We start from the raw sequence: 115,343 nt of genomic DNA on the forward strand, positions 1-115,343 counted from the left end.
AAAGCCAAAACCTGGCGCACCGGCGAACTTTAATATACGCGCGATGCACACGATCAATAAGATTTCGATCTTGATGTTTATTGTTTGTTTAATTGTGATGACTTACCGCGCGTTTATTCGCTAATTATTTCGTTCCGTACAAGCACCAATTGGACTTTGCTTTTTTCAAAGCAGCCACATCTTTTGTTTTGCCTTTGACATAATCACACAAGAATTGATTCTCTTTAGGCCCTAAAGCGCCGGGCATCGAGTTGATTAATTCATCGATTACCTTCATCGCTTGCGTTGCTTTTCGTTGCTTGAAAAGCATATCAGATTCAAGCATCCAGGTTCTACGAACGATACTGGAACGATCTAATCCTGTTTTAGCCATCTGGGCTTTTAATTTCATCAGGCCTGCATCGCCTAATTGATTAGCACGCGAACTGGTTAAAGTGATTTGGAAAATATTCTCATAAATCATTCGCACCACGGATGGGTCATAGATGGAATTATAGTAGTTTAGATTCCGAATGAAATAATCAAAAAGTCGATTATCGTGGCTCATTAAGGCCACTTGCATTAAATTGAAGGTTGATTGGGAGCTATACTGGGCTGGTTTTAATAAGGTGATATAGGCATTCATCGCCTTGATATTTGCTAGCGTATCTCCCGTTATACGCGCATATTCAGCATAATTAATCAACATGCCCGGATTCTTTTCTCCTGCTGCTAAACGCTTAGGGAATTGAGCTGCTTGCTCAGCCGGATTAGCCGCTTTCGTTCCAATGCCGTTAACCATTCCGACTGAATTCTCCTTTTCTCCAAATATCCTCGCCTGAACAATTTTCATCGTCTTAGGTTCAAAGAAAACAAACGTGGGCGTCGCATTTACAATGATTCCTGCCTGCTTTAGTGCCATTTGATTCGCTGGATTGCGAATATCTAATTGAAAATTGACAAAGTTCTTGTTGTAGACCGCTCCTACTGCTGGCTGGGTAAATACGCCTTTAAAGGAATTGCAAATGTGGCAATCTGGGGCATAAATCTCCATGAAAAGCAATTTGTTTTGCTTGATAGCCTCTGATCTAGCTTCTTGTAAAGAGGAAGCCGAACTGAAATGGATGCCTTGTGAGAATCCTAAAAAGGGTAATATCAGGAATAGGAGTATTTTTTTCATGCTTATTTAGCGCCTTTTTCTAACGCTACGATTTCTTTCTGTAAATGCGATGATAGCGTACGACAGGTGGCCTCTAATTCTTGAGCGAAGAAATTATCGCCTGTGGCTTGTAACGAAGCATCTGCTACGGTTCCTACGATTTCGATGAAGAAACGTTTCATGTCTAAGACTTCCATATCTTTCGTCCAAAGTGGTAAAGTCAACGTTCCTTTGTGATAGGGATCCCAAGTGGCTACTAAAATGGCTTTCGTTTCCTCGATGCCTTCGTTCGGATTATCGGTAGCTGACCAAGAGATTTGCTCGGGGATATTTTGGTCGTCTAATTGTATTTTAAAATTGATTTCAGAATGTTTCATGGATGTAAAATTAATCGTATTTTCGTATAAATTAAGGAAAATTAATGGTTAAGGCTGAAATTATTACCATTGGTGATGAGATACTTTACGGGCAAATCTTAGATACGAACACGCAGTGGATCAGTCTTGAATTAGATAAATTAGGGATCAAGACCGTACGGAAATCATCCGTGGGCGATCAAAAATCAGAGATACTCCAAATACTAAATGAAGCTGCCCTGCGGGCAGATGTCGTTTTTATTACCGGAGGATTAGGTCCTACGAAGGATGATTTGACGAAAAAAATCCTCGCCGAATATTTTGACTGCGAGTTAGCCATGCACCCCTTGGCTTTGCAAGATGTCACTGAATTCTTTGCGAAACGTGGTCGAGAATTATCTGATATTAACCGAGATCAAGCCCTATTACCTACGAAGGCAGAATTTATTCGAAATAGTCAAGGAACAGCGCCTGGGATGTGGTTTAATGAGAAAGGAGTTCTATGGGTTTCTATGCCGGGCGTTCCTTTTGAGATGAAAAACATCATGGAACAAGAAGTGCTACCTCGTTTAGTGAAGCATTTCCAAACGCCGGTTATTTACCATAAGGTTATTAAGACGGTCGGTATCGGTGAATCCTATCTATCAGATCTGATTGAGAGCTGGGAATTGCAATTACCAGAAAATATTAAATTAGCCTATTTACCCTCAATAGGCATTGTTAAATTACGTTTAACGGCTGTTGGAGATGATTTAAGTCGTTTGCAAGCGGAGGTTGAAGTGGAATTACAAAAAGTGAATTCGTTAATTAAATCCTATATTTTTGGGTATGAAAAGGAGGAGCTGGCTGAAGTCGTAGGACGATTATTAGTGGATGAAAAAGCCACTTTATCTGTAGCCGAAAGTTGCACCGGAGGACATTTAGCACATCAGTTTACTCAAAACCCGGGTTCATCTGCTTATTTTTTAGGCGGAATTCTATCCTATGCAAATCAAGTGAAAATAGATCAATTAGGGGTTTCAGAAGCTATTTTAACTTCGGATGGTGCGGTGTCAGAGGAATGTATCAAGGCAATGGCTATAGGAGTTCAGAAGCGACTTGGATCCACATTTGCTTTAGCCACTTCTGGCATTGCTGGGCCTGACGGAGGAACCGAAGATAAACCGGTAGGGACTGTTTGGATTGCTTTGGCACATCCATCAGGAGTTGTTACCCGTAAATTAACCTTAGGAGGAACACGTATGCAAAATATATACTTGAGCTCTTTAGCTTGTATCAATTTGCTGCGTAAATATTTATTAAACGATTTAAGCTAAGTCTATGGCCATTACAGAGGTGATTATGCCCAAAATGGGCGAGAGTATCATGGAAGCGACTGTTTTAAATTGGTTAAAACAGCCGGGCGATTATGTGGAAGCCGATGAATTTATTTTAGAAGTGGCGACGGACAAGATTGATACGGAAGTCCCCTCTCCTGTGGCGGGTTATTTACAGAAAATTTTAGTTCCCGTGGGTTCTGTCGCGACCATAGGTAAGGCAATTTGCGTGATTGATGCGGTAGAAAGTGGCTCCACATCAACGGCTGACACTTTTTCTATGGACGAGTCGATTAGTTCATTAATTGATTTAAGCTTGGCTCCCACTGAATTAAGCTCCGAAAAGTCCACTAATCCGTGGATTTCGCCTTTGATTAAGCAGATTTGTCAGTCGGAGAATGTATCCCAAAGAGAATTAAACCAACTCCCCGGTTCTGGGCTAGACGGTCGCATCACCAAGAAAGATGTGCTGAATTATATTGCGGTTCGAAACTCGAAGCGGATGATTTCATCCGGAACCTTAAGTCAAGGAGCTGGAATGCGTCTTCCAGGTGACGAAGTGATTGAAATGGATCGCATGCGGAAGATGATTTCTGAGCGTATGCTGGATTCGAAACGGATTGCACCTCACGTTACGTCATTCTTAGAGTCAGATGTAACTAATCTGGTCAATTGGCGTGCTAAAGTAAAGCAAGACTTTCAAGACAAATACAAGGAAGCCTTAACCTTCACTCCGCTCCTATTTAAAGCCACCGCGGATGCCTTGAAGGATTTTCCGGGTATGCTTATCTCGGTGGAAGGTAATTACATTGTTCAACACGCTCAAATTAACATCGGTATGGCAGTTGCCTTGCCTAATGGTAATTTAATTGTGCCCGTTATTCACGAAGTGGATAAAATGACCTTAGCTGAATTGACGCAAAAGGTGAATGATTTATCTGCTCGAGCAAGAGCCAATAAATTGAAGCCTGCTGATTTAGAAGGTGGAACATTCACGATTTCTAATATTGGTGGATTTGGCAATTTAATGGGAACGCCTATTATAGTGCAGCCACAAGTAGGTATTTTAGCCTTCGGAGTGATTGAAAAGAAACCAGCAGTTATTACGAATGACAATGGAGAAGATATAATAGCCATTCGTCAGAAGATGTTTATATCCCATTCCTATGACCACCGAGTGGTGGATGGTTCGCTGGGTGGAGGATTCGTGAAGCGGGTCTCGGATTACTTAGAGAAGTTTAGTTTAGATACGGAAATATAAAAAAAGAGCCTCATTTGAGGCTCTTTTCCTTTATGACTAAAAGGTCTTAGAATTTAGCATCTGCCGGTTTCACATTCGGACGAATGATCTTTAGAAGCGTTAAGAGTTTAATCATAGGATAAGTCGGATCAAACTCAAACCATTTCGTAGCGAAGTTAACACGGTTTGGTAGTTTGTGGTGGTTGTTTTGGAACAACTCGCCCATCATCACTACGTCAAAGATTAACGAGTTCTTCGAGTGATCGTGGTTGTCATAGTTTTGGTAGCCATATTTATGTCCTGACCAGTTGACGATAGCTCCGTGTACAGGTCCCATCAAAAAATGAACCGGTAATAAGAAGAAAAAGGCCCAGTGCATATCGAAATATACGTATCCTACGATGTATAAAGAGGCATAAGCCACTCCCCATCCTAAACGGGAAATCCAAGAATCACCAATTTTCTCAATCGTTTTAGATACGGGGTAATCATGTTCAAAACGTTCTTCCACCTTTTGCTCTCTATTCAAGACCGCATTATAGATGTTTTTGGTCTTCCACATCATCGTAAATACGTTGCTTGAGAACATCGGAGAGTGTGGATCTTTTTTTGTGTCAGAAAATGCATGGTGCATTCTGTGTAAAATCGCGTAAGCACGAGGGCTTAAAAAGGATGAACCTTGCGATAAGTAAGTCAAGAAATAGAAGAATTTTTCCCAAAACTTGCTCATCAAAAACATCTTGTGAGCGGAGTAACGGTGAAGGAAAAAAGTTTGGCTAAACAAAGAAACATACCAATGTATGAAGAAAGCCGGCAGTACTAATTGCATAATAGAGAGATAAATTTAATGTTCTAACAAAGTTACGAAGCAAATGTTTCTTTTTTAAGCTCCATCTACGTTAAATAACTGATTTTAGTCAGCATTCAAAATATGTAGGCCAAGGCAAACCGCGATTCCAGCCGTCTCCGTACGTAAAATGGACTTTCCAAGACTAAAAGGTTTCCAATTATTTTTGGACAATGTATCAGATTCCTCTGGGGTAAAGTCTCCCTCTGGTCCTACGATTACGTGGTATTCTTTATTTTTTGCGGCTGTTTTCATTAACACAGAAACCGGCGGGTTCGAAATAAAGGCAAATAATTTTTCTCCTCCCTCCTTATCAGCAATTTCCTTAAACGTATGTAAGCCCGTAATTTCAGGCAAATACAAGTTCTTGGATTGCTTCAAAGCAGAGATGGCAGTTTTCTCCAAACGCTGGAGTTTGATCTCTTTCCTTTCCGAATTCTTGGAGGCAAAGAAGTGAATCCCATGTATACCAAATTCCCCGCATTTCTCCACCATCCATTCCATTCGCTCCATTTGCTTGGTGGGTGCGACATAAAGATGAATTTTATAAGAAGGTGACGGTTCTGATTCGACCACTTCTAAAGGGCCGAAAGCGACTTTTTTACCTTCAATCGAAGAAATGGACGTACTAAATTTAGAGCCACGACCATCTAACAGATGGATCGTCTCTCCTACTCTTAAACGCAATACCCGTATAGCATGAAAGGATTCCTCTTCAGATAAATAAGAGGAATCCTTAGCATTAGGAGCGTAAAATACGGCTATACTCATTGATTATTCTTCGTCCTCCTCGTCCTCATCATCTGAGTTAAAGGTATAAAGAGATGGATCTAAACTTAAGGTGTTGCCATTAAAGTCCTGAACAAATTGGGATAACATCTCATCATCTAAGGCCGGCACATATAGGGCTGCTTCTATGCTAACGCCATATTCGAATTCTGGATCGATTTCGATGTATTCTGCTACCTTTATTTCTTCGTTTTCCTCTAGGTCTTCAATCACCTCTAGGATTAACATTTCTACCTCCTCGTCTAATTCCTCATTAGGCTCGTAATTTTCATCACGGTTCTCTAAAGGAACATACAAGGGATATTGCTGAATGATTTCTCTTTCAGCTGCTTCATATAATAAGCTGGAGTAATGTAGTTGCAGGGTGCATACTATGGCATCATAAATGACTTCTTGCTTCTCGTATTGACCCACAAATTGGATGTGAACCATTTCTCGTTCGTTTCCAGAAGGCAAATCCTCATCTAAAATGTAGACAAATGAACGTTTCTCTGCTTCACATTGCTTTTTTAAGGCTGCAATTTCTGCTGGGTCAAAGCCTGGGTTGGTGTTAGTTGACATTTAGGATTATTTGATTAACAATAGTTCACGGTATTTTGGTAATGGCCACTCATCATCGTCGATAATTAGTTCTAATTTATCGACACTATAGCGAATTTCTTCAAAATAGCCTTTTACTTTCGTGCTATATAAGACGGCTCTCTCTTCTAAATCTTCTACGTTGTTAGCCTCTTTACGTGCTTCAGTCATTTCGTTTTGTAAGCGAACGATCGATGAGGTGTACTCTGAGATTTTTTTAATCATTTCGATCGTAGGCGCATAGTACTGAGGATCGATGCCGATTTCTTTTTGGCCTTTCACATTCTCTACTAATTGCGTTTGGTATTTCAATGAAGTCGAAACGATATGGTTGATTGCCATATCCCCTATCACACGTGATTCGATTTGGATCTTCTTCACATAGTTTTCTAATTCGATCTCATGACGCGCATGCATCTCTTCTTTCGAATAGATACCATGTTTCGTGAATAATTCGATCGATTCAGGACGAGCATATACCGCTAAAGCCTCAGGCGTTGTCTTTAAATTAGACAAACCACGACGAGCAGCTTCTTCTACCCATTCGTCTGAATAACCATTACCCTCAAAACGGATATTTTTCGACTCTTTCACGTAGCGCTTTAACACCTCCATGATGGCTAATTCTTTCTTTACTCCTTTCTCCAATACCTCTTCCACTTCCTTGCGGAATTTGATGAGTTGGTCAGCCACAATCGTATTTAATACGGTCATCGGTGCTGCAGAGTTAGCAGAAGATCCTACCGCACGGAATTCGAATTTATTACCTGTAAAGGCAAACGGAGACGTTCTATTACGATCTGTATTATCAAGGATTAACGATGGAATTTTGTTGATACCTAATTTAAGGTACACATTGTCCCCTTTTTCTAATTGAATTTCATCCAGACCATCCATGTTTTCCATGTCGTCCAAAACTTGGCTCATCGTACTCCCCAAGAAAGCAGAAACGATGGCCGGAGGCGCTTCATTTGCTCCTAAACGGTGCTCATTACCGGCTGAAGCGATAGAAGCACGCAATAAATCGGCGCGATCATGCACCGCTTTTAGTGTGTTAACAAAGAAAGTTAAGAAACGTAAGTTTTCTTTCGGTTTAGAAGAAGGTGCTAATAAATTGATACCCGTATCTGTCGCTAAAGCCCAGTTATTGTGTTTACCGGATCCATTGATACCAGCAAAAGGTTTTTCGTGGAAAAGGACCTTGAATTTGTGCTTAGAGGCCACTTTGGACATCAAATCCATCAATAAAGCATTGTGGTCGCAGGCTAAGTTCGCTTCCTCGAAGGTGGGCGCTACTTCAAACTGAGCTGGAGCCACCTCATTGTGACGCGTTCTCACTGGCATACCTAATTTAAGTGCCTCGATTTCGAAGTCTACCATGAAGGCATTCACACGATTTGGAATAGATCCAAAATAATGATCTTCTAATTGCTGTCCTTTCGCTGGAGCATGGCCGAAAACCGTACGTCCTGCCATCACTAAATCTGGACGCGCATTAAATAAGGCCTCGTCCACGACGAAATATTCTTGCTCCGCTCCTAGTGTCGGGATGACCTTGCTGACATCGCGGTTAAAAAACTCTTTAATGACAGCAGTGGCCGCTTTATCAACTAACTCGATCGATTTTAGTAAGGGAGTTTTATAGTCCAACGCCTCTCCTGTGTAGGAAACGAAGACGGAAGGAATACATAAAGTGGCTGTTCCTGCCGCGTTTTCCATAATAAAGGCTGGAGAAGATGGATCCCAACCGGTATATCCGCGTGCTTCGAAAGTAGAACGAATACCTCCATTAGGAAAGGAGGATGCATCCGGTTCTTGTTGAACGAGCGCAGATCCTTTAAACTTCTCCACTGCTTTTCCATTGCTTAAATCAATGTCAAAGAAGGAGTCGTGTTTCTCTGCCGTGGTACCAGTTAGAGGTTGAAACCAGTGTGTATAGTGGGTTGCTCCTTTCGATATAGCCCAAGATTTCATTGCCGCAGCTACCTCGTCTGCCGCATCGCGGTCGATCTTAGAACCCGTTTGGATAGCGGTATTTATCTTTAAATAAGCCTCTGGTGATAAAAGGGAGCGCATCACTTCATCACTGAAGGTCATGCTGCCATAATAGTCCGAAACCTTTTCTGTAGGAAGCTTTACGGGAGTTCCTGTGCGGGATTGAGCTAACTCAAGAGCCTTAAATCTAGTAATTGCCATATGAAGATTATATTTCTAGGTAAAAATAGCGAATTGTGATGGGATAAAAAATGGCAATAATTGAAAAATGGGATTGAATTTTCCGATTTTAATTTGGATTTTTTGAGTTTTTGCGAAATCGTCGATTGTTTTTGTAGGTTTTTTTGGGCTAAACTATTGTTTTTTCTAAAAAGTGGTATATTTTTGCTACACGAATTCCTAAAAAAGTATTTTTGTTTCAAAATCAAGTTTAAAAATCATGGCTAAATCAAAATTAGAGTACATTTGGTTGGATGGCTACAAGCCAACGCAAAGTTTACGTTCTAAGACTAAAATTGAGAACAATTTTAGCGGCAAATTAGAAGACCTAGATATGTGGTCTTTCGATGGTTCTTCTACTCAGCAGGCCGAAGGTGGTTCTTCTGACTGTTTATTGAAGCCAGTGTATGTTTGCCCAGATCCAGCACGCCGTGATGGTTATTTAGTAATGTGCGAAGTATTAAACGCAGACGGAACTCCGCATGAGTCTAATGGTCGTTCTACGATTGATGATGATGATAACGATTTCTGGTTTGGTTTTGAGCAAGAGTATTTCCTTTGGGATCCAGAAACAAATAAGCCTTTAGGTTTCCCAGCAAACGGGTTTCCAGAGCCACAAGGACCTTACTACTGTTCAGTAGGTGCAAAGAATGCATACGGTCGTGAGATAATTGAAGAGCATATGGACTTGTGCATAGATGCAGGTTTAAATATTGAAGGTATCAATGCTGAGGTAGCAGCTGGACAATGGGAATTCCAAATGTTCGCAAAAGGTGCTAAGCAAGCAGGTGACGAAATCTGGTTAGGCCGTTATATTTTAGAGCGTTTAGGTGAGAAATATGGTGTTGCGATCAACTGGCACTGCAAGCCTTTAGGTGAATTAGATTGGAACGGTTCAGGAATGCACGCGAACTTCTCTAACACCGTTTTACGTACGGCAGGAAATAAAGCTGCTTACGATACAATTTGTCAATCATTCGCTCCATTTGTGAAAGAACACATTGAGGTGTACGGTGCAGACAACCATATGCGTTTAACGGGTAAGCACGAGACAGCTTCGATCCACGATTTCTCTTATGGAATCTCTGATCGTGGCGCATCAATTCGTATCCCTATCGCAGCAGTAGAAAAAGGATGGAAAGGTTGGTTAGAAGACCGTCGTCCGAACTCAGCGGCAGATCCATATAAAGTGGCTGCGCGTATTATCAAGACGGTTAAAACAGCCAAATTATAATACTTTATTAAGCATTTATATACTTTTATAGACAAGATGGCGGGTTTTCCCGCCATTTTTGTTTTACCTTTGCATCCTGATTTCAGGTATGAAAAAAGTCGCTTTTTACACTCTTGGTTGCAAATTAAATTTTGCGGAATCCAGCTCCATCGCTCGGTCTCTCGAACCGATGGGTTTTGTTCGCGCGGAGTTTCAGGATCAACCGGATTTGTTTGTCATCAATACCTGTAGCGTAACGGAACAGGCGGATAAGAAGTGTAAGAAAGTCGTTCGAGAAGCGAAGAAAGTTAATCCGAATTCGACTGTTGTGATTATTGGCTGTTATGCCCAATTGAAACCAGAAGAAATTTCGGCTATTCCAGGCGTTGATTTAGTATTAGGTGCGAATGAAAAGTTTCAATTGCCTGCGCTTCTTCCCCCCTATTTACATCGTGAATCTGCGGATTTACCGAAGCTAATAGCGTCTGAGATTCGTTATGATCTCGATTACCATGCGTCCTATTCTGTGAATGATCGCACCCGTACTTTCTTGAAGGTGCAGGATGGTTGCGATTATCCTTGTTCATATTGCACGATTCCTTTGGCTCGTGGCCAGTCCCGTTCGGATACGGTGGAGAAAGTATTGGGTTTAATTGAGGAGATTTCTGCCAAAGGTGTCAAGGAAATTGTCCTGACCGGAGTGAATATCGGGGATTTTGGCATTCAAAATGGTAAGCGAGTAGAAACATTCTTTCAGCTCGTTCAAGCGATTGAAGAAAAGTCATCCATTCAGCGATTTCGTATTTCATCCATCGAGCCTAATTTACTGACTTCGGAGATGATTGCCTTTCTAGGTTCCTCTACTAAGTTTGTTCCTCATTTCCATATACCCTTGCAATCTGGGTCGAACGCTGTTTTGCGTTTGATGAAACGCCGCTATCAGCGAGAATTATACGTGGACCGCGTAACGTCTATTAAAGAAGTGATGCCTAATGCGTGTATCGGAGTCGATGTGATCGTGGGTCATCCAGGTGAAACTCCTGAATTATTTTCAGAGACCTATGAATTCTTGAATGGGTTAGATATCTCCTATCTACATGTTTTTCCTTATTCCGAGCGCCCTAATACTTATGCGGTAGATATCCAGCCTAAAGTGGATGGTATGCAAAAAGCGGAGCGGTCGAAAATGTTGCATATTTTATCGGATAAAAAGCGTCGGGCTTTTTATGAATCCCAAGCCGGTTTAAAAGGTCAGGTTTTGTTCGAGGAATCTGCATCGCCGGGTACGATGGAGGGTTTTTCTGAAAATTACGTTCGGGTAGTGGTCCCTTTTGATCCTTTGCAAATCAATACCGTTCAGCAAGTTCGATATAAAAACTTGAATGAGACGGGTGAGATGTTGGGGGTAGTTTTAGAGTAAATTTCAAAGATCAAAGTTAAATGTTCAAAGTTGGTTTTTAGAGTTATGATGATTGATTATTTCTCTGATCTTTGGTCTTTGAACTTTGTTTTTTGTTTTGCGCCATCGGCGCTAAACAAAAAAGTCGGAAACCATAGGCCTCCGACTTTTTGATTGAAACAAAACCACAAGAACCATTACTTGCGGCTTTGCTGTTGTTGAATTACTCAGCTAACGACTCGTCGTGTTGTGAGATATCCAAACCTAATCTTTCTTCTTCTTCATTAACGCGTAACGGAATGATTTTGTCCGTGATCACTAAAAGGATATAAGAAGCGCCAAATGCAAAAGCGGAAACGATTGCTAAGGCTAATAAGTGCTTTAAGAATAAGGCAGTTTCTCCGTAGAATAAACCTTGCTCTACAACAGCTGCGTTCACTGCAGATGTTGCGAAAATACCCGTCATCAACATACCTACCATACCACCTAAACCGTGGCAAGGGAACACATCTAATGTATCATCTAGGTTAGAAGATGCTCTCCAGTGTGCAGCAATGTTAGAAACGATCGCAGCAACAACACCGATGAAGATCGCTACAGGTACCGTTACGAAACCAGATGCTGGTGTAATAGCGACTAAACCTACGACCGCACCGATACAGAAACCTAAGGCAGAAACTTTCTTACCACGAGTTACATCAAATAAGATCCAAGATAATCCAGCTGCTGCTGCTGCCACGTGTGTTGTAGCGAAAGCGGTTACTGCTAATCCATTCGCTCCTACTGCAGAGCCTGCATTGAAACCAAACCATCCGAACCACAATAAACCAGTTCCCAATAACACGTAAGGGATGTTAGCTGGAGGCAAGATGTTAGACTCGATGTGAGACTTACGGCGACGTAAGTATAAAGCACCTGCTAAGGCAGCCCAACCAGCCGACATGTGTACTACCGTTCCTCCTGCAAAATCCAAAACGCCTAAGTTAAACAAGAAACCATCTGGGTGCCATGTCCAGTGTGCTAATGGAGCATAAACGATCACACAGAAAAGAACCATGAATAGAACAAACGCACGGAAGTTAATACGCTCAGCTAATGCACCAGAGATTAACGCTGGAGTGATAACGGCAAACTTCATTTGGAAAAATGCGAATAAAGCGAAAGGGATAGTGAATTTCAATTGATCAGCAGATCCTAAAGATAATTTGTGATCAAAAACGCCATTGAACATAAAGAAAGTTCTAGGGTCACCGATCCAGCCACCTAACGAGTCACCGAATGCTAAAGAGAAACCGAATACAATCCAAATCACCGAGATAACTCCCATTGCGATAAACGATTGTAACATCGTTGAGATCACGTTTTTGTGGTTAACCATTCCACCGTAGAAATAAGCTAATCCCGGTGTCATTAATAATACTAAGCCAGAGGCTACAATCATCCAGGCAGTATCGCCGGTGTCTAATCCCTCTGTAGGCATAGCGCCAGGAACTGAGGTTGTGAACAATGCAAGGACGGCTACCGCTAATAAAACTAATAACGGAATCCAGGTTGGTTTTTGTGTCGTCATGTTTTTAAATGTTAAGGGTGGATATAATTAAAACTTATAGATGAAGTGCATTCCTAAAGTCGTTTGTGATTTTTGCTCTTTGTCATCACCGTCTACGAATTGAGCTGTTTTGTATGAATCAGTACGTAATTCTGGTTTGATCAATAAGTGTCCTTCTGCCGCCGTGAATGTAGCTGTTAAAGTGAAAGAGCTTACATCTGTGCCGGAGCCGTCTGCTGCGCGTAAAGCACGAGCGCCTGATGTGTTATCGAATACTTCGTAACGACCGCCTACACTAAATTTGTCTGTGAAAGCATAGTTAGAGTAAAGGGCAACACCACCCCATGTTTTGCTATCTCCTACGTTACCGCCACCTTGGAAATCACCTGTTTGTGATCCGTATGCTGCGTTTAACCCTAAAAGGTATTTAGGTGTGATTTGATAAGATGTAGTTAAGTCTAACAAGTTATAGCTACCTGAATCATCTTTTCCTGTAGATAAAGGAGCTGATTCGTTCGAGCTGATACCATTTACATATACATTCCAACCTGCTGCTGGAGAAGTGAATACTTGGTAGATAAATCCTTTAGACGCGTTGTTGTCATTTAAATTATCCACATTGTTGACCAATCCAACCATGGCAGAAAATTTGTCAGAGAATGCGTAATTCGCTTTAGCACCAATATGATAGAACGGTCCATTATTGAAGAGGTTAGAAAGTGAATAGTTGTAGTTAATGGGAGCGTCAATTACTTCGTATCCAATGTGCGTACCAAATTGTCCTACTGTTAATGTTAATTTGTCGCTTGCTTTCCAGTTAAAATAAGCTTGTTTGATGGCCAAAGCTGTACTTGCTTTTCCTGCACCCAATGGTCCAATGACATTTCCATATTGACCAAGGTCTGCATTAGGTCCGAATGTTAAATCCACCACCACATCAGCAGATTTCGTCGCATACCCAAATTTCGTCTGAACAAGTCCTAACGAAAATTGATTTGATTTCTGGTCGAAAGCTCTTTCGTATCCAGAGGCACCTAGGTTACTTCTGCTAGAGGGGCTATTGAAATTCAACATATAGTATGAATCAATGTAGCCTGAAAAAGTGAACTTCGGAGCTTCCGCTTCTTTTTCTTGGGAAAATCCACAAAATGCTGTTGCGGCAAAAAGGGCTGTTAGGATCGTTTTTTTCATGTGGGTTATTGTTTAAGAGTAAAAAATGCTTGATTACGATTCAAAGATGGAGCCTTAAATTGTACTTTCCAAATATTTACAACAAATTTTTAACCTATTTTTCATCCTTTTGCAAAAAAATAGAGAAAAGTGGTTAAAAATTAAACCTAAAATTTAAGATTTTGCAAAAATGGAAATAAAATAGGGTAAAAATTGAACTTGCAGATTTGGTTCTTGGAAAAATATAAAATTAGTCAAGAGTCGCTAGTCGGGAGTCGATTGTCTTTTTTAAAGAATAAAGCACAAAGCACAAAGAATAAAGTTGGAATCGCCTGCGGCGATGGTCTTCAGAAAGGAAAGAATAAAGCACAAAGCACAAAGAATAAAGTTGGAATCGCCTGCGGCGATGGTCTTCAGAAATGTATGGACATAAAAAATGGGGCCGAAGCCCCATCCTTATTTATACTCTATGCTCTATGCTCTATGCTCTATAATCTAAATTAAAAGCGCAGCTTTTAATTACTCCGCATGCAACCACGCCTTCTTAGCTAATAAAGTCTCGTTATCTTCTTCGTGATCCGGATCCGGTACGCAGCAATCCACTGGACATACCGCAGCACATTGTGGCTCCTCGTGGAAACCTGTACATTCTGTGCATTTATCAGGAACGATATAATAGAATTCTTCTGAAACAGGTTCTACGGGTGTTTTAGCATCCATTGATGAACCATCTTCTAGTTCAATTGCTGTTAAAGCAGTACCGCCGGCCCAAGTCCATTCTACACCACCTTCATAAATAGCTGTATTAGGGCATTCTGGTTCACAGGCCCCACAGTTAATACATTCGTCTGTTATGATAATTGCCATACCAAAGTTTTTATTTGATTGTGCAATTTACGAACATAAATTTGAATAGTATATAATTTATATGGACTAATGGAAAATTTTTCGACCTTTGTAGGGTAAAATCTCTATAATTATGCCAAAGGCTTCCTTTTTGCAGCTTATTTCTTTCTTAAAAGCTTTTTTTGCCGATGAATCGAATCGAGAAAAAATAGAACTATTTATAGATAGATCTGTAAATGAGAATCCTTGGTTTTCGGAAACCTTGGTTCGCCATGCGATGCAGTCGATTGAAGAGCAATTCTTTTCGGTGCAAGCCTGGGAGGAATTTTATGCAAAACATCCTGTTCAAGCAGCTGAATCGAAGAATGTAGGGATCGTTTTGGCGGGTAATTTACCTGCTGTGGGTTTGCATGACGTTTTAATGGTTTTAGCTTCCGGGCATCAAGCCTCCTTGAAACTGAGTTCGCAAGACAAGGCCTTAATGCAACTTTATGTGCTGGCGATGCAGTCGTTTGATACAGCGGTGCCAGTGAGCATTATTGAGCGGTTACAAGGAATGGATGCGGTGATTGCGACAGGAAGTGATTTCTCAGGAGGTTATTTTGCTCATTATTTCTCCACGATTCCACATATTATTCGGAAGAATCGCAGTTCATTAGCCGTTTTAAAGGGGAATGAGACTCAAGAAGATTTCAAGGGTTTAGCGCAGGACATTTTTACCTATTATGGTTTAGGCTGCAGAAATGTTTCGACGATAGCCGTTCCGGTGTCGTATGATTTGACACCTTTATTCGATGAGTTGACGAAAGAAACGTGGGTTTTAGATCATTCAAAGTACTCCAATAACTTTCAATACCACCGGACTTTATTCTTGTTGAATCAGATTCCTCATTTTGATTTGGGAAATCTTTTAGTGACAGAGAATGATGATTTCGTTTCACCAGTGGGTGTTTTATACGTGCATCGTTACTTAGATGAAGCTTCCTTGCTAGCCTGGATTCAGGAGCGCGAGGATAAGATTCAATGTAAGGTAGGTTTAGATATCGGTTTTGGCCAAAGTCAACACCCAGCCCTCGATGATTTCGCTGATGGAATCGATACTTATGATTTCTTGATTAACCTTTCATAGGCTTTAAATAGCCCCCACGCCCCTATTCCGCCCACTAAAGCTCCTACGATTACATCGAGCGGATAATGAGCGCCTAAATAGATTCTACTATAGGAGATAATCGATGCCCATAGAATCAGGGCTGTGCCAGCCAACTTATTTTTCGTCAACAAATAAAAACCAACGGCAATCGCAAAGGAATTGGCAGCATGCGAAGAACAAAAACCAAATTGTCCACCACAGCCTGCCGGCAAATGAATCCACGATTGAAAGGACTCGACGTGACAGGGTCTAAGGCGTTTAAAAAGGGGTTTCAATAGACTGGAGCTGAATTGATCGGCAAAAATCACGGTAGAAACTAAAAATAGCAGGGCTTTCCAGAAGGCTGATTTATACTGCTTGTACACTACGTAAATAAGTAGCCCATACAAAGGAATCCACGTCAATTTACCTGAAATGATTTCCATCGGTCCGTCTAACCAAGGCTGGTGAGCCTCGTTAATCAGCTGAAATAAATGGGTATCCCAGGATGGAAACATAGTTTAGAATTTAAATTCAGCGCGAATGCGAGCGATGGTGGCTTCGGCGATAGGTTGAACTTTCTTTTCGCCGATGGCTAATTTCTCTTCAATAATCTCCGGATGTGCGATGAAATAGTCGAATTTCTCTCTCGCCTCTTTGAAATAACCTAGCATCAATTCGTGTAAGGCTTGTTTCGCATGTCCGTATCCATAACCGCCCGCTTCGTAATTCGCGCGCATTTCTGCTACCTGGGCTGGGGAAGCCATTAATTGATAGAGTTTGAACGTAATATCGTTATCTGGATTTTTAGGTTCTTCTAATGGAGTGGTGTCTGTGACAATCTTTTTGATCTGCTTCAATAAATCCTTTTCAGGCAAGAAGATATCAATGTAATTGTTCAATGACTTGCTCATCTTAGCTCCGTCTAGGCCCGGAATGGTCATCACCTCTTCGTTGATGCGTGCTTCTGGTAAGACGAAAATAGCTTTGTTATAACGCTTATTTACGGAATTCGCGATGTCGCGGGTCATTTCGATGTGCTGTCTTTGGTCCTTACCTACAGGTATAATTTGCGCATCATACAAAACAATATCTGCCGCTTGTAAGACGGGATAGGTAAATAATCCGGCGTTCACATCCGATAACTTATCTGATTTATCCTTGAAACTGTGTGCATTCGCCAGCATGGGAAAGGGCGTAAAGCAATTCAAATACCACATTAATTCGGTGTGGTAAGCAGCCAATTTAGACTGGCGGTAGAAGTAATTTTTCTCCGTATCAAAGCCAAAAGCCAGCCAAGCTGCCGCAATCGACAAGGTGTTGCTTCGAATACTTTCCCCGTCCTTCAAGGAAGTTAAGGTGTGTAAGTCTGCAATAAATAAAAAAGAATCATTGCCGGGTTGCTTTGAAAGTTCAACCGCTGGAATAATGGCACCTAAAATATTACCCAAATGGGGCTTTCCTGAGGCCTGAATGCCCGTTAAGATCCGCATAGCTTGTCTAAATAATTTATGCAAAAATCAATAAAATAGACCATAACTCCAAGCGATTTGTGCTTGGGCATTCGAGCTAAATTCGCTAAATTCGTTTTTACAAATTCACCCCCTATTTGATGTCCCTCTCTCCTAGCCTGTTGGCCTTTTTGCGTGAGCTCCGTGTGAACAACACGCGCGAATGGTTTGCGGAAAACAAAGCCGTATATGAGCAAGAGAAAAAAGGATTTGACGCCTGGACGACAGAGTTGATTTCAGAGTTTGCGGATTTTGAGAATATGGATGGCGTTTTGCTGAAGCATTGCTGCTACCGAATTTACCGGGATGTCCGCTTCTCGAAAAACAAGGCTCCTTATAAAACGTGGTTTTCGGCCAGTTTTTCAGAAGGTGGTCGAAAGTCTGGCTTGATGGACTATTATGTACATATTGAACCTAATGGTGCGTCCTTTTTAGGTGGAGGTATGTATTCCCCTACGTCGGAACAATTAGCGGCATTTCGTCAAGAAGTCGATTATAATGCGGCTGGATTGCGTAAAATCATTCAGGATCCTACGTTTGTTTCTGTTTTTGGTGAGGAAGTGGGTGAAAGTTTGGTACGAATACCTAAGGGATTTGATGCTGATCATCTAGACGCTGAATTGTTAAAGAAGAAACAATTGTTTTTTTGGAAAAAATACACGGATAAAGAGCTTTGCTCTCCGGGTTTTACTAAACAATTGATTGCGGATGCCAAGGTATTAAAGCCCTTTTTGGACTTCTTAAATGCCGTATTTTTTGAAAAAGAACCTTTTATAAAAGAATAAACCCCTATGCAATTTTCGCATTTGCACAACCATTCCCAGTTTTCCCTCTTAGATGGTGCGTCTAAGATTTCGTCTATGTTCAAAAAGGCGAAAGCAGATAATATGCCCGCTGTCGCGATTACGGATCACGGGAATATGTTTGGGGTATTTCAGTTTGTGGCTGAAGCCGGAAAGCAAGGGGTGAAACCGATTGTGGGCTGTGAGTTTTATTTAGTGAATGATCGCCACAAGCAGGTTTTTACGAAAGAGTTAAAGGATAAGCGCTATCACCAATTGTTCTTAGCGAAGAATCCAGAAGGCTACCAGAATTTGGTCAAATTATGTTCTTTAGGCTTCATGGAGGGGATGTATTCCAAATATCCTCGGATTGATAAGGAGCTCGTTTTAAAATACCACAAAGGCCTAATCGCCACGACTTGTTGTTTAGGGGCCTCTGTGCCACAAGCGATTTTGCGCGATGGCGAGGAAGCGGCGGAGAAGGAATTTAAGTGGTGGTTGGATTTGTTTGGCGAAGATTATTACATCGAAGTACAAAATCACTTTATTCCAGAGCAGCAGACGGTGAATGAAGTCTTGTTGCGTTTTGCGAAGAAGTATAATGTGAAGGTGATTGCGTCGAATGATAGTCATTATTTGGACCAAAAAGATGCCAACGCACACGATATTCTCTTGTGTATTAATACCGGCGAAAAGCAGGCCACTCCTACTTACAAGGATATTGAGGGGGATTTTGATATGAAAGGAAAGCGTTTTGCTTTCTATAATGATCAATTTTACTTTAAGACGACGGAGGAAATGACCAAACTTTGGTCGCACGTTCCTGAGGCGATTGATAATACGAATGAGATTGTGGGCAAAGTGGAGACACTGAAACTCACGAAAGACGTGATGTTGCCTAATTTCCAAATCCCGTCTACTTTCTTAAGTCAGGATGATTATTTGGAGCACATCACGATGGAAGGCGCTAAAAAGCGTTACATCGATATTGATCAGGTCGTAGAAGAGCGTTTGCGCTTTGAGTTACATACCATCAGAACGATGGGTTTTGCCGGTTACTTCTTAATTGTAGCCGATTTTATTAGTGCTGGACGTGATTTAGGCGTTTATGTGGGGCCAGGTCGTGGATCAGCGGCGGGTTCAGTGGTGGCTTATTGTTTGGGAATTACAAACATTGACCCCATTAAGTACAATCTCCTTTTTGAGCGTTTCTTGAATCCAGATCGGAAGTCCTTACCCGATATTGATACGGACTTTGATGATGAGGGCCGCCAAAAAGTGATCGACTACGTCGTAGATAAATACGGTAAAAACCAAGTAGCGCACATTGCAACTTATGGTACGATGGCCGCGAAAATGTCCATTAAGGATGTTTCTCGCGTTTTAGACCTCCCCTTGCAGGAATCCAATGCCTTAGCGAAACTGGTTCCAGAGAAACCGAAAATTACGCTAGACCGTATTTTCAATGCGGCTTTGACCGGAGATAAGAGTTTAGCAGACAAGGAAGGACTTAATCCGGAAGAATTAGAACAGGTAAAGGAATTGCGTCGCATTAAGGAAGCTGGTGGTTTGCCAGCTACCGTAATCGAAAATGCGCTGATTTTAGAGGGTTCTGTTCGTGGAACAGGTATTCACGCGGCGGGTATCATCATTGCACCTTCTGATTTAACCGATATTTTGCCGGTGGCTACTTCGAAAGACGTGAGTCTATTGATTACGCAATACGACGGTTCTGTGATTGAGAATGCGGGGGTAATTAAGATGGACTTTTTGGGATTAAAAACTCTCTCCATCTTGAAAGAGGCCGTTCGCTTGATCAAGCAGAACCACAATGAGACGATCATCTTGGATGACCTACCTTTGGACGATAAAACAACCTACGAATTATACCAAAGAGCCGAAACGAACGGTACCTTCCAATTTGAATCCCCTGGGATGCAGAAACACTTACGTGATCTGAAGCCCGATCAATTCTCTGATTTAATTGCGATGAACGCCTTGTTCCGTCCCGGTCCGATGGTCTACATTCCGAATTACATTGCCCGTAAACACGGTCGCGAGAAGATTGAATACGATTTACCAGAAATGGAGGAGTATTTGAGCGATACGTACGGAATTACGGTCTACCAAGAGCAAGTAATGCTTCTATCCCAAAAGCTGGCGAATTTCACGAAGGGTGACGCTGATGTACTTCGTAAGGCCATGGGTAAAAAGGACAAAGCCACCATCGATAAGATGAAGGGTAAGTTCATGGAAGGCGGCGCGGCGAATAATCATCCGGTGGACAAGTTGGATAAGATTTGGACGGACTGGGAAGCATTTGCTCAATATGCCTTTAACAAATCCCACTCAACTTGCTATGGTTTAGTGGCTTACCAAACAGGTTACCTGAAAGCAAACTACCCACCCGAGTTTATGGCGGCGGTACTTTCGAACTCTTTAGGTAACATTGAGAAGATCACTTTCTTCATGGATGAGTGCAAGCGGATGGGCTTATCTTTATTAGTTCCGGATGTAAATGAATCCTCTCGCTCGTTTGCGGTGAATAAGAAAGGCCAAATCCGTTTCGGACTAGGTGCGATCAAAGGTGTGGGTGATGCGGCGGTTGATGCAATTGTGGAAGAACGTCAGAAAAATGGCGAATACAAGGATATTTTTGACTTCGTTTCTCGAATCAATGTACGTCAGGTAAACAAGAAGAGTTTAGAATCGCTTGCACTTGCTGGGGCATTTGATTGTTTTACTGAAGTGGCTCGATCTCATTATTTTGCTATCGATTCACAGGATAATACGAATTTTATTGAGAAAATTGTTCGCTATTCGTCCCGTATGGCAGAATTGAAGGCAGAAGCTACTGCTTCCCTTTTTGGTGAATTAGGAGCTGGAACGGGTAATGACATCGCTCAGCCTAAGATCCCTACTGCTGAACCTTGGTCTGTGATGGAGCAATTGAAGAATGAGAAGGAAGTGGTGGGCGTTTATATTTCTGGTCATCCTTTGGACGAATACAAAACAGAGATCGCTAATTTCTGTAATTCGAATACGGGTCAATTAGAATTACGTCCGAATGTAGCACAGACTTTTGCCGGAATCGTTACCAAAGTAAACGTTAGAACCTCTGCGAACGGAAATCAGTTTATGATTTTCACTATTGAAGATTATGCAGGTAACTACGAGTTTGCCTTATTCTCGAAAGATTACATCCAGTTTGAACGATTTATAGCACAGGATCGATTGTTATTCATTAATGGATCGTATCAATTAAAGAATCGCCACATGGATCAAATGGTCTTCAAGATTCAATCCATCGAATTATTGTCAGAAATTTTATCGGATCGAACAAAAGAGATTAAATTGCGTTTAGACTTAAACCGATTGACACCTGCTTTATTAGATTTATTGCAAGAAACCTTGGAACGTAATAAAGGGGACAAGAAGTTAACTTTAGAGGTGTACGACGAGCAGGAGAAAATAGGAATGGACTTTTTATCGCGTAAAATGCAGGTTAGCATTGGTAAAGGCTTGATTTCTGAGCTTAAAGAGCTTGAAAATGTGGGCTTTAAGTTAATTTCGTAAAAATTTTAATCCGGGAACTAATTGTTCTGCCGGTTTTGTTTTAATTTTGAATTTTATAAAATATATCAAACAATGGGAAAATACGTAGAGGCAACAGATGCTAATTTTCAAGAGTTAATCGGCACTGATACACCAGTTTTAGTAGATTTTTGGGCAGAGTGGTGTGGCCCATGTAAAATGATCGGACCAATCGTGGAAGAATTAGCGGGAGATGTAGAAGGTCAAGCGATTGTAGCGAAAATGAATGTAGATCAAAATTCAGCAGTACCTGCTTCTTTAGGTATTCGCTCTATCCCTACTTTGATGGTATTCAAAAAGGGTGAAATGGTAGAACGTTTAGTAGGAGGAAATATCCCTAAGTCGGTTTTAGCTGAAACTTTATTAAAGCACGCTTAATTATTTAAGCGAATACACTTTATTCATAGCCTGTAACAAGATGTTGCAGGCTATTTTTATTTCCTCTTCTGTAATGGTCAAAGGCGGCGCAATGCGTAGTGAATTATCACAAAATAAGAACCAATCGGTTATTAGGCCATTCAGAATACATTCGTCTATCACGGCTTTCACGGTCTTAAAGTCCTGCATCTCCACCGCTAGCATAAATCCAATTCCCCGCACTTCGTGAATAATCGGATGTTGTAAAAGGCTTTTGAATTGATTGCTTTTAGCAGGTATTTGAGCCATTAACTGTTCATCCATGATATAGCGGAGGGTAGCTAAGGATGCCGCGCACGAAACGGGATGTCCTCCAAAAGTGGTGATATGGCCTAATACGGGTTCGAAACTCAAGGTTTTCATCACTTCCTCATTGGCTAAAAAGGCCCCTATCGGCATTCCTCCGCCCATTCCTTTAGCCGTGAGAAGTATATCTGGAACGATATTCATGGGCTGGAAAGCCCAGAATGTACCCGTTCTCCCAAAACCCGATTGGATTTCATCTACTATCAATAAGGTTCCGGTTTTGTCGCATCGCTTGCGTAGAGCTTGAAAATAGGCTGTGGGTGCCGTTTTAACACCAGCCTCCCCTGCTACGATCTCAATCACTACCGCAGCTGTTTTCTCGGTTATTTTAGTGAGATTAGCAATGCAACCATGGTGAATATGGCTGATACCGGGCAATAAGGGACGAAAGGCATTTTTGAAGTTTTCATCACCCGCGATGGACAAAGCTCCTTGACTTGCACCATGGTAAGCATTAAAACAAGAAATAAATTCAGTTCGGCCAGTATAGCGTTTAGCTAACTTCATGGCTCCTTCGACAGCCTCCGTCCCTGAATTCGTGAAATAGACTTGATTTAAATGTTCAGTACCGGTAGATTTAACTAACGCTTCCGCGAGTTGCACTTGGGGGCTTTGTATGTATTCTCCGTAGACCATCAAGTGCATATAGGCGTCTACTTGATCTTTTATGGCTTTTACGACGGCAGGATTTCGGTGTCCTACATTCGAAACAGCAATTCCAGAGATCAAATCCAGGTAAGATTTTCCCTTAGCATCGTACATATACACGCCTTCCGCTTTGGTTATTTCTAATGCCAAAGGTGCGTCCGAGGTGGGCGCCATAAATTTCTGGAAGAGCTGTCGATGCGTGAATCCCATAGCCCACAAAATTACGTTAATTCTTGTTAAGTGCTCGCCGTTCGTCAAAATATTCAATTGAATTAGCGCCATTCGTTTACTTTTGCCTTATGAAATTATTTTTACTCCTTCTTACTACTTGCATAGGCCTTCAGGCACAGACACTTAGCGGAACTATTCGTTCGAATAAGGGCGAATTGATGCCATTTTCAACGATTTGGGTGAGTGACTTGAATAAGGGGACTTTAGCGAATGAGGAGGGTAAATACGCCATTCAATTGCCTAAGGGAGAGCACGAGGTAGTTTTTCGCTTTTTAGGACATACACCCAAAGTGCATCAAGTTTCGAGTGCGGGAGATGTTTCACTCGATGTGGTACTTTTAGAAGAAGCCATCACACTTCAAGATGTCAATGTAGGAGGTTTAAAAGAGGATCCTGCCATTGGCATGATGCGTCGAATGATCTCTATGGCTCCTTTTCACTTAAAAGAGATTGATCGATACACGGCCAAAGGCTATGTCAAAGGAGCAGGTAAAATTACTTCTATTTCTAAGGTCATGAATGCCCTTGTAGGTAAGAAGATGGAAAAGGAAGCAGGTATAAAAGTGGGCTCCACCTATGTATTAGAAGGAATTAATCAGATTACTTATACTCGACCCAATAAGATTGATGAGAAAGTTTTGTCGAATCGGAACAACCTTCCCGCTGTGTTGAAAAACTCCGGGGCACCTAATTTACGAATCACGCAAACGAATTTTTATCAACCTAAGGTTTGGGGCTCTCTGGTATCCCCTATTTCCCCATCCGCTTTCTCCTTTTATAAATTCGCTTATTTAGGTAGTTTTCAGTTGAATGGTCAAACGGTCTCCAAGATTCAAGTCAAGCCTAAATCAACCTCAGATGATTTGTTTGAGGGTACTCTCTCCATAGTAGAAGATACTTGGAGTATTTATTCTTTCAGTTTAGCTTTCCGTAATTCCCAGGGTTATTACACGTTTCAGCAGCAGAATGCACTGTTTCAAGGTGTTTGGATGCCGGTTAATTATGACGTGAATGTCAATTTTGATGCGATGGGCTTTGGAGCCACATTTCGCTACATCACACAGGTGAAAGAATATTCGATTAAAGTGAATCCGGCATTTGTGGTTAAGCCTACCATCATCGAGGAACGCTTACATAAGGATTGGGCCAAAGAGATCAATAAAGAGAAAATATCCTCCCCTAAACTGGCTTTGGGAAAAGAATTGACGCGTAAAAAGTTAAAGAAGGTGCTGAAAGAAATGGATAAGGAAGAGAAAAAGGAAGAGTTTAGTTCAGATTATACCATTACTGTTGATTCATCCGCCTCTATTAAAAAGGAGGAATACTGGGAGGCGGAACGTCAAGTTCCATTGACAGAGGCTGAAGCGAAAGGCTATAAAGAGGCTGATAGCTTATCTGTACAAGACGAAAAGAAACGCTTAAAGGACTCGGTGAATGCATTGCCAAGATTTCATTATGGGGATATTTGGGGAGGTCGTGTATATAATTACGGTCAAAAAGGCTTAGGGGCTAGATTAACGCTCAGTGGTTTTCAGCCGGGTTATACGGCTGTAGATGGATATTCAGTAGGCAGAGGTTTGCATTACCGACATACCTATCGCTTGGCGGATTATTGGGGGACAGGATTCGATGTTCGCTATGCTTTCTCTCGAAAAGCTTGGAACGGGATGGCCTATGTGGAGCGAAATTGGGATGAGAATCGCCAAAGAATGCAATTAGCCGGTGGTTCTACCATTGAACAAGTTAATTCAACAGAGCCCATTTCTTCCGCTGTTAATCTTTTCTATGCCTTATTCTTGTCACAGAATTATATCAAGTTATACCAAAAAGATTTCATTAAGGCCTCTTATGCACTACAATTGAATGCTAAGTGGAATTTGAATACGGTTTTGGAGTTGCGATCTCGTACAAGTCTGGTGAATCAGGAGGAAAATGGATTGTTTCATAAAGAGCGTCAATTTGAGTCAAATGGACTCCCTTTTGCAACGAGTAAACAAGTGTATGGCTCCATTTTAATCAGATATCAGCCTTTCGCGACATGGAGAAGATACAATGGATCCAGGTGGTTATCGAACGAATCGGGGCCTACTATAACGAGCACCTTTGAGCAAGCACAGGGAGATGATGCCTATAGTAAAGTCTCATTTCAAGTTTCTCAACGAATTCCTTTAGCGAATTGGGGATCGATTAATTACCGTATTTCAGCTGCTCATTTCCTTCATAAGCCATCTATTTTAATCGATTACCAACATTTTAAAGGAAATGAGGTGCTAGTGTCTTCAGGTGAATCGAGTTTTTTAGCCTTACCCTACTATGCCCTTTCGAATCCTGGAGATCATCTAAAAGCATTCATAACTTGGGAACCTAGGAAATTTATCCTCACTCAAAACCCTTTTTTATCGCTTTATGGCCTAAAGGAAAAAGTAGGTTATTCCTATCTTCAGACATCGTTGAATTCTCAAACGATTCAGTACCAAGAGCTTAGTTATGGCTTGACTGGAATAGGGAAAATTTTGGGTTTGGATTTAGTGTATCCGATAGGAACGGTTGTGCCTGAAAAATGGAAAGTGTTGATCCGATTGCCTTTCTAATTGTTTATTTGCACACATTTACCTAAATTGTGCTAAATTTTTTTGGAATAATCTAAATCAACCTTTATGAATCAAATTGTTTACTTAGTTCCTGCTTTTGGTTTAGTAGGATTGCTGTACACAGCGTGGAAGTTTAATTGGGTATCTAAACAGGATGCCGGTAATGAAAAAATGCAAGAGTTGGCTGGTTATATCGCAGATGGTGCGATTGCCTTCTTAAAAGCAGAATGGAAAATTTTAACCTATTTCGCGATCCCCACCGCTATTTTATTAGCTTGGTTAGGTTCACAAGAGGGAACACCGGATAATCCGATTCACTCCTCCCCTCTAATTGCCGTTGCTTTTTTAATTGGAGCAGTTTTCTCTGCTACCGCAGGTTATATCGGTATGATCGTAGCTACAAAGGCGAACGTTCGTACGGCTGAAGCAGCTAGAACTTCTTTAGCAAAAGCCTTGAATGTTTCTTTTACAGGCGGATCCGTGATGGGAATGGGTGTAGCAGGTTTAGCTATCTTAGGTCTAGGCGGTTTATTTATTGCTTTCTATCAAATCTTCGCACAAGGTCAAGCATTGACTTCAGTAGAGATGAAAACGGCGATTGAAGTATTAGCTGGTTTCTCTTTAGGAGCTGAGTCTATCGCTTTATTTGCGCGTGTAGGTGGTGGTATTTATACGAAAGCAGCTGACGTAGGGGCTGACTTAGTAGGTAAAGTAGAAGCAGGTATTCCTGAGGATGATGTGCGTAACCCTGCCACTATCGCTGATAACGTAGGTGATAACGTAGGTGACGTAGCAGGTATGGGAGCCGATTTATTTGGTTCTTATGTAGCGACTATCTTAGCGACGATGGTATTAGGTCAAGAAATTTCGGTAACAGATAATTACGGAGGTTTCTCTCCAGTCTTATTACCGATGTTAATTGCAGGTGTAGGTTTACTAGCTTCGTTAGTTTCGACTTTCTTTGTTCGTATCTCTAGTGAAACTTCATCCGTTCAAAATGCATTGAACGTAGGTAACTACACTTCTATCGCGATTACTTTTGTAACATCGTACTTCTTAGTGAAGAACATCTTACCAGAATATTTAACACTTCGTGGTACCACATTCACTTCCATGGATGTGTTTTATGCGATTATCGTTGGTTTAGTGGTAGGTACTTTAATGTCCATCATTACGGAATACTATACGGCTATGGGCAAGCGTCCAGTCGATTCAATCGTTCAAAAATCAGGTACAGGTCATGCGACTAACATCATTGGTGGTTTAGCGGTAGGTATGGAATCAACGGTTTTGCCTATTTTAGTATTGGCAGCAGGTATCATCGGTTCTTATCACTTTGCCGGAATTTACGGTGTATCTATCGCTGCTGCAGGTATGATGGCTACAACAGCGATGCAACTAGCAATCGATGCTTTCGGTCCTATCGCGGATAACGCGGGTGGTATTGCAGAGATGTCTCAATTGCCTAGCGAAGTACGTGATCGTACAGATAACTTAGATGCGGTAGGAAATACAACAGCAGCAACGGGTAAAGGTTTTGCTATTGCTTCTGCAGCCTTAACTTCTTTAGCCTTGTTCGCAGCTTTCGTAGGTATCGCAGGTATCAGCCACATCGATATTTATAAAGCAGATGTTTTAGCTGGTTTATTTGTAGGTGGAATGATTCCATTCATCTTCTCTGCTTTGTGTATCTCAGCAGTAGGTAAAGCAGCTATGGAAATGGTGAACGAAGTTCGTCGTCAATTCCGTGAGATTCCAGGTATCATGGAATACAAAGCAAAACCAGAATACGAGAAGTGTGTAGCTATTTCTACAGAAGCTTCTATTCGCCAAATGATCCTTCCAGGTGCGATTGCCTTAATCGTTCCCGTGTTAGTAGGATTTACGATGGGACCAGAAGTTTTAGGTGGTCTATTAGCAGGTGTAACTGTTTCAGGTGTATTGATGGGTATTTTCCAATCAAATGCAGGTGGTGCTTGGGATAACGCTAAAAAATCATTTGAGAAAGGTGTCTTAATCGATGGTCAAACGTATAAGAAAGGTTCAGAGCCACACAAAGCGGCTGTAACGGGTGATACTGTAGGTGATCCATTCAAGGATACGTCAGGTCCATCTATGAACATCTTGATTAAATTGATGTCCATCGTTTCATTAGTGATTGCTCCTTACATTCACGTGGGAGATAACGATCACGCTTCTGCAACGAAGATGGAGAAAGCTCCTATCGTGAAAGCGATGGTGGCGAAGAAATAGTTTCCTATATCTATAGGCATTAAAAAAGCCCCGCATTTGCGGGGCTTTTTCTTTATCTATCAATCTGTGAATCCGTTTGAAATTAAGCGTTGATTTTACCTCTTAATGCTCTTGGGATATCGATTGTTGCTACTGGGTTAGACATTGGATTTAAGATCTCACATCCTTCCACTTGTAGTTTGTTTACTTTGACTGTTTGACCTAAGTCTAAACCAGAAATATCAACTGTTACGAAATCAGGAATGTTTTCTGCTTGACCACGTAAAGTTACCTTACGTAATTTTTGCACCATTTTACCCCCTTTGATAACACCTGGAGAATTTCCAGTTACTTTAATAGGCACAGCAATCTTGATCGCTTTACCTTTTTGGATTTCCAAGAAGTCTACGTGGTAGATCATCTCGTTTACAGGGTGGAACTGTGCATCTTGTAAGATCGCACGGTATTTCGTACCCTCAATGTTTAATTCAACTTCGTATACATCCGCTGAATATAATAATTCACGGAAAAGGATCATTGGAACAGCAAAGTGAACTTGCTCAGAACCACCGTATAATACACAGGGTGCCATTGCTTCGTTACGTAAATCATTTGCGCTCTTCGTACCGAGATTCGCTCTTTTAAACCCTACAATCTCTAATTTTTTCATCTTGTTTTTGTTAATGCTTCTAGTCTTTCGCACATTGGCTATCCCCTAGAAACGGTTGAAATTAATATTTAATAAATAATGAACTGATAGATTCGTGATCACGGATACGACCAATCGCCTTCGCAAAAAGCTCAGCTACTGAAAGTACCTTAATTTTGTCACACGTTTGTTTCTGAGGAATGGTATCTGTCACCAATAACTCTGTCAAAACAGAATTAGAAATGTTTTCATACGCCTTACCTGATAAAACGGGGTGGGTAACAACCGCCCTTACTGAATTTGCTCCTTTATCCATAATTAATTGTGCGGCTTTGCATAAGGTACCACCAGTATCAATTAAGTCATCGACTAGGATTACATCTGCGCCTTTCACGTCTCCAATTAATTGCATGGAAGCAATTTCATTAGCGCGTTTACGGTGCTTATCGCAAATAACCATCTCCGCATTGAAGAATTTGGCCATGTTACGTGTGCGAACAACGCCTCCCACATCGGGTGATGCGAAAAGAATGTTCTCTAAATTTAATGATTTCAAATAAGGAACGAAGATGGCATTTCCTTCCAAGTGATCCACTGGGAAGTCCATGAAACCTTGGATTTGACCAGCGTGTAAGTCAATCGTCATTAGACGATCAGCTCCAGCTGCTGTCAATAAATTACCCACTAATTTAGCTCCAATGCCTACCCGTGGACGATCCTTCCGATCTTGACGTGAATACCCAAAATACGGAATTACAGCTGTTACATAGTGAGCAGACGCGCGTCTAGCAGCATCAATCATTAATAACAACTCCATTAAATTGTCCGCAGAAGGGAAAGTAGACTGAATGATAAACACATCACAACCACGCACTGATTCATCAAAACTAGGTGACATTTCACCATCTGAGAAGCGAAGGTTTGTTACTGCGCCCAAATCTTTTCCATAATACTTCGCAATATCCTTTGCTAAATAATTAGATGCAGAACCAGAAAATATTTTAACTGCGTTAATCGCTGCCATGGGTTTGTTAGGGCTTATTTTAAATAATAAGGGGCAAAATTAAGCAATTTCGCCCCTATTTCAAATTATTTTACGGATGCACGGATGATGTTTAAAGCACCACCAGCTTTGAACCATTCGATTTGTTGCTCATTGTACGTGTGGTTCACAGCAAAACTATCTGTGCTACCATCCGCGTGAACTAATTCGATCGTCAATGATTTTTCAGGAGCAAAGCCTCCTAAACCTACGATGTTGATAGAATCATCCTCTTGGATTTTATCGTAATCAGCCTCGTTTGCAAAAGTTAAGGCTAACATCCCTTGCTTCTTCAAGTTGGTTTCGTGGATACGAGCAAATGACTTCACTAAAACGGCACGAACACCTAAGTGACGTGGTTCCATCGCAGCATGCTCACGAGATGATCCTTCTCCATAGTTTGTATCTCCTACTACAATAGTTCCTACACCAGCTGCTTTGTAAGCACGTTGAGTAGCTGGAACTGGACCATATTCACCAGTTAATGCATTCTTCACGTTGTCCGTCTTCTCATTATAGAAGTTCACCGCTCCGATTAACATGTTATTCGAGATGTTATCTAAGTGACCACGGTATTTCAACCAAGGACCTGCCATCGAGATGTGATCCGTTGTACATTTACCTTTGGCCTTAATTAACAATTTTAACCCTTTCAAATCAGAACCTTCCCATGCTGCGAATGGATCTAATAATTGTAAACGATCAGACGTAGCTGATACTTTCACTTGAACGCCTGAACCATCAGCTGCAGGAGCTTGGTAGCCCGCATCTTCCGCAGCGAAACCTAATTTAGGTAATTCGTCTCCCGTAGGTGCGTCTAATTTTACTTGTTCTCCTTTTTCGTTTGTTAACGTATCCGTTAATGGATTGAACGTTAGGTCACCCGCAATCGCTAAAGCAGTGACCATTTCTGGTGAAGCTACGAAAGCAAACGTGTTCGGGTTACCATCTGCACGTTTTGCAAAGTTTCTGTTGAACGAGTGAACAATCGTGTTCTTCTCTCCTTTTTCTGCACCTGGACGAGCCCATTGGCCAATACAAGGTCCACAAGCATTGGAGAATACCGTGGCTCCGATAGAATCAAATGTCGAGATGAAACCATCACGCTCGATCGTGTAACGAACTAATTCAGAACCAGGAGTGATCGTGAATTGTGCTTTAGTCTTCAATCCTTTCGCAGCTACTTGCTTCGCTAAAGAAGCGGCACGCGCGATATCTTCATAAGAAGAGTTAGTACAAGAACCGATTAAACCTACTTCGATTTTTGTAGGCCAGCCGTTTTTCTCTGCCATTTCTTTCATTTTTGAGATAGGCGTAGCTAAATCCGGTGTGAAAGGGCCGTTCAAATAAGGTTCTAATGTATCTAAATCGATTTCGATTACTTGATCAAAGTATTTTTCTGGGTTTGCATAAACCTCTGGATCTGCTGTTAAATGATCTTTAACACCATTCGCTAAAGCAGCGACATCTGCACGTCCTGTCGACTCTAAGTAACGCGCCATAGAAGCATCGTAACCGAAAGTAGACGTAGTAGCACCGATTTCAGCACCCATATTACAGATAGTTCCTTTACCAGTACAAGACATAGAAGTTGCACCTTCGCCGAAATACTCAACGACTGCACCCGTTCCACCTTTTACGGTCAGGATACCTGCCACTTTTAGGATAACATCTTTAGGAGATGTCCAGCCATTTAATTTACCTGTTAACTTAACACCAATTAGTTTAGGGAACTTTAATTCCCAAGCTAAACCTGCCATGACATCGCAAGCATCTGCTCCACCTACACCGATGGCGATCATACCAAGACCACCCGCGTTAACCGTGTGTGAATCCGTTCCGATCATCATTCCGCCTGGGAAAGCATAATTTTCTAATACTACTTGGTGAATAATACCTGCTCCTGGTTTCCAGAAACCGATACCGTATTTGTCAGAAACTGACGATAAGAAGTCATAAACCTCTTTATTTTTATCCACTGCTACTTTTAAATCCGTAGTAGAGGCAACTTTTGCTTCAATTAAGTGATCACAATGCACGGTAGAAGGTACGGCCACTTGTGGACGACCTGCTTGCATGAATTGTAACAAGGCCATTTGAGCAGTTGCATCTTGCATCGCCACACGGTCTGGTGCAAAATCTACATAAGAAGCACCTCTTGCATACGCAGAAGAAGCTGTTCCTTCCCATAAATGGCTATAAAGAATTTTTTCAGTTAACGTAAGCGGTTTACCTGTTAACGCACGAGCCGCAGCAATGCGAGCCGGCATGCGATCGTAAACAGCTTTAATCATTTCAATGTCAAAGGCCATGGTAAAAGTGTTTGGTAAAAAATGTTTACAAAATTAATAGATTAGCTTCAATTTTGCCACTATTTTATAAGAACATTTCCTTTGTTAGGGAATTATTAGGAACTTTGTTTTATTGCTTGATTTAACCTATTTATAATAGGACTATTTGAACATTTTAAGATCCACATCGCTTGAACTATTTGAAAATATTGCTTTTGATTGGATGTTTTTTTCATTTTGATCCAAATGAAAGTCAAGCGCAATCCCTCACTCCTGCTTCCATACTAGACAGAGCTTTGAGTTCCGCTGAGGAACATGGTAAGTCCATTGGTTCTTTTAAGATGCGTGTTAAGGTGCAAGAAAAGGCACGATTTAATCAGGTTATTGGTATTGCTCGCAAGCGACTAGTCGCTAAAGAAGGGATTCAAATGGGGCAATGGTATGGGAATCAAACCATGTCAGAAGTGCAAGTGGGTCATTTGAATCAATTAATCCACGGTATTGAATCTGTTCAGACTTTTCATAAGAAGTATACGAAACCTACGCTTTTTCTTTGGCCTGATTTTTACCAAGATTATGTGGGAACGTCCTGCGTCTCACCTTTGAGTTATCAAGCGAAATCCTATTACCATTTTAATTTTAAAGGAGACACCTTAGTCGAAGGTAAAGCTTGCTATCAATTTCAAGTAGAGCCTAAAATACGTCGCGACCGTTTATTTAAGGGAACATTAACCTTAGATGAAGCGGGTTGGTTGGTGCGATTTGAAGGGGCTGTATTTGCAGATGCAATCGATTATTCTTTTGATTTGCAAAATCAAAACTTTCAAGGAAAATGGATTCCTAAAAAGGGGCAAATTCGACTCTTAGCGGGTTTATTAGGAAGTGATGGCGAATATGTATGGGATCAAGAAACGATAGGGAAACCGTCAGAATGGAAATTTGAAGCTAGCCTATTTGAAGAGCCCAAAAATGCCAAAGAAACATTAAATATCTCTGCCGTTGCTTTTGATGAAACCTATGCAAACCAGTTTTTGACCAATTTACACGGATCCTTATTACGAAAGTGGAAGCAACGTCCCACCTCTAATTTAGTGATGATTGATTCAGTCTATTATAAAACGGCTGAAACAAATACAGTATTGGATCCCGCATTTTTCACAGAAGTTCCGGGAATGAAGAATCGCGAGGTGGTGATTGATAGTTTTAAAGTAACCCCTTTTAATCCATCTCAGTTGATTTTAAGTAAGTCCTTTTATTTTGGGGAATTCAAGCGTGATTATTATCCATTTGAAATCTATTATAAATCGCCGATTTTTGATTCCAATTTTAATACGGTAGAAGGATTTGTAGCTAATACAGCTTTAGTTTTCAGAAAGCGTTGGTCGCGTTACCATATGTTAGAGGCAGAAGTTTTAGGACGGAGAGCTTTTGGCATAAACCGAAACTCGGGTCTAGTTAGATTACGCTATCGAGGTGATTCTTTCGATCTAACCGTGACTAATGGGGATTTTGTGGCGCAGTATAATCCGGAGAATACGATCTCTCCCGAGATGAATTCACTGTCAACGCTGTTGTTGAAGAACAATCAGATGAAGATTTATCGTTCTAAATTCACTTCGCTGAATTTCACTAAACGCTTCTCTGCTCGCTTCTTTTTGAAATCGTTAATCGAATATTCGGAACGTTCACAGATGGATAACACAACGGATTATTATTGGATTAACTTCTTGAATCGCGACTTTAAGCCGAATAATCCGACGAATTCAGAGTATACCCAGGAAGGATTTGCGACCCATCAATCTTTTATTACTCAGTTACAAGTGGGTTTTAGGCCCTTTTTGACTCAAAGTTACCGAGCGAATACGCGTCTGACGGATTGGGGTTCCTCTCCCCTGTTATTAGCGAAATACCGGGCTGGGTGGAAAGACGTGGGTGGATCTTTGACTGATTTTAATCAAGTGGAATTGTCTTATCTACATAATATTGAAGTGAACCCTTGGATTAAGATGGGCTTATTAATTAATGCAGGGACTTTTATTGGAAATAAACCAGCTTATTTTATCGATTTTAAACATTATAATGGTTCGTTAAACTTAATTCAGGCGGGGGAAATGTTAGCTTCGGAGCGTTTAGTCGGTTATTACCAAAACTTTACTTCTGGTACAAATCAGCGATTGAATGTGAATCATTATGCAAATTCCACAGCCGGAGCTTATGTCGAAGCACTGAGCTTCTTTCAATTTTCTAATCTATGGTTAAAGCCTTTATTAGGAATGAAAAAATTGTACGTAAAGGAAGTGTTAATTGCTAACGCTAATTATGTTCAGAATCAGAATTTACTCTATAATGAGGTTGGATATGGTCTTGATGGGGTGTTCAAGATCTTTCGATTAGAGGCGATTGCTAACTTTATTAATGGTCAATTTAGTTACATCGGATTTCGAGTAAATATTAATTCAAGAATTCGCATTGGAAATATTCCAGAATAATTTTTTTTAGCTTTTCGTCAAATTTTGCCTCTTTGTTAAATTTAGAGCCCTTATATTTGAGGTCATTTTAAGAATTTCATTTTTTAACCAGCATAATGGCAAAAAATTTAGTCATCGTTGAGTCTCCAGCGAAAGCGAAGACCATAGAAGGATATTTGGGAAAGGATTTCGTGGTGAAGTCTTCTTTTGGTCACGTACGCGATTTGCCTATTAAAGGAGATAAGGCTATTGATGTGGAGAATGATTTTGCTCCTACTTATGTGGTGTCTGCAGATAAAACCAAAGTCATTTCTGAGTTAAAAAGTCTAGCGAAATCATCTGAGGAAGTCTGGTTAGCGACGGACGACGACCGGGAGGGAGAAGCGATTTCGTGGCATCTAAAAGAAGCATTAGGATTAAAGGATAACGCGAAGCGCATTGTTTTCCGCGAAATTACGAAGCCTGCTATCTTACAAGCCATCACCCAGCCACGTACCATTGATATGGATTTAGTGAATGCACAGCAGGCGCGTCGGATTATGGATCGCTTGATTGGATTCGAATTATCGCCGGTTCTTTGGTCTAAAGTGCAAAAAGGTTTGTCTGCTGGTCGTGTACAATCGGTAGCGGTTCGGTTAATTGTAGAACGCGAGCGTGAAATCGAAAATCATGAGGCGGTGGCCACTTTTAAAGTAGTCGCTCATTTTGATTTACCGGGTAAAAAAGTGTTGAAAGCAGAATTATCGAAGGCTTTTGCCAAAGAAAATGATGCATTAGACTTCCTGAAAAAATGTGTAGGCGCTGCGTTTAGCATCAAAAGCTTAGAAACGAAACCGGCGAAAAAATCTCCTGCACCTCCATTTACAACTTCTACCTTACAACAAGAGGCATCTCGTAAACTAGGTTTTGCCGTGGCGACTACGATGTCTGTCGCCCAAAAACTCTACGAATCAGGTCGCATTACTTATATGCGTACCGATTCTACGATGTTATCGCAAGAAGCGCGTGATAAGGCGAAAGCGGAAATTGAATCAGCTTATGGCGCTAAATTCCACTACAGTCGTCAATTTAAAACCAAATCAGAAAGTGCGCAAGAGGCTCACGAAGCCATCCGTCCGACGGATTTTGCGAACCACAGTATCACAGGTGATGCACGCGAGAAGCGTTTATATGAATTAATTTGGAAGCGGGCGATTGCGTCGCAAATGGCAGACGCCTTGATTGAGCGTACGACCGCTTTGATCGATATTTCAACCACTCCAGAGCTTCTATCTGCTCAAGGAGAAGTGATTGCTTTTGAAGGTTTCTTGAAGGCCTATTTAGAAGGCAAGGATGACGAGGAAGAGGATGAGAACAAAGATATGTTGCCTCCTTTGAACGTCGGTCAAGTATTAGCATTAGATGAAATGAAGGCGCAAGAGCGTTTCACTCGTGCTGCGCCACGTTATACGGAGGCAAGTTTAGTGAAGGCTTTGGAAGAAAAAGGGATCGGTCGTCCTTCGACCTATGCCCCTACCATTTCCACCATCATTAAGCGTGCGTATGTGGTGAAAGAAGATCGCCCAGGAAGGGAGCGTGAATTCCAAACTTGGGTCCTTTCGAACAACGAAATTGCTGGGAATAAGGCAACGGAGACGGTGGGTACGGAAAAAGCGAAATTATTCCCTACACATATCGGAACTCTCGTAACGGATTTCTTAGTCGAAAACTTCGAAAACGTGGTCGATTATACGTTTACCGCGGAGATGGAGGATGAATTTGATAACATCGCTAAAGGTAAATTAGAGTGGACCGTCTTAATGAAGAATTTCTATAAGTCTTTCCACCAAACGATTGAAGATTCTAAATCTATCAACCGCAGTTCTGTGGGTGGTGGACGTGAATTAGGTGTAGATCCGAAAACGGGACGATTAGTGTCTGTTCGTTTAGGGAAATTTGGTCCATTTGTACAGTTAGGAGAATCTTCTGAGGAAGAAAAACCTGTCTTTGCGAATTTAACGAAGACGCAATCGGTGAGTACATTGACTTTTGAAGAAGCTTTGGCCTTATTAGAACGCCCTAAATTGCCTCGCGAAGTAGGTATTCATAACGATATGCCGGTAATTATTGGTGCTGGTAAATTAGGTCCTTATATTAAATACGATGGTAAGTTTACGAGTTTGCCAGATACCCACGATCCCTTCACGATTGAAATGGATCAAGCGATTGCCGTGATTGCACAAGCCTTGAAAGATGCGGAAGCAGGTGGATTAGGGTATTTTGAGGATTCCTTGATTGAGACGGGTAAAGGCCGTTTTGGACCTTATGTAAAGCACAATGGCAAATATTATTCGTTAGCCAAAACGGATAATTTAGCTACCATTGATCAAGCTCGTGCGATTGAATTAATCGAAGCGAAGCGTAAAGTGGAAGCGAATAAGTTTATTAAGGAATTTGCGGAAAATGAAACGGTAAAAGTGGTAAATGGAATGTATGGGCCGTATATCCAAATCGGTAAACGCAATGTAAAGATCCCTAAAGGAACCGAACCAGCAGATTTAACATTGGAGGAGTGTTTAGCGCTTGGCGACGCGGCTCCTGCACCTAAAAAAGCACGTAAAAAATAAGCATATGAGTCAGATTATTGATGGAAAGATGGTCGCTGAAACGATGAAAGTCGCGATCGGTGAAGAAGTAAAACAAATGGTCGCTGCGGGCCAAAAAGCCCCTCATCTCGTGGCTATACTCGTGGGTAACAACGGCGCCTCAGAAACCTATGTGGCCAATAAAGTGAAGTCATGTGAGGAACTAGGTTTTGCCTCTACCCTGTTGCGTTTTGATCCATCGATCTCTGAGGCTGATTTATTAGCGGAAGTACAAAAAGTGAACGACAATCCGGATATGGATGGTTTAATCGTTCAATTACCACTTCCAAAGCACATTAATCCAGATAAAGTGATGGAAACGATTCATCCGTCTAAGGACGTTGATGGTTTCCATCCGATCAATATAGGTCGCATGGCGAAAGGATTGCCGGCATATATCTCTGCCACTCCGCAAGGAGTGTTGGATTTATTAGCTTATTACAAGATTGAAACAGCAGGAAAGCATTGCGTGGTAGTAGGTCGTTCTCAAATTGTGGGTTTACCTATGTCCATCTTAATGCAGCGCAATCACCCGGTGGGTAACTGTACGGTTACCTTAACGCATTCTAGAACGACTAATTTAGCAGAAATTTGTTCTCAAGGGGATATTGTTATTGCGGCCTTGGGTATACCAGAGTTTATCAAAGCAGCACACATCAAACCGGGAGCCGTTGTGATCGACGTAGGTTTAACGCGAGTGGAAGATGCAACAAAGAAATCAGGTTTTGCTTTAAAGGGTGATGTGGATTTCGATGATGTAGCTCCTAAATGCTCATATATTACGCCTGTACCCAAAGGTGTAGGTCCTATGACCATCGTTTCCTTAATGAAAAACACGCTTTTAGCTGCTAAAGGCGTGATTTATCCGAAAAACTAAGACTGATATAGATAGCGATAAAAGACTCCTAAGGGGAGTTTTTTATCGTATTCATCGTTCAAATAGATCTCTCCTGATTCTGCCTTTTCTGGCACATTGAAAATACCTTTCATTAAATTTTCAACAACTAAGGTAGAAAAGCCTAAGGAATAGACATTCGTTAAAAGGATGTGTTCTTTCGGATCTAATATCTCCTTCACAGAACGTAACATATCATCGATTTGCTCTTCTAATACCCATTTTTCTCCTTCTGGACCGCGTCCATAGGCTGGAGGATCTAACAGGATACCTTGATAGAAATTACCGCGTCTGGCTTCACGTTTCACGAATTTAAGCGCATCTTCAGCCATCCAACGGATATTGTCAAGCTTGGAGACTTCCATGTTCTCTCTCGCCCAGGATAAAACGGGTTTTACCGAATCCACGTGTGTGACCTCAGCGCCCACCTGCTTGCAGGCTAAACTCGCACCGCCTGTATAGGCGAATAAGTTTAGGATTTTAGGTTTAGGTGTTTTTAACAAAGGAATGTTTTTTGCCAAAAACTCCCAGTTCGATGCTTGCTCCGGAAATATCCCCACGTGTTTAAAGGAAGACAAGGAAATCTTAAAATTTAGATCCAAAGTCTCCGATTGATACGGCATAAACCATTTATCCGGTACGCCTTTCTTTACTTCCCAAACACCGCGTTCATTGCTTCCCTTTTCTTTTTTGAAATAAGCATTCGCCTTACTAGCCCAAAATTCTTCAGATAATGATTTTTGCCAAACAGCCTGAGGTTCAGGTCGTCTCACCACAAAAGCCCCAAATTGCTCGAGCTTTTCGAACCCACCGGAGTCAATTAATTCGTAATTTTTACCCCAAAATGCGGGTGTTTCAATGGCAATAGAAGCTGAATTTTTCAAATTTTAGGGGTTCAATGGGATTTTAGTTAGGAAATAAACGGAGCGTCTTCCTTCCTCTGAATTGTTAATGGTTTGGTTGCCTGAAGCGATAAAGTGATTGCTGTACCAATAATGTAAATCTGATTTTTCTTGACGGCGGATTTTATCACCCTCATTTTGAGTACTTAATTCCTGTATTTTTTCATCGCCCGATTGACCCTCTGCGCTGATGTATTTAGAAATGATGTTGTTCCCTCTTTGGTAAGATAAAGTCAACATATCTCCATGTAAGGAGGTCTTTATTTTTTGAATCAACTTATCCTCTTTGATATTATTCAAATCGATGGATTGATCCCACAATACGTTACCTTTTTCATCTAATTCAGCGATGACTGCGTGGGTATAAATCCAACCATCAAATTGCTGTGAATTACTAAAGGAATTGTATCCTCTGTATCCCCAAGGGCTATAATAGCTGGAAAATGGCGAATACAATCCGTAATTTCCGTAGCCCCAACGATAGGGATTATAAAGCATATTCCATGGGGAATAAAGTCCACCACCTAGCATTCCTAAGGTTCCACCAAAAGGAGAATAATTCACATATTTATAATCCGGATAAAAGGCTTCCGCTACGACGATATAATGGTCCCCTTTTTTAATGATTTCATGCATTAATAAGCGATAATCCAATCGAAGCTCCTCCCCTTTTTCTTCTTTCGATTTAATCTTTTTCTCTTGTTTATTCTTTTGCTTTTCACCTAAGAAATTAAAGAAGTTCGTAAACTGGGTAAAGCTTGTAAACTTGGATTCCTGTAAATCACCATCCAGATAGGAACTGAAATACAATCCTTGAGAACTAGGTCCTTTAGAAGATCCAATAGATCCTTTGTGGCCATAGGTACCCACTACTACCTGCAAGGAATCGTTCAGTTGAGTGGATTTAGCATTCATTTGAGCGTACTCCTCTTTCGGGTTCATCGTAATTTGCCCTAATTGATTCCCATCCTCATCAAAGGATTTCAAAATTAGTTGGTAGTTCTTTGCCTTTTTACCTACGGAATAGACCACATTGATTTGCTGCTGTGTCGTATCTAAATCCATCGACTGGATTTCTGCTTGACCATTCACCACAGCTGGAAGTATGCGCGTTCTTTTTTCACTTAAATTGGTAAAAAGAATAACCGGGGTATTATTCACAATTCCTCCGATAAAGAGCGATTGATTTAAAGCCTTGAAGTTTGAAATTTCCATTTTTTCTACGGAGAAAATTTGGAATTTTTCTAGTTTACCATCAGTCGGGTTAACACGAACGATGTAATAATTATTGCTTTTAAATCGACTGAATAGTAAGTATAGATTATTTCCATCGTAGCAATGTGTGACAAAATCAAGATTCCCTTCGATACTACCCTGGTTCATCCAAACCTGCTCTAAATTCGTGTTGAATTTTCGAATGTTGAATTCTGATTTGCCTACTTGTGTTAATACGATAACCCCTTTTTCCCCTAGAGGAATGGAAAAGGTTTCTAATTGTCCTGCGATAGGAATCTCAATTCGCTTGATTTCTTGAGCGTTTGCCGCTAGGCCACAAAGAAGTAAAACAATGAGTAGACGGATCGATTTCATCTGTTATTCAGCTAGGCTTAAAATAATATCGAATTCTGCTTTTGCGACGGGCGTTACCGATAAACGGGATTGTTTGATGAGTGCTAGACCGGATAAGCGATCGTCAGCTTTCATCGTTTTCAGGGTTACGGTTTTAGCGAATTTTTTCACAGGAATTAATTCGACTACCACCCAGCGCGGATCTTCTGTGGTCGGGTCTGGAAAATGTTCTTTTTGCACTTCGGCTAAACCTACTACTTCCATCCCTTCGTTTGAATGGTAAAAAAAGACCCAATCGCCCTTTTTCATCGCCATCATATTATTCCGGGCTTGGTAATTTCGCACCCCATCCCAAACAGATTTCCCCTCCTTAACGAAATCATCCCAAGAATATTTGAACGGTTCTGATTTAACTAACCAATAATTCATATTTAGGGGAATTTAGGGAATTTAGAGAAGTCTGGTTTACGCTTTTCGAGGAAGGCATTCTTACCTTCTTTGGCCTCGTCAGATAAATAATACAAGAGTGTGGCGTTACCGGCTAATTCTTGAATACCCGCCTGTCCGTCTAATTCCGCGTTGAACGCAGATTTCAACATGCGAAGCGCTAAAGGACTTTTTTCCAAAATCTTCTCACACCACTCCACCGTCGTTTTTTCCAAGTCTTCTAAAGGAACTACTTTATTCACTAATCCCATTTGAAGCGCGTCTGACGCGTCATATTGATCACATAGTAACCAGATTTCTCTTGCTTTCTTTTGACCTACTACTCGTGCTAAATAAGAAGCACCAAAACCTCCATCAAAAGAACCTACATTAGGTCCTGTTTGTCCAAAACGTGCATTTTCTGCGGCTATCGATAAGTCACAGATGACGTGTAAAACATGTCCGCCACCTATCGCCCAACCAGCCACCATCGCCACCACAGGCTTCGGAATGGTTCTGATTTGACGTTGAAGATCTAACACATTTAAGCGTGGTACAGCATCTTTCCCTACATATCCGCCGTCTCCGCGTACGCTTTGATCCCCACCAGAACAGAAGGCTTTGCCTCCCTCACCTGTTAAAATAATCACACCTACACGCGTATCTTGACGCGCTAACTCCATCGCTTCAGACATCTCCTGCACCGTTAATGGCGTAAATGCGTTGTGTTTGTGCGGGCGATTAATGGAGATTTTAGCAATTCCATTATAGAATTGAAATAAGATATCCTCGTAGGTTTTAATGGTTTCCCAAGGAAAAGATGAGATCATAGATTTACTGGTTTGATTCGTTGTATTCAACCTCCCACGTATGGTCGGCTAATAAAGTTACTTTAGCTAAAAAACGGCTGTATTTGAATGAGCGGCCCCATTCTTCTGGTGCTACCAGAGAAAGCAGGTCTGCTCCATTCTCTTTTTCGTATAAATAATAGGTCTCGCTAATGATGGGTTCGAAGCCCATGGCGGCATCATAAATGCGCTCGGATATTTCTTTTCGATCGGCTAATAATTTCGCCTGACGTGCCAAAACCTCCATTTGTTCATACAACTGGTTCATTTGGCGATCCGTTTGCTGGCGCATGGCCAGCATGGAACGTCCTTTCACCTTACCCATGTCGTCCGGTTTAATAACCGCTCCTCCTGCTGTATGAGCATACGGTAGTAAACCAGGATTTTCGGCTACTTTATCAGGATTGATGGGATTAAAAAATGCTTCTTCTGACATAAATGGGGCTTGCTAAAGGGTGTACCTTCATTAACCTACGAAATTAGAGAATGTTTGGTTAATTTTGGAAAGATTCTCTAATTATATGCGTCACCTGGCTTCACTCTTCTTGGATTTCCCTGTTGCTGAAACAGAATTTGAACAGCAAGTTTTTACTTTTTGTCAGGCTTGGCGAGCGGGTCAAACGGAATTTACCTTTCATACTTCAGGTTCAACGGGAGAACCAAAGCCCATTGTAATATCTCGCGAGCGCCTGTATGTTTCGGCGAAGACGACTGGAGATTGGTTGAAATTAGAGAAAGGAGATGCGGCTTTGTTATCCCTTTCTCCTCTGTATATAGCTGGAGCAATGGTCTTAGTACGTGCTTTGGTACACGATTTATCTTTGATTTTAGTCGAACCTTGCCAAAACCCCTTAAGCCAGATTCCTCCGACTGACATTCATTTAGCTTCTTTTGTTCCCACGCAATGGGCTACCATGCTCGATTCAGGAATTCACCTCAGCGACTATTTTAAACAGGCAAAAGGTGTGCTATTAGGTGGCGCCCCCTTACCTGACAGCTTGCGAAAAGACTACGGTTTTCCTGTTTATGAAACTTATGGTATGACCGAAACGGTTTCCCATATTGCCTACAGGACTTGGAATCAGTCCTATTTTCAAACATTGCCAGGTGTCCAAATCGCTCAGACTGACGAAGATTGTATATTGATTTGTGCTCCGACGACCGAAAACAAATGGATAGAGACAAGAGATGTGGTTGAACTGGTGGCCGCGGGTCAATTTGTCTTAAAAGGACGTTTAGATCGTGTCATTAATTCTGGCGGTATCAAGTTACAACCAGAGAAAATAGAACAAGTATATCGTTCATTGACCTCCTTGCCCCTTTTTGTAGCGGGAATTCCGGACGCATTTTGGGGAAATAAATTGGTTTTGTTTTTGGAATCCTCCATGCCTATGTCATTTTCCGTAGAGCCGGGGCTGCTCAGTTCTGCAGAGATTCCCAAAGAAATCATTTGCCTTCCTTCTTTTATTAAAACCGCGAGTGCTAAAATTGATACGGCGAAAACCGTAGCTTTGTATCTTAATTCCCTTTAGATGAACCCGAATAAATTATCCCGCAGCTTCAAACTATTCTATGAGTCGCCCATTAATGTGCCAGCGCCTTACCATTTAGAAGCTGTATTTTCTTTTTTACAATTTGATACAGACAAGCCCTCGGTGGCGATTGAAATTCAATACATTGATCGCTCGGATTTTTCGCGCGAAGAATTAATTGCGGATGGTTTAGTGCCTGATGATAGCTGGACTTATGAAGGTGAATTGCCTTTGGTTTGGCGAGATCGTTTGATGTCTGCGTTCCAAGAATATGTGACAGGATCTTGCTCACCTAAAGACCAGGAGCCTTTTATTACACTGGAAGCGAATGATACTACCCCTAATGTTCCCTTGTATTTAGAGCCTCAGGAATCGTTAATTCAAGAATTCATGCAAGCGATGTTCGAAATCGATGGTCGCGAATTACCCCTTTATTTAGGATTTCAATTTATGGATCGCAAAGGTAATTGGCGCAAAATCGAAGGAGAAATGTCTTTTGCCTCCTTGAGTTTTACGTATCAAGACAGTGAAGAAGGACAGAAAACCTTTGCTAATTGGGATGAATTACAAGATTTAATGAACCACGTATTTATCGCAGAATTCTCTGCAGACAAGGCGAATCAGAACTGTAAATCGGCTAGTTTAGCTGTATATCCAGGGGATGGATTATGGTATGTAGCCGGACATTCGCTACGTAAACCCAGTGGGAATAATTACTATTTTGACGAGTTAGAAGAAAAATTGCAATTCATTTTTTAACGATGGAAAATCAAATTTTAGACGTTCTGAGCCTTCAGAAATCCGCTTTATTGCGTTTATCAACTTCATCTGCTACTGAGCGAATAGAGAAATTACGCAAAATCGAAAGCTATTTGATGCAACACAAGAACGAATTGTGTGACGCCTTATATGCTGATTTTAAGAAGCCAGCTTCTGAAGTGGTGATAGCGGAGATGTTAGGTGTAAAGCGAGAAATTAACCATACCATTAAGCACTTGAAGTCATGGATGAAGCCTCAATCGGTTTCAACGCCCCTGATGCTTTTGGGAACGAAAGGATTAGTGCAGTACGAAGCTAAAGGGCTTTGTTTGATCATTTCTCCTTGGAATTACCCATTTAATTTGTCGATTTGTCCCTTGGTGCATGCCATTGCGGCCGGAAATGCGGTGATTTTGAAACCTTCAGAATTGAGCCCTGCCACCGCGGCATTTATTCAAAAGATGATTTCATCCTTATTTGATCCGAGTGAAGTAGCTGTTTTTGAGGGGGATGCCTCCGTATCTACGTTTTTATTAGAGCAGAAATTTGATCATATTTTTTTCACTGGGAGTCCAGCCATTGGTAAAGTGGTCATGGCAGCGGCTGCCAAGCATTTGACATCCGTAACTCTTGAATTAGGGGGTAAATCGCCTGCGATTGTGGGCCCTGATGTGAATGTGGAAGAGGCTGCAGCGAAAATTGCTTGGGGTAAGTTCTTGAATAATGGCCAAACCTGCATCGCCCCAGATTACCTCTATTTACATGAGAAGAATTATTATTCATTTTTGAAAGCGTTAGAGGCGACGGTTGAAACTTTTTACGGAAAGAACGTAGCCAAAAGTAAAGATTATGCGCGGATTGTGAATCGCCGTCATTTTGATCGCATCGTTTCGCTTTTAGAGGATGCGAAAGAGAAAGGGGCACAAGTGTTGTTTGGTGGAAAGACCGATGCGGACGATTGCTTTATTGAGCCTACTGTATTGATTAACTGCACTCCCGAGATGCGCATTATGCAGGAGGAGATTTTTGGCCCTATCTTACCGGTGATGTCCTATCAAGATGAATTACAAGTCACAGCAAGCATTCGTCAGGGAGATAAACCACTGGCTTTGTATGTGTTTTCAGCTAACGCGGAGTTTAATCACTACATTTTAGATCATACGAGTTCGGGGACGTCAGTCGTCAATGATTGTTTGATTCAATTTGGGCATAATGAATTGCCTTTTGGTGGAGTAAATCACTCAGGCATTGGTAAATCAGGTGGTCACTATGGTTTTGTGGAATTTTCTAACCAAAAATCAGTGGTCATTCAACGAACTAATTTACTGAAAAACTTCTATCCTCCTTACGGCGTGAAAGTACGTTGGATGATTGATTTTGTGTTAAAATGGCTATAAGAGTATTCTTTTTAGGGTGTTTGTTTTTATGGTCTTGCCAAAGTTCCCCAGATTCTAAAGGAGAAAAGATACCAGATCGGCAAGCCATTTCCGTAGGTCAGCAAGCGGAAAAGAACATTCAATTTCTAACCCTGCAACTGGAAGATCAGCCGAGTGCGAACTTGTATTATTTACGTGCGAAAAATTATGTGACTCTGCATGCCTATGGTTTAGCGGACCAAGATCTAGAGAAATCCTTGCGTGATAATCCCGGCGAGCCTGCCTATTTAGCACTTTCAGCCCAAATTAAGCAAAAAGTAGAGGATTATTCTACTTCGATTGATCGCGCGAAATTGGTTGAAATTACGGAATGGAATTCTCCCCAAAATAGTCTTTTACTGGCTCAAAATTATGTTGCCACAAAGCAAATGAGTTTAGGCCGCTATTATATAAAGAAAATTAATGCCGAGCATTTGCCGACCCTTGATAAGGCCGTCTTTAAGGCTGTGAAAGAGTATGCCGTTTCAGATTCTGTTCGACTTTATACTTTGATGGATACTAAGCCTGCAGATGAATCGCCTTTAGTCTATGTGTTTTATGATCAGGCTTTACAAAAGCTTGCCTCCTTGCGCTACCAGCAACTCATTTTAGCTAGTTTGAAGAAATACCCGATGGATCCCTATTTTATGCGGTATTGGGCTCGTTTTTTGGTTAAAATGAAAAAATATTCTCAGGCGGCTTTGGTCTATAAACAGGTGCTTAAAGTATATCCTAAAACGAAATCCTTGCAAGCGGAATTGGTGTATTTTGATTTAGCCAAACAAGGTTTATTACCCATCAAGCGCGCAGAATCTGCTTCAGATTCACTGGCTGTTTCGTCAGATTCTTTATCTCAAAATTAATCAGGTGCGCATTTCAATACATTGCGCCTTAATTTGTACCTTTGCACAAATTTTTTAGAATGATCAAAATTACATTTCCCGACGGACAAGTAAGAGAATTTGAAAATGGAATCACTCCTTTTCAAGTAGCCTTGTCTATTTCAGAAGGTTTAGCACGTAACGTGTTAGCGGCTAATTTAAATGGTGAAGTAGTGGATTCCTCCACTCCTATTGAAGCAGATGCAGCTTTACAATTGTTAACCTGGAATGATGCAGATGGGAAAAAGACCTTTTGGCATTCATCTGCTCACTTATTAGCAGAAGCGATCGAGGCTTTGTATCCAGGTACCAAATTTGGTATCGGGCCAGCTATTGAAAACGGTTTTTACTACGATATCGACTTAGGAGAGCAAGAATTTGGTTCAGATCAATTCAAGGCGATCGAAGATAAAATGCTGGAATTAGCACGTACGAAAAATGAATATGTTCGTACTTCTGTTTCTAAGGCTGATGCCATTTCTTATTTCCAAGAGAAGGGCGACGAATACAAATTAGAATTAATTGATGGTTTAGCTGATGGCTCGATCACCTTCTATAACCAAGGTAATTTCACGGATTTATGCCGTGGACCACACATCCCTAATACGGGTTTTATTAAATCCGTCAAATTACTTTCTGTGGCTGGAGCCTACTGGCGCGGCGACGAAAAACGGAAGCAATTAACGCGTATTTATGCGATCACTTTCCCTAAAGCGAAAGAATTAGAAGAATATTTGACCTTATTAGAAGAAGCTAAACGCCGTGACCACCGTAAACTCGGTAAGGAAATGGAATTGTTCGCTTTTTCTGAGAAAGTAGGCATGGGTCTACCCTTGTGGTTGCCTAAAGGCACATTATTGCGTGAGCGTTTAGAAAACTTCTTACGTCGTGCGCAAGTAAGAGCAGGATATTCACCTGTAATCACTCCACACATTGCGAGCAAAGAATTATATGTGACTTCTGGTCACTATGCGAAGTACGGAAAGGATTCTTTCCAACCCATTCGTACGCCGGATGAGAATGAGGAATTCTTCTTAAAACCGATGAATTGCCCTCACCACTGCGAGATTTACAAGACAAAGCCTCGTTCTTACAAGGATTTGCCTTTGCGTTTAGCGGAGTTTGGTACGGTATATCGGTATGAGCAAAGTGGTGAATTGCACGGTTTAACGCGTGTGAGAGGCTTTACTCAAGATGATGCGCACATTTTCTGTCGTCCTGATCAAGTAGAGGACGAGTTTATGAAGGTAATTGACTTAGTTTTATATGTGTTCAAAGCCTTAGGATTTGATTCCTATTCAGCTCAAGTTTCTTTGCGTGATAAAGAGAACAGAGAAAAGTACATCGGTAACGATGAAGATTGGGATCGGGCTGAGTCAGCGATTATTCGTTCAGCAGAAGCCAAAGGTCTTCCTACCGTAATTGAATACGGCGAAGCGGCTTTCTATGGCCCTAAGCTTGACTTTATGGTGAAAGATGCCTTGGGTCGTAAGTGGCAGTTAGGTACCATTCAGGTAGATTATCAATTACCACAACGTTTTGAATTAGAATATACGGGTTCAGATAATATGAAACACCGTCCAGTCATGATTCACCGTGCACCATTTGGTTCATTAGAACGTTTCGTTGCTATTTTAATCGAGAATACTGCGGGTAATTTCCCTTTATGGTTATCTCCTGACCAAATTGCTGTTCTTCCTATTTCTGAGAAATACGAGGATTATGCGAACGAATTGTACTTACGCTTACAAGAGAAAGATTTACGTGGGTATGTAGATCACCGGAATGAAAAGATGGGGCGTAAAATTCGCGATGCGGAAATCGCTAAAGTGCCTTTCATGATTGTAGTAGGTGAAAAGGAACAAGCAGAAGGTATTGTCAGCGTTCGTAAGAAAGGTGACGGAGATGTGGGATCGATGACTTTGGACGCTTTCATCGCGATGGCACAAGAAGAAATCCAGTCCTTAACCTATGAAAAATAGGAGCTTATGCGCTTTTTGCTTGCAATTGCGTTAATTTTGATTTAGCTTTCGATTTAATCTATATTAAACCCATTTTATTTTATGGCTTTACGCCCGAATAACAATTACAGAGGAAACAGAAGAGAAGAAGAGCCATACCGCATTAATCAGTTAATTCGTGGTGTAGAGGAGGTTCGTTTAGTAGGCGAGAATATTGAGGTGGGAGTTTATCCCTTTGCGAAGGCTTTGGAATTAGCTGGAGCTCAGAATTTAGATCTTGTGGAGATTTCTCCTAAAGCAGTCCCTCCTGTTTGTAAGATCATCGATTATGCTAAATTCAAGTATGATCAAAAGAAGAAACAGAAGGAAATCAAAGCCAATGCCACGAAAACGGTCATTAAAGAGATTCGTTTCGGTCCTAACACGGATGAGCATGATTTCAATTTCAAATTAAAACATGCCGTTAATTTCCTAAAAGAAGGTGCTAAAGTGAAAGCTTACGTGCACTTTGTGGGTAGAACGATTGTGTTTAAGGAGCGTGGTGAAATGTTGCTTTTGAATTTCGCTAAAGGTTTAGAAGATGTAGGTAAGCCAGACGATATGCCTAAATTAGAAGGTAAGCGTATGAGCATCATCTTCTCCCCTAAAGCTATCAAGAAATAATTTTCATACGGATGCTGGAATTATAGGGTAATTTTCATTACTTTTGCATTCCAAATTTCAAAATTTAATTTTTACATAATTATCAAACAATGCCAAAAATTAAAACTAACTCTGGAGCGAAAAAACGTTTCAAAGTAACGGGAACTGGTAAGATTAAGCGTAAACACGCATTTCATAGCCATATCCTAACTAAAAAAACAACTAAACAAAAGCGTAATTTAGTTCACGCTACTTTAGTTCACCCATCTGATATGGACCGCGTTAACTTATTGTTAGGTCTTTAATTAGAATTTAAGTTATTGTTAAACCAGAAAGAAGGCTCAAGTAATCAACCGATTCGCCTCATTTCAAAAAACAAAAAATTATGCCAAGAAGTGTCAATCACGTAGCCTCAAGAGCTAGAAGAAAGAAAATCCTTAAGTTAGCGAAAGGATTCTACGGTCGCGGAAAAAATGTCTGGACAGTAGCAAAAAACAAAGTAGAGAAAGGTTTGCAATACGCATACCGTGATCGTAAAGTTAAGAAAAGAGATTTTCGTGGTTTATGGATCCAACGTATCAATGCAGCAGCTCGTCAAGAAGGTCTTTCTTACTCAGCGTTCATGGGTAAATTCAATAAATCTGGAATGACTTTAAATCGTAAAGTTTTAGCTGACTTAGCGATGAATCATCCTGAAGCTTTCAAAGCAGTTGTGAAGAACTTGAAGTAATTCTTGTTTCAACAGAAAGAGAGCCTCGAATTTTTCGGGGCTTTTTTTTGTGCCTATATTTGTCCTATGATGCATCAGCCGATCTACCTTGATTATGCAGCGACTACTCCGGTTCACCCGGAGGTGCTTTCGGCTATGCTCCCCTATTTTACAGAAGTATTTGGAAATGCAGGTTCATCTGCCCATTTGTATGGTTGGAGAGCCGCAGAAGCGGTGGAGCAGTCTCGTGCAACATTAGCAACCTATTTTCAAGTAAAACCCTCCGAAGTCGTATTTACATCCGGCGCCACTGAATCTATTAACTTAGCAATACGTGGTTTTCTGCAAGGAAAGCCGAAAGGACACCTCATTACGAGTGTTATGGAACACAAGGCTGTATTAGAGGTGTTTCATGCCTTAGAGGTCGAAGGTTGGTCGGTGACTTATTTGACGGATATTGCGGAACTTGAAAAAGCCATTCGTCCAGAGACGATATTCATTTCTCTAATGTTAGTCAACAATGAAGTAGGGACTATTTTAGACTATGAGGAGGTATTGCGCCTTTGTGAAGCTCGAGGTATTTGTTTCCACACAGACGCAACTCAAGCCATAGGAAAACTCTCGCTGACTAAATTGCCACATCTTCTAAGTTTTAGTGGACACAAGATTTATGGCCCTAAGGGAATCGGTGCTTTAATTGCTCGAGTTCCTTTACAGCCAATTCATTATGGTGGTGGGCAGGAACGAGGTTTACGACCTGGTACTTTACCAGTTCCGTTAATCGTGGGGTTGGCAAAGGCTGTGGAGATGATTCCTGACTGGCTTTCTAAAGCTTCTTTTTACCAGGATGCCAAAGAGCGTCTTTCTAGTTACCTCCCATTGATTAATTCTCCTGAAAATTCCGTTCCATCCATTCTTAATTTTACGCTAAAAGGGGCTGATTGGGAAAAAATGTTTCAAGTATTAAACGGCTTAGCGTTTTCGAATGGTTCAGCTTGTAATGCTAAAACTGAATTACCTTCGCATGTACTAAAAGCACTAGGGCACTCAGACGAAGATGCGTTAGCTAGCGGCCGTTTTAGTCTAGGTTATTTCACGACGAATGAAGAGATTGATCGCGTGTGTGATATCCTTTCTCACCATTTACCTACACTTCTATGAAAGAGCTTTATACGGTCATTCAACAAGTAAAAGACCTTCAAAAGTCAGGGTTAAAATTTGTCTTAGCAACCGTGGTTCGTGTGGAGGGTAGCGCCTACCGTCGTCCCGGAGCGAGAATGTTGATCGCAGAAGATGGAAACTGGTGGGGTGGAATTTCAGGCGGTTGTTTAGAGGGGGATATTTTAAAAAAGGCGCAATTGGCCTTGTTTTCGCAAAATTATAAAACGATTACTTACGACACTCGGGAGGAAGATCCGTTTGCCTTAGGTATTGGATTAGGTTGTCAAGGAGTCATTGAAATTCATATTAATCCATTTCAGGATCAAATTAATGCGCTGGTCGAAGCTTTAAAGAGTCATTTAGAAGGAAATGTAGCTCATACTTTACAGATGCATTTATCGGCTAATTTTAAAATTGAATTAGATGATGCATTTGCTTCACATGGAAGTGAATGGTCGGATGGTGTCTTTACGGAGTATTTGCCAGCGCCTATGACAGTATGGGTCTTTGGGAATCAATTCGATGCGCAAGGATTTATTCAGCAAGCGAGTGGATTGGCTTGGCGCGTGAATTGGGTAGGGATATTGTCCAAAATGGCATCGCATCTTACTGTTCAGGGGCGCTATAGTTATGAGGATCTTTGGCCTATACAATCCTCCGATTTTCTGGTGATGATGACGCATGATTTGGAAAAGGATGTAAAGATTTTGGAAAAATTGCTCTCCGCTCCTATTACACCAGCCTATGTGGGAATTCTAGGGCCTAAAAAAAGATTTGAAAAGCTCCAAAACCATTTCAAGCAGGATTTAGTTACGCTATTACCTATTTCGACACCGATTGGTCTGGATATAGGTGCAGAAGGACCAGAAGAGATTGCGATCTCCATTATGGCCGAAATTTTAACCCTAAAAAATAACAGAAACGGTCAGCGATTGCATCTTCGAGATCGTGCCATTCACGAATAGTATGAGTACACAAATCAACCGCCTAAAAGAACAAATTTCCCCTTTACGTGATGCCTTAGTGCATCATCCAATCAATTCCTTTATTCAAAGTACCGCAGAACTTGAGGTGTTTATGAAACACCACGTTTTTGCGGTATGGGACTTTATGTCCCTAGTAAAGAAGTTGCAACAGGAATTTACCTCTGTTGATGTGCCTTGGAATCCCAAAGGCCCAGCTGAGGTCCGTTATTTAATTAATGAGATCGTCTTAGGGGAAGAGTCCGATGTGGATCAAAATGGTGTTTACATCAGCCATTTTGAACTTTACTTAAGAGCGATGGAGGAATTGTCGTTTATGCCCTCTCCTTTCTTACAGGAGTTAAGATCTTTTGCGAATTTGGATGAATTATTACTGGCTATCCCTAAAGCCAATATCCCTGAATCCGTTAAGGCTTTCTTAACATTTACTTTTTCATCTATTCAGAATAGAAGTATAGAAGAGATTGCGGCCATATTTACTTTTGGTAGAGAGGACATTATTCCGGAGATGTTTCAAGTCATTGTTGATCAATTAAAAAGAGATTCACCGGATAAAGTAGAAACTTTAGTGTATTACTTAGAGCGTCATATCGAAGTAGATGGTGGTCACCACAGTGAGTTAGCCTATAAGATGATGGAACATTTGTGTGGTAACGATGAGTCTAAGTGGAAGAAAGCGACTCAGGCTGCGGTGGAGTCATTGCAGGTGAGGCTGAAGTTGTGGGACGGGATAGTAGAGCATAAAGCATAAAGCACAAAGAATAAAAACGCAAAAAGCCCGATCCATCACAGATCGGGCTTTTCTACTTTACCGCTTAGGCTTATTTTACTTCTTCAAAAGAAACGTCTTCCGCTCCTCCGTCAGATCCATTTGAATCTGCTGATTGAGTTGCTTGACCGCCTTCTGCTTCAGCTCCTGCCGCATACATCTCTTGAGATGCCGCTGTCCAAGCCGTGTTTAATTTTTCTAATCCAGCATCGATACCAGCTAAATCTTGAGAAGCGTGAGCCACTTTTAATTCTGCCAAAGCACCTTCGATCGCCGTTTTATTTCCTTCCGATAATTTTTCACCGTATTCTTTCAATTGCTTGTCCGATTGGAAAATCAACGCATCTGCTTGATTGATTTTTTCTACTTTTTCTTTTTCTAATTTATCCGATGCTTCGTTTGCTTTCGCCTCGTTACGCATTTTTTCGATATCCGCGTCCGTTAAGCCACTAGATGCTTCGATACGGATTTTTTGTTCTTTACCTGTTCCTTTGTCTTTGGCAGAAACGTTCAAGATACCATTCGCATCAATATCGAATGTTACTTCAATTTGAGGTACACCGCGTTGTGCAGGTGGCAAACCATCTAAGTGGAAACGACCTAATGAACGGTTATCTTTCGCCATTGGACGCTCTCCTTGAAGTACGTTTAATTCTACGGATGGTTGGTTATCCGCTGCCGTAGAGAATGTTTCAGACTTCTTCGTAGGAATCGTCGTATTAGCTTCGATCAATTTCGTGAATACACCACCCATGGTTTCGATACCTAATGAAAGTGGCGTAACGTCTAATAATAACACGTCTTTCACCTCTCCTGTTAATACTCCACCTTGAATAGCAGCTCCGATCGCAACCACCTCATCTGGATTAACTCCTTTAGAAGGTTTTTTGCCAAAGAATTTCTCCACTTCCTCCTGAATACGTGGAATACGCGTCGAACCACCTACTAAGATGACCTCATCGATATCCGAGTTCGTGTAACCGGCGTTTTTCATCGCACGCTTACAAGGCTCTAAGGTACGCTGGATTAAGCTATCGGCTAATTGCTCGAATTTCGCTTTTGATAAAGAGCGTACTAAGTGTTTCGGGATACCATCTACCGGCATAATGTACGGTAAGTTGATCTCTGTAGAAGCACTTGAACTTAATTCAATTTTCGCTTTTTCAGCCGCTTCTTTTAAGCGCTGTAAAGCCATTGGATCTTTACGCAAGTCGATATTCTCGTCAGCGATGAATTCTTCCGCTAACCAGTTGATGATTACTTGGTCAAAGTCATCTCCACCTAAGTGTGTATCGCCATCTGTTGATTTTACTTCGAATACGCCATCGCCTAATTCAAGTACCGATACGTCAAACGTACCACCACCTAAGTCGAATACCGCAATCTTCATATCCTTACCACCTTTGTCTACGCCATAAGCAAGAGCAGCAGCCGTAGGTTCGTTGATGATACGTTTTACTTCTAAACCTGCGATTTGTCCTGCTTCTTTCGTCGCTTGACGCTCTGCATCATTAAAGTAAGCAGGAACAGTGATAACTGCTTCCGTTACAGTTTGGCCTAAATAATCCTCTGCTGTTTGCTTCATTTTTGTCAAAATCTGCGCAGAAATTTCTTGTGGCGTATATAAACGATCACCGATGCGAACACGTGGTGTATCATTATTTCCTTGCTCTACCGAGTAAGAAATCGTTTTTAGTTCAGAGCTAACCTCTGAATATTTTTTACCCATGAATCGCTTCACAGATGAAATCGTATTCTGTGGATTTGTAATCGCTTGTCTTTTCGCAGGATCACCTACTTTACGTTCGCCGTTCTCTAAAAATGCAACGATCGATGGAGTCGTACGTCTACCTTCTGAGTTTGCAATAACGACTGCCTCGTTCCCTTCCATTACCGCCACACATGAGTTGGTGGTTCCTAAGTCAATTCCAATAATTTTTCCCATGATTATTTTTAAATATTTTGACAGCATTTATACAAGGAATGTGCCATTTGAGATGGCCAAAGGCTTTTGTGACATATTGTCACCTTTTGATTTAAAATCAGTGAGCTAACGGAAAAAATGGCGATATGTGGTATATTTGCATACTAAATAGTAGACAATTATGTCCGAATCAAAAGATTTTAATTGGGTAGAAGGCCCAGAACCGCATAGAGCGCGTACACGTGCCATTGTGAGAGCACATCCTGAGGTGAAGAATTTAATCGGAAAGAATCCGATGACCTTTGTTTGGATTTTAGCCTGTGTAGGTATGCAGATTGCCATGGCCTATTTCATTAAAGATTATCCATGGTGGGCGATTGTAGGTGTTGCTTGGGTTTTTGGGGCGTTTCCTACGCATACGTTGTTTGTGTGTATTCATGAATCAGCACACAATTTGATTTTCAAAAAGAATTCTTGGAATGTGTTAGCGGGAATCATCGCTAACTTCCCTTCCCTATTTCCTACAGCCATTTCTTTCAAGAATTTTCATTTAAAGCACCATGCTTTTCAGGGAGTTCATGAATTAGATGCCGATTTACCGGATTATTGGGAGGCTAAATTGATCGATAATTATTTCATCGGAAAAATGATCTGGTTATTATTGTTCCCTTTCTTTCAAGGTATTCGTACGATGCGCTGTATCGAACTAGCGGTGTTTGATCGTCCAGTGATCATGAATATTATCGCTCAAATAGCTTTTGATGCGGTCATTGTTTATTTCTGGGGTTGGTCAGCACTAGCCTATATGGGATTAAGCTTCCTATTTTCTGTGGGAATACACCCTTTAGGAGCACGTTGGATCCAAGAACATTTCTTAGTGTTAGACAAGAACCAGGAGACGTATTCCTATTATGGAAACTTGAATGGCATTAATATGAATGTGGGTTACCATAATGAACACCATGATATGCCCTCTGTTCCTTGGAATAATTTGCCAAAGTTAAAGGCAGCCGCTCCTGAGTTTTATGACAACTTGAAATACCATACGTCCTTTGTGAAGCTATTCTTCACCTTCCTATTCTCACAAGAAGTAGGCTTGTATTCTCGTATTGCGCGTAAAGAGCGTGACGGAGTTCCGTTGACGGATCAATCGATGCCGGATATAGAGCTAACTAAGTAATGGTAAATGGTCAGTGGTGAATGGTAAATTAAAAATCATTCACCATTCACCATTCATCATTTACCATTCAGTTTGCGAGCCTCCCCATGCACAAACACCGTCAACTCCGGTCCAGCCAAGTTAGTGATATCCACTCCTGACTTTTTCACGGCAATGTTTAATTGATTCGCGCGGAAGTTGATTTTGAAGGAGAATTCGTTCCATTGTTTTGGCAAGAATGGATTGAAATGCAAGGTGTGATCCTTTAAGCGCATTCCACCAAAACCTTTGATGATTGACATCCAGGTTCCTGCCATACTGGTGATGTGGCAACCATCTTCGGTATCATTATTATAATCATCTAAGTCTAAACGTGCGGCACGCGTGTAGAATTCGTACGATTTGTCTTCTTTGCCTAGTTTAGCGGCTAAAATGCTATGAACGCAAGGACTTAACGAGGATTCGTGTACCGTGATCGGCTCATAGAAATTATAATTGCGTTCTAATTCCTCAAGGCTAAAATCGTCTTCAAAGAAATAAATCCCTTGTAATACGTCCGCTTGCTTGATGTAGCATGAACGAAGGATGCGATCCCAAGACCATTTTTGGTTGATTGGTCTTTCTGCCGTAATGGTATTTACGGGTGCGATTACCTTGTCCAAGAAACCATCTTGCTGCAAATAGATCCCTTGCTTTTCATCGCGTGGGAAATACATGTTTTCGATGATGTGCTGGAATTGCGCTACTTCCTCTTTTGTGAAAGCTGTTGAAGTAATTTTAGCCGCAGCTTCTGCAGGGTAATTCTGTTGAATCTCTGCGTAAACTTCAAGCGTGTATTTTAAACACCATGTGGCGATGTAGTTCGTATACCAGTTATTGTTAACGTTGTTTTCGTATTCGTTCGGGCCTGTTACGCCTAACATGACGTATTTCTGCTTGTCTTCCGACCAGTTTACGCGTTGAGCCCAGAAACGTGCGATTCCGACCAACACTTCCCAGCCGTACTCTACTAAGTGTTTACGATCGTCTGTGTAATTCACGTAGTCCATAATTGCGTAGGCGATGGCTCCGTTACGGTGGATTTCTTCAAAGGTGATTTCCCACTCGTTGTGGCACTCTTCTCCGTTCATCGTCACCATTGGATAAAGGGCTGCGCCTTTGTTGAAGCCTAGCTTACCTGCGTTTTCAATGGCGCGGTCTAATTGCTTCCAACGGTAGATTAATAGGTTTTTAGAAACTTTAGCAGGAGCGGTTCCTAAATAGAACGGAATACAATAGGCTTCTGTATCCCAATAGGTCGATCCGCCGTATTTCTCACCAGTAAAGCCTTTAGGACCAATATTTAAACGATCGTCCTCCCCTGTGTAGGTTTGGTTCATTTGGAATATATTGAAACGAATGCCTTGTTGAGCGGATGCGTCACCCGAGATGATGATGTCGTTAATCGCCCATTTGGTAGCCCAGGCTGCCGCTTGTTCTTGCAACATTTTGTCAAATCCTTTCGCTGAAATACGGGCTAAGTAGTCTGAGGCGATCTTTTCAAAGGACGCCGTTGGGTGATTCTCAGAGCTGATGTTAACCGCATACTTGATAAGGGTCAATTTTTCGCCTTGTTTTGCGGATAGCGTGTAAGCCAGTTCGCTGTACTTTTCGCGGGTTGTTGAGGTAGCTTTTGCGTCTACTTTTTGACCATTAGCTTTAATCTCGATTTGTTGAGCTGTAATGACTTCGAAGCCTGTTTTCTTGGTTTTGGACCAAACAAAATTCGAACCCACTTTTACCTCATCCCAGAATTTTTCATCGTAATTCGAGTCCTTATTCTTGATGTCTCCATCGATAAAGGCTTTTACTTGAATGTCTTCAGTGAAGTTTAATGGTGTAATAGAATAGGAAATAACACCTGATTCATCATCTGCCATGCTATTTAGGCGAACGGATTCGATGGCTAAACGCTTTCCATTTTCTAGGGTGATTTCGCAGGTACGAAGGATATAACCCTCCTTCATGTTCAATTCACGGTAAAATGAATGGATTTCACTTGTGTGTAAATCGACCTCTACTCCGCCGATCTGGATAGATAGACCATTCCAGTTAGCGGCATTTAATACTTTGGCAAAATATTCTGGATACCCATTTTTCCACCAACCTACACGAGTTTTATCTGGATAATAGACGCCCGCTACATAATTTCCTTGAAGGGTTTTACCTGTATAAGTTTCTTCAAATGAACCTCTTTGTCCCATTCGTCCGTTGCCGAGAGAAAAGATGGATTCGGTGATTTCGTTGTAGGCAGGATGGAATTGGTCTTCAATGACTTTCCATTCATCTATTTTAAGATATTGCTTCATTCAGTTTATTAGGTAATTAGGATAATGTCACAAAAATAGAAAATTGTAAATTTTGGACATTTCTGTGCTAGGCTGTTTCTTTAAAAAAGAAGCAAATCAGCCGATTTTATTCCGATAAAGTTCGGAATTACCTTGTTAGCATCGCTCAATACCGACGCTTCTCCTATTCCAATCACTTTCATTCCTCCATTTATGGCAGCTTCTACCCCGGCTTGAGCATCTTCGAATACGATACATTCTGCTGGCGAAAAACCTAGTCCTTCGGCACCTTTTAAGAATACCTCTGGGTCTGGTTTGCTCTTGCTTACTTTATTTCCATCGATGATTAGATCAAACCAAGGCATTAATCCTGTCTTTTCTAGAATGATCTCCGCATTTTTACTGGCGGAACCTAAGGCGATTTTATAGCCCTCTGCTTTAATTTGGCCTAAGAAATCCACCACACCTGGAAGGATTTCGGATGGATTCATATTCGAAATTAAGTGCAGGTAATTGTCGTTTTTCTCTTTCAACCAAGCTTCCTTTTGTTCCTCTGTAGCGGAATATGAAGCCCAATCTAGAATGCGATTCAATGATTCTACTCTGGATACGCCTTTTAATTGTTCGTTTTGCTCTTCGGTTAATTGGTAGTTGAAATTCTCTCCTAGCATTTTCCAAGCTTGAAAGTGATAAATTGCTGTATCAACTAATACTCCGTCGAGATCAAAAAGGCAGGCTTTGTAAGACATATTTAGGTAGGGATTGTTTTAAAGATTAGCAAAATTATTACATTTACATCTGCCAAAAAACCTTTTTCTGCTGTGCTAGACAGTTTATTTTAAATTATATGCGTAAATTTTATCTTGTTCTATTGTCCGCCTTCTTAATGTATCCTCTTATGGCTCAGAAATCCGTAAAAACTGATAAACATGTTGTGTACCAAATGATGTTCCATCTTTGGGGAAATCAAAATACCAACGTGAAAAGAAACGGTTCTGCTGCTGAGAATGGGGTAACTAAGTTCAAAGATATATCTACTAAGGGTTTACAGGCATTGAAGAAGAAAGGTTATTCTCATTTATATACGACGGGAATTCTAGAGCACGCGACGATGGAGGATTTTTCTGCTTTCGGATCGCCTTTAGATCATCCTCAGGTAGTCAAAGGTCGCGCTGGTTCGCCATTTGCGATTAAGGATTATTATGATGTGAATCCTTTTTTAGCCGATAAACCGGCTGAACGGATGCAAGAGTTTTCTGCTATGTTAGATCGTGTCCATCAAGCAGATTTAAAATTAGTCTTAGATTTTGTACCAAATCACTTAGCCAGAGTATATCATTCGGATCAGAAACCGGCGGGAGTGGTTGATTTTGGCCAAAACGATAACAAAGACCTCTCCTTCTCTCCTTCCAATAATTTCTACTATTTACCAGGTACTCAGTTTACCATTCCTACGGGTGTGAATCCGCCAGTCCCTGTGACAGTTCCTTATATTGAAATTCCTGCGAAAGTGAGTGGTAACAACGTATTCTCCGCTCAACCTTCGATTCATGATTGGTTTGAAACGGTAAAGTTAAACTACGGTGTTGATCTTCAACATGGAAATCAGACGCATTTTGATCCGATTCCGGATACTTGGTTGAAAATGACAGATGTGTTAGTGTATTGGACCAAAAAAGGAGTGGATGGTTTCCGTTGTGATATGGCGGAGATGGTACCTGTCGAGTTTTGGGCTTATGCTATTCCTAAGGTAAAAGCACTCAATCCAGAGGTAGTTTTTATCGCTGAGATTTATAACCCACAAGAATACCGGAATTATATTTTCAAAGGAGGATTTGACTATTTGTATGATAAAGTGGGTCTTTATGACGGAATTCGTCATATTATGGAAAATAAACCTGGCGCAACTACGGCTGATATTACCCGTGTTTGGCAACAGGAATCTGGTGATTTTGCGAACCATATGTTACGTTTCCTAGAAAATCACGATGAGACGCGTTTGAATTCACGTGGCTTTGCGGCTTCTAATTTTTGGTCGACTATTCCGGGTATGGTATTGACCGCGAGTATGCACGATGGACCTTTGATGATCTATTTTGGTCAAGAGTTTGGGGAGAAAGCGCAGGAAATCGAAGGATTTAATGAGGCAGACGATCGTACGACGATGTTTGATTTTTATCGCGTTGATACACACCAGCGCTGGTTAAATGGTGGAAAATTTGATGGAGGTAAATTAACGGCGGCTGAAAAAGAAATTGATTCTTTCTACAGCGAATTGTTAGTGTTGATTAATTCGAGCGAAGTCATTCAAAAAGGCAAGTTCTTTGATCTTCAATACGCTCAAAATGCGGCCTATCCAAAAGATAAAGTATATGCCTATTTACGCTATACAGATAAAGGTCGCAACTTAATCATTTGTAATTTTGATTCTGTGAGTCACGATTTCAATATCGAAATCCCTACGTTAGCCTTGGATATGATGGGAATAAAATCCTACAGCCTAAAAACGTTCAAATCATTTGCACCTCCTGCAGCTCAAGCGAGTAAAGTTGAAGGAAATCGTATTCAAATACCCTCTAATTCCGCAATCGTTATTTCACTATAAAAACCTATGAAAACATTTACTAAGCCGCGTTTAAGTATTGGCCAAATCTTTAATATGAGTGTCGGATTTTTAGGCATTCAATTTGGTTTTGCACTACAGAATGGTAATGCCTCCCGCGTACTTCAAAACTTCGGTGCAGATGTCGAGCAATTATCTTGGTTTTGGTTAGCTGCGCCTTTAACAGGGATGATCATTCAACCGATTATTGGTTTTTATTCAGATCGTACTTGGAATGGATTGGGTCGTAGAAAACCTTTCTTCCTAACAGGAGCGATTTTAGCTGCGACAGCCTTGTTCTTTTTCCCTCATGCGGGAGCCTTAGCTAATTTTATCCCTCCGATGATCGTGGGTGCGGGTATTTTAATGATGATGGATGCTTCGTTTAACGTGGCGATGGAGCCGTTTAGGGCTTTAGTGGCGGATAATTTACCAGAAGAACAAAATACGCTGGGCTTTTCGATTCAGACCTTCTTGATAGGAATTGGAGCGGTAGTGGGTTCTTGGCTACCCTATATGTTTGGTAATTGGTTCGGTATTTCAAAGGATGCTGTGGAAGGCCAAATCCCAGACAACGTATTATATAGTTTTTACGTAGGGGCAGCCGTGTTTATTACAGCGATTGTTTGGACGATTGCGACGACTAAGGAATATTCTCCAGCAGAGCGTGAGGCGATGGGTTTTGAGGAAGAAGGTAAACAGGATTCGATTTGGTCCGTATTCCGTTATATTAAGGAAATGCCTTTCACGATGCGCCAATTAGGTGTGGTGCAATTCTTTTCTTGGTTTGCCTTATTCTCGATGTGGGTATTCTCCACTCCTGCCATTGCGCACCACGTTTACGGATTACCGATGGACGATCATAGTTCTCCTGAATTCCAAAATGCGGCCAACTGGGTGGGTATTATTTTTGGCGTTTACAGTGCGGTTTCTGCCGTTTATGCCATCTTTTTGCCACGCATTGCCAAAGCAATTGGAAATAAAGCGACGCACGCGGTTTCTTTGATAGCCGGTGGTTTGGGATTAATTTCTATCTATTTCATTTCAGATCCTCAGATGCTGATCCTCAGTATGGTGGGTGTGGGAATGGCTTGGGCTTCTATTTTAGCGATGCCTTATGCCATTTTAGCTGGTTCCATTCCAATGTCTAAAATGGGTGTTTACATGGGTATCTTCAATTTCTTCATCACCTTACCTCAAATCGTGAGTGGTATTATTGGAGGATCCTTGGTGAAACACGTGTACGGTGGTAATGCCATTTTCGCTATCGTGGTAGCGGGTTTCTTCTTTATCGCTGGTTCGATTAGCGTATTGTGGATTAAGGAAAAGGCCTAGCATGAAAGTCTGGGTATTTTTGCTTTTCCCTTTCATCGCTTTTTCTCAGGTAATTCCTTCAGCAGTTTTGCTTCGGATTCAAGCAGCGCGAGAAAAGCGTAATCCCTTGTTGATTGCGGAGCAATTTTATGGCCTTCCCTATACCTCTCATGCTTTATCGAAAGAAAACCCGGAGAAGTTTGTGGTGGATTTTTCTGGTTTAGATTGCGTGACCTTTGTGGAGAATGTGTGGAGTTTATACCGGTCCAAAGGAGTTGATTCTACATTCCTTCGTGAATTAGAGCGGATTCGTTATGCCAGAAAGCCTATCTCCTATGAAAATAGGAATCATTATTTGAGCGCCACATTTCTTCAAATGGAGGACAAAGGCTTGTTTAAACAGGTTATTCCTTCTTATTTTCGCGTTTTAGCGGTTAAAAAAGTGGAATTTTTGTCGCAATTTTTGGCTCCTAAAAAATGGATGATTGTGCTCCCTGACATTCAGAAAATGGAAAAAGATTTAGGGCCAATGACTTATGTTCCTAGCGCATCCTTTTCTAAGGTGTCATCTTTTCTTCAATCGGGTGACGTTATAGCCTTCGTTTCAAAGCGGAAAGACCTTGATTACCAACATGTAGGCTTTATTCGCCAACAAAAGGGTCAATATTATTTAGTCCACGCTTCTCAAGATCGCCGAAAAGTGTGTCAATCAGTTGAATCAATTTCCGTATATTTAAAGAATCATCCTTCAATGATAGGATTTAATGTCTTTAGACCGGAATATGCCCATTAAACAATACAATTTCGACCAAATTATTGATCGCCGTCAAACCCATTCGTTCAAATGGGATAATGTGACTTACCCTGCTCATCTAGATATGTTACCCATGCCAGTGGCAGATATGGATTTTCCGGTGGCAGATGAAATTTTGCAGGCGTTGGATCGTATCACGGCTCATGGTATATTAGGTTACTCTATTGTTCCTGAAACGTTGAAAATAGCGGCTCAGCATAAAATTGAACTCGATTATGCTTGGACTACATCGTTTGATTCACAAGTTTGGATTCCTGGTATTGTTCCCGGCATTACTGCTGCCTGTGCGGCCTTAACCAATGAGAAGGAAGGAATTATTACCGCAGTTCCTGTATATCATCCCTTTCATTTAGTAGCTGGATGGGTTAATTGCCCACTGATTACGTTTGAAATGATTAAGGAAGGCGATCGCTGGACCTATGATTTTGAAGATTTCGAACGTGGTCTTCAAAAAGGGCCGAAAGTTTTTCTTTTGTGTAATCCGCATAATCCTGGTGGGACTGTTTTTAATGAAACAGAAATCTTGCGCATGGTGGAACTTTGTGCGAAATACAACGTAACCATCGTTTCTGACGAGATTCACGCTGATTTGCGCTTGTATCCTCAGTCGGAGCATATTTCGATTGGTCGATTTGAGAAACAGCCTATCATTAGTTTCTTCGCCACCTCTAAGGCGTTTAATACAGCAGGATTAGGTGGTGCTGTTGCCGTTATACCTGATCCTATACTAAGAGATAAATTCACCAAAGCTTCCGCTGGCTTCTTCTCCATGCTATCCAGACATAGTATTGAAGTGATGTTAGCGACTTATGCTCATGGGGAAGAGTGGTTAGCGCAGCTTCTACCTTATTTACGTGCGAATCATGATTTACTTTTGGATTTTGTTCGTTCTACTCCTGGTTTAGCTATGCAGCCTCTGGAAGGGACCTATTTAGCCTGGATTGAATATGATGAAGCTCTATGGGGTGATTTCCAAAAGAAATGTTGGGATGCCGGTGTTCACGTGTTACGTGGGGAGCAATTCAAGGGTCGGAATTTTATTCGGCTGAATTTTGCTTGTCCACGAGCAGTTCTAGAAAAAGCAATTGAACGCATGAAATCGATTACCAATGGCTAAGTTGTTGAAGTTTTTCTTGTTCGTGCTATTGTTAGGTTTTTTGGCCTATATTTTCGTTTATATAGGAGAATTAGATGACAAGCCAGAGGAAACAGAGATAACAGATGTGGATGTGGTGAAGGCATATGGTGATTCATTGGCCCAGATAGCGGTGGATGACACCGTGTCGAAAACTAGGGCCTCTGAGTTGACATCTGCCTTCGAAGACTTTACGGTTACTGTAGATGCTGGAATAATTCGATTGGAGAAAAGCCACGCGGTTCTGTTAGAAAAAAATGTAGCTAATTTCAAAGCATCTTCAGTCTTGGCCACTGATTTGAATGGAAATGAGAAGCCAGAATTTTGGGTAGCTGGTTGGCAGGGTAAAAACTACCGAATTTTTGCTTTTGAATATGAAAGTGGGAAAATTCGGGCCATTCGATTTCCTTCGGTTATGGGCCGGCAGCGTTTAGGCTATGCGGGGGCAGATAGTTTGTATTTAGAAAAAGCGGCCATCGTGCATTCTTTTGGCTATGAAAATGATCCTTATGCGGAGATCTCTTCGGGGATTCGCGCTTGTTATTATAAATATGGAGCGGACGGAAGTTTTGTTCTCTCTAAAACCTTAGACCTAGAAAAAGAAAATGAGTAAAGTTGAATTGCGTTCGCAGCAGTGGTTTGGAAAGACCGGTAAAGATGGATTTATCTACCGGGCATGGATGAAAAATCAAGGTATCCCAGATGATTATTTCCAAGGGAAACCGGTTATTGGTATTTGCAATACCTGGTCAGAATTAACACCTTGTAATGCTCATTTCAGGGAATTAGCGGAATTTGTGAAGAAAGGAATTATTGAGGCGGGTGGATTTCCAGTAGAGTTTCCGGTGATGTCTTTGGGCGAAACCTTAATCAAACCTACCGCGATGTTGTACCGCAATTTAGCGAGTATGGACGTGGAAGAATCCATTCGCGCGAACCCTATTGACGGTGTGGTGCTCATGTGTGGGTGCGACAAAACGACTCCTTCTCTTGTGATGGGTGCTTGTAGTGTCGATTTGCCTACCTTGGTTATCTCGGGTGGACCCATGATGAAAGGGAAATTTAAGGGGAAGGAAATTGGAACATCTGATGTTTGGCGTTTCGCTGAAGCCTATAAACTAGGAGAGTTAACGCAGAAAGAATTTATTGAAGCCGAAGCCTGTATGGCTAGAACGCCAGGTCATTGTGCGGTGATGGGTACGGCGTCTACGATGGCGACGATGGTGGAAGCCTTAGGTTTAAGTTTACCACAAAATGCGGCCATTCCAGCGGCAGATGTCCGTAGAAAAGTGCTTGCACAGCATTCTGGACGTCGTATTGTGGAGATGGTGAATGAGGATTTGAAGATGTCCAAAGTATTAACGCGTCCAGCCTTCGAAAATGCCATTCGCGTCAATGCAGCAACAGGTGGCTCGACCAATTTTGTGATTCACTTAACGGCTATTGCGGGTCGATTAGGCGTAGATTTGAAACTGGATGATTTCGATGAATTCTCGCGTAACATTCCGCTTTTGGCTAATATTCAACCTTCTGGGGAGCATTTTATGGAAGACTTGTATTATGCAGGTGGACTTCCTGCTTTGATGAATCAAATGAAGGAACATTTACATACGTCTATCGTCACGGTAAATGGAAAAACAGTGGGCGAGAACATTGAAAATACACCTATTTACGAGCCTTCCATCATTTCTACTTTTGATGCTCCGTTTAAACCGGATTCAGGAATAGCGGTGGTTCGTGGAAACCTAGCACCCAATGGTGCTGTCTTGAAACCATCTGCAGCCTCTAAAGCATTATTTAAGCACCGAGGAAAAGCCGTTGTTTTTGAAAATATTGAAGATTACCACGCGCGAATTGACTCACCTGAATTAGAAGTCGATGAAAATTCGGTGATGGTCTTGAAAAATGTGGGGCCTAAAGGGTATCCAGGGATGGCAGAGGTAGGTAATATGGGAATTCCGAAGAAGCTATTGGAAAAAGGAGTCAAAGATATGGTTCGTATTTCTGATGGTAGAATGAGTGGTACGGGTTTTGGTACGGTTATTCTTCATGTTTCTCCTGAATCCGCCGCTGGTGGACCATTAAATTGGGTGCAGAATGGGGATTACATTGCCTTAGATGTCGAAAATAGAACGATAAATTGGGAAGTTTCAGAGGAAGAATTAGCAGCTCGTAAAGTAGCACAACCTTTTGAAAAGCCTAAAACGATTCGTGGTTATGTAGGTCTTTTCATTGATCATGTCGAACAGGCAGATCAAGGGGCTGATTTCGATTTCTTGAAAGGTGGATCAGGTTCGATTGTAACTCGCGATTCACATTAGTATGAAAGTGTATATTGTCACCGGAGCTGGCCAAGGGATCGGGCATCAAATTGTATTGCAATTGATGGCGGAGGGGCATTTAGTGGTCATGAATGACATTGATCCCACTCTTTTATCTGGACCCTACGCGAAGGCCGGTGACGTTAGTTCTTACGAGTTTATCCAAGAGTTAGTGGCTTATGCGCAAACATTACCAGGTGATTTAGCTGGTTGTGTTTGTAATGCGGGGGTTACTACCTTTGGGAGTTTTTGGGATTATAGTCCAGCTTCTATGAAGTCTTTATTGGATTTGAATATTCAAGGGACTTTTTTCTTGATTCAAGAAGTAGCAAAAGCCATTCGCAAAGCGGGTAATCCTGGTTCTATTGTGGTCACTTCTTCTGTTACGGGGCATCAAGCGCATCCAGATTTAGCGGCGTATGGGATGACAAAAGCGGCGTTAAATCAATTAGTCCAAAACTTAGTCATCGACCTCTCCCCTGTCCAAATTCGCATCAATGCGGTTTCACCTGGTGCTACCATGACAGAACGTACGGAGAAAGACGAAAACTATTTACTGGAATGGAGTAGATTGACACCTTTAGGGAAGCCTGCAGATGTTCAAGATATTTCAGAAGCGGTTTGTTTCTTTTTGAGTGACAAAGCAAAGCATATCACAGGTCAAACATTAATTGTGGATGGTGGCTGGACAAGCATAAGTCCTCCGCCAAAGGCCTAAGACCAGGTCTTTTCTAAGAAATCAAGCCAGTTTTGGTGACAAAATTTGACGATATCATTATCCGAAAATCCTCTTTTCAATAGCAATTCAGGTAGTTTTTGTAAATCAGCAATCGTTTCAATATCGGCAGGACATTGCTCTCTACCGAACCCTCCATCTAAATCGGTGCCCAATCCCACATGATTCGTGTTTCCTGCTAGGTCGCAAACGTGCACTAAATGATCAATTAGCGTGTTTAGGGTTACATTTTTGTTTAGTGGTGTGGATTCCCCTCTCACCCAACCTGGAACCATCATCCACGCATCCATCGGCATGCCAATCACTGCTCCTCGCGAAATAATCTCTTTCAATTGTTCATCACTGAATTGACGATTATGATCCACTAAGGCACGGCAATTTTGATGACTAGCCCAAACGGGACCTTGGTGGTATTCCATCGCCTCCCAAAAACTATCATCACATAAATGCGTCGCATCCAAAATGATCTGTAGATCCGTCATTTTGTGCAATAAATCACGTCCCCTCGCTCCCATTCCGCCCTTGGCATTCGTACCTTGTGCATAACGTCCCGGACCATAATGAGCTGGACCTAAGGCACGTAAACCAAATTCATAGGCTATTTCTAAATACTCTAGTGAAATTATAGAATCAGCTCCCTCTAAACTTAAAATATAGCCGATGGTATGCCCATCAGCTTCCCATTGCGTTAAATGATCGTCTAATTCGGATCTATTTCGAATAGGACGAAGATCTCCTGTTCTCTCTAATGCTTTGTAATAGGCTAATTGGCCTTGCGTTTGTGCCCAGGCTTGATCGGGACTATTCCAACCGGGTAATGTGGAATCAGGTGCCACATAGCGAGCGATTTGAGTGGCCACGACGATGCCTATATTCCCTTTTCGTAATTCGTCTAAACTTACGGTCGCATTGCCACGATCAGGTTTATCTGTTAAATGCTTCTCTCGATCATTGATTTCTTGAATGTTAGCGCGCAGGTCTCGATTCCACTCGAGCGCGTTCATACTTAAATCTAAATGGGCGTCGATTAATAGCATAGTCTGCGATTTCTAGCTTTCACTTCCCATAAACCACCATCAATGACTTGAAGATGGGAATGTAGATTAACTGTAGGGCAAATATGATAAGGAATCATTCGGACGATTTCACCAATAGTGTAAGCTGAGTTATCACCTACTTCCACGATGCCATGTTCTTCGCTTTGGGACTTTAATACCCAATTTGGATGATCCAGGAAGCGAACGCGATTATCTATCGGATTTTCAGCCGCCACCGATTTATGACCTAAATCAAGACAAATAGTGGTATCGGTAGGTTTTGAAATGATTCTAGCGATAATCTCTACTCCAAATTCAAAGGTGTTTTCTGGAAATAAGGCCGCATAACCTGCATCGAAAAAGATAAAGGTTCCTGGACTACACGTAAATTGGGGATTTTTGTGGTGCACCAGGAAACTAGGGGTTCCGGATACGACTAATTCTAGATCAGAACGGTTTAAGCGCTCTAGAAGTTTGTAGAATGAGGTGAAATCAGTTTCCACGTGTTTCACCCGATCCTCATATACTTTGTCCCGAATATGACCATCATAGGCATGTAAACCCCGCAAAGTGACATTAGGCAAAGTTTCTATATGTTGAATTAAAGCCAAAGCTTTAGCAGGTAAAATACCCGTGCGATTCATCCCCATATTGAGGTCCACAAAAACTCCTGCTGAAAGGTCTGTAAAAATGCGATTCAGCTCGGATGAGGCAAATGCATCATCTACGATAGAGGAGAATTTTGTTTTAGGATAATGGGTTACTAATTCCTTAAAACGGTCCAAATTAGGTCCGATCAATTGCATGGAAATAAGCACATCTGGCGCTTCTGAAAGCGCTAATAGTTCCGCTTCGGCGATAGTAGCACATTTGAATTTGGTGATTCCCGCTGCTAATAATAAGTCGTTTCCTTCTTTTGTTTTATGTGTTTTGATGTGCGGACGCAAGCGTGCAGGATTACCATCCACCATTTCGATGACTTTGGCAATATTACGTTTTACCCGATCAGGATATACGATTAATCCCGGGCTTTCAAAGATTTCCAAATTTCTCATGAAATCGCTCGATCTAGGTGAACATAGCCCCCATCTACATGGATGATTTGTCCGGTGGTATGACTTGATTTAGGAGACATCAAAAATGTGACCATATCGCCTATTTCTTCTTTTGTGGTCATTCGTTGACCTAAAGGTATTTTGCTGGTAATGCTGGCTAATTTTTCCTTCGGGTTTTCTAACGTCTCAATCCATTTCTCATACATAGGCGTAAAACATTCTGCCACGATGACCGAATTCACTCGAATGTTATAATCACGCAATTCTAGCGCCCATTCTCTCGTTAAGGCGTTGCGTCCTCCATTCGAAGCTGCATATCCAGAGGTGTTTCCCTGTCCTGTTTCTGCTGTTTTCGATCCGATATTAACGATAGCCCCTTTGCTTTTTTTCAAATAAGGTAATACTGCTTGAGCCATTAAATAGTAATGGGTCAAATTTGCGTTAATGGATTGAATGAATTTCTCGTAATTACCTGTTTCTAGGCCTACTCCGTCATTTAAACCTGCATTATTAACTAATCCATCAATTTTCCCGAACATCGTAGCCACTTTTTCAACTACTTGATGGCATTCGGAGGGATTGCTTAAATCAGCCACGAAGGAAAACGCTTGTCCACCAGTCGCTTGAATTTTTTCAATGCAACGCAGATTATCTGCCTCGTTTCTTCCTACAATGGCTACCATGGCAGATTCTAAGGCCAAAGACTCGGAAATTCCTTCTCCTATACCTTTGGCTCCACCAGTCACAATAATCACTTTCTCTCTTAATCCTAAATTCATAGTGTCTCTAATTGATAAAATTCGATGGCGTTTTGATGGTAGATCAGTTCTTTTTCAGACGCGTTCAACCCTTTAAGCGCTTCTTGAAATGAGGTAACCCAGCGTTCTAACGTTGAATTGACTAAAACAACTGGATAATCACTTCCGATCAGTAGTCTCTGTGGACCAAAAACGTCTAAAGCCACCTCCACAATCTCATTTACTTGTTCCTGTGTCCAAGATTGATCTGCTGCCTCCGTCACAATCCCCGATATTTTAGCGGAAACGTGCGATAAGTCAGCAAACGCTTGAATATCTTTCTTCCATTCTTGGATATTCCCTGATTTAAGTGGGGCTTTGGCCAAATGATCTAATACGATTTTTTGTTCATCGCAGGATTCACAAAAAGTAATAGCCGATTTAATTTGATACGGATAAATCAATAAATCATAGCTTAAATCGAAGCTGGCGAGTGTTTTGACGCCTCGGATAAATGCTGAACTAGCCAGAATATTCGGATCTTTTTCCCCTTGAACGATATGTCTAAAACCTTTGATGGCCTCAAATTGGGAGAAATAAGCCAGTCGATCTTCAATATTGGGACTTTGTAAATCCACCCAACCTACAACTCCTTGAATGAAATCATTTTGTTCCGCTAATGCTAATAGGAATAAGGTCTCCTCTTCAGAAGAATCCGCTTGGACAGCCACGCAGCCTGTAAAACCTTGGTCTTTAAATAGACGTTCGCTGTAGTTTGGGTAAAAATCAGCCCGAAGAACGGACATCTCTGGTGTTATCCAGGTATCTCGCTCTTCGTTGTAATTCCAAAAATGTTGATGTGCATCAATCATCCCTGATAAGCTTTTGCCAATTGTTTTTGTTCCCCTAATCCATCCATGCCTAAGGTAACTACATCTCCTGGCTTTAAATAAATAGGAGGATTAAAGCCTAATCCCACGCCGTGAGGTGTACCCGTGCTGATGACATCGCCAGGCAATAAAGTCATAAATTGAGAGATATAGGAAACGACTTGAGGAACATTAAATATCAGTTGATTGGTATTACTTGTTTGAAAGCGTTTCCCATTGACATCTAGCCACATATTTAAGGCATGTACGTCTTTTATCTCTTCTTTTGTCGCTAAATAGGGTCCCAAAGGCGCAAATGAATCACATCCCTTCCCTTTGGACCAGTTTCCACCACGTTCTAATTGGTATTCACGTTCAGATAGATCATTGTGCAAGCAATAACCTGCTACATAATCGTAGGCATCGGCTTCAGAAACATAGGAGGCCTTTTTACCGATCACAATGGCTAATTCTACTTCCCAATCTGTCTTCGTCGAGTTCTTGGGGATAATGATATCGTCATTCGGCCCAGAAAGGGCTGTCGTGCTCTTGAAGAATAAAATGGGTTCCTTAGGAATCTCTGCTCCTGTTTCTTTGGCATGATCCGCGTAATTTAAGCCTACACATACGATTTTACTCGGTCTTGCTACACAAGAACCTAATCGTCCGGATATGACTGGGAAATCACTTGGGTGTAGTTGAGCTAATTCTGCTACGCCATTCTGTTGAAAAAAGGATTCGTTAAAATCTATAAAACGGGATGACACATCATAATAGGTACCATCTTGGTAAATACAGGGCTTTTCAGCCCCCTCTTCTCCGATTCTAGCTAATTTCATCTTATAATTTTTTAATAACGTCCCACATCGTATCAGCTAAGAACTGATTACCTGTTTCATTTAAGTGAACGCGGTCCGATGTCAGGATACCTGATGCCTTGTTTTCGATGTTGTTTTTAGCCTCGTAATCCATAAAGGCTTTGCGCAAATCGATCAATTGAACACTATTGTCTTTAGCGATTTTCTTGATGATGGCCGAATAAGCATTTAAGTCTCCATCGTTCTCGTTTGAGTTATCAAACTTCTCTCCGATCACTGTAGGTGTGCAGATAACTACTTGAGCATTAGCTTTTTGAATCTTCTTGATTAAAGCAGTATAGAATCTTTCAAACTTATCCGCATCCGTACCCGTACGTGAACTTGTTTTATGCCAAACATCATTAATACCGATGTAAATAATGACTAAATTAGGATTCTTAGCGACCACATCCTCTTCGTGGCGTAAGTATAAATCGTAAATTTTATTTCCTCCGATGCCGGCTCCGATTAACTCATACTGATTCGAAAGGCCTTGTGCGGCAATCATTTCGGTCATTTTGGTAATATACCCGGTCTTTCCTACTCCCGCTTGAGTGATGGAATCTCCAAAGAAAATAATACGCTTAGGACCGTCTTTCTTGAATGAACTCAGTGAGGTTCCCAAAATCAATAACAGGCAAATCAGTTGTTTTTTCATAGGTTTAGTTGTTTAAATAAATGAATCCACCGTCGATTGGATAATCACACCCTGTGATAAAAGCGGCTTCATCGGAACATAAATATAAAGCTAAATGCGCAATTTCTTGTGGTTTCGCCATTCGACCTATCGGTTGAGTAGCAGAAAGTTTCTCAAACATTTCTTTTTGTTGGTCTGGGTAGTTTTTGGCAATAAACCCATCCACAAACGGCGTATGGACTCTTCCTGGTGATATACAATTACAACGAATACCCTGTTTTACGTAATCTTTCGCCACCGATTGAGTCATCGATTTGATGGCTCCTTTTGTCATCGAATACCCAAAACGATCTGGAATTCCCACCGAGGCTGCCACCGAGGCCATATTCAATATTACCCCTGATTTCTGTTCCATCATAGCTGGAATAAAAGCATACATACAATGATAAGCCCCTTTTACATTGACATCAAAGATGCGTTGGAAGTCTGATGGACTCGTTTTCTCCAAATTACCAATCTGCGGAATCCCTGCATTATTCACTAGGATATCTATCGATTTCAATTCTGCAGCAATGGCTTCTACCGCCTCCAGTGAAGTAATATCAGCCTGATGAAAGGTGATTTCATCCGGCATAGGTTCTGCAGATGGCTTTAAATCCAAAACATGCACCTCCGCTCCTTGTGCTAAGAAAGTTAGCGCAATGGATTGTCCGATGCCGGAGCATCCGCCGGTGATGAGGACTTTTTTGTTAGTTAGTTTGAACATATTTTTTAGTCGGTAGTAACTAGTCGATAGTCGCTAGTCGCTAGTCGATAGTCGCTAGTCGCTAGTCGCTAGTCACTAGTCGAAAGTCGCTAGTCATTATTTTTACTCTATACTCTCTACTCTATAATCTATCATTCACCATTCACCATTCACCATTCACCATTTAAAGCGATACCCCTCTCCTCCAGAACATAAAGTCATCTTGGCCAAGATCCATCGCTTTCGTATTAATCTCTCCAGAGGCTAATTGAATGATGTATTCTAAAACTTCCTCACCCATTTGCTCTACCGTCTTTTCACCGGAAATGATTGGACCACAATCGATGTCGATAATTTCAGGCAGTTTCACAGCTAGTTTAGTGTTGGTTGATAATTTCACCATGGGGCTGATTGGATTACCTGTGGGTGTTCCTAGGCCTGTAGTGAATAATTGAATGGTAGCACCAGCACCGGCCATACCCGTTGTTGCTAAAACATCATTTCCAGGAGTACATACCAGGTTTAAGCCTTTCTTAGTTACGTATTGGCCATAGCCTAACACATCTTCGATAGGTGATGAACCGGCTTTTTTAGCGGCTCCCGCAGATTTGATCGCATCTGTGATGAGACCATCTTTGATGTTACCTGGAGATGGGTTCATATCAAAACCTGCGCCTACCAAGGCAGCGCGTCTTGCATATTCGCGCATTAAGAAACCGAAATTGTCAGCGATTTCTTTAGTCACTGATCTATTTTGAAGTTCTTGTTCGACACCACATAATTCAGGGAATTCAGCGATCATCACCGTTCCACCTAGTCCTACGACTAAGTCTGCGGTATGCCCAATAGCTGGATTCGCAGAGATTCCCGAGAATCCATCTGATCCACCACATTTAACACCTACGCGTAATGCGGATAAAGGAGCCGGTTTACGCGTTTGTTTATTGATTTCCACTAGACCCTTAAATGTTTGTAGAATCACTTCATTCAACATATTCTCTACCCCGCTGCCATTATCTTGTTGTTGCTCAAAGATGTATAATGGCTTAGAGAAATTCGGATCTTTTTCTTTCAACTTCTCTTTAAAAACCTCAATTTGAGAATGTTGGCATCCTAAACTTAAAACAGTTATTCCGCCAACGTTCGGATTTAGGCAATAACCCGCTAATAAGGCGCATAGATTTAAGGAATCGTCTTTATTCTCGCCGCATCCACTTTCATGCGTTAAGAATTTGATACCGTCTACGTTCGGGAATTGGGATGATTTATGAACTAAAACGGAGGCAGAAGAAGCCGTGTCTATTTCTAGTGCTTTTCCTTCAGCTAGTTGCTTACCTAATTGTTGCACCTTTTGAGTGAATGGGTCCATTTTTTGGAAGCCCAAACCATTTAAGAACGCATTCTTTAATAATTCGATATTTCTGTTCTCGCAGAAAACCAGGGGAATGACTAACCAATAGTTTTGAGTACCTACTTGACCATCTGCGCGGTGGTAGCCATTAAATGTTCTGTTTTGGAATTTTGATACATCAGGCGCAGTCCAATTATACTCCTGTTGTTTTCCCACAAAATCAGTGGCAGCGTGATGTAAATTGAAGGTGTGAATGAGCCCTCCTTTGGGAATATCTTGACTCGCAAGTCCTACTAAAACGCCATACATCGTTGCTTTTCCCTCTTTAGCGATGGCTTCCGTGGTGAATTTATGCTTAGCTGCTATATCATCTTGAAGCGTAATTTCATTGCCGTTGTGCTGAATAACAGTTCCTTTAGGAAGATCTTGTAAGGCAACAAGTAAATTGTCAGTAGGGTTAATTTGTAGGAATGTTTGGCTCATTTTGTTAGGCTAAATATGGTATTGGCAAGTACCCATTTGGCTCCTGCTGGAGTTCCAGGGATTGTTTTTTGGTAATTCGACATCAAGGTTTCCCAGGCTTGTACGGCTGGGTTAAGGGAATCCATCTCCCCTTTTTTGGCAAAACTAAATTCATCATTTGAAATAATTTCCATACAAAGTCTATTCTCAAAACGAAAGATTTGCATGGATTCTATTCCTGAAGAAAGTATACTATCTTCAATTTCTGTAGGAATGGACTCGTGGTATTTCTCATACTCCCTGATTAATTCAGGGTCATCCTTCAAGTCTAGAAATAAGATAAATCGTTGCATTAGTCTTTGATTTCAAATCCTTTGTAAGCGAAATAGATAATATAAGTAAAACACAATAAAGGTACGCTCAATGCTGCTACCGTACCTATTTTGAATAAAGATGCGGTTAACGGAGGAACAAGTGCCCCACCTACAATGGACATAATGATTAAAGAGGATGCTAATTTAGATCCGTCACCTAAGCCTTTGCAAGACAAGGCGAAAATGGTCGGGAACATAATGGATTGGAAGAAATAGACAGCTATCAAAGCCAATAAAGCAGCTAGTCCTCCTCCGAACATCGCCACGGCTACAGAGATCACTGCTCCTATGGCATATATGCCTAACACTTTGTTTGAGGCAATTCTTCCCATCAAATAAGTTCCTATGAATCGACCTAGTAAAAACAAGATAAAAGCAAAGGAAGCATGGAAACTAGCAATCTGCGTAGGACTCATCGTATCTGATATTTGGTAGATTTTATCTACAATCCACAAATTGTCGTTTTTGGCCAAATCCAATTTCAAATCCACAAAATTCCCCCAAAGTGAAACCTGTGCCCCTACATTTAAAAACTGCGCTAATATCCCTAATACCAAATGTTTACGCTTTAATAAACTCGCTATAGTTACTTTGCCGTTTGATTCTTCTGCTGATTGTAATTCTGGCATTTTGGTGAATACAAACAATATGGCAACTAATGCTACGACAAGTCCGATGATTAGATAGGGCATTTGTACAGAAGCGGCTTGGCTTATCCGAATGGCTTCTGCTTCTGCAACAGGAAGCGCCTGAATCATTTCTCGTGTATATTCTTTCTCAGAGAAGATGAATAATCCACCGATGATAGGTCCTAAAATAATACTCATACCATTAAAGGATTGAGCTAGGTTTAATCTAAAATCTCCCTTTTTAGGATCTCCTAATACCGTCACATAAAGGTTTGCAGCAGTCTCTAAAAAGGCAATTCCAGAAGCCATTAAGAACAAGGCTGCTAAGAAAAAGCCATAAATACGTACTTCTGCTGCAGGGTAAAATAGAAAAGATCCAGCGGCATAAAGTACTAAGCCCATTAGGATTCCTGCTTTATAGCCCATCTTTTTCATGACATATCCGGCTGGGAGTGCCATCGCGAAATACCCAAAATAAAAGGCCGTCTCCACGATATTGGCTTGCCAGCGCTGCAAATCTAGGGCAGTTTGGAATTGTTTGACTAAGGAACCATTTAAGCTATTAGCAAGTCCCCACAAGAAGAATAAACTAGTGACTAGGATTAAGGGAATCGTATAAGAAGTGGATTCTGAATTCTTTAGGGTTGTTTTTTTATAGTTTAGAGGTAATGCCATGTTGAATTAATTTATTTATAAAGTCAAAACACTGCTTAATTTACCGCCTTTTATTTAATTTTAATGCAAACCAAATTGACATAATGAAAAATTACTTTGCTATTCTCCTATTACTAGGTAGCATAAGCCTTTCAGCTCAGATTAAGTCGCCTGAAGAATTCTTAGGCTACCCTATCGGTACAAAATTTACTTACCACCATCAGATTGTAGCCTATAGTCGTTATTTGGCATCACAAAGTAATGGACTAGCACAATGGCAAGTATATGGTCAAACCAGTGAGGGGCGCGAGCAAGGCCAAATGCTTATTGCGAATCTTCCATCTGGAGTGAGCCTAGAGCAAGTGCAGCAAAATCACCAGAAACGTATCCAAGGCGAAAAAACGGATACTTCACTCCCCGTGATCATCAATCTTTCTTTTAATGTGCACGGAAATGAAGCAGCCGGAAGCGAGGCGGCTTTGAACACATTATATGCTTTGATTTCAAAACCCAATCAATCCGTTCCTTATGTTATTTTGATTGATCCTTGCATCAATCCAGATGGTCGCGATGCGTATGTGACCCAATACAATCGCCGTAATTATATCGCAGGTGGAAATCCAGATCCGAACGATCAAGAGCATTATGAGGGAATTACATCAGGTCGTTATAACCATTTCTCGTTTGACTTAAACCGCGATTGGGTTTGGCAGACACAGAAAGAGACACAACAGCGTTTGAAGTTCTACCGTTCTTGGATGCCCATGATGCACGCGGATTTTCACGAGCAAAGTTTCCAACACTCGTATTATTTCCCCCCGGCAGCAAAGCCTTATTTGAATTTCATTGCGCAGTCGACAAAGGATTTACAGGAAAGTGTAGGTCGATCTTTTTCGAAGTTATTTGATGAAAAGAAATGGCCTTATTTCACTTCTGAAGTGTATGATTTATTGTACCCAGGCTACGGAGACACCTACCCTGTTTTGAATGGTGCCTTAGGAATGACCTTAGAGCAAGGGGGAATTAGAGGGGGATTGATTTCTGCCAAAAGTGACGGCGATACCATTTCCCTTGTGGATCGAGTGAAGCACCACTCGGCTTTGGCACTAAATTTAGTCGAATGGTCTTTAGCAAATGCAGAAAGCTTGAAAGCTTCGTTTTATGGTGTGCATGATAAGTCGAGAACGAATCCGTCGAATAAGTTTGCGTATTATTTTGTGCCGGAGGAGGAATTAGAAAAAGGTCAAGAATTTATTCAATTATTAGAGAAAAATAATATCACCTATATGAAAGATATGGGTGTTTCAAAATCAACTAGGGTGTATGATTATTCATCAATGAAGGTGGTTTCATTATTGGATAATTTTACTGGATTATTAATTCCTGCTAAACAGTCATCTGCGCCATTGATTCAAGCTTTATTGGATCCAACTATCGCCATAGAAGATTCAATGACATATGATATCACAGCTTGGAATTTGTTTCAATTGAATGGAATAAAGGCGTTTGGTGTTAATGAAAATGTGTTTAATGTAGTTAAAGATCATGAAGGAGAAAGGTTGTTAGATCTTGATACAGCAATGCATGTCGCCTATATTGCAACGCCTAAAGTTCCATCCTTAAATCAAAAATTAATTCATTCTGCAATTCAAATAGGCGCTTTAGTTACTTTTTCAGATGTGCAAAATGGAGAAATTATTATTTCGTTTACTAAGGTTAAAAACGCAGATCGTGTTAAATTTTTACAAAAAATGGAAAAGCTTAACATATTTCTAGAATCTCTTGACTCCTACCGCTCAAAATCAAGCTACGACCTTGGTTCACCCCATTTTAAACCCATCTTTATTCCTAAAATTGCCGTAGTAGTCGATCCAGTTAATGACGTAAATCAACAAGGAGAACTAGCCTATTTCTTAACTCAGAAATACGGATTTAAGCCCTCGTTCATCCCGTCGACGCAATTATTTAAGTCGAATTTGTTCAATTACACGCACATCATTTATCCTGATGGCAAACATGCCGCCCTATCGAATACGAATTCAATTCTATTAACTGATTGGGTGAAAAAAGGCGGGAAACTAATTTTAATGGAAGGTGCTCGTAAGATTTTGGAGGATAAGGATTTAGTGGTGAAAGAGGATACCGCTAAACACACTTCGACTTATGCAATGCGTGAGAGAGCTGAATTGTCTAATACCACTTCAGGGAATATGTTGCAAGTGGAGTTAGAAAAGACCCATCCTTTGGCCTTCAGAATTAATGTTACATCGATCTATATTCTAAATCAAGTGAGTGATTTCGTTAAGCTTCCGAAGGATTTTACACCTGTGTTAAAAACTTCTTCAAAGCCGAATATTATGGGTTTTGTAGGGGCTAATAAGAAAGCTCAACTAGCCAATTCTTTAATGTTAGGCGTTAAAGAGGTGGATAAAGGTAAAATTATTTGGTTTGGTTTTAACCCTTTATTCCGTGCGATTCCTAACCAAGGTCAAACCATTTTCGAAAATTGCTTCCTGTATACTGAATTCTAATGAAAAGATTCACTCTATTCTTTGCTCTATTAAGCTATTCGCTATTTTCTCAAAAGGTAGCTCCCGTCTATCCTATTCCTTCTGCTAAGCAATTAGCTTGGTCGGAATTAGAGTATTATGGTTTCATTCATTTTAACATGAACACGTTTACGAATGTGGAATGGGGCGAGGGAAAAGAAAGTCCCTCTTCTTTTAATCCGACTGCATTAGATTGCAATCAGTGGGCTAGAATTGCAAAGAAAGCAGGAATGAAAGGATTGATTTTGACAGCGAAGCATCACGATGGTTTTGCGCTTTATTCATCTAAATATACTTCACATTCTGTGGCTAAGTCTCCTTGGAAGAATGGCAAGGGAGATGTGGTGAAGGAATTATCGGAAGCATGTAAAAAATACGATTTGAAGCTGGGTATCTATTTATCCCCTTGGGATCGTTTTCATCCTGCTTATGGAACGGATGATTATAATCAGGTGTATGCCAAAATGCAGGAGGAATTATTGACGAACTACGGACCTATATTCGAGTTTTGGTACGATGGCGCGAATGGTGAGGGTCCCAATGGTAAGAAGCAGGTGTATGATTGGAATTTGTTCCACTCCATGGTTAATAAATACCAACCTACTGCGGTGCAATTCTCTGATGCAGGACCGGACATTCGTTGGGTAGGAAATGAACGTGGTTACGCCTATGATACGATGTGGAGCCCAATTTTACGCGATAAGATCTATCCAGGCTGCCCTGATTTTGACAATTACAGAAATGGTCAAGAAAATGGGACGCATTGGGTTTCTCCAGAAGTGGATGTTTCTATTCGTCCGGGATGGTATTATCATCCCGATCAGGACAATAAGGTCAAGACACCTGATTCTTTATTAAAGATTTACGCAGCCTCGGTAGGGCGCAATGCCAATCTTTTATTGAATATTCCGGTGGATACGCGAGGATTAATTCATGAGAATGATTCAGCTTCCTTAATGGGCTTTGCGGCGATTCGCACAAAATCACTTGTTAATCTATTAAAGAAAAATACGAATGATCCACTACTCGATGGAAAGAACTCGACCTTTTGGATGGCATCTCCTAAAAAGAAGGATATTCGCGTTGAATTGAAAAACCCTTTAAGCATAAACACCCTCATGCTCCAAGAGCCTATTGCCTTAGGGCAGCGCGTGAGTAGTTTCGAAGTGGAATTGGTCGATGAATTGGGTAATAAGGAAGTAATTAAAGCGGGAACTATCGGTCACAAGCGAATGATCACCTTCAAAGAGCGGAAACTAAAAAGCTTCCAAATTAGATTCACAGGATCTAGAGGTCCTGTTTTAATTTCTAATTTAGAAGCTTATCGGTTTATTTCAACACGTAACGAACCGCTTTTCCAGTAAAGGTAAAGCCGTTTGCTGTTTGGGTGCTATAAACGGAATATTTAACGTCTATTAGGGCAGTTGCACCTAATTCTTTGGCCTTATCGACCATTTGACGTAAAATTTCTTGCTTTTTATCTTGGTGGTTACCTCGGTAAAGCATTTTTCCATTCTGGAGCTGCTTATCCTCTAGAGGCACTTCCCCAGACATTTTAATGGTCTCGATATCCTCGTAGTTCTGTTTAGGTTTTTCGTTAAAATACACGACATCAATATCGTATTTTACGGGCACCTCAAATCCTAGTCCATCGTGGCGTTCTACACCCCCATTTTTAAAATCGTTCGAGTAATAGGTAGAAGGTTTCACATATTTAGAACAACCCACCACGCTAAACACGAGAAGAAGCTTACATGCTTTCTGAATCATAGATCAAGACTTTGTCCCAAAGGTGGGCACAGTTTTTAATAAATTCTAAATGGATGGGAGCCGTTTGGTAATAATCGTGTCCTTTCTCCTCTTCAAATGTTGTTAATAAGCAATAATCGTATGAACGATCGATTACTGGACGATCTGTTTTAGCCGGTTTTCCTACGCTAAATACATCCACCGTTTCTACGTCAGCTAATGACTGGACGCCTGCTTCAAACAGCGCAATGTCTTCTGCGCTTAACCCTTTTTTTAACCAAAAATTAACAATGTGTACAAACATATTTTATTATTTATTTAATCCTTCTTGTGCGCTAATTTGCGCTAATTTTTTTCCTAATTCTGCAGATGCGCTAGCGAGTGGCATACGGACCTGAGCACCAAACAAACCTTGATTCTCTAATAATTTCTTCACTCCTACTGGATTCCCTTCTTCGTATAAATACGGGTCGATGGTCAGGAATTTGCCTAATTCTTTTTGGGCTGACCGATAATCCCCTGCTAATGCGTGGTGAATCATCGTCGTAAATTGTTGCGGAAACGCATTCGCAATCACGGACATAACACCCACACCACCAATGGATATAATAGGCACAGCCTGAACGTCATCTCCAGAGATTAATAAAAAGTCGTCTGATTTGTGGTAGACAATCTCCATACATTGCTCAATGATGCAAGACGCCTCCTTGATTCCAATGATATTCTGGTGTTCAGAAAGCTTTAAAACCGTTTCCGCTGACATGTTAATGCCTGTTCTTCCAGGTATATTGTACATAATCACTGGAACAGGACAAGCATCAGCCACTGCTTCGTAATGTGCGATCACGCCTCTTGCACTCGGCTTATTATAGTAGGGACAAACGGATAAAATGGCATCAATGCCCTCAAATGACGTTTGTTTGATTTGGTTTATTAATGAATCCGTATTGTTTCCACCTAATCCATAGACGATGGGTAAGTTCTTTGTATTTGCCTCTTGAATGGTAGAAACAATTTGTTTCTTCTCATCCGATGTGGTAGTAGCAGATTCACCTGTAGTTCCTTGAACGACTAAATAATCCACCCCACCGTTGCTCACGTGTTGAATTAATTTCGTTAAGCCAACCCAGTTAATGGAACGATCTTCGTTCATGGGAGTAACTAGAGCTGGCGCAACGCCGTGAAATTTAGGTAATGATTGCATAATTAAGAAAGGAGGGCAATAAACTCGTCCTCCGAGATAATTGGTATGGATAATGAATTTGCTTTTTCTAGTTTAGCAGGCCCCATATTTTCACCGGCGACTAGGTAATCTAATTTGGCAGAAATACTGGAAACGACTTTTCCGCCGTTTGCGATGATTTTTGCCTTTAATCCATCTCGATCGAAATGGCTAAATACTCCCGAAATTACGAAAGTTTTGCCGTCCAAAGCCGTTGTTTCTAAAACTATTTCGCTTATTTCTTCTGAAAATTGAACTCCTGCCCTCTTAAGACGCTCGATGATGTCCTTATTTTCGGAAGCCGCAAAGTATTCCAGTACACTGAGCGCAATCCGATCCCCTATCTCAGGAACCGCGATTAAATCTTCTAGGCTAGCCTGCATCAAATTCTCTAGGGAATGAAAATGCAAAACTAGTTTCTCCGCGATGGTGGCTCCTACATGCCGAATCCCTAATCCAAATAATACTTGGCGGAACGGGATTTGCTTTGATTTTTCTATACTAGAAAGTATGTTTTGTATCGATTTAGACTGAAATCCCTCTAAACCGATGAATTTCTCTGCATTTAAATCATACAGGTCAGCCACATTTTGAACGATCCCTTTTTCGAATAATAAGTCGACCGTTTCAGTTCCGAGGTTTTCAATGTTCAGGGCTTTACGAGCAATAAAATGCTCGATTTTCCCTTTGATTTGCGGCGGACAGCCGGTATCGTTTGGACAATAGTGATTGGCTTCGCCTTCTAAGCGAACAAGTTCTGTTGAACAAGATGGGCATGCATGCGGAAACATAAAAGCATTTCCCTCTTTTCTGGCTGAAGTATCCACTCCAGTGATTTTAGGAATGATCTCTCCCCCTTTTTCGATGAATACGGTATCTCCCTCGCGTAAATCGAGGCGATCCATTTCATTCGCATTATGAATGGAGGCTCGTTTAATAACGGTACCAGCCAGGTAAACAGGTTCTAAATTGGCTACAGGTGTCACATTACCTGTTCTGCCTACTTGGTATGAAACTGAATTGATACGTGTTCGGGCAATTTCTGAGGGGTATTTGAAGGCGATGGCCCAACGAGGTGATTTGGCCGTAAAACCTAAACGTTCCTGTTGTCCAAAATCATTGACCTTGATCACAATTCCATCTGTATTCAAGGGTAAATCATTTCTTTTCTCTGCCCAATCCTCGATATACGTTAACACCTCATCAATGGATGCGCAAACACGGTACGTAGGGGAAATACTAAAACCGACCGATTTCAAGTGTTCTAATGCCTCGGAATGGCTATTAAATGGGTTCTCATTGCCTAAATAGGAATAGATAAAACATTCCATTTCTCTTCTAGCTACCTCTGCTGAATCCTGCATTTTAAAGGTGCCAGATGCAGCATTTCGTGGATTAGCTAGGGGTTGATCTCCTTTTGCAATTTTCTCCGCATTGATACGATCAAACGAAGTGATAGGCATATACCCCTCTCCTCGAATCTCATAGGTAGTGGGTAGAATGGTGGAACTGACACGGATGGGCAGACTCTTGATGGTCTTTACATTCGCCGTAATATCATCCCCTCGCGTTCCATCTCCTCTTGTTACCCCTTTTTGTAATACTCCATTGGTATACCAAAACGATAAGGCCACTCCGTCAAACTTTAACTCACACACATATTCGAAGTCCTCTCCTTCTAACCCTTTTTTTACCCGTTCATCAAAATCCCTCAAGTCGGTTTCATTGTAAGTATTTCCTAAGGATAACATCGGAAATTGGTGAGTGACGGATTTGAATTCTTTCGTGATGGTGCCGCCTACTTTTTGAGTGGGGCTATCAGAACGTGCAAAAAGAGGATTTTCTTGCTCTAATTTGATTAATTCAGCGAGTAATAGATCGAATGCTTGATCCGAAATAATGCTTTCATTCTGTTGATAATAGGCCTCATTGTAGAGATTGATCTTCTCAATGAGTTCATTCATCCGCTGATTTATATCCATAATCGAAATTAAAACTTAATTCAATTGGAATCAAGCGGGAAACAAGGTTTAGGAATATTTTATACCTTTGCCTTATGAGAAATTTGATCATTGCCCCCTCGGTTTTAGCCTGTGATTTTTTAAACATTGGTTCAGAAGTACACATGTTGAATGAATCTGCTGCAGATTGGATTCATATTGATGTCATGGATGGGGTTTTTGTGCCTAACATCTCTTTTGGTTTTCCGGTATTGGAAGCTATTCATAAAGTCGCTACAAAGGTGCTTGACGTTCATTTAATGATCGAAAAGCCAGAGCAATATATTTCGACTTTTGCCAAAGCAGGAGCCAAAGTCATCACCGTACACTACGAAGCATGTCCTCATATTCATCGTACGATCCAGCAAATCAAAGATGCCGGTTGCTTAGCGGGTGTGGCCATTAATCCGGGTACACCAGTAGAAGTTTATGAAGACATTATTGCGGATTTAGATTTAGCCTTGATTATGTCAGTCAATCCAGGATTTGGAGGTCAAAAGTTCATTCCGAATGCGATCAATAAAACGAAGCGTTTAGCCGATATGGCCGCAAAAGCAGGTAATACGGCCCTAAAGATTGAAATTGATGGTGGTGTTACGATGGCAAATGCCGCAGATTTATATCAAGCAGGTGCAGATGTGTTAGTGGCAGGAAGCTTCGTTTTTGCGTCTAAAGATCCCAAAGCTACCATTGCTGAACTTTTGTCTGTAGCGAATTAATTTGATGGGTGTCAGAATCTGCATCTTGTTGATTTTTGTTTCCACCCTTACTTTGGCCCAAAAAGTAAAATGGGCTTCTCAGGTTATTTCCGTTTCTAGTGAATACAAAGATCCCCTTTTAGGTAGGGAATACAGAGCTTTACATGCGTTAGGTCGTCCTAGTAAATACCCCAAAATGGCTGCCACTCCTAGTGCTTGGCAATCGATGACCGCTGATAGTCCAGAAGGAGAATACCTGTTAGTAGGATTTGATACGACGATGGCGGTGAAACAAATCGCTATTTTTGAAAACTTTGGAGCTGGTAGCATCACTTCGGTAGATGGTTTAGATCAGAATAATAGGATCTATCCTTTGCGGTTCTTCGCCCCTGGTTATGCTACCGCAGGATCTCAAGTTACCACCATTCGACTCCCGACTAAAACGAGTTTCAAATTAAAGGGCATCAAGATTTCCTTTAATTCATTACGGGTGAAAGGATACTCCCAAATTGATGCTATTGGTATCTCTGATAGCGATGAACCTATCGAGTCTTCTTTGAAATTAACCACTGATGCGAATGCCTTTCAGGCACGTGAAAACCTAGGAAATGCTATTAATTCGAAGTTTAATGAGATTTGTCCCGTTGTTAGCCCTGATGGCCAAAAGCTTTATTTCACTCGCTGGAAGCATCCTGATAATTTAGGAGCTAACAAGAACCAGGATATTTGGGTATCTAATTGGCAGCCTGATCGTACTTGGTCAAAAGCTACGTTGTTTCCTGCTCCCATCAATAATGACGAAAACAATGCAGTTTGCGGCATTACCCCTAACGGAAAGACGTTGTTATTAAACAATGTCTACGGAAAAGACGGTACGATGGAAAAAGGCGTTTCCTTTTCTTTCTTATTACGAACAGGTGAGTGGAGTTTTCCTAAAGCGTTGAAAATTGTCAACTTTAAGAATAAATCAGAATTCTCTGAATATACGTTGGCGCCTAATGGTAAAGTCCTCTTGATGACCACGGAAACCAAAGATTCATATGGTGGAAAGGATATCTATGTTTCGTTTTTGAATGCAGATGATTCCTGGTCAGAACCGAAAAACATAGGCCCAGTTGTTAATACGGGTGAAGCGGAATCAACCCCTTTTATTGCTCCCGATGGAGTGACGATGTACTTCTCCTCCAGTGGTCACGTAGGTTATGGCAATAATGATATCTTTTTATCTCGTCGATTAGATGATACGTGGCAAAATTGGTCTGCACCAGAAAACCTTGGGCCTATTGTGAATACGCCTCAGTGGGATGGTTATTTCTCCGTTTCGGCCAAAGGTGATTTTGCGTATTTTAGTTCCACAGAGAATTCCATGGGCGCTGAAGATATTTTTCGTATCAAGATTCCAGAAAAAGCGAAGCCTTTGACCTTAATTCAGCTAACGGGTCAAGTCATAAATCAGAAAACCAAAGAACCAATGGCGGCACACATCGTCATTAAAGCAAAAGGGAATCCATCAGACACTCTTTCACTTGATTACGATCCTTATGGTGGCGATTATAGCTTTATGTGGCCAGCCAAAAAGGCATTTACCGTTCAAATTAAGAAGCCGGGATTCTTCTCCAAGGTGGAGAATTTTGATTTCACTTCTTCTACTAGTTTTCAGTTAATAAACCGCAATTTCTTCCTTCAAACGGTGGAGAAAAACAAAGCCTTTGCTTTTTCTAATGTTAGTTTTGATCAAGGGAAGTCAGAATTAAAGCCCGGTTTTGAAGCTGAATTAGAGAAGATTATTTCCATTTTATCCGAGAATACGCAATATGCCTTGCTATTAGAGGGGCACACGGATAACCAAGGTGACTGGAATGATAATTTAAAGTTATCTATCGAACGAGTGGAGAACGTAAAGGCCTATTTGGTTTCTAAGGGAGTAGACGCGAATCGTATTCAAACGAAGGGATGGGGCGGTTCGAAGCCTTTGGCAAACAACCTATTAGAAGATACGCGTAAAAGTAATCGCCGGGTGGAGTTTACGCTCATTCCCATAGAATAAAAAAAGAGGGGATTGCTCCCCCCTATTTCACTCAACCTAAAACTCGTATTATAAAAGTACGATCAAACTCTTAATGATCGCCGTTAGACGGATGGCATCTAAAATACGCGCTTCAGTAGCTCCGTGGTTCTTCACAGATTGCTCATGAGAAGTTACACACATTTCACAGCCGTTAATCGCAGAAACCGTTAAGCTAGCTAATTCAAAGAATTCTTTACCTAAAACAGGGTTCATCATAATCGACATACGAATACCCGCTGGTGCCGTATTGTAGTACTCTTTATCTACCATGTGCTTGAAACGGTAGAAAATGTTGTTAGCATTCAGTAATGATACTAAAGCGTGCATTTCTGTAATCTCTGCATCGGTAGCTCCTTTGCTAAGCGCTAGTTCTGTTAGTGAATCAATTGTTCTAGTGTGCTTTTGATTCACAGAAACCGCTAAGGCTAATAGAATAGCTTCTTTTTCTGTCAACGTTTGAGCGCGTAAGGCATTCGAAACATTGATTTTAAGATCTTTAATGTAGCGGTGATCTGCTGCATCAAGGGTATCTAAAAGGGCAAACGATTCTGTGGCAGGGATATTGATCTCCGCCAATAAGTTGTCTTTTGTCTCACTCATGGTTGTTGATTTTAATAGCCCCAGGGAATCCTGGGGCTAAAGAACTGATTATAATGTAGCGTCTCCAGCTTTCCAGTTACATGGGCAAAGCTCGTCTGTTTGTAACGCATCTAATACACGTAAAACCTCGTCTACGTTACGACCTACTGAAAGATCATTGGCAGATACCCAACGGATAACGCCATCTTGGTCAGCGATGTAGGTTACACGGTAAGCTACTTTCTCTCCTTCAGTTAAGATACCTAATTCTTCTGCTAAGCTCTTAGAAGTATCCGCTAACATAGGGAATTTTAATCCACGTAAATCGTCGTGATCTCTTCTCCAAGCTGCGTGAACGAATTCAGAATCAGTAGAAGCTCCGATTAAAGAAGCATCGCGATCTGCGAAATCTCCTGCACGGCGGTTGAATTCAGCGATTTCTGTAGGGCAAACAAAAGTAAAATCTTTTGGCCACCAGAACATCACTAACCACTTACCGTCCTTCTTGTGATCTTCTGAAGTGATTGTTGAAAATTCTTTTCCTTGCTCTAAAGAAACGACTGCTGTTTTTGAAAATGTAGGGAATTGACTTCCTAATCCTAACATGTGATTTGCCATCTGTATTGGTTGTTTTATTGTTCTTGTTAAATTGTGATGCAAAGATCTTGCTTAAAGTGTTATTAGTCAAATCTATATTTTCTATATTTGTATAGTTTTAAATTATACTATGACTATAACGCAATTAGAGTACATTGTCGCCCTAGCTGATTTGCAAAGTTTTTCCAAAGCAGCGGATTATTGCTGTGTTTCTCAGCCCAGCCTGAGTATGCAGGTGCAAAAGTTAGAGGATGAATTAAACCTTACCCTTTTTAATCGCAAGGCGAAACCTCTCGTTCCTACCCTAGCAGCAAGAGAAGTTATCGCAAAAGCACGGGCGATTCTGAATGAAAGTAATTCGATTCTTTCTCTTTCCAAAGGTTGGTCGAATCAAGTTAATGGTTCTGTTTCCATCGGTGTGATTCCTACGATTGCGCCTTATTTAATGCCCAAGTTTCTAGCGGATTTTCAGTTGAAGTACCCTGATTTGACTATTCGCATTGCGGAAACGACCACTGCTAATATCAAAAAAGGCATTCAGGAAGGAAAAATTGATATCGGAATTTTGGTTACCCCATTAAATGATTCGTTAGTAGAGATTCCACTCTATTATGAAGAATTGTTCTTGTACTCTAATGTATGGGAAGAGGATGGTTCGAAACTGAAATCGACGTTAGATCCCTCTAAGTTATGGCTATTAGAGGAAGGTCATTGTTTAAGTAGCCAAGTGAATTCCATCTGTAACTTACCTTCAGGCCCATTAGTGGGCACTAAGATGACATATCAAACGGGAAGTATGGAAACGATTGTGCGTCTGGCTGATCAAGGATTTGGCCAAACCATTATACCCCAAATGTTCGTGGATTATTTAGATCCTAAACTAAAAGAAAAAGTGTACACTTTGCCTGAACCTAAGCCTGTACGTGAGGTGGCATTAGTGCATGCCATTTCTTATTCAAGAAAAGCGATTGTTAAAGCGTTAGAATTAGAGATTTTGGCACACATACCTGATTCGTGGAAACAAGCGCAGGAACGGAACATTATCCCCATATAGTTTTTGCCTTAGCGCTTCTTAATAAAGGTCTAAGGAACAATAAACTAGCCCCAAAAACAAAGGTTAGTACCAAAATGCTGATCCGCATATTGCCCGTTAATTGAATAACAAGGCCAAACATAAACGTGCCTAAAACTGTTGACATTCGGTCACAAACGTCAAAGAAGCTAAAATAGGACGCGGTATCCTTCTCCCCTTTTGGACATAATTTAGCGTAAGTAGCGCGGCTATTGGATTGAATTCCGCCCATCACAAAACCGATGGCAGTCGCTAGTAAATAAAAATTAAATTGAGACGTGACCGTATACGCATAAGCGCAAATGAATATCCAAACTAGCACAATTAAACCTAATGCTTTGATATTACCTATCCAGCCTGATAATCGGGCACAGAAATAGGCGCCAGGAATAGCTACGAGTTGAATCAGTAAAATAGTGATAATTAATGCATCTTCCGGTAAATGCAATTCTTGGCTTCCAAATAAGGCGCCTAAATACATCACCGTTTGGGCTCCCATATTAAATAAGAAGAAACTGACTAAAAAGAATTTGACCTCTTTAATCACGATTACTTCCTTAAATACTTTGCGAAGTTCTTTAAAACCTCCCAGCCACCAGTGCCTCGTATCTTTCTCTTTTGCAATTGAATCAGGAAGGTAGTGTAAGGGGATTTGTGCAAATAATAACCACCACAAACCAACGGTTAAAAATGAAACGCGAGCAGCCATCTCGCCCCCTATTTCGCCATACCATTCGGGTTTTAGAAGCATCGTTAGGTTTTGGACTAATAATAAAACAGAGCCTATGTAACCTAAGGTAAACCCTTTTGCACTTAAACGATCAAATCGATCGGGGGTGGCTATTTCAGGCAGAAAACTATTGTAGAATACCATACTTCCACCCCATCCAATGATAGAAAATAGGAATCCGAGCGTACCTATATAGTAATGGCCCTTACTGAAAAAAAATAAGGCTATGCAGCTGAAAGACCCTAGATAACAGAAAAAACGCATAAAACTTTTCTTCGCGCCTGTATAATCCGCAATTCCAGAGAGGAAGGGCATCAATATAGTTAGGGCTAAGAAGGCAACGGAAATAGAATAAGAAAAAACAACCGTATTGCTTAGTTCGAAACCTAAAATGGAAATCATTCCAGGCGTAGTGCTTCCTAGGGTAATCGCTGCTGAAGGAAAATAAATGGGAAAAATGGCTGAAGTAATCGTTAAAGAATGCACAGAATTAGCCCAATCATAAAAGGCCCATGCATTTAACGTTTTCGGATTATTCAGCTTTTGTTCCATTAAAATAAGCCTAATTGTTCCCCTTTAGGTGGGTTTTTTATTTCAAAAGGAATATCCTCTTTCTCTTCCGGTTGTTCTTTTTCTTCGGGGAAATTGACTACGAATTCAGGCTCCTCTGAAGTGGTTTCTGCTGGTGTTTCTGTGGACACTGAAACGGTTTCTGCTACCTCTTCCACTTCCTCCGCTTCCTCCATCTCTACAGGTTCAGGTACATCTGGTGACTTTTCAACGACTGGAGCTTCCTCCTTCGTTGCAAGGAAAACAACTTCGACTAGTTTCGGATAATTTAACTTACTTCCTAAAGCCTTCCACCCTCTTACTTCGGCTAACTCATCGATTGGAATGATTTCTAACTCATTCGTCTTACCATCTGGTTTATGCTTTATCTGTACGTTAGGGGCATAATTATCTGTTACAGCAATTAGTTTACTTGCTTTATGATCCGATATGAATAAGAATTTCTTATCTAATGATGTTGTTTCTAAATGGAATCGTTTGATTAAGTGCGTCTTGTTAGATCCATCGAAGTAAGCTGCAGAAATAATAGCTTGAGGCTCGAATTTCTTTAAGTACATGATTTCCTCAGCCGGGTAACGATTTGTTAACTCAAAGTTAGTTAACTCATAATTACCTGATCCATAAATAGCAAGTATGCTATCATTTGGTTCAAAATTGCCGATATGGTCTCCGTGTCCATCGCGGTTTAAGCGACCAATCGTAGGATCGTACCAGATATCCACCCCACCTAAAGTAGATACTCCCGCTGATTTCATTGTGATTTTACGAACGGGGTATTTGGTGAGCATATTTCCTAAAGACTCTCGGCCTTTAATCGCTAGTTTCGCGAAGTCATAGTCAAATTGCTTGATTTTTGCCGTACAATTTGCGGTTAGACTAATTTGGATTACCTCAGCCTCGCCGTTTTCATTGGCAGAGAAATAGGTAAGCTTAGACTTCGCATTATCGCTACTCACTTTGTATTCGCGATCACGCGTAACCGAAGTTACTTTGAAACGTTTTACATAGGAAGTGCCAGACTTGCCATCTAAGTAAACGACGTTATAGACTTTTCTATCGTCGTTTTTCTTAAATACGGAGCAATAAATAATATCGCGACCCACGAATACCTTTTCTTGTACTTTAGTCACGACACAGGTACCGTTTGAGCGAAATACGATGATATCATCGATATCTGAGCAATCCATTACGTATTCGTCTTTCTTCAAGCCATAACCGATGAAACCATCTTCGCGGTTGACATATAACTTCTGGTTAGCAGCAGCAACGACAGTTGCAGAAATGGTATTAAAGTTCTTGATCTCCGTGCGACGCTCTCTCCCTTTTCCGTATTTAGCTAATAGATTCTTGAAGTAATCTATTGCAAAACGGATCAAGTTCGCCAAATGATCTTCTACTTCGGCTAATTCGTCTAATAAACGCTTCATTAATTCGTCTGCTTTGAAGCTATCGAATTTTGAAATACGCTTGATTCTGATTTCTAAAAGGCGAAGAATATCCTCCTCGGTGATTTCGCGGTAGAAGTCTTTTTTGTAAGGCTCTAAGCCTTTATCTACTGTTTGAATAACTAATTCAAAGGTTTCACATTCTTCGATATCACGGTAGATGCGGTTTTCGATGAAGATTTTTTCCAAAGAGCTGAAAAGCACTTTTTCCATCAACTCCCCTTTGCGAATCTCTAATTCTTGACGAAGTAAATCAACTGTTTGGTTAGTAGAAACGCGTAGTATTTCGCCTACACCCATAAAGTGTGGCTTATCTTCGATGATCACGCAGGCATTAGGTGAAATAGATACCTCGCAATCGGTAAAGGCATACAAGGCGTCTATCGTCACGTCCGGTGAAATACCCGGTGCTAATTGAATTTGAATCTCTACGTCTTTGGCCGTATTATCAATTACCTTCTTGATCTTGATTTTACCCGTATCATTTGCCTTGATAATGGAGTCGATTAATGAAGTGGTTGTGGTCGTGTACGGAATCTCCGTTATGACAAGCGTTTTCTTGTCTAATTCATCGATTTTAGCGCGAATACGGATTTTTCCACCGCGAAGTCCATCGTTATAATTAGAGGCATCCATCATTCCACCTAATAGGAAGTCTGGATACAGTTCTACTTTCTTGTTATTTAAGATGTCGATGGATGCCTGGATAATCTCACAGAAATTATGAGGCATAATCTTCGTAGCTAAACCTACGGCAATACCTTCAACTCCTTGAGCTAGTAAGAGTGGGAATTTAATCGGTAAGGTAATGGGTTCACGCTTACGTCCATCATAGGACATTTGCCATTCGGTGGTTTGGTTGTTAAAAACAACATCGCTCGCGAATTTGGATAAACGAACCTCAATATAACGAGCCGCTGCAGCACTGTCGCCGGTGCGGTTATCTCCCCAGTTACCTTGGCAATCAAATAAGAGCTCTTTTTGGCCTAAATTAACAATCGCATCATTGATAGAAGCATCCCCGTGCGGGTGGTATTGCATCGTTTGACCAATGACATTCGCAACCTTATTGAAACGGCCATCGTCCATTTCCTTCAATGCGTGCAAAATACGACGCTGAACGGGCTTCAATCCATCTTCTACGGCCGGAACTGCACGCTCTAAAATAACGTAAGAAGCATATTCTAAGAACCAATTCTCATACATCCCTGCTACCGCAATCTGATTCTGTAGTGCGCCGTCCGCTGTTTCACTCATAGTAATTATAGCTAATTATCTTCCGCATGGAAGAGTTGGTACATGATTAATGCTGTAGCCCCCCAAATCAAATTCCCCTCATACACAAAGGATGGACTCAGGATCTTATTTCCATCGTAGCTAACTTCAAAAGGTTGTAGATTAGCTGAATCTTGAAAGAAGGATACAGGTATTTCAAAAATACGATTAATTTCTCTTTTATTTAAATCGTAAGACAGCTTTTTATTTATCCGAATCGAAAATGCCGTCATCCAATAATTAGAGACATGAATCCAATGCTCTGTAATGTATTTCAAAGAAGTCGAATCGATCTCCACTCCTATTTCTTCCAGCACTTCTCTGGCTGCTGTCTCCCGTAAATCTTGATCAGTTGGATCCATTTTTCCGCCTGGCAGTGCCATTTGGCCACTGTGGTGACCATCGTACTGATTGCGCTCGATGAGAATAAGGTGAGGTTCTTGTTCTTCTATTTCGATCCACAGGACGGCGACTGCTGCCTGTTTCGCATTTTCTTTAATCTCCGGTTTTTGAAGAATTTGTTTGTAAATCTGCTTGAAAGGTTCGAATTCCTTCATCCCTACATTGTTTTAGCGATAGCCTCTGCACATCGTATTCCGTCCAAAGCAGCAGACATGATACCTCCCGCATATCCACCACCTTCACCACATGGATACAAACCTTTTATCTCGGGATGTTCCAACGTTTCTTTATCACGGGGTATTTTCACAGGAGAGGATGTTCTACTCTCTAAGCCAATGATTTGGCCTAAATTAGAAGAAAATCCAGGTATCTTCTTATTGAAATCTTGGAATCCCTGAGCTAATGGTTCTGAAATGTAATCTGGTAAAAATTCCCGCATCTCGCCTGGTTCTAATCCTGGTACATAACTGGTAGGATGCGAACTCTTGCTTGCTTTTCCTTGGATAAAATCGAGAGTATATTGGGAGACCGCTTTTTGGGACCCTCCTACTAAACTCCCTGCCTTCTGCTCTAATTCTTCTTGCAATTGCATCCCTGCCAAAGCTCCAAATTCCTTGTACCTCGCTAAATCTTCCGCTACAATACTAACGACAATGCCAGAGTTGGCATATTTAGAATCCCGTCTGGAGGGGGACATGCCATTCACCACCACTTGATTAGGGGATGTGGCAGAGGGAACAATGAAACCTCCTGGGCACATACAGAAAGAGAAAACGCCGCGTTGTACTCCTTGGAAATTACTTTGCGTTACCAAACTAAAACTAGCTGGTGGTAAGTACTCGGGCCGTTGTTTTACCTTGTATTGAGCTTGATCTATGAAAGTTTGCTGATGTTCAATTCGTACGCCGATAGCGAAAGGTTTAGCTTCGATAGCTACGCCTCTGTTTTGTAATAATTGGAATATATCTCTGGCAGAATGGCCCGTGGCTAATAAAAGTCGATCGGCTTGAAATTCTGCGTTATTCGAGCATACCACCCCTTTGATGTATTTATTTTCAATTAAAAAGTCCACTACTCGGTGATGAAAATGTACTTCTCCTCCCGCTGCAATGACTGCATCCCGCATGGATGCGATAATACCTGGTAACTTATTTGTTCCTATGTGTGGGTGAGCCTCAAATAAGATATCACTATGAGCACCGTGAGCTACAAACGTCTCTAGAACGCCTTTAATATCGCCGCGTTTCGTACTTCTCGTATATAATTTACCGTCAGAATAGGTACCTGCGCCTCCTTCTCCAAAACAGTAATTGGAATCTGGATCCACTAAATTAAAGCGGTTAATAGCGGCTAAATCCCTTCTACGGTCACGCACATCTTTACCGCGTTCTAAAACGATGGGTTTGATTCCTTTTTTGACAAAATCGATCGCCGCAAATAATCCCGCTGGACCAGATCCAATGATGATGACTTTTTTAGCGTTCTTTGATAAAGTGGGTAATTGAGCAGAAAGGCTGAAATCGTGCCCCTTCTCATAAAAGCCAATCCGAAGATTTACTTTAATTTGTCTACTTCTAGCGTCGATTGACCTTTTTTCAATGCGATAGGTACAAGCCGCTAGATACGCCTCTCCCATTTCAGCTGTTAAAAATTGAGCTAATTTTTCAGGTGAATGGGCAATATCTGGGCTAAGAACAAAGTCTCTTTGGTCAATCATACGAGTATTTTGTGCAAATTTACGAATCAATTTTGACTATTTCAGATGAATAAGCTTGGCGCAGAAGTTTCCCCCTATTTATTGCAACATAAAAACAACCCGGTTCATTGGGAGCCATGGGGTCCTGAGGCATTAGAACGAGCAAAAATGGAAGACAAACCCATTTTAGTCAGTATTGGTTATGCTGCCTGCCATTGGTGCCATGTGATGGAGCACGAATCATTTGAGAATGAGGAAGTAGCAGCCATCATGAATGAATACTTTGTAAATATTAAAGTAGACAGGGAAGAACGACCGGATGTGGATATGGTGTATATGGAGGCATTACATCAAATGGGATTGAATGGTGGCTGGCCACTGAATGTGTTTTTATTACCAGACCAAAAACCTTTTTACGGCGGGACTTATTTTAAAAAAGCTAATTGGATACAGCTGCTTCACTCTATTCACATTGCTTTCGTGAACAATCGGGAAGATTTAGCCAAATCAGCAGATGGTTTCGCCGAAAGTCTTTCTGAAAAGGCCTCGTTCTTTGCTCATTCGGATTTAGCTGAAACGGCTGCTGTTATTCCTGCTGCTTTGACTAAAATTAAATCGGCTTTAGATCCTGTTTTTGGTGGTATTAATAAAGCGCCTAAATTTCCTCTACCCTCTTTAATTCAGTTTTTGTATTCGGTTCCCAGTTCTCTATCTGTTGAATTAGGTTTACCTATTCTTCAAAAAACGTGGATGGAGAAAATGGCTCAAGGGGGAATCTATGATGCTGTAGGTGGTGGATTTTCGCGCTATTCGGTGGATTCGGAATGGTTTTGTCCGCATTTTGAAAAGATGCTCTATGATAATGCGCAATTATTGTCTGCCTACACGAAAGCCTATAAGCGAGAGCGTAATCCGCTGTACCAAGAGGTTATTTTTGATACGATTTCCTTTTTAAAGAGAGAGTTACTTTCTCCTCGGGGATTGTATTATTCCTCCTTAGATGCGGATTCAGAGGGTGAAGAGGGATTATTCTACACCTGGTCTCATGCGGAATTGGCTGCCTTGAATAATGAAGAATTCTTAAAGACTTATTCCATCTCAAAGAATGGGAATTGGGAAGACGGACGCAATATTTTATTCAAATCATCTCCTGTTTTAAATGCGCATTTTGAGAAAGAGATGGTGGTTTTACGAGCTGCAAGGCTTACGAGAATAAGACCTGGGACAGATATAAAGGAAGTCTTGGTTTGGAATGCTCAATTAGTGGCAGCATTTGTTGAGGTTTATCAAGTTTTTGGCCGAAAAGAGGATTTACAAAGTGCTTTGGATTTACTGCAGGCCATTGAAACGCATTTGAACAAAGATAATCTTTGGTTACATCAAGCTCAGTATTCTCGTGAGCCTATTGGTGCTTTTTTGGATGATATGTCGGCTTTGGTTTTGGCCTATATTCATGTTTATTTATTGACTTCAGATATATCCTATAAAGAGAAAGCTGACAAACTTCTGCAGATAATATGCGATGATTTTGCTCATCCTGAATTAGCGTTATATCAATACCGGTCTAAAAAGGCAGACTATTTAATTGCTGAAAAGGTGGAAGTAATGGATTCGGTGATGCCTTCGTCTAACTCAATGTTATGTGAAGCTTTTTTATGGATGGGAATATTGAAAAATAAAGCCGATTATACACTTCAAGGACGTGCGATGTTATCGCAGATACTCGAGAGAGCCATGGCTCATCCAGCCTATTTTGCGAATTGGTTGCGTATTTATTCCGAGTGGATGGAGCATCCCAAGGCGATGTTGAAATATGCTGGAAATGGCGAAGAGTTAGCCGGTTTTGACTGGTGTATCGATAAGGATCAACTTGTTTATGTTCCTTCGGATGAAATAGAGGCCTATTTGTTGTGTGTGGGAGATTATTGCTTTGCCCCTGTTTTGACCTTGCAAGAGGTAGATAAACAGCTTTCGGAACTTATTTAATTCGTTCCGGATTCTCAGTGACGAATGCACCCCAGCCTTTCTTCGTGCCTTTGAGCGTGGAACTGATGTTTTTATTGTGGAAATGATGGCAAATGGCGATTCCGAGGGCATCCGTAGCATCGTGCATTTTGGCATCTAACTTAATGTTCCCTATAATCTCCACCATTTTTGCGACTTGTTCTTTCGACGCATTCCCATTCCCTGTCACGGATTGCTTGATCTTTTTAGGCTCGTATTCCGCTATGGGAATTGATTTCGAAAAGGCCAAAGACATCACCATTCCCTGCACGCGCCCTAATTTCAACATCGACTGAACGTTTTTTCCAAAGAAGGGAGATTCAATTGCGATCTCATCTGGTAAAAACTCTTCTAAAATCCCTAAAACGCGTTCGTGAATCTTTAAGAATTTAGCTCCCTGCGTCGTGTATTTAGTTAAGTTTAACACTCCATACTGTAACACCGTAACCTTGTCATTCGTGATACGCAATAATCCATAACCAAGGAAACGCGTTCCTGGGTCAATGCCTAAGATTATTTTTTCTGAAGAGGAAGTGCTAATTTGCGCCATTAATGCTGTGTATGTTTATTCATCAAATTCCGTCGTTCGTTCCTGCCCTTTTACCGCGTTTTACGTGGTCAAAACCAGCTGATCGTCAGATTTACTTAACCTTTGATGATGGACCAACTCCTGAAATTACGGATTTTGTCCTAGAATGCTTGAACGAATACAAGGCAAAGGCTACATTTTTTTGCATTGGCAAGAATGTGGTAGAAAATTCGAGTATTATTCAACGCATTCAGGCTGGTGGTCATAGTATCGGAAATCATACCATGAACCATAGTAATGCCTGGAAAATGGATTATGCTTCCTTTTTAGCTGATGTTGAGAAATGTGAGGATGTATTTGCGCAGCAACACATCACATCTGTCGGTTTTCGTCCTCCCTACGGGCGGATTACGCGCAAGATGTACCTTGAAATGGAAAATGTTTTTCTATGGAGTGTATTAACGGGAGATTACAATGCATCATTAACTTCTTCCGCTATCCTAAAATCGGTTCTTCCTTTATTAAAACCTGGTGCTGTTGTGGTGATGCACGATAGTGTCAAAGCTTTCCCCCACTTACAGGTTATTTTACCTGTCATTCTTCGTTATTGTCAAGAACAAAATTTTGATTTATCCGCCCTATGATAGATACGCACGCACACCTGTATGATGTTCATTTTCAAGAAGATATTATATTTCACTTAAAGGAGATTCAGAACGCCGGCGTAACTGAAGTTTGGTTGCCTAATTGTGATTCGGAATCTTGGGTGGATCTGAAGAAGTTAAGTGAAAATCACCCTGATTTTGTTCTTCCTATGATTGGATTGCATCCTACCTATGTGAAAGAAAATTACTTAGAAGAGTTAGCTGTGCTAAAAAAGGAGTTAGACAATAAAAAGGTGCTAGCCATAGGCGAAATTGGACTCGATTATTATTGGGATACGACCTTTGCAGACCAACAAATGGACGCCTTTAAGCAACAATGCCATTGGGCATTAGATCTTGGTCTGTGGGTAGATATACATTGTCGAAAAGCCTATGCAGATTTAATTAAAACGCTTAAGTTACCTGAATTCTCTCCTTTAGGAGGTATTATTCATTGTTTTGCAGGTGACGCTAGAGAAGCAAAGGTTTTGACTGATTTAGGCTATTATTTGGGTATTGGCGGTGTAATTACTTATAAAAACACGACGCTATTTGAGGATATCAAGGATATTCCTTTGTCTCGAATTGTATTAGAAACAGACGCACCCTATTTAAGCCCTGTACCCTTTAGAGGAAAGCCTAATTCACCTAAGAACATTCCGATTATCGCTCAAAAATTGGCTGATTTATACGAGGTATCCCTGGAACATTTGGTGGAGCAAACAAATCAGAATGCACAGCAATTAAAAACTATCTCAGGTTATTAATTAGGCCTTTCATTTGATTATCCCAGTCAAGTATGGCTTTTTTTAGTCTTAAGACCACGGAATTTGATGATTCCTTAAACTTTGTCCAAGAGCCTTGAAATACTAATTTCCCATTCTCCATAATTCCTACGGAATGGCTCAATTGTAGTATATCGGTCAAATCATGACTAATCAAAATACAAGGAATAGCCCGCTCATTAACGACTGAAGCTATTATTTGAGAGAATTCTAATTTTTGTTCCGTATCTAATTGACTAAAAGGCTCATCTAATACCAAATAAGAAATAGGTTGGCTGATGGCTTCCAGTAAGGCTAATTTTTGTCTTTCACCTCCAGATAAATCCGCTACTTTTGTGTCGCGCTGTTTCGATAAGTAAAATTGCTTCAGGTATTTAGTTATTACCGCATCTTGTTGGGCATTAGGGAGGTATTGGAATAATACTTGTGCATAATTATATACGGTGTGATGAGGCTTTAAATGGAGGGTTTGAGGGACGTAGCCCGCTTTTTTGAATTTCGGAATTAATCGATCCAAACCATCATTTAATTCCTTTGAATCTATGCTAATGGAATAGTCTGGATCGTATTTCAAACCCACTAATAGGTTCGCAATCGTACTTTTTCCCGAACCACTTTTTCCAATTAATGCGTAGATTTCACCTGATTTTACCTTTATTTGAATATTGGATAAAGCAAAATGACTAGTAACCTGGTGTTTCTTTATGCCGATTTTTAACATTAAACCTATTTAAAATGATTCTGTGCGGAATTGATGTGGGAACTTCTTCCATTAAAGTTAGTATTGTTGATGCAGCAAACCAACAATTAGTTTATTCTACTTCTTATCCAGAGGTTGAAAATGAGATTTCTTCCCCTCAACCAGGTTTTGCTGAACAGGACCCAGAACATTGGTGGTATTGTGTTAAACAAGCTATTTTAAAAGCGAATTCTACAGGTTTGTATGACCCTAAAAACATCGGAGCCATTGGTATATCGTATCAAATGCATGGTTTGGTCGTCGTAGATAAAGAAGCTCAGGTGTTACGCCCATCTATTATTTGGTGTGATTCCCGTGCCACTCCTTTTGGAGAAAAAGCTTATAAAGACTTAGGAGAGTCATTTTGCCAAAGTCATTACCTGAATTCTCCTGGTAATTTCACCGCCGCTAAATTAGCCTGGGTAAAGGAGAATCAACCTGCCGTTTTTGAACAAATCGCACAGGTATTATTGCCAGGTGATTTCATTGCAGGTCGTTTTACATCCAATTTTACCACAACAGCTTCAGCCCTCTCAGAAGGTATATTGTGGGATTTTAAAGAATCGCACACTGCTAAAGACTTAATGGCTTATTATGGCTTCCCTGAATCCATTTTTCCGCCAGTTCATCCTTTGTTTTCGGATCACGGCACGATAACTGCTAATGTAGCTGCTGAATTAGGTTTAGGATCTCACGTGAAGGTAACCTATAAAGCTGGTGACCAGCCTAATAATGCCTATTCCTTAGGTGTTTTACATCCGGGTGACATCGCCACTACGGCTGGTACCTCAGGGGTAGTTTATGGAATTTCAGCTGACTTAAAGTTTGATACAGAAAATCGGGTTAATTCGTTTGCCCACGTAAATCATACAGCTACTAAAACAAGTGTAGGAGTGTTAATGTGCATCAATGGTACGGGTATTTTAAACCGTTGGGTGAAGCAGAATTTCTTTCCTTCTTTAACTTATTCCCAAATGAATGAGTTAGGTGCAAAAGCGACAATTGGTACGAATGGTTTAGTTTGTATGCCCTTTGGGAATGGTGCAGAGCGGATTTTCCAGAATCAAACCTTAGGTGGCAGTTTTCAGCATTTAGATTTCAATCGCCATCAATCAGCTGATATTATTCGTGCCGCTCAAGAAGGTATTGCCTTCTCCATGGTCTATGGCATAGAATTGCTTGGTAACGTGGGCGTTAAGCCTAAGAAATTAAAGGCAGGTTTAGCTAATATGTATTTGAGTGAGCTATTTACACAAGCCATTGTGAATGCCTCAGGTGCTTCAGTAGAATTATTGGAATCAGATGGAGCTTTTGGTGCGGCTTTAGGTGCGGGTGCGGGTGTAGGATATTATGCTAATGAAGATGAAGCGGTGAGTCATATCAAAGTCTTGAAAACGATTCATCCTGATGGAAGTTTAAAGAATGCCTATGCGGATGCTTACGGTGTTTGGAAGAATAACCTACTCGCTTAAAAAAGGTAAAGCCTCTCAATCGCTTGAGAGGCTTGTACCCAGAGCCGGAGTCGAACCGGCACGGGCTTGCACCCACGGGTGTTTGAGACCAGCGCGTCTACCAATTCCGCCATCTGGGCAATTCAAAATTGCAATGCAAAACTAGGCTAAATGATTTGCTTTCGCAAATGTGTTTAACACAAATTCTGTTTTATTCGTAACGTAAAGCTTCCACTGGATCCATCTTAGAGGCTTTAAAAGCTGGATAAATTCCTGAAAATAAGCCAACTAAAATGCAAATTATAATCCCGGTCGTCATCCATAACCAAGGGATAATAAAACTAGCTGAACCAGAGCTAATAGCTTGTGCAATTAGGTTTCCAATTGGAATGGCGAACATAATCCCTCCTATTCCTCCTAGTAAACATATAACAATCGCCTCAATCAAAAACTGTTGTAGAATACGACCTGGCGTTGCTCCTAGCGATTTACGGATACCAATTTCACGCGTTCTTTCGCTGACAGAAACCATCATAATATTCATTAAGGCAATAGCAGCACCTAAAAGTGTAATAAACCCTATCACAAATCCACCAATGCGTAAAGAACCTGTTATGCTTTCGAAACTTTTCGCCATAGAATCTGAACGGTCAATACTAAATGAATCCTCCATGCCTATCGGATCCATTCGTACCTTCCGCATAGCCCCACGGGCTTCTTCCATGAAATCATCGAGGTTATTAATTTTTGCAGACGATGTGGTGATATCAAATGTCAAATTGCGACCCACAGCCATTTTACGACCCGTTTCTAAAGGAACAACGACCACTCGATCATCTCCTCCACCCATCATATTGCCCTTTTTCTCTAATACTCCTATCACTTTTAGCTTTATCCCAGAAACGATAATTTCAGATCCAATAGGACTTTCTTTTTCATATAATTGATCAATGACGTCAACACCTAAAATACAAACGTTAATGGCATTCAGTTGTTCATTGGGCGAAAAATTACGCCCTGCACCCACTTTATAACCTTTTAACTCCATGAAGTTTTCGTCAATTCCGAGCACACGGGTGTTAGGATTTGTTTTCTTGGACGCAAATTTCGCAATGGCATTAAAATTGACATTGGTTTTTAGAGATACTTTTCCTTTTGTAGAAAATAAAGATTTGTAATGGATAGCCTGACGATAATCGATATTTTTAAATCGTTTTTCTTTTTGACCTTCTCGCCTTACTTGCATAGCTGGACGATTACGAATGTCAAACGAATTAGCCCCTAAACCAGAAAAGGAATTATCTACAGAACTTTGAATTCCATCAATAGCCGTTAAAATTCCCACAAGGGAGGTAATCCCTAAGGATATGATGAGTGCAGTCAACACCGTTCTCAACAGGTTACCCTTGATGGAACGCAGACCCTCTAATACATTTTCTTTTACATTCATATGCTCTATTTGACTAAGCCGGATTCTTCCGGCGACTTTTTGACTAAGCCGAAGGCGACTAAGTCACGCTGTGACGACTGTTGCAAAGCTACCGCAAGTTATCCCCTTTTTCACAGCATTAAAAACCAATGAAACAGGCTTTTAATCCGTTAGTCCTTTTTTTGACCTAATTAATTCAATCCTCCCTCTTTCTTAATCGCGAACTATTTGATAATTTAGTGTAAAATTATGTCAGTGGAAGAAAATCAACAAAGCGCACCCATTTATAACGACGATAGTATTCGTTCCCTAGATTGGAAAGAGCACATTCGGCTTCGTCCGGGTATGTATATCGGTAAATTAGGCGATGGTTCATCGGTGGATGATGGTATCTATGTTCTTGTGAAAGAGATCATGGATAACTCGATTGATGAGCACATGATGGGAAATGGGAAGTCCATTGACGTTAAAATCTCTGATCATAAGGTGGAAGTGCGTGATTACGGTCGGGGTATTCCTTTGGGAAAAGTGATCGATTGCGTTTCCAAAATTAATACGGGCGGTAAGTATGATTCAGGTGCTTTCCAAAAGTCCGTAGGTCTGAATGGTGTAGGTACAAAAGCTACGAATGCCCTATCTAATTATTTTAAGGTACAATCTTACCGAGATGGCCAAACAAAGTGGGCTGAGTTTTGTAAGGGTGAATTAACCGCTGAATCTCCTGGCATCGAAGCATCGAATGGGAAAAGTGGAACGCACGTTCAGTTTGAACCAGATAATACGATCTTTAAAAACTATCATTTTATTCCGCAGTATTTAGATTCCTTATTTTGGAATTATGCCTATTTAAATGCGGGATTGACCATTAATTTTAATGGAGAGAAGTATTTCTCCCAAAACGGACTCTTCGACTTACTTTCTAAAAAGACGAATGCAGAAGAAAACCGGTATCCTATTATTCATTTAAAGGGTAATGATATCGAATTAGCGATAACCCATAATAACCAATACGGAGAAGAATATTACTCTTTCGTAAACGGACAAAATACGACTCAAGGAGGAACTCACCTGGCGGCCTTTAGAGAGGCGATTGTTAGAACGGTGCGTGAGTTTTTTAAGAAAGACTTTGATCCATCGGATGTACGTGCGAGCATCGTGGGTGCCATTGCGATTCGGGTTCAAGAACCCGTTTTTGAATCTCAAACGAAGACTAAATTAGGTAGTACGACTATTTCACCTGATTCAAACTCTACCTCGATTCGTACGTTTGTAGGAGATTTTGTAAAGACGGAATTAGATAATTATTTGCACCAAAATCCAGCTTCTGCCGATGCTTTACTAAAGCGTATTTTACAATCAGAACGCGAGCGTAAGGATATTGCTGGTATCAAGAAATTAGCTAATGAGCGTGCGAAGAAAGCGAACTTACATAATAAGAAATTAAGGGATTGTCGTGTACACTTGTCGGACGAGAAATCAGAGACACGTCACGATACTACTTTGTTTATTACGGAGGGTGATTCAGCTTCTGGGAGTATCACCAAATCACGTGATGTGCAATTGCAGGCTGTATTTAGTTTACGAGGTAAGCCATTGAATAGCTTTGGCCTAACAAAAAAGATTGTCTACGAAAATGAGGAGTTTAATCTATTGCAACATGCGTTAGATATTGAAGATTCCTTAGATAATTTGCGTTATAATAAGATTGTCATTGCGACGGATGCCGATGTAGATGGCATGCACATTCGGTTGTTGATTTTAACCTTCTTTTTGCAATTCTTTCCTGATTTAGTGCGTAATGGTCACTTGTATATTTTGGAGACTCCCCTATTTAGAGTTCGAAATAAGAAAGAAACGCGTTATTGCTACTCTGATGAAGAACGTCGCAATGCGATCGAGGCCTTAGGTCCTAAGCCTGAGATTACACGATTTAAGGGTTTGGGTGAAATTTCGCCTGAGGAATTCGGAAACTTTATTGGTGAAGATATTAAGTTAGAGCCAGTGATTCTAGAAAAAGATTTTACCATTCCGCAGCTTCTGACCTATTACATGGGTAAGAATACACCGGAACGTCAAAAATTCATCATTGACAACCTCGTTGTTGAAAAAGATTTGGAAGAGGTTTTATTAGGGTAATTAGAAATTCAATTCAAGGAGTTGCTTAAGTTCTTTCAAGGCTTTAGTAGCTCCTTTTTTTTCTGCTTCCTTTATCCCTAATTGTATTATTTCTTCTGCTCTATCTTCCTTGATTTCAGTTAGAAGTGCGTTCGCATAGGTGTAGTACGTCGCTACATAGTCTGGGAAATCTGTAATGATTCGTTCAAATCGCTCAAAAGACGCTTCAATAGCCTTTTCTTTATACAATTCTATCGCTAATAGATAGTGGTTAAACGGATCCATTGGATCTTGATTAATCTCATTTTTAATAAATTCTTTGCGATCCATTTTGCTAAATTAAAAACAAATTAGTATGCTTGCATAACAATTTAATCTGCCATGAAAATACTAGTCTGTATCTCCTGTGTCCCAGACACTACCTCAAAAATAACAATAGATCCATCAACCTCCCAAATTAGTAGCCAAGGATTAACATTTATCGTAGGTCCTTACGATGATTATGCCCTTTCAAGAGCTATTGAATTAAAGGAAAGTACTGGTGCTGAAGTAATTGTTTTGCATGTAGGTGGTTCTGAATCTGAAGCACTTATTCGTAAATGTTTAGCGCTGGGTGCAGATTCAGCTGTACGCGTGGATGGAAATCCTACTACTTCAGCTCAGATTGCGAATGCCATTGTATCCTACGTTAATCAAAACCCTATGGATCTCATTTTAATGGGTAAAGAATCCATTGATTATAATTCAGGTATTGTCCATGGTTTAGTGGCGGGAGCTTTAGGGTATACCCATTTTAACCCGGTGATGCATTTAGATATTGCTGGTTATGGTTTAAAATTAGAAGTGGAGATGGATGGTGGTAAAATGGAGGTTTCTTGTCCCCTACCCGCTGTTTTGGGTTGTCAAGAACCCATTGCCGAGTGGAAGATTCCATCCATGCGCGGTATCATGACGGCTCGTACAAAAGAAATAGTGGTATTGCCTTTGGAATCCATCGGTCAAATTCAGATTGTTAAAGCGGATATTGCCGAAACAGCTCGCAAGAACAAGATGATTAAAGCCGAAGATGCTGAACAGTTAATTGATTTATTAAGAACGGAGACAAACGTATTATAAGATGAAAAAGGTCGCTATTATTGCTCAGACAAAAGAAGGTCAGCTTTCTGATACTTCTATTCAATTAATTTCATTTTTATCTTCCTTCACGCCGGAATCCATTTTACTGGTGGCTATAGGCGAAGTGAAGTTTGCTTCGTTACCTGCTTCAAAATCAGTTGATGTTATCACTTTATCTGAGGGATTGTGGGCAGATTCGTCTTCCATTGAACCATTATTGAAAATAGTAGACGGTTTCACCGTATTTGGTATAAAATCTATTCAAGTCGATAATTTGTTAAGCCTATTAGCTGCAAGTTCATCTCAAGAAATGATTTCAGGCGTTCAGCAATTGACTTATTCGGCAGGAAAATTCACTATTAGTAAATCGATCTTTTCTGGTAAGGCTTCGTTAACAGTGACATCGGAATCTGCGTCTTATTTCAGCTTGAATCGCAATTTTGATTTTAGTGGTAATGCAGCGTATGGAGATCAATCGATTAGTTCTGTTACCACTTTAACGAATGCATCAGGTAGCAAAGCTTCTATTCTTGCCTTAAAACCGATTACTGGCGCTATACCTTTGCCAGATGCCGCATTAGTGGTGGGTGCTGGTCGTGGTTTAAAAGATCCAGGTAATTGGACAATTGTAGAGGATTTGGCCAAAGCCTTAGGCGCTGCAACCGCTTGTTCTAAGCCCGTATCTGATCTAAATTGGCGCCCTCACCATGAGCACGTAGGACAAACCGGCGTTAAGATTTCACCTAATTTGTATATCGCTTGTGGTATTTCTGGTGCCATTCAGCACTTAGCTGGAGTAAATGGTTCGCGTATCGTAGTAGTGATTAATAATGACCCAGAAGCACCGTTTTTTAAACACGCAGACTATGGAATCGTGGGTGATGTGAATGATATACTTCCCAGGTTAACAAAAAAGCTTCAATCTCATTAAAATTAGCGGTCTAATTGGTACATTTGTGTTTTAATATAGGCCTTTGAAAGAGTTTGTTCCTTTGCGTATTCTATCGGTTAACCCTAGTTCTGTAGGTGCTAGCTCCTACATTCTTTTACTAGAGTCTGATAATGCGCAGTCCTTGCGTTTTCCGATTGTGATTGGAAGTCAAGAGGCGCAATCTATTTCCGTTTATTTAGAAAAAATACAGACCAGTCGTCCCTTAACGCATGATTTGTGTGTTAATCTCCTTTCCTATTCGAATGTATCTATTCAAAAAGTCTTAATTACCGACTTTAAAGATGGTATTTTCTATGCGAATCTGGAGGTATACAAAGATGGAGAGACCTTTCAAGTTGATGCGAGGCCGTCAGATTCCATTGCTTTGGCCATCCGTTTAGATATTCCCATTCTAATATCTGAAAAGTTGTTACATGAGATTTGCATTCCGGAGGAAGAGTTTTTGGATGAATTAGAGGATGATCTTGATGTGTTAGCGAAGGCACCAGTTGTTCGATCTAAGGCCGAATTAGATGGATTGTTACAGAAAGCCCTGCAAGACGAAAACTATGAAGAGGCTGCCAAATTACGAGATGAAATTGAAAAATTATAAATATGAAATATTCTAAAAGCCGTCCACAATCTACCCAGTTAACCTTGGTGATTTCAATGGCGAGTTTGGCCTTTATTCTTGCATTATTCTTTCAATTGTTTGTTAGCGTAAAGTCGTGGGGAGATGAAATTAAGTCTCAGATGAAGGTATATGTCTATTTAAGCGATTCATTATCCACTTCTGATTTAGCTGCTACGATTACTTATTTCAAAACTCGCCCCTATTTAGGACAAAAGGAGTTGAAGCCTGAATTAGAGTTTAAGTCCAAAGCCCAGATTGCTTCTGAATTCCTTAAATCTTCACAAGAAGATTACCAAACCCTTCTAGGGGAAGAAAATCCATTTAAAAACTGTTTGATTTTAGGTATTAAGGATGAATTTAAAAACGAAGCTGCCTTTAAAAAGATTGTAACAGAAATTCAAACAAGACCCGAAGTGTACGAAGTAACTTACCCGAATACATTCATCGGTTCTTTATTAGGTAAAATTAAGGCAGTGGGTTATGTAGGATTGATTTTAATAGTCATTTTAGTATTGTTTGTTTATGTACAATTAGCAAACAATATTCGACTTCATATTCATGGAAACCGTGTTTTGATAAAGACGATGCAATTGCTAGGTAGCACGAATGGATTTATTCAAAAGCCCTATTTATTGAATGCTTTATTAGTTGGTTTCTTAGGTGGACTAATAGGTTTCGTGCTAGCGGATGGAGCATTCTATTATTTTTCTACATCAATTCCTGAGATTTCCTCGCTATTTTTTGAAATAAACAATCAAGTTCAATTGGTTCTGGTCTGTGTAGGTTTTTGTACCCTATTCAGTTTAATTGCTTCCTTCTTTTCTATTTCAAAGTATTTAAAAATTCAACATACAAACCTATTTTAATATGAGTCAATCCAATATGCCATTAGGGGCTAAAGACATCAAAATTCTCTTACTAGGTATAGGAATTATGTTGGTTGGTTTTTTTGTGATGACCTTAGATAAAGAGGAATTTGGCTTTGGCTTTTTGGGCCTAACCCTTGGTCCTATTCTGGTTTTAGTCGGGATCATTATTCCGGTGTTCTCCCTTTTTAAGTGGAAACGCTAATGACAGAGATTCTTAAAACGATCATCTTAGGTTTAGTAGAAGGTTTAACGGAGTTCTTACCTGTGTCATCTACGGCTCATTTAATTGTGTCTGAAAATTTGTTAGGAATTGAAAATTCTAAGTTTCTTAATTTCTTTACTGTTTTCGTTCAATTAGGTGCTATTGCTGCTGTCCCGTTCCTCTACTTCAAACGATTATTTGCCTCTGGATTATCCATTTATTATACGATTATTGCTTCTTTTATTCCAGCGGTGATCTTAGGTGTTTTGTTGGATGATTTCTTAGAAGCGCTTTTCCAAGGCTATTGGTTTATAGCTGGGTCTTGGATCGTAGGAGGATTCATTCTTATCCGAATAGATGCTTGGTTGCCTTCAAAAGTAGACTCAACAGAAATTAACACCATCTCCTATTTAAATGCCTTCAAAATAGGCTTATTTCAATGTATAGCGATGATTCCTGGTGTTTCCCGTTCGGGTGCAACTATCGTAGGTGGCCGCGTTTTAGGTCTAAGTCATTCTGCAGCTGTCGAATATTCCTTTCTATTAGGTATACCTACTATTTTAGGAGCGTGTGCTAAGAAATTATTGGATTATCGCCACGACTTTGATGTGTTGTTTACGAAAGAACATTTTCAATTTTTGGGAATTGGCACAGTGATTAGTTTTATCGTGGCACTCCTAACGATTCATTGGATGGTCGGATTTGTAAAAAAACATGGTTTTAAATTATTTGGATACTATCGCATTATTGTTGGTCTTTTATTAAGTGTGTACCTGTGGATGAGTTAATAGAAGTTCAAGATAAGTTTTATGTGATTAACAAGCCTAGAGAATGGTCTTCTTTCGATGTGGTAAAGAAGATTCGGAATATGGGTCGATTTAAAAAGATAGGTCATGCAGGAACGCTAGACCCATTAGCGACAGGTATTCTAATCATGTGTGTGGGTAAATACACAAAGAAGATTGATTATTTCCAATCTCTTCCGAAGACTTATACAGGCAAACTAGTTTTGGGTAAAACCACTCCTTCCATTGATTTAGAAACCGAGTTTGACGGTGAATATCCAATTGATCATATTGATTCCAGTTTACTAGAGGATGTCCGTCAAACGTTTTTAGGTACTATTCAGCAAGTCCCTCCTATTTATTCTGCGATTAAACTCAATGGGCAGCGTTTATTTACGCATGCGCGAAATGGCGTAAGCGCAGATGAATTAGAGATTAAGATAAGGGAAGTGGAAGTGTATCGAATGGAAATTGATGCAACTCATTTTCCTGAGATTAGCTTTGAGATTGAATGTAGTAAGGGAACTTATATTAGGAGTATTGTACGAGATTTTGGCATAAAATGTCAATCAGGTGCTTATATGAGTGAATTGGTTCGAACAAAAATAGGTGATTGGGGTTTAGATAAAGCCCAGGAGGTAGCCACTTTTAACAGCGAATTACATGAAGTGCTTTTATAGTTTTGATACGGTTTCGATTGATTCGCCAACAGCTGTGACTATCGGTATGTTTGATGGTTTGCATTTGGGTCACCTGAAGGTGATACAGGGCTGTTTAACTGCAGCTAAGGAGGCAAATCTTAAGACCTGTGTCATTACGTTCTCAAATCACCCCGCGGATCATTTTACAGGCAAGCGTAATGAATTATTGATGCCCATGCAGGAGAAAATTGCAGCATTGGAGGGATTGGGAATTGATTATGTGATTATCATTCCATTTGATGCCTATATCGTCGAATTACCTGCAAAAATGTTTATTCAAGAACATTTAGTGCATCGTCTAAAAGCACAAAAAGTGATTTTAGGCTATGACAATCATTTTGGAAAAAACAGAGAAGGTTCCATTTCTTATATCAAGGAGCATTTTTGTGCTGAATTAGAGGCCATCTCCATTGATGTGGCAAAAGTGGATGAAGTAATAGTTAGTTCCTCACAAATTAAAAAGTACCTTTCAGAAGGAGAAGTAATTAAGGCCAAAGCAATGTTAGGGCACTACTTTGCTATTTCTGGCCTTGTGGTTCATGGGAATCAGAATGGCCGTAAAATAGGTTTCCCTACCGCAAATATGTCGCTAAACGCAGATAATAAATTCATTCCACAATTAGGAGTTTATTTATGCGAAGTGTATCTAAAAGAAGGTAGCTTCTACGGCTTGACTAATATGGGATATCGTCCTACGTTAAATAAAGATGAAGGAATTCACATCGAAACACATATTTTAGGTTACGATGGAGACCTGTATGGACAAGGAATCGAGATTCGATTTATGGAAAAAATTAGGTCTGAGAAGCGATTTGACTCCTTTGAAGAATTAAAGAATCAAATCGCCGCTGATTTAGCTTGGGCTAAATTGTATTTAGCATAAATTCATATAACTACCCAAGAAGACTATTTCATCCCCTCTTTTCGTTAATAATTCTTGTATTTTTTGATCTAATTTATTGCCTTCAATGTCAATAAAGAACCAGAATTTAAATTCATTCGTGTCCTTCTGAGGTCTCGATTCTATTTTCAATAAGTTGATACCTCTCGTCTCAAAATCTTGTAAAAGAGAAAGTAAAGCACCTGGTTTATCATCATTCTTTAGCATAACAGCCAAACTGGTCTTATCCTTATCTGTTTTCTTCAAATTTTCGACTTTGGAAATAATGAAAAAACGCGTTTGATTCGCATCGTTATCTTGAATGTTATCAAACAAAATAGGTAAAGAATAGATCTTAGCAGCGATGTGCGAACACAAAGCAGCTCCATCCTCTTCTTCTACGGCTAATTTAGCCGCGCGTGAGGTAGAATCAACTTGAACAAAGAAATCTTCCTCCTGGCCAGAGAAATAGTCGTTTAAGAAGCCTTTACATTGTTGGAAGGCAATGTCTTTCGAATAAATTCTTTTAATGCCCTGAATTCCATTATGCTTAGAGGCTAAACAGAAGTTAACTGGAATAATAATTTCTGATATGACGAATAAATTCTTCTCATTCAAAAGATCCATCGTTTCCTTTACCATCCCCTCTTGATTATTCTCAATGGGAACTACACCGTATTTGGCACGACCTGTTTCTACCGATTCAAAAACAGATTTTATGGAAGGCAACGAGATGTAATCAGCTACCGCACCGAAACGGTTTTCTGCTGCCTGATGCGTAAAACTACCTTCAGGCCCTAAATAACAAATAATTTCAGGTAATTCTAAATTACGTGATACCCCAAAAATTTCTAGAAAAATTGCCTCGATAGCCTCTTTCTTCAATTTACCCGTGTATTGATTAGCTAAACGATCAATGATTTCTTTTTCTCTATCTGGATGGTAGATAACTGAATTAGATTCTCGTTTTAATTTACCTATCTCCTCTACAAATTCCATTCTTTGCACCAATAGGGAAAGAATCGAATCATCAATGTGATCTATTTTGTTTCTTAATTCAGGTATGTTCATGCGTAAAATTGTGCTAATTAGCTCAATTTACGAATTTTAGCAGATTTTAGGAAGGGAAATAAAAAAAAGGATTTGAATAAATCCTTTTCGTTAATGCTAGATGTACTGTGTGATTCCGTTTGGATTCGAACCAAAGACCTACTGCTTAGAAGGCAGTTGCTCTATCCAACTGAGCTACGGAACCTTAATCAAAATAAAAAGTCAATTTATAATTGGTGTAAAACACGTCCTCATAAATTGACTTTTGTCGGGGTGGCAGGATTCGAACCTACGACCTCTTGGTCCCAAACCAAGCGCGATACCGGGCTACGCTACACCCCGAAAATTGACTGCGGAGAGAGAGGGATTCGAACCCTCGGTACCGTTACCAGTACGCATGTTTAGCAAACATGTCCTTTCGGCCTCTCAGGCATCTCTCCTAGCATTTAAGAGAGCACAAATGTACTAAATATATTTAATAAATGAAATATATGGCGAAAAAATTATTTTGCCATTACGTCAAAACTCGAGATAGATTTACCTTCTAAACTCGTTTTACCCATTAAAAACAGATCGATATTTCTAGCTGCTTCACGTCCTTCAGAGATTGCCCAAACTACTAATGATTGACCACGACGCGCATCACCAGCAATGAAAACTTTCTCATTATCAGATTGATAAGATGCATTCGCGGCCAGGTTACCACGCTCATCTGCATTCACTCCCATAGCGGTTAATTGATCGAATAAACCCGTGTGATCCGTGTGTAAAAAACCAGCCGCAATTAAAGCTAAATCACATGGAATTTTTCTGATATTTATTACCTCTTGCTCCATCTTTCCATCCTTCATATTATAAACGATGTCTCCAATGAGTAAAGCTTCTAGCTCACCTTTATCATTTTTGATAAATTCTTGTAACGAAATAGACCATAAACGCTCCGCTCCCTCATCGTGAGAAGTTGAAGTACGCAACATATTAGGCCAATTAGGCCAAGGTGTGTTTTCTGCTCTAGCCACTGGAGGCTTAGGCATTACTTCAATTTGTGTAATGGAAGCAGCTTTGTGGCGATTAGAAGTCCCTACACAATCAGAACCAGTGTCTCCACCGCCTATTACGACTACATGCTTTCCTTTGGCATGAATATCTGTATTCGCATATTTCTCTCCTTTGTGGTTTACTTCTAACGCAATAGACGCATTTCGCTTATTCTGCTGAGATAAAAACTCCATCGCAGGATAAATACCAATGGCATCATTTCCCTTTGCTGTGATAAAACGGGGAGTCGTACTTCCTGTAGCTACTAAAACGGCATCAAAATCATTCGTTAAGTTAGCTAACTTCTCCGTAGTTCCGATATTAGCATTGGTAATGAAGGTAATACCTTCTTGCTTCATTACTTCTACACGACGAGTAACTACCGATTTATCTAATTTAAAATCAGGAATACCATAGCGTAATAATCCTCCAATTTGATCTGCACGCTCATAAACCGTAACTAAGTGACCAGCTTTATTTAATTGCGCTGCAGCAGCTAAACCCGCTGGACCTGAACCGATAACAGCTATTTTTTTACCCGTACGCGTTTTAGGAATAAATGGAACAACCCACCCTTCTGAATAAGCCTTTTCAATGATTGATTTCTCAATCAATTCAATAGCCACTGCTGGTTTGTTAATACCTAATACACAAGCTGATTCACAAGGAGCTGGACAAATACGTCCCGTAAATTCAGGGAAGTTATTGGTCGTACTCAAAATATCATAGGCATACTTCCAATTTTGCTCATAAACCGCATCGTTGAATTCAGGAATGATATTCCCTAGAGGACATCCATTGTGACAAAAAGGTGTACCACAATCCATACAACGACTCGCCTGCGCTTCTGTTTCAGCTATAGAGTTTAATTGCTCAATTTCTTTGTAATCATTCACGCGCTCAGAAACAGCCCTTTTAGGAGCTAATTTGCGTTCAATTTCCAAAAATCCGGTTGGCTTACCCATTCTATCTTATTTTAAATCTACTTTAATATCTTGATACACTTTGTTTTTGTCTGCTAACACATCAGAGATGCTTAGTTTTCTAGAACTTAAGGCATTCTTGTAATCTACAGGCAATACTTTCTTGAATTGGCTTGCTAAGGCATTGAAATTATCATACACTAGCTTTCCTTTCATTGAACCCGTAAGAGCAACGTGTTTTTTCAAATACATCAATATGATGTTTTTATCTTCTGGCGTCAATTCGGTAATTTCTACCATTTCGCGATTCACTTTCGCATCAAACGTATTTTGTTCATCCAAGATGTAGGCTACACCACCAGACATACCTGCCCCGAAATTACGGCCTGTATTTCCTAAAATGATCACCAAACCTCCTGTCATATATTCACAACCATGATCACCAATACCTTCTACGACAACTTTAGCACCTGAATTTCTGACACAAAAACGTTCACCTGCCATACCCGCTAAATAAGCCTCACCAGAAGTAGCTCCGTAGAATGACACGTTGCCCACTATCGAATTCTCAGAGGCTTTGAAAGAAGCTAAAGGCGAAGGATAGGCTACGAGAGTCGCGCCACAAAGTCCTTTACCAATGTAGTCATTTGCATCTCCTTCTATTTCGAATTTGATACCTTTCACAGAAAATGCTCCAAATGATTGTCCAGCCGTTCCTTTGAACTTGATATTTATGGTATCAACAGGCAAACCTTTTTCACCATACTTCTTCGTTATTTCATTCGATAAAATGGTTCCTACTGAACGATTAACATTGATGATATCTAATTCACCACTTACTTTTTCACCTTTATCTATCGCAGGTTGAGCTATTTTCAATAATTCCCAGTCTAATTGATCTGCTAATCCATGATCTTGTTCCTCTGATTTGAATACAGCAACGCCTTCTTCTAATGCTGCTGGGGCCAAAATTGGGCTCAAATCAACATTTTTAAACTTCCAGTGTCCCGATAAATCTTTCATTTCTAATAGATCCACTCGACCCACCATCTCCTCTAGTTTACGGAAGCCTAATTCAGCCATAATTTCGCGCAATTCCTGCGCTAAAAAGTGGAATAAATTCACTACATGATCTGCTTGACCCGTGTATAAAGCCCTTAATTCTGGATTTTGGGTTGCCACTCCCACTGGACAGGTATTTAAGTGACACTTACGCATCATAATACAACCCGCAGTGACTAAGGCAGCCGTTGCTACTCCGAATTCTTCTGCTCCCAATAAGGCTGCTACGGCAATATCCTTTCCGGTTTTAATTTGACCATCTGCCTGAATCGTAACACGACCACGCAATTTGTTTTTCACTAAAGTTTGGTGCGTTTCCGCTAAACCAAGTTCCCACGGTAAACCAGCATGACGGATCGAAGACAAAGGAGATGCTCCAGTACCTCCATCATAACCTGCGATCAAAATGTGATCAGCATGTGCTTTCGCTACACCGGCAGCA

101 protein-coding genes and 4 tRNA genes (2 of these 105 cut by a window edge) are annotated in these 115,343 nt (G+C 40.7%); 51 read left to right on the forward strand and 54 right to left on the reverse strand.

Annotated elements, in window-relative coordinates; translation table 11 throughout:
* Positions 1-124 carry the 3' portion of a DUF6728 family protein gene (locus EWU21_RS08855; RefSeq protein WP_130896603.1) on the forward strand. Its footprint begins 65 nt before the window's first position, so only the last 124 of its 189 coding nucleotides appear in the window; its start codon lies beyond the left edge, outside the window; the stop codon is at positions 122-124.
* Here EWU21_RS08855 and EWU21_RS08860 read toward each other — a convergent pair whose 3' ends face one another.
* Complete coding sequence (locus EWU21_RS08860; protein ID WP_130896604.1) at positions 125-1,159, reverse strand: thioredoxin family protein; 1,035 nt, start codon at positions 1,157-1,159, stop codon at positions 125-127.
* Positions 1,160-1,161: 2 nt separating this feature from the next.
* Positions 1,162-1,515, reverse strand: a complete 354-nt coding sequence (gldC, locus tag EWU21_RS08865; RefSeq protein WP_130896605.1) for a gliding motility protein GldC — start codon at positions 1,513-1,515, stop codon at positions 1,162-1,164.
* 44 nt (positions 1,516-1,559) lie between these two features.
* Here gldC and EWU21_RS08870 point away from each other — a divergent pair, with 44 nt between their 5' ends.
* Both EWU21_RS08870 and EWU21_RS08875 read left to right on the forward strand, forming a co-directional pair.
* On the forward strand, positions 1,560-2,810 hold the full coding sequence (locus tag EWU21_RS08870; RefSeq protein ID WP_130896606.1) for a competence/damage-inducible protein A: 1,251 nt from the start codon (positions 1,560-1,562) through the stop codon (positions 2,808-2,810).
* 4 nt (positions 2,811-2,814) lie between these two features.
* A complete protein-coding gene (locus tag EWU21_RS08875) occupies positions 2,815-4,071 on the forward strand; it encodes a dihydrolipoamide acetyltransferase family protein (protein WP_130896607.1) in 1,257 nt (418 codons plus the stop codon).
* Between the two features lie 46 nt (positions 4,072-4,117).
* Here the strand turns inward: EWU21_RS08875 and EWU21_RS08880 are convergent, their stop codons facing one another.
* The 4 genes from EWU21_RS08880 to EWU21_RS08895 all read right to left on the reverse strand — a co-directional run bounded on the left by EWU21_RS08880 (position 4,118) and on the right by EWU21_RS08895 (position 8,461).
* Positions 4,118-4,879, reverse strand: coding sequence for an acyl-CoA desaturase (locus tag EWU21_RS08880; RefSeq protein ID WP_130896608.1), 762 nt, complete (start codon positions 4,877-4,879; stop codon positions 4,118-4,120).
* A gap of 84 nt (positions 4,880-4,963) precedes the next feature.
* Positions 4,964-5,668: an RsmE family RNA methyltransferase gene (locus tag EWU21_RS08885; protein WP_130896609.1), complete on the reverse strand. Its 705-nt coding sequence runs from the start codon at positions 5,666-5,668 to the stop codon at positions 4,964-4,966.
* A gap of 3 nt (positions 5,669-5,671) precedes the next feature.
* A complete protein-coding gene (locus EWU21_RS08890) occupies positions 5,672-6,247 on the reverse strand; it encodes a hypothetical protein (RefSeq protein ID WP_130896610.1) in 576 nt (191 codons plus the stop codon).
* Positions 6,248-6,253: 6 nt separating this feature from the next.
* Entirely contained in the window at positions 6,254-8,461 is a 2,208-nt protein-coding gene (locus EWU21_RS08895; protein WP_130896611.1) for a glutamine synthetase III family protein, read from the reverse strand.
* A gap of 238 nt (positions 8,462-8,699) precedes the next feature.
* On the opposite strand from EWU21_RS08895, the gene EWU21_RS08900 reads away from it, so the two are divergent.
* Both EWU21_RS08900 and mtaB read left to right on the forward strand, forming a co-directional pair.
* On the forward strand, positions 8,700-9,713 hold the full coding sequence (locus EWU21_RS08900; RefSeq protein WP_130896612.1) for a glutamine synthetase beta-grasp domain-containing protein: 1,014 nt from the start codon (positions 8,700-8,702) through the stop codon (positions 9,711-9,713).
* Between the two features lie 88 nt (positions 9,714-9,801).
* Positions 9,802-11,112, forward strand: a complete 1,311-nt coding sequence (gene mtaB, locus EWU21_RS08905) for a tRNA (N(6)-L-threonylcarbamoyladenosine(37)-C(2))-methylthiotransferase MtaB (protein WP_130896613.1) — start codon at positions 9,802-9,804, stop codon at positions 11,110-11,112.
* Positions 11,113-11,314: 202 nt separating this feature from the next.
* Here mtaB and EWU21_RS08910 read toward each other — a convergent pair whose 3' ends face one another.
* The 3 genes from EWU21_RS08910 to EWU21_RS08920 all read right to left on the reverse strand — a co-directional run bounded on the left by EWU21_RS08910 (position 11,315) and on the right by EWU21_RS08920 (position 14,677).
* On the reverse strand, positions 11,315-12,661 hold the full coding sequence (locus EWU21_RS08910) for an ammonium transporter (protein WP_130896614.1): 1,347 nt from the start codon (positions 12,659-12,661) through the stop codon (positions 11,315-11,317).
* Positions 12,662-12,688: 27 nt separating this feature from the next.
* The gene (locus EWU21_RS08915; protein ID WP_130896615.1) at positions 12,689-13,831 is read right to left on the reverse strand and encodes a porin; all 1,143 of its coding nucleotides are present in this window, start codon (positions 13,829-13,831) and stop codon (positions 12,689-12,691) included.
* A gap of 498 nt (positions 13,832-14,329) precedes the next feature.
* Positions 14,330-14,677, reverse strand: a complete 348-nt coding sequence (locus tag EWU21_RS08920; RefSeq protein WP_130896616.1) for a 4Fe-4S dicluster domain-containing protein — start codon at positions 14,675-14,677, stop codon at positions 14,330-14,332.
* Positions 14,678-14,789: 112 nt separating this feature from the next.
* On the opposite strand from EWU21_RS08920, the gene EWU21_RS08925 reads away from it, so the two are divergent.
* Complete coding sequence (locus EWU21_RS08925; RefSeq protein WP_130896617.1) at positions 14,790-15,785, forward strand: acyl-CoA reductase; 996 nt, start codon at positions 14,790-14,792, stop codon at positions 15,783-15,785.
* On the opposite strand, the gene EWU21_RS08930 is transcribed toward EWU21_RS08925, so the two are convergent.
* Positions 15,758-16,303 (reverse strand): phosphatase PAP2 family protein, encoded by a 546-nt coding sequence (locus tag EWU21_RS08930; RefSeq protein ID WP_130896618.1) that lies wholly within the window; start codon positions 16,301-16,303, stop codon positions 15,758-15,760. The two genes, EWU21_RS08925 and EWU21_RS08930, sit on opposite strands and share 28 nt — an antisense overlap.
* Before the next feature lie 3 nt (positions 16,304-16,306).
* On the reverse strand, positions 16,307-17,278 hold the full coding sequence (trpS, locus tag EWU21_RS08935; protein ID WP_130896619.1) for a tryptophan--tRNA ligase: 972 nt from the start codon (positions 17,276-17,278) through the stop codon (positions 16,307-16,309).
* A 119-nt stretch (positions 17,279-17,397) separates the two neighbouring features.
* On the opposite strand from trpS, the gene EWU21_RS08940 reads away from it, so the two are divergent.
* From EWU21_RS08940 to trxA, 3 genes are all read left to right on the forward strand, one after another.
* A complete protein-coding gene (locus tag EWU21_RS08940; RefSeq protein WP_130896620.1) occupies positions 17,398-18,081 on the forward strand; it encodes a DUF2461 domain-containing protein in 684 nt (227 codons plus the stop codon).
* A 6-nt stretch (positions 18,082-18,087) separates the two neighbouring features.
* Positions 18,088-21,654 carry a DNA polymerase III subunit alpha gene (gene dnaE / locus EWU21_RS08945; protein WP_130896621.1) on the forward strand — a complete coding sequence of 1,189 codons (3,567 nt, stop codon included), beginning with the start codon at positions 18,088-18,090 and terminating at the stop codon, positions 21,652-21,654.
* 72 nt (positions 21,655-21,726) lie between these two features.
* A complete protein-coding gene (trxA, locus tag EWU21_RS08950; RefSeq protein WP_130896622.1) occupies positions 21,727-22,050 on the forward strand; it encodes a thioredoxin in 324 nt (107 codons plus the stop codon).
* On the opposite strand, the gene EWU21_RS08955 is transcribed toward trxA, so the two are convergent.
* On the reverse strand, positions 22,051-23,253 hold the full coding sequence (locus EWU21_RS08955; protein WP_130896953.1) for an aspartate aminotransferase family protein: 1,203 nt from the start codon (positions 23,251-23,253) through the stop codon (positions 22,051-22,053).
* Between the two features lie 89 nt (positions 23,254-23,342).
* On the opposite strand from EWU21_RS08955, the gene EWU21_RS08960 reads away from it, so the two are divergent.
* Positions 23,343-25,865, forward strand: a complete 2,523-nt coding sequence (locus EWU21_RS08960; RefSeq protein WP_130896623.1) for a DUF5686 and carboxypeptidase regulatory-like domain-containing protein — start codon at positions 23,343-23,345, stop codon at positions 25,863-25,865.
* A 66-nt stretch (positions 25,866-25,931) separates the two neighbouring features.
* The gene (locus EWU21_RS08965) at positions 25,932-28,118 is read left to right on the forward strand and encodes a sodium-translocating pyrophosphatase (RefSeq protein ID WP_130896624.1); all 2,187 of its coding nucleotides are present in this window, start codon (positions 25,932-25,934) and stop codon (positions 28,116-28,118) included.
* Positions 28,119-28,200: 82 nt separating this feature from the next.
* On the opposite strand, the gene EWU21_RS08970 is transcribed toward EWU21_RS08965, so the two are convergent.
* The 3 genes from EWU21_RS08970 to EWU21_RS08980 all read right to left on the reverse strand — a co-directional run bounded on the left by EWU21_RS08970 (position 28,201) and on the right by EWU21_RS08980 (position 32,100).
* Complete coding sequence (locus EWU21_RS08970) at positions 28,201-28,767, reverse strand: 50S ribosomal protein L25/general stress protein Ctc (protein ID WP_130896625.1); 567 nt, start codon at positions 28,765-28,767, stop codon at positions 28,201-28,203.
* Positions 28,768-28,828: 61 nt separating this feature from the next.
* Positions 28,829-29,770, reverse strand: coding sequence for a ribose-phosphate pyrophosphokinase (locus tag EWU21_RS08975; RefSeq protein WP_130896626.1), 942 nt, complete (start codon positions 29,768-29,770; stop codon positions 28,829-28,831).
* A gap of 65 nt (positions 29,771-29,835) precedes the next feature.
* Positions 29,836-32,100, reverse strand: a complete 2,265-nt coding sequence (locus tag EWU21_RS08980) for an aconitate hydratase (protein WP_130896627.1) — start codon at positions 32,098-32,100, stop codon at positions 29,836-29,838.
* A 179-nt stretch (positions 32,101-32,279) separates the two neighbouring features.
* On the opposite strand from EWU21_RS08980, the gene EWU21_RS08985 reads away from it, so the two are divergent.
* From EWU21_RS08985 to EWU21_RS08995, 3 genes are all read left to right on the forward strand, one after another.
* Positions 32,280-34,568 carry a DUF5686 family protein gene (locus tag EWU21_RS08985; RefSeq protein WP_145983581.1) on the forward strand — a complete coding sequence of 763 codons (2,289 nt, stop codon included), beginning with the start codon at positions 32,280-32,282 and terminating at the stop codon, positions 34,566-34,568.
* A 95-nt stretch (positions 34,569-34,663) separates the two neighbouring features.
* Positions 34,664-37,153, forward strand: a complete 2,490-nt coding sequence (gene topA, locus EWU21_RS08990) for a type I DNA topoisomerase (RefSeq protein ID WP_130896629.1) — start codon at positions 34,664-34,666, stop codon at positions 37,151-37,153.
* 4 nt (positions 37,154-37,157) lie between these two features.
* Positions 37,158-38,048 (forward strand): bifunctional 5,10-methylenetetrahydrofolate dehydrogenase/5,10-methenyltetrahydrofolate cyclohydrolase, encoded by an 891-nt coding sequence (locus EWU21_RS08995; protein WP_130896630.1) that lies wholly within the window; start codon positions 37,158-37,160, stop codon positions 38,046-38,048.
* Here the strand turns inward: EWU21_RS08995 and EWU21_RS09000 are convergent.
* From EWU21_RS09000 to EWU21_RS09020, 5 genes are read right to left on the reverse strand one after another with little or no spacing between them, the layout of a single operon-like run.
* A complete protein-coding gene (locus tag EWU21_RS09000; RefSeq protein WP_236633207.1) occupies positions 38,045-38,950 on the reverse strand; it encodes a class I SAM-dependent methyltransferase in 906 nt (301 codons plus the stop codon). The two genes, EWU21_RS08995 and EWU21_RS09000, sit on opposite strands and share 4 nt — an antisense overlap.
* 3 nt (positions 38,951-38,953) lie before the next feature.
* On the reverse strand, positions 38,954-40,558 hold the full coding sequence (locus EWU21_RS09005; protein WP_130896631.1) for a hypothetical protein: 1,605 nt from the start codon (positions 40,556-40,558) through the stop codon (positions 38,954-38,956).
* A 3-nt stretch (positions 40,559-40,561) separates the two neighbouring features.
* Positions 40,562-40,966 carry an EVE domain-containing protein gene (locus EWU21_RS09010; RefSeq protein ID WP_130896632.1) on the reverse strand — a complete coding sequence of 135 codons (405 nt, stop codon included), beginning with the start codon at positions 40,964-40,966 and terminating at the stop codon, positions 40,562-40,564.
* 2 nt (positions 40,967-40,968) lie between these two features.
* Complete coding sequence (gene menB / locus EWU21_RS09015; RefSeq protein WP_130896633.1) at positions 40,969-41,793, reverse strand: 1,4-dihydroxy-2-naphthoyl-CoA synthase; 825 nt, start codon at positions 41,791-41,793, stop codon at positions 40,969-40,971.
* Between the two features lie 4 nt (positions 41,794-41,797).
* Complete coding sequence (locus EWU21_RS09020; protein WP_130896634.1) at positions 41,798-42,247, reverse strand: DUF2452 domain-containing protein; 450 nt, start codon at positions 42,245-42,247, stop codon at positions 41,798-41,800.
* 85 nt (positions 42,248-42,332) lie between these two features.
* Here EWU21_RS09020 and EWU21_RS09025 point away from each other — a divergent pair, with 85 nt between their 5' ends.
* From EWU21_RS09025 to EWU21_RS09075, 11 genes are all read left to right on the forward strand, one after another.
* Complete coding sequence (locus tag EWU21_RS09025; RefSeq protein ID WP_130896635.1) at positions 42,333-43,343, forward strand: AMP-binding protein; 1,011 nt, start codon at positions 42,333-42,335, stop codon at positions 43,341-43,343.
* Positions 43,344-44,102, forward strand: coding sequence for a hypothetical protein (locus EWU21_RS09030; protein ID WP_130896636.1), 759 nt, complete (start codon positions 43,344-43,346; stop codon positions 44,100-44,102).
* A gap of 2 nt (positions 44,103-44,104) precedes the next feature.
* Positions 44,105-45,499: an aldehyde dehydrogenase family protein gene (locus EWU21_RS09035; protein ID WP_130896637.1), complete on the forward strand. Its 1,395-nt coding sequence runs from the start codon at positions 44,105-44,107 to the stop codon at positions 45,497-45,499.
* The gene (locus EWU21_RS09040; protein WP_130896638.1) at positions 45,490-46,380 is read left to right on the forward strand and encodes a hypothetical protein; all 891 of its coding nucleotides are present in this window, start codon (positions 45,490-45,492) and stop codon (positions 46,378-46,380) included. Before EWU21_RS09035 ends, EWU21_RS09040 begins: the two co-directional genes overlap by 10 nt.
* 59 nt (positions 46,381-46,439) lie before the next feature.
* Positions 46,440-48,380: a threonine--tRNA ligase gene (gene thrS / locus EWU21_RS09045; RefSeq protein WP_130896639.1), complete on the forward strand. Its 1,941-nt coding sequence runs from the start codon at positions 46,440-46,442 to the stop codon at positions 48,378-48,380.
* 81 nt (positions 48,381-48,461) lie between these two features.
* A complete protein-coding gene (gene infC, locus EWU21_RS09050; RefSeq protein ID WP_130896640.1) occupies positions 48,462-49,022 on the forward strand; it encodes a translation initiation factor IF-3 in 561 nt (186 codons plus the stop codon).
* An 89-nt stretch (positions 49,023-49,111) separates the two neighbouring features.
* Complete coding sequence (rpmI, locus tag EWU21_RS09055; RefSeq protein ID WP_130896641.1) at positions 49,112-49,306, forward strand: 50S ribosomal protein L35; 195 nt, start codon at positions 49,112-49,114, stop codon at positions 49,304-49,306.
* 80 nt (positions 49,307-49,386) lie between these two features.
* Positions 49,387-49,731 carry a 50S ribosomal protein L20 gene (rplT, locus tag EWU21_RS09060; RefSeq protein ID WP_130896642.1) on the forward strand — a complete coding sequence of 115 codons (345 nt, stop codon included), beginning with the start codon at positions 49,387-49,389 and terminating at the stop codon, positions 49,729-49,731.
* 66 nt (positions 49,732-49,797) lie between these two features.
* Positions 49,798-50,871, forward strand: a complete 1,074-nt coding sequence (locus tag EWU21_RS09065) for a cysteine desulfurase family protein (RefSeq protein ID WP_130896643.1) — start codon at positions 49,798-49,800, stop codon at positions 50,869-50,871.
* Positions 50,868-51,836: an XdhC family protein gene (locus EWU21_RS09070; protein ID WP_130896644.1), complete on the forward strand. Its 969-nt coding sequence runs from the start codon at positions 50,868-50,870 to the stop codon at positions 51,834-51,836. The genes EWU21_RS09065 and EWU21_RS09070 overlap by 4 nt, the downstream gene beginning before the upstream one ends.
* Before the next feature lies 1 nt (position 51,837).
* Positions 51,838-52,605 carry a DUF3050 domain-containing protein gene (locus EWU21_RS09075; protein ID WP_130896645.1) on the forward strand — a complete coding sequence of 256 codons (768 nt, stop codon included), beginning with the start codon at positions 51,838-51,840 and terminating at the stop codon, positions 52,603-52,605.
* Positions 52,606-52,675: 70 nt separating this feature from the next.
* Here the strand turns inward: EWU21_RS09075 and dnaK are convergent, their stop codons facing one another.
* Positions 52,676-54,568, reverse strand: coding sequence for a molecular chaperone DnaK (gene dnaK, locus EWU21_RS09080; protein WP_130896646.1), 1,893 nt, complete (start codon positions 54,566-54,568; stop codon positions 52,676-52,678).
* A 160-nt stretch (positions 54,569-54,728) separates the two neighbouring features.
* On the opposite strand from dnaK, the gene EWU21_RS09085 reads away from it, so the two are divergent.
* Complete coding sequence (locus EWU21_RS09085; RefSeq protein ID WP_130896647.1) at positions 54,729-55,727, forward strand: fatty acid desaturase; 999 nt, start codon at positions 54,729-54,731, stop codon at positions 55,725-55,727.
* Between the two features lie 56 nt (positions 55,728-55,783).
* On the opposite strand, the gene EWU21_RS09090 is transcribed toward EWU21_RS09085, so the two are convergent.
* Together EWU21_RS09090 and pgmB are read right to left on the reverse strand one after the other, a co-directional pair.
* Positions 55,784-58,054, reverse strand: coding sequence for a family 65 glycosyl hydrolase domain-containing protein (locus EWU21_RS09090; protein WP_130896648.1), 2,271 nt, complete (start codon positions 58,052-58,054; stop codon positions 55,784-55,786).
* A gap of 80 nt (positions 58,055-58,134) precedes the next feature.
* Positions 58,135-58,782, reverse strand: a complete 648-nt coding sequence (pgmB, locus tag EWU21_RS09095; protein WP_130896649.1) for a beta-phosphoglucomutase — start codon at positions 58,780-58,782, stop codon at positions 58,135-58,137.
* A 98-nt stretch (positions 58,783-58,880) separates the two neighbouring features.
* Here pgmB and EWU21_RS09100 point away from each other — a divergent pair, with 98 nt between their 5' ends.
* From EWU21_RS09100 to EWU21_RS09130, 7 genes are read left to right on the forward strand one after another with little or no spacing between them, the layout of a single operon-like run.
* Positions 58,881-60,638 (forward strand): alpha-amylase family protein, encoded by a 1,758-nt coding sequence (locus EWU21_RS09100; RefSeq protein ID WP_130896650.1) that lies wholly within the window; start codon positions 58,881-58,883, stop codon positions 60,636-60,638.
* A 6-nt stretch (positions 60,639-60,644) separates the two neighbouring features.
* Positions 60,645-61,970, forward strand: coding sequence for an MFS transporter (locus EWU21_RS09105; protein ID WP_130896651.1), 1,326 nt, complete (start codon positions 60,645-60,647; stop codon positions 61,968-61,970).
* 1 nt (position 61,971) lies between these two features.
* Positions 61,972-62,742: an N-acetylmuramoyl-L-alanine amidase-like domain-containing protein gene (locus EWU21_RS09110; protein WP_130896652.1), complete on the forward strand. Its 771-nt coding sequence runs from the start codon at positions 61,972-61,974 to the stop codon at positions 62,740-62,742.
* On the forward strand, positions 62,714-63,880 hold the full coding sequence (locus tag EWU21_RS09115) for a MalY/PatB family protein (protein WP_130896653.1): 1,167 nt from the start codon (positions 62,714-62,716) through the stop codon (positions 63,878-63,880). The genes EWU21_RS09110 and EWU21_RS09115 overlap by 29 nt, the downstream gene beginning before the upstream one ends.
* Entirely contained in the window at positions 63,873-64,511 is a 639-nt protein-coding gene (locus EWU21_RS09120; RefSeq protein WP_130896654.1) for a hypothetical protein, read from the forward strand. Before EWU21_RS09115 ends, EWU21_RS09120 begins: the two co-directional genes overlap by 8 nt.
* On the forward strand, positions 64,504-66,219 hold the full coding sequence (locus tag EWU21_RS09125) for an IlvD/Edd family dehydratase (protein ID WP_130896655.1): 1,716 nt from the start codon (positions 64,504-64,506) through the stop codon (positions 66,217-66,219). Before EWU21_RS09120 ends, EWU21_RS09125 begins: the two co-directional genes overlap by 8 nt.
* Position 66,220: 1 nt before the next feature.
* Positions 66,221-66,937 (forward strand): SDR family NAD(P)-dependent oxidoreductase, encoded by a 717-nt coding sequence (locus EWU21_RS09130; protein WP_130896656.1) that lies wholly within the window; start codon positions 66,221-66,223, stop codon positions 66,935-66,937.
* On the opposite strand, the gene EWU21_RS09135 is transcribed toward EWU21_RS09130, so the two are convergent.
* The 10 genes from EWU21_RS09135 to fucP form a co-directional block, all read right to left on the reverse strand.
* The gene (locus tag EWU21_RS09135) at positions 66,934-67,992 is read right to left on the reverse strand and encodes a dipeptidase (protein ID WP_130896657.1); all 1,059 of its coding nucleotides are present in this window, start codon (positions 67,990-67,992) and stop codon (positions 66,934-66,936) included. The two genes, EWU21_RS09130 and EWU21_RS09135, sit on opposite strands and share 4 nt — an antisense overlap.
* A complete protein-coding gene (locus tag EWU21_RS09140) occupies positions 67,983-69,047 on the reverse strand; it encodes a D-TA family PLP-dependent enzyme (protein WP_130896658.1) in 1,065 nt (354 codons plus the stop codon). The genes EWU21_RS09135 and EWU21_RS09140 overlap by 10 nt, the downstream gene beginning before the upstream one ends.
* On the reverse strand, positions 69,044-69,826 hold the full coding sequence (locus EWU21_RS09145; protein WP_130896659.1) for an L-fucose dehydrogenase: 783 nt from the start codon (positions 69,824-69,826) through the stop codon (positions 69,044-69,046). The genes EWU21_RS09140 and EWU21_RS09145 overlap by 4 nt, the downstream gene beginning before the upstream one ends.
* The gene (locus EWU21_RS09150; RefSeq protein ID WP_130896660.1) at positions 69,823-70,656 is read right to left on the reverse strand and encodes an amidohydrolase family protein; all 834 of its coding nucleotides are present in this window, start codon (positions 70,654-70,656) and stop codon (positions 69,823-69,825) included. The genes EWU21_RS09145 and EWU21_RS09150 overlap by 4 nt, the downstream gene beginning before the upstream one ends.
* Positions 70,653-71,492 carry a fumarylacetoacetate hydrolase family protein gene (locus EWU21_RS09155; protein WP_130896661.1) on the reverse strand — a complete coding sequence of 280 codons (840 nt, stop codon included), beginning with the start codon at positions 71,490-71,492 and terminating at the stop codon, positions 70,653-70,655. Before EWU21_RS09155 ends, EWU21_RS09150 begins: the two co-directional genes overlap by 4 nt.
* A gap of 1 nt (position 71,493) precedes the next feature.
* Positions 71,494-72,168, reverse strand: a complete 675-nt coding sequence (locus EWU21_RS09160) for an SGNH/GDSL hydrolase family protein (protein WP_130896662.1) — start codon at positions 72,166-72,168, stop codon at positions 71,494-71,496.
* A gap of 4 nt (positions 72,169-72,172) precedes the next feature.
* Positions 72,173-72,913: an SDR family NAD(P)-dependent oxidoreductase gene (locus tag EWU21_RS09165; RefSeq protein WP_130896663.1), complete on the reverse strand. Its 741-nt coding sequence runs from the start codon at positions 72,911-72,913 to the stop codon at positions 72,173-72,175.
* A gap of 163 nt (positions 72,914-73,076) precedes the next feature.
* Positions 73,077-74,726 (reverse strand): UxaA family hydrolase, encoded by a 1,650-nt coding sequence (locus EWU21_RS09170; protein ID WP_130896664.1) that lies wholly within the window; start codon positions 74,724-74,726, stop codon positions 73,077-73,079.
* Positions 74,723-75,058: an L-rhamnose mutarotase gene (locus EWU21_RS09175; RefSeq protein WP_130896665.1), complete on the reverse strand. Its 336-nt coding sequence runs from the start codon at positions 75,056-75,058 to the stop codon at positions 74,723-74,725. The genes EWU21_RS09170 and EWU21_RS09175 overlap by 4 nt, the downstream gene beginning before the upstream one ends.
* Positions 75,058-76,383: an L-fucose:H+ symporter permease gene (gene fucP / locus EWU21_RS09180; protein WP_130896666.1), complete on the reverse strand. Its 1,326-nt coding sequence runs from the start codon at positions 76,381-76,383 to the stop codon at positions 75,058-75,060. Before fucP ends, EWU21_RS09175 begins: the two co-directional genes overlap by 1 nt.
* Positions 76,384-76,466: 83 nt before the next feature.
* Between fucP and EWU21_RS09185 the strand changes: the two genes are divergently transcribed.
* Together EWU21_RS09185 and EWU21_RS09190 are read left to right on the forward strand one after the other, a co-directional pair.
* Positions 76,467-78,893 (forward strand): M14 family zinc carboxypeptidase, encoded by a 2,427-nt coding sequence (locus EWU21_RS09185; RefSeq protein ID WP_130896667.1) that lies wholly within the window; start codon positions 76,467-76,469, stop codon positions 78,891-78,893.
* Positions 78,893-80,275: an alpha-L-fucosidase gene (locus tag EWU21_RS09190; RefSeq protein WP_130896668.1), complete on the forward strand. Its 1,383-nt coding sequence runs from the start codon at positions 78,893-78,895 to the stop codon at positions 80,273-80,275. Before EWU21_RS09185 ends, EWU21_RS09190 begins: the two co-directional genes overlap by 1 nt.
* Here EWU21_RS09190 and EWU21_RS09195 read toward each other — a convergent pair.
* The 4 genes from EWU21_RS09195 to ligA are packed head-to-tail and all read right to left on the reverse strand — an operon-like array spanning position 80,241 to position 83,846.
* Positions 80,241-80,681, reverse strand: a complete 441-nt coding sequence (locus tag EWU21_RS09195) for a YbjQ family protein (RefSeq protein ID WP_130896669.1) — start codon at positions 80,679-80,681, stop codon at positions 80,241-80,243. The two genes, EWU21_RS09190 and EWU21_RS09195, sit on opposite strands and share 35 nt — an antisense overlap.
* Complete coding sequence (locus EWU21_RS09200; RefSeq protein WP_130896670.1) at positions 80,662-80,964, reverse strand: Dabb family protein; 303 nt, start codon at positions 80,962-80,964, stop codon at positions 80,662-80,664. The genes EWU21_RS09195 and EWU21_RS09200 overlap by 20 nt, the downstream gene beginning before the upstream one ends.
* Positions 80,965-80,970: 6 nt before the next feature.
* Complete coding sequence (gene dapA / locus EWU21_RS09205) at positions 80,971-81,864, reverse strand: 4-hydroxy-tetrahydrodipicolinate synthase (RefSeq protein WP_130896671.1); 894 nt, start codon at positions 81,862-81,864, stop codon at positions 80,971-80,973.
* 2 nt (positions 81,865-81,866) lie between these two features.
* The gene (gene ligA, locus EWU21_RS09210; protein ID WP_236633208.1) at positions 81,867-83,846 is read right to left on the reverse strand and encodes an NAD-dependent DNA ligase LigA; all 1,980 of its coding nucleotides are present in this window, start codon (positions 83,844-83,846) and stop codon (positions 81,867-81,869) included.
* 92 nt (positions 83,847-83,938) lie between these two features.
* On the opposite strand from ligA, the gene rpe reads away from it, so the two are divergent.
* Positions 83,939-84,601 carry a ribulose-phosphate 3-epimerase gene (rpe, locus tag EWU21_RS09215; protein ID WP_130896673.1) on the forward strand — a complete coding sequence of 221 codons (663 nt, stop codon included), beginning with the start codon at positions 83,939-83,941 and terminating at the stop codon, positions 84,599-84,601.
* 4 nt (positions 84,602-84,605) lie between these two features.
* Positions 84,606-86,627 (forward strand): OmpA family protein, encoded by a 2,022-nt coding sequence (locus EWU21_RS09220; protein WP_130896674.1) that lies wholly within the window; start codon positions 84,606-84,608, stop codon positions 86,625-86,627.
* Positions 86,628-86,675: 48 nt separating this feature from the next.
* Here the strand turns inward: EWU21_RS09220 and EWU21_RS09225 are convergent, their stop codons facing one another.
* Both EWU21_RS09225 and EWU21_RS09230 read right to left on the reverse strand, forming a co-directional pair.
* Positions 86,676-87,248 (reverse strand): carboxymuconolactone decarboxylase family protein, encoded by a 573-nt coding sequence (locus tag EWU21_RS09225; RefSeq protein WP_130896675.1) that lies wholly within the window; start codon positions 87,246-87,248, stop codon positions 86,676-86,678.
* 48 nt (positions 87,249-87,296) lie between these two features.
* Positions 87,297-87,845 (reverse strand): peroxiredoxin, encoded by a 549-nt coding sequence (locus EWU21_RS09230; RefSeq protein ID WP_130896676.1) that lies wholly within the window; start codon positions 87,843-87,845, stop codon positions 87,297-87,299.
* Between the two features lie 109 nt (positions 87,846-87,954).
* Here EWU21_RS09230 and EWU21_RS09235 point away from each other — a divergent pair, with 109 nt between their 5' ends.
* Positions 87,955-88,878 carry a LysR family transcriptional regulator gene (locus EWU21_RS09235; RefSeq protein WP_130896677.1) on the forward strand — a complete coding sequence of 308 codons (924 nt, stop codon included), beginning with the start codon at positions 87,955-87,957 and terminating at the stop codon, positions 88,876-88,878.
* Here EWU21_RS09235 and EWU21_RS09240 read toward each other — a convergent pair.
* From EWU21_RS09240 to EWU21_RS09255, 4 genes are read right to left on the reverse strand one after another with little or no spacing between them, the layout of a single operon-like run.
* On the reverse strand, positions 88,865-90,178 hold the full coding sequence (locus tag EWU21_RS09240; RefSeq protein ID WP_130896678.1) for an MFS transporter: 1,314 nt from the start codon (positions 90,176-90,178) through the stop codon (positions 88,865-88,867). The two genes, EWU21_RS09235 and EWU21_RS09240, sit on opposite strands and share 14 nt — an antisense overlap.
* A complete protein-coding gene (locus tag EWU21_RS09245; RefSeq protein WP_130896679.1) occupies positions 90,178-92,898 on the reverse strand; it encodes a DNA gyrase/topoisomerase IV subunit A in 2,721 nt (906 codons plus the stop codon). Before EWU21_RS09245 ends, EWU21_RS09240 begins: the two co-directional genes overlap by 1 nt.
* Before the next feature lie 11 nt (positions 92,899-92,909).
* Complete coding sequence (locus EWU21_RS09250; protein WP_130896680.1) at positions 92,910-93,473, reverse strand: NUDIX hydrolase; 564 nt, start codon at positions 93,471-93,473, stop codon at positions 92,910-92,912.
* A gap of 2 nt (positions 93,474-93,475) precedes the next feature.
* Complete coding sequence (locus EWU21_RS09255) at positions 93,476-95,035, reverse strand: NAD(P)/FAD-dependent oxidoreductase (RefSeq protein WP_130896681.1); 1,560 nt, start codon at positions 95,033-95,035, stop codon at positions 93,476-93,478.
* A 45-nt stretch (positions 95,036-95,080) separates the two neighbouring features.
* Here EWU21_RS09255 and EWU21_RS09260 point away from each other — a divergent pair, with 45 nt between their 5' ends.
* Positions 95,081-97,000 carry a thioredoxin domain-containing protein gene (locus EWU21_RS09260; RefSeq protein ID WP_130896682.1) on the forward strand — a complete coding sequence of 640 codons (1,920 nt, stop codon included), beginning with the start codon at positions 95,081-95,083 and terminating at the stop codon, positions 96,998-97,000.
* On the opposite strand, the gene ruvC is transcribed toward EWU21_RS09260, so the two are convergent.
* Positions 96,993-97,568 (reverse strand): crossover junction endodeoxyribonuclease RuvC, encoded by a 576-nt coding sequence (gene ruvC, locus EWU21_RS09265; protein WP_130896683.1) that lies wholly within the window; start codon positions 97,566-97,568, stop codon positions 96,993-96,995. The genes EWU21_RS09260 and ruvC overlap by 8 nt on opposite strands.
* An 11-nt stretch (positions 97,569-97,579) precedes the next feature.
* On the opposite strand from ruvC, the gene EWU21_RS09270 reads away from it, so the two are divergent.
* Positions 97,580-98,191, forward strand: a complete 612-nt coding sequence (locus tag EWU21_RS09270) for a polysaccharide deacetylase family protein (RefSeq protein ID WP_161566503.1) — start codon at positions 97,580-97,582, stop codon at positions 98,189-98,191.
* Positions 98,188-98,958, forward strand: coding sequence for a TatD family hydrolase (locus tag EWU21_RS09275; protein WP_130896685.1), 771 nt, complete (start codon positions 98,188-98,190; stop codon positions 98,956-98,958). Before EWU21_RS09270 ends, EWU21_RS09275 begins: the two co-directional genes overlap by 4 nt.
* Here EWU21_RS09275 and EWU21_RS09280 read toward each other — a convergent pair.
* Entirely contained in the window at positions 98,942-99,697 is a 756-nt protein-coding gene (locus tag EWU21_RS09280; protein WP_130896686.1) for an ATP-binding cassette domain-containing protein, read from the reverse strand. The genes EWU21_RS09275 and EWU21_RS09280 overlap by 17 nt on opposite strands.
* A 14-nt stretch (positions 99,698-99,711) precedes the next feature.
* On the opposite strand from EWU21_RS09280, the gene EWU21_RS09285 reads away from it, so the two are divergent.
* Entirely contained in the window at positions 99,712-101,187 is a 1,476-nt protein-coding gene (locus EWU21_RS09285) for a xylulokinase (RefSeq protein ID WP_130896687.1), read from the forward strand.
* Between the two features lie 35 nt (positions 101,188-101,222).
* Here EWU21_RS09285 and EWU21_RS09290 read toward each other — a convergent pair.
* Positions 101,223-101,306: transfer RNA gene (locus EWU21_RS09290), tRNA-Leu, on the reverse strand.
* 71 nt (positions 101,307-101,377) lie between these two features.
* Positions 101,378-102,616, reverse strand: a complete 1,239-nt coding sequence (locus EWU21_RS09295) for an ABC transporter permease (protein WP_130896688.1) — start codon at positions 102,614-102,616, stop codon at positions 101,378-101,380.
* A 228-nt stretch (positions 102,617-102,844) separates the two neighbouring features.
* On the opposite strand from EWU21_RS09295, the gene EWU21_RS09300 reads away from it, so the two are divergent.
* A complete protein-coding gene (locus tag EWU21_RS09300; protein ID WP_130896689.1) occupies positions 102,845-104,731 on the forward strand; it encodes a DNA topoisomerase IV subunit B in 1,887 nt (628 codons plus the stop codon).
* Here the strand turns inward: EWU21_RS09300 and EWU21_RS09305 are convergent, their stop codons facing one another.
* Positions 104,732-105,040, reverse strand: a complete 309-nt coding sequence (locus EWU21_RS09305) for a tetratricopeptide repeat protein (protein ID WP_130896690.1) — start codon at positions 105,038-105,040, stop codon at positions 104,732-104,734.
* Between the two features lie 51 nt (positions 105,041-105,091).
* Between EWU21_RS09305 and EWU21_RS09310 the strand changes: the two genes are divergently transcribed.
* Genes EWU21_RS09310 through EWU21_RS09345 form a run of 8 tightly spaced genes read left to right on the forward strand, consistent with a single transcriptional unit; the run spans position 105,092 to position 110,831 of the window.
* Complete coding sequence (locus tag EWU21_RS09310) at positions 105,092-105,826, forward strand: electron transfer flavoprotein subunit beta/FixA family protein (protein WP_130896691.1); 735 nt, start codon at positions 105,092-105,094, stop codon at positions 105,824-105,826.
* Position 105,827: 1 nt separating this feature from the next.
* Entirely contained in the window at positions 105,828-106,757 is a 930-nt protein-coding gene (locus EWU21_RS11390; RefSeq protein ID WP_236633209.1) for an electron transfer flavoprotein subunit alpha/FixB family protein, read from the forward strand.
* Positions 106,758-106,800: 43 nt separating this feature from the next.
* Positions 106,801-107,370, forward strand: a complete 570-nt coding sequence (locus EWU21_RS09320; RefSeq protein ID WP_130896692.1) for a bifunctional nuclease family protein — start codon at positions 106,801-106,803, stop codon at positions 107,368-107,370.
* A gap of 2 nt (positions 107,371-107,372) precedes the next feature.
* The gene (locus EWU21_RS09325) at positions 107,373-108,257 is read left to right on the forward strand and encodes a cell division protein FtsX (protein WP_130896693.1); all 885 of its coding nucleotides are present in this window, start codon (positions 107,373-107,375) and stop codon (positions 108,255-108,257) included.
* A 1-nt stretch (position 108,258) separates the two neighbouring features.
* Positions 108,259-108,462, forward strand: a complete 204-nt coding sequence (locus EWU21_RS09330) for a DUF3098 domain-containing protein (RefSeq protein WP_130896694.1) — start codon at positions 108,259-108,261, stop codon at positions 108,460-108,462.
* The gene (locus EWU21_RS09335) at positions 108,462-109,250 is read left to right on the forward strand and encodes an undecaprenyl-diphosphate phosphatase (RefSeq protein ID WP_130896695.1); all 789 of its coding nucleotides are present in this window, start codon (positions 108,462-108,464) and stop codon (positions 109,248-109,250) included. Before EWU21_RS09330 ends, EWU21_RS09335 begins: the two co-directional genes overlap by 1 nt.
* Positions 109,238-109,927: a tRNA pseudouridine(55) synthase TruB gene (gene truB / locus EWU21_RS09340; protein WP_130896696.1), complete on the forward strand. Its 690-nt coding sequence runs from the start codon at positions 109,238-109,240 to the stop codon at positions 109,925-109,927. Before EWU21_RS09335 ends, truB begins: the two co-directional genes overlap by 13 nt.
* Positions 109,911-110,831 (forward strand): bifunctional riboflavin kinase/FAD synthetase, encoded by a 921-nt coding sequence (locus EWU21_RS09345; protein WP_130896697.1) that lies wholly within the window; start codon positions 109,911-109,913, stop codon positions 110,829-110,831. Before truB ends, EWU21_RS09345 begins: the two co-directional genes overlap by 17 nt.
* Here EWU21_RS09345 and pheA read toward each other — a convergent pair.
* The 6 genes from pheA to gltB all read right to left on the reverse strand — a co-directional run.
* Positions 110,823-111,899, reverse strand: a complete 1,077-nt coding sequence (gene pheA / locus EWU21_RS09350; RefSeq protein WP_130896698.1) for a prephenate dehydratase — start codon at positions 111,897-111,899, stop codon at positions 110,823-110,825. The genes EWU21_RS09345 and pheA overlap by 9 nt on opposite strands.
* A 110-nt stretch (positions 111,900-112,009) precedes the next feature.
* Positions 112,010-112,083: transfer RNA gene (locus EWU21_RS09355), tRNA-Arg, on the reverse strand.
* Positions 112,084-112,146: 63 nt separating this feature from the next.
* Positions 112,147-112,220: transfer RNA gene (locus EWU21_RS09360), tRNA-Pro, on the reverse strand.
* Positions 112,221-112,231: 11 nt separating this feature from the next.
* A tRNA-Ser gene (locus EWU21_RS09365) sits at positions 112,232-112,318 on the reverse strand.
* 63 nt (positions 112,319-112,381) lie between these two features.
* Positions 112,382-113,881 carry a glutamate synthase subunit beta gene (locus EWU21_RS09370; RefSeq protein ID WP_130896699.1) on the reverse strand — a complete coding sequence of 500 codons (1,500 nt, stop codon included), beginning with the start codon at positions 113,879-113,881 and terminating at the stop codon, positions 112,382-112,384.
* A 6-nt stretch (positions 113,882-113,887) separates the two neighbouring features.
* Positions 113,888-115,343, reverse strand: partial view of a glutamate synthase large subunit gene (gene gltB, locus EWU21_RS09375; protein WP_130896700.1) — the final stretch only. The gene runs 3,113 nt beyond the window's last position; the window shows 1,456 of its 4,569 coding nt (coding positions 3,114-4,569); its start codon lies off the right edge, out of view — the gene reads right to left on this strand; the stop codon is at positions 113,888-113,890.

The organism is Aquirufa antheringensis (genome assembly GCF_004307425.1).
Lineage (GTDB): Bacteria > Bacteroidota > Bacteroidia > Cytophagales > Spirosomataceae > Aquirufa > Aquirufa antheringensis.

Bases quoted from the DNA above. Each gene is read 5' to 3' on its own strand.
- EWU21_RS08860 (WP_130896604.1), bottom strand. From the start codon at position 1,159: ATGAAAAAAATACTCCTATTCCTGATATTACCCTTTTTAGGATTCTCA.
- gldC (WP_130896605.1), bottom strand. From the start codon at position 1,515: ATGAAACATTCTGAAATCAATTTTAAAATACAATTAGACGACCAAAAT.
- EWU21_RS08870 (WP_130896606.1), top strand. From the start codon at position 1,560: ATGGTTAAGGCTGAAATTATTACCATTGGTGATGAGATACTTTACGGG.
- EWU21_RS08875 (WP_130896607.1), top strand. From the start codon at position 2,815: ATGGCCATTACAGAGGTGATTATGCCCAAAATGGGCGAGAGTATCATG.
- EWU21_RS08880 (WP_130896608.1), bottom strand. From the start codon at position 4,879: ATGCAATTAGTACTGCCGGCTTTCTTCATACATTGGTATGTTTCTTTG.
- EWU21_RS08885 (WP_130896609.1), bottom strand. From the start codon at position 5,668: ATGAGTATAGCCGTATTTTACGCTCCTAATGCTAAGGATTCCTCTTAT.
- EWU21_RS08890 (WP_130896610.1), bottom strand. From the start codon at position 6,247: ATGTCAACTAACACCAACCCAGGCTTTGACCCAGCAGAAATTGCAGCC.
- EWU21_RS08895 (WP_130896611.1), bottom strand. From the start codon at position 8,461: ATGGCAATTACTAGATTTAAGGCTCTTGAGTTAGCTCAATCCCGCACA.
- EWU21_RS08900 (WP_130896612.1), top strand. From the start codon at position 8,700: ATGGCTAAATCAAAATTAGAGTACATTTGGTTGGATGGCTACAAGCCA.
- mtaB (WP_130896613.1), top strand. From the start codon at position 9,802: ATGAAAAAAGTCGCTTTTTACACTCTTGGTTGCAAATTAAATTTTGCG.
- EWU21_RS08910 (WP_130896614.1), bottom strand. From the start codon at position 12,661: ATGACGACACAAAAACCAACCTGGATTCCGTTATTAGTTTTATTAGCG.
- EWU21_RS08915 (WP_130896615.1), bottom strand. From the start codon at position 13,831: ATGAAAAAAACGATCCTAACAGCCCTTTTTGCCGCAACAGCATTTTGT.
- EWU21_RS08920 (WP_130896616.1), bottom strand. From the start codon at position 14,677: ATGGCAATTATCATAACAGACGAATGTATTAACTGTGGGGCCTGTGAA.
- EWU21_RS08925 (WP_130896617.1), top strand. From the start codon at position 14,790: ATGCCAAAGGCTTCCTTTTTGCAGCTTATTTCTTTCTTAAAAGCTTTT.
- EWU21_RS08930 (WP_130896618.1), bottom strand. From the start codon at position 16,303: ATGTTTCCATCCTGGGATACCCATTTATTTCAGCTGATTAACGAGGCT.
- trpS (WP_130896619.1), bottom strand. From the start codon at position 17,278: ATGCGGATCTTAACGGGCATTCAGGCCTCAGGAAAGCCCCATTTGGGT.
- EWU21_RS08940 (WP_130896620.1), top strand. From the start codon at position 17,398: ATGTCCCTCTCTCCTAGCCTGTTGGCCTTTTTGCGTGAGCTCCGTGTG.
- dnaE (WP_130896621.1), top strand. From the start codon at position 18,088: ATGCAATTTTCGCATTTGCACAACCATTCCCAGTTTTCCCTCTTAGAT.
- trxA (WP_130896622.1), top strand. From the start codon at position 21,727: ATGGGAAAATACGTAGAGGCAACAGATGCTAATTTTCAAGAGTTAATC.
- EWU21_RS08955 (WP_130896953.1), bottom strand. From the start codon at position 23,253: ATGGGATTCACGCATCGACAGCTCTTCCAGAAATTTATGGCGCCCACC.
- EWU21_RS08960 (WP_130896623.1), top strand. From the start codon at position 23,343: ATGAAATTATTTTTACTCCTTCTTACTACTTGCATAGGCCTTCAGGCA.
- EWU21_RS08965 (WP_130896624.1), top strand. From the start codon at position 25,932: ATGAATCAAATTGTTTACTTAGTTCCTGCTTTTGGTTTAGTAGGATTG.
- EWU21_RS08970 (WP_130896625.1), bottom strand. From the start codon at position 28,767: ATGAAAAAATTAGAGATTGTAGGGTTTAAAAGAGCGAATCTCGGTACG.
- EWU21_RS08975 (WP_130896626.1), bottom strand. From the start codon at position 29,770: ATGGCAGCGATTAACGCAGTTAAAATATTTTCTGGTTCTGCATCTAAT.
- EWU21_RS08980 (WP_130896627.1), bottom strand. From the start codon at position 32,100: ATGGCCTTTGACATTGAAATGATTAAAGCTGTTTACGATCGCATGCCG.
- topA (WP_130896629.1), top strand. From the start codon at position 34,664: ATGGCAAAAAATTTAGTCATCGTTGAGTCTCCAGCGAAAGCGAAGACC.
- EWU21_RS08995 (WP_130896630.1), top strand. From the start codon at position 37,158: ATGAGTCAGATTATTGATGGAAAGATGGTCGCTGAAACGATGAAAGTC.
- EWU21_RS09005 (WP_130896631.1), bottom strand. From the start codon at position 40,558: ATGAAATCGATCCGTCTACTCATTGTTTTACTTCTTTGTGGCCTAGCG.
- EWU21_RS09010 (WP_130896632.1), bottom strand. From the start codon at position 40,966: ATGAATTATTGGTTAGTTAAATCAGAACCGTTCAAATATTCTTGGGAT.
- menB (WP_130896633.1), bottom strand. From the start codon at position 41,793: ATGATCTCATCTTTTCCTTGGGAAACCATTAAAACCTACGAGGATATC.
- EWU21_RS09020 (WP_130896634.1), bottom strand. From the start codon at position 42,247: ATGTCAGAAGAAGCATTTTTTAATCCCATCAATCCTGATAAAGTAGCC.
- EWU21_RS09025 (WP_130896635.1), top strand. From the start codon at position 42,333: ATGCGTCACCTGGCTTCACTCTTCTTGGATTTCCCTGTTGCTGAAACA.
- EWU21_RS09030 (WP_130896636.1), top strand. From the start codon at position 43,344: ATGAACCCGAATAAATTATCCCGCAGCTTCAAACTATTCTATGAGTCG.
- EWU21_RS09035 (WP_130896637.1), top strand. From the start codon at position 44,105: ATGGAAAATCAAATTTTAGACGTTCTGAGCCTTCAGAAATCCGCTTTA.
- EWU21_RS09040 (WP_130896638.1), top strand. From the start codon at position 45,490: ATGGCTATAAGAGTATTCTTTTTAGGGTGTTTGTTTTTATGGTCTTGC.
- thrS (WP_130896639.1), top strand. From the start codon at position 46,440: ATGATCAAAATTACATTTCCCGACGGACAAGTAAGAGAATTTGAAAAT.
- infC (WP_130896640.1), top strand. From the start codon at position 48,462: ATGGCTTTACGCCCGAATAACAATTACAGAGGAAACAGAAGAGAAGAA.
- rpmI (WP_130896641.1), top strand. From the start codon at position 49,112: ATGCCAAAAATTAAAACTAACTCTGGAGCGAAAAAACGTTTCAAAGTA.
- rplT (WP_130896642.1), top strand. From the start codon at position 49,387: ATGCCAAGAAGTGTCAATCACGTAGCCTCAAGAGCTAGAAGAAAGAAA.
- EWU21_RS09065 (WP_130896643.1), top strand. From the start codon at position 49,798: ATGATGCATCAGCCGATCTACCTTGATTATGCAGCGACTACTCCGGTT.
- EWU21_RS09070 (WP_130896644.1), top strand. From the start codon at position 50,868: ATGAAAGAGCTTTATACGGTCATTCAACAAGTAAAAGACCTTCAAAAG.
- EWU21_RS09075 (WP_130896645.1), top strand. From the start codon at position 51,838: ATGAGTACACAAATCAACCGCCTAAAAGAACAAATTTCCCCTTTACGT.
- dnaK (WP_130896646.1), bottom strand. From the start codon at position 54,568: ATGGGAAAAATTATTGGAATTGACTTAGGAACCACCAACTCATGTGTG.
- EWU21_RS09085 (WP_130896647.1), top strand. From the start codon at position 54,729: ATGTCCGAATCAAAAGATTTTAATTGGGTAGAAGGCCCAGAACCGCAT.
- EWU21_RS09090 (WP_130896648.1), bottom strand. From the start codon at position 58,054: ATGAAGCAATATCTTAAAATAGATGAATGGAAAGTCATTGAAGACCAA.
- pgmB (WP_130896649.1), bottom strand. From the start codon at position 58,782: ATGTCTTACAAAGCCTGCCTTTTTGATCTCGACGGAGTATTAGTTGAT.
- EWU21_RS09100 (WP_130896650.1), top strand. From the start codon at position 58,881: ATGCGTAAATTTTATCTTGTTCTATTGTCCGCCTTCTTAATGTATCCT.
- EWU21_RS09105 (WP_130896651.1), top strand. From the start codon at position 60,645: ATGAAAACATTTACTAAGCCGCGTTTAAGTATTGGCCAAATCTTTAAT.
- EWU21_RS09110 (WP_130896652.1), top strand. From the start codon at position 61,972: ATGAAAGTCTGGGTATTTTTGCTTTTCCCTTTCATCGCTTTTTCTCAG.
- EWU21_RS09115 (WP_130896653.1), top strand. From the start codon at position 62,714: ATGTCTTTAGACCGGAATATGCCCATTAAACAATACAATTTCGACCAA.
- EWU21_RS09120 (WP_130896654.1), top strand. From the start codon at position 63,873: ATGGCTAAGTTGTTGAAGTTTTTCTTGTTCGTGCTATTGTTAGGTTTT.
- EWU21_RS09125 (WP_130896655.1), top strand. From the start codon at position 64,504: ATGAGTAAAGTTGAATTGCGTTCGCAGCAGTGGTTTGGAAAGACCGGT.
- EWU21_RS09130 (WP_130896656.1), top strand. From the start codon at position 66,221: ATGAAAGTGTATATTGTCACCGGAGCTGGCCAAGGGATCGGGCATCAA.
- EWU21_RS09135 (WP_130896657.1), bottom strand. From the start codon at position 67,992: ATGCTATTAATCGACGCCCATTTAGATTTAAGTATGAACGCGCTCGAG.
- EWU21_RS09140 (WP_130896658.1), bottom strand. From the start codon at position 69,047: ATGAGAAATTTGGAAATCTTTGAAAGCCCGGGATTAATCGTATATCCT.
- EWU21_RS09145 (WP_130896659.1), bottom strand. From the start codon at position 69,826: ATGAATTTAGGATTAAGAGAGAAAGTGATTATTGTGACTGGTGGAGCC.
- EWU21_RS09150 (WP_130896660.1), bottom strand. From the start codon at position 70,656: ATGATTGATGCACATCAACATTTTTGGAATTACAACGAAGAGCGAGAT.
- EWU21_RS09155 (WP_130896661.1), bottom strand. From the start codon at position 71,492: ATGAAATTAGCTAGAATCGGAGAAGAGGGGGCTGAAAAGCCCTGTATT.
- EWU21_RS09160 (WP_130896662.1), bottom strand. From the start codon at position 72,168: ATGAAAAAACAACTGATTTGCCTGTTATTGATTTTGGGAACCTCACTG.
- EWU21_RS09165 (WP_130896663.1), bottom strand. From the start codon at position 72,913: ATGTTCAAACTAACTAACAAAAAAGTCCTCATCACCGGCGGATGCTCC.
- EWU21_RS09170 (WP_130896664.1), bottom strand. From the start codon at position 74,726: ATGAGCCAAACATTCCTACAAATTAACCCTACTGACAATTTACTTGTT.
- EWU21_RS09175 (WP_130896665.1), bottom strand. From the start codon at position 75,058: ATGCAACGATTTATCTTATTTCTAGACTTGAAGGATGACCCTGAATTA.
- fucP (WP_130896666.1), bottom strand. From the start codon at position 76,383: ATGGCATTACCTCTAAACTATAAAAAAACAACCCTAAAGAATTCAGAA.
- EWU21_RS09185 (WP_130896667.1), top strand. From the start codon at position 76,467: ATGAAAAATTACTTTGCTATTCTCCTATTACTAGGTAGCATAAGCCTT.
- EWU21_RS09190 (WP_130896668.1), top strand. From the start codon at position 78,893: ATGAAAAGATTCACTCTATTCTTTGCTCTATTAAGCTATTCGCTATTT.
- EWU21_RS09195 (WP_130896669.1), bottom strand. From the start codon at position 80,681: ATGATTCAGAAAGCATGTAAGCTTCTTCTCGTGTTTAGCGTGGTGGGT.
- EWU21_RS09200 (WP_130896670.1), bottom strand. From the start codon at position 80,964: ATGTTTGTACACATTGTTAATTTTTGGTTAAAAAAAGGGTTAAGCGCA.
- dapA (WP_130896671.1), bottom strand. From the start codon at position 81,864: ATGCAATCATTACCTAAATTTCACGGCGTTGCGCCAGCTCTAGTTACT.
- ligA (WP_236633208.1), bottom strand. From the start codon at position 83,846: ATGAATGAACTCATTGAGAAGATCAATCTCTACAATGAGGCCTATTAT.
- rpe (WP_130896673.1), top strand. From the start codon at position 83,939: ATGAGAAATTTGATCATTGCCCCCTCGGTTTTAGCCTGTGATTTTTTA.
- EWU21_RS09220 (WP_130896674.1), top strand. From the start codon at position 84,606: ATGGGTGTCAGAATCTGCATCTTGTTGATTTTTGTTTCCACCCTTACT.
- EWU21_RS09225 (WP_130896675.1), bottom strand. From the start codon at position 87,248: ATGAGTGAGACAAAAGACAACTTATTGGCGGAGATCAATATCCCTGCC.
- EWU21_RS09230 (WP_130896676.1), bottom strand. From the start codon at position 87,845: ATGGCAAATCACATGTTAGGATTAGGAAGTCAATTCCCTACATTTTCA.
- EWU21_RS09235 (WP_130896677.1), top strand. From the start codon at position 87,955: ATGACTATAACGCAATTAGAGTACATTGTCGCCCTAGCTGATTTGCAA.
- EWU21_RS09240 (WP_130896678.1), bottom strand. From the start codon at position 90,178: ATGGAACAAAAGCTGAATAATCCGAAAACGTTAAATGCATGGGCCTTT.
- EWU21_RS09245 (WP_130896679.1), bottom strand. From the start codon at position 92,898: ATGAGTGAAACAGCGGACGGCGCACTACAGAATCAGATTGCGGTAGCA.
- EWU21_RS09250 (WP_130896680.1), bottom strand. From the start codon at position 93,473: ATGAAGGAATTCGAACCTTTCAAGCAGATTTACAAACAAATTCTTCAA.
- EWU21_RS09255 (WP_130896681.1), bottom strand. From the start codon at position 95,035: ATGATTGACCAAAGAGACTTTGTTCTTAGCCCAGATATTGCCCATTCA.
- EWU21_RS09260 (WP_130896682.1), top strand. From the start codon at position 95,081: ATGAATAAGCTTGGCGCAGAAGTTTCCCCCTATTTATTGCAACATAAA.
- ruvC (WP_130896683.1), bottom strand. From the start codon at position 97,568: ATGGCGCAAATTAGCACTTCCTCTTCAGAAAAAATAATCTTAGGCATT.
- EWU21_RS09270 (WP_161566503.1), top strand. From the start codon at position 97,580: ATGTTTATTCATCAAATTCCGTCGTTCGTTCCTGCCCTTTTACCGCGT.
- EWU21_RS09275 (WP_130896685.1), top strand. From the start codon at position 98,188: ATGATAGATACGCACGCACACCTGTATGATGTTCATTTTCAAGAAGAT.
- EWU21_RS09280 (WP_130896686.1), bottom strand. From the start codon at position 99,697: ATGTTAAAAATCGGCATAAAGAAACACCAGGTTACTAGTCATTTTGCT.
- EWU21_RS09285 (WP_130896687.1), top strand. From the start codon at position 99,712: ATGATTCTGTGCGGAATTGATGTGGGAACTTCTTCCATTAAAGTTAGT.
- EWU21_RS09295 (WP_130896688.1), bottom strand. From the start codon at position 102,616: ATGAATGTAAAAGAAAATGTATTAGAGGGTCTGCGTTCCATCAAGGGT.
- EWU21_RS09300 (WP_130896689.1), top strand. From the start codon at position 102,845: ATGTCAGTGGAAGAAAATCAACAAAGCGCACCCATTTATAACGACGAT.
- EWU21_RS09305 (WP_130896690.1), bottom strand. From the start codon at position 105,040: ATGGATCGCAAAGAATTTATTAAAAATGAGATTAATCAAGATCCAATG.
- EWU21_RS09310 (WP_130896691.1), top strand. From the start codon at position 105,092: ATGAAAATACTAGTCTGTATCTCCTGTGTCCCAGACACTACCTCAAAA.
- EWU21_RS11390 (WP_236633209.1), top strand. From the start codon at position 105,828: ATGAAAAAGGTCGCTATTATTGCTCAGACAAAAGAAGGTCAGCTTTCT.
- EWU21_RS09325 (WP_130896693.1), top strand. From the start codon at position 107,373: ATGAAATATTCTAAAAGCCGTCCACAATCTACCCAGTTAACCTTGGTG.
- EWU21_RS09330 (WP_130896694.1), top strand. From the start codon at position 108,259: ATGAGTCAATCCAATATGCCATTAGGGGCTAAAGACATCAAAATTCTC.
- EWU21_RS09335 (WP_130896695.1), top strand. From the start codon at position 108,462: ATGACAGAGATTCTTAAAACGATCATCTTAGGTTTAGTAGAAGGTTTA.
- EWU21_RS09345 (WP_130896697.1), top strand. From the start codon at position 109,911: ATGAAGTGCTTTTATAGTTTTGATACGGTTTCGATTGATTCGCCAACA.
- pheA (WP_130896698.1), bottom strand. From the start codon at position 111,899: ATGAACATACCTGAATTAAGAAACAAAATAGATCACATTGATGATTCG.
- EWU21_RS09370 (WP_130896699.1), bottom strand. From the start codon at position 113,881: ATGGGTAAGCCAACCGGATTTTTGGAAATTGAACGCAAATTAGCTCCT.